The organism is Blastococcus sp. DSM 46786 (genome assembly GCF_900109665.1).
Lineage (GTDB): Bacteria > Actinomycetota > Actinomycetes > Mycobacteriales > Geodermatophilaceae > Blastococcus > Blastococcus carthaginiensis.
In genome coordinates this window covers 56,199-144,183 of the sequence record NZ_FOAO01000014.1, presented here as the reverse complement: position 1 = coordinate 144,183, position 87,985 = coordinate 56,199, and the positions used below count along the sequence as shown (strand labels likewise).

Genomic DNA, 87,985 nt, shown 5'->3' with positions numbered 1-87,985 from the left:
GCCCCGGCCGGGCCGCGGTCCCCGGCCCGCTCACCCCCAGGTGGCGGATCGGAAGGCGCCGGCCGGGCGGCCGCGAGGTCCATCACCAGCTCCACCCGCAACGCGGCCAGCTTGGCCTCGGCGACCACGATCTGGCCGAGCAGGTCGGCGGCCTCCACCGCGCCGCGCCGGGCCGGCAGCCACGCGGACAACGGCTCGTCCCACCGCTGCGGATCCGGGTCGGCCAGCTCCCACGGCGCGGGGAACGGGTCGACCGGGGACACCGTCACCCCGACCGCGAACCCGACCACCGACATGACCGCAGGCTAGGCAGGGGGTACGACAGTTTCCGGCACGACGGGCGTTGGACGAGTGCACGGGCCACGTCGGCATCGAGCACGCCGGGTACGGGGCCCGGACGCATCGGGGAGCGGCCGCGGGTGCTCGCGGACCACCCGACCTCCCCGCGGTGCACGTCCCCGTTCGTGCTCTCCGGGTGGCCGAGAAGGTGCGTCGCCAGGGTGGCGCTCCGGAAGACGAGGCCCCGGCCACCGCGGAGGCGGTGGCCGGGGCCTCGTCGTCGGGCGCCGGTCAGGGCTGGAGGAGCACCTTGACCGCGCCGTCCTTCTTCTCGCGGAAGTTGGCGTAGGCCTCGGGCGCCTGCTCCAGCGGCACCCGGTGGGTGGCGAACTCGTCGACGCCCAGCGGGTCCCCGTCGATCAGCAGCGGGAGGATGTCGGGCACCCAGCGCCAGACGTTGGCCTGACCCATGCGCAGCTGGATCTGCTTGTCGAACATGCGCATGAGCGGCATCGGGTCGGTCGCGCCGCCGTAGACGCCGGACAGCGAGATGGTGCCGCCCCGGCGGACCGCCTCGATGGCCGTGTTCAGCGCGGCGAGCCGGTCGACGCCGGCGACCTGCATGACCTTCTCCATGATCGCGTCGGGGACGATCGCCGTCGCCTTCTGCAGTGCGGACGCCACCGGCGAGCCGTGCGCCTCCATGCCGACGGCGTCGATCACCGCATCGGGGCCGCGGCCGTCGGTGAGGTCGCGCACCCGGGCGACCACTTCGGCCTGGTCGGTCGAGTCGATGACGGTGATGCCGTTGCGCCGGGCCCGGGCCAGGCGCTCCGGTACGACGTCGGAGGCGATGACCTGCCCGGCGCCCAGGTGCTTGGCGATGCGGGTCGCCATGTCGCCGATCGGGCCCAGGCCGAGGACCAGGACGCTGCCGCCCTGGGGGATGGCGGCGTACTGGACGGCCTGCCAGGCGGTGGGGACCACGTCGGAGAGGTAGACGAAGCGGTCGTCCGACGGGGCGTCGGGCACCTTGATCGGCAGCGTGTTGCCGAAGGGCACCCGCAGGTACTCGGCCTGACCGCCGGGAACCTGCCCGTAGAGCTTCGTGTAGCCGAACAGTGAGGCGCCCATGCCCTGCTCGCGGTTCTGCGTCGTCTCGCACTGGGACTGCAGCCCCTCGGCACACATCCAGCAGGTGCCGCAGGAGATGTTGAACGGCACGACGACGCGGTCGCCGGGCTTCACGGCGGTCACGTCCCGCCCGACCTCGCGGACGATCCCCATGGGCTCGTGGCCCATCACGTCACCGACCGACATGAAGGGGGCCATCACCTCGATGAGGTGGAGGTCCGACCCGCAGATGCCGCTGGAGGTGATCTCGACGATGACGTCGGTCTGCTCCTGGATCGCGGGGTCCGGGACGGTGTCCACCCGGACGTCTCCACGACCGTGCCAGGTCACTGCGCGCATACGACTTCTCCCTCGATCGGGCTTCGGAAAAGGGTCTTCTGCCCCGACGTGAGCCGGATCGCGCGACTCTCAACCATCTACGGCGCGTCCCTTACTCTGCGCTAACCGACACTCACTCACTGGTGAGCGATCGGCGCGCGTTGCAGTGGTCCAGTTCACATAACTGCAGGTCATTACCCCGTCGGGCAGATCACGAATCCATCACGCCGTGTTTACATGGGCCTCGCTCCTCTCCCCGGGAGCCGCTCTGCAATGTCCGCCGACGGAAGTCAGGTGCATGAGTTCGCTCCACCACGACCGCCTCCCCGAGGGGGGTGCGGCACCGACCGGCACGGTCGACGCCACGTCCGCCCCGGCCCGCGCCACCAGCGGGACGATCGAGGAGAAGGCCGGGTCCACGGTTCCGCCGCAGCGCCAGGGGAAGGCGCGCGGGGCGGGGGCCCGTCGGACGACCGCTCCCACCACCCGCACGCGCAGCCGGGCCGCCGGCGCCAAGGCGGTCACCGCGCCCACGGCGACCGCCAGGGCCGCCGGCGCGACCGCGAAGGGCGCCACACCGTCCGCGGGGTCGACCCCGCTCACCTCGGCCCGGGCCGCGGTCCTGCAGGTCATCGCCGCCAAGGTCGCCGCCGCGGCCGCCGCCGAGGTGCCCGTGCGGCGCCGGCCGACGCCCTACAAGCGGTCCACCGTCGACCTCGCCGCACTGGCGCCGGTCACCGACGTCGCCGCGCTCGCCGAGGCACAGGCCCTCCCGCCCGCGGCCGTCGTCGTCGTCAAGGACGTCGAGGAGGAGCCCTCGCCGGCGGCGCCCGTCGAGCCGGTCGTCGTCGTCCTCGACGCCGCGGTCGCACCCGAGGTGGAGCCGGCGCAGGTCGTCGCCGCCGTCGCGGCGGGCCGTCGCGGCTGGCTGGACCGCCGCCCGTCGGCCGGTCGCCGGCGTTCCGCGCTCTACCTGGCCGCGGCCCTGGTCGGCGCGCTCAGCATCAGCGGGGCGTCGGTCAGCGGTGCGACGGAGGTGGCGACCGAGACGGCCGGCCACTCGGTCAGCGTCGCCGAACAGCTCGGCATCGACGCCTCCACCGCGGCGCCGCAGGTCGACGAGGACGACACCTCGCGGCTGCGCGAGATGGTCGCCAGCCGCAACGCCCGCGATGCCGATCGCACCGCCGCCGCGGACGCCCAGGCGGAGGCCGACCGGATCGCCCAGGAGGAGGCCGACCGCGCCGCGGCCGAGGCCGCGCGTCCCAAGGCGGTGCTCCCCGTCGAGGGCGGGCGGCTCACCAGCGGCTTCGGCGCGCGCTGGGGCACGCTGCACGCGGGCATCGACCTGGCCGCGCCCATGCGCACGCCGGAGTACGCCGTGATGGACGGCGTCGTGCTCGAGGCCGGCCCCGCCAGCGGCTACGGGCTGGCCGTGTACATCCAGCACGGCAACGGGGACGTCACCGTCTACGGCCACATGGACGAGATCCTCGTGACGCCCGGCCAGGTGGTGCGCGCCGGCGACACCATCGCGCTGCTCGGCAACCGCGGCCAGTCCACCGGCCCGCACCTGCACTTCGAGGTGCACGTCGGCGGCATCGACGGGGAGCGGGTCGACCCGCTGCCCTGGTTGCGGGAGCGCGGCGTCCAGATCTGACACCGCACGGCCCACGACGACGCCCTCCGCCGGAGCAGTTCCGGCGGAGGGCGTCGTCGCACGTGGGGGAGATCGCCGGCGCCTCCCGTTCGGGTGGGGCAGCGCGGTGGGACAGTGGGGTCGCAGGACCGGCCGGCAGGAGGAGATCGTGGTGGAGCACGGGCACCACTCGGGGATGTGGGTCCCGGGCGAGCCGCCGACCTGGGGGCGGATGTTCCTCCCGCACCTGGACGCCTGGTCGGTGCTCGCCGGCCTCAGCGTCGTCGGCCTGGTCCTCTACCTGGCCGCCGTCGTGCACCTGCGGCGCACCGGTGTGAGCTGGCCGTGGTGGCGCACGCTCGCCTGGACCGGGGGCACCGCGTCGCTCTTCGCCGCGACCGGCACCTGGTTCAACGGGTACAGCATGGTGCTCTTCAGCGTCCACATGACCCAGCACATGGTGCTCTCGCTGATCACGCCGCTGCTCCTGCTGCTCGCCGCGCCGGTGACGCTGGCGCTGCGCACCTTGCCGCGCGGTCGTGGCCCGGCCGGTGCCCCGCGGGCGCTGCTGCTCGAGGCGCTGCACAGCCGGTTCGCCTACGTCGTGGCCCACCCGCTGTTCACGGTCCCGCTCTTCCTCGCGAGCCTGTACGGCGTCTACTTCACGCCGCTGTTCGACGCACTCATGTCGAATCCCGTGGGGCACCAGTTCATGCTGGCCCACTTCGTCGTCACCGGGCTGCTGTTCTTCGGCCCCATCGTCGCCCAGGACCCGTGGCCGCGGACGCTCAGCCACCCGGGGCGGATGCTCGAACTGTTCCTGCCCGTGCCGTTCCACGCCTTCTTCGGCGTCGCGATCATGATGGCCGGGTCGCTGGTGGTCGACTCCTTCGCCGAGCCGCCGGCCGGGTGGGGCGTCGACCCGCTCGCCGACCAGGCCGTGGCCGGGGGCATCGTGTGGGCCTTCGGCGAGCTGCCCACCGTCCTGGTGCTGTCGGTCGTCTTCTTCTCCTGGGCCCGCTCGGACGAGCGGCGGGCCCGCACCCTCGACCGGGCGGCCGACCGCGACGGCGACGCGGAGCTCACGGCGTACAACGCCCGGCTGCGGGCGCTGGCATCGTCGTCCTCCCGGACGACACCGCAACCAGGCAACGTGCCCGACCTCCGCTGAGCCGCTGACGTGGGCCCGGCGGAAGGCCTCCGGCCCCCGCGCCGGGTCCACGATCGAGTCATCCCGCGTGCACCATCGTGCTCTCGGCCGGCAGGTCCTCCTTCGTCGCCTTGATGAGCACCAGGGTGACGAGCGCGCCCAGCACCAGCAGGGCGGCGGCCCAGGTGAACGCCGTGGTGTAGCCCTCGACCTGCGCGGCCAGACCGACGGCCGGGTCCTGGGGGTCCGCCCCGGACGTGAGCGCGTCGGCGGTGTAGGCGCTGATCGCGGCCACCGACAGCGAGGCCAGGACGGCGGTGCCGATCGAGGCGCCCACCTGCTGCGTGGCGTTCAGCATCGCGCTGGCCGCACCGGCGTCGTGCTGCCCGGCGCCGACGAGCGCGAGGTTCGACAGCGGCACGAAGGTGAAGCCGAGGCCGAGACCGAGCAGCAGCTGACCGGGGAAGGGCAGCGCCCAGAACCCGGTGTCCAGCCCCACGAACGACAGCGTGAACAGGCCGGCGGCGGCCAGGAACCCACCGAGGACCATGAGCGGCTTCGGCCCGACCCGCGGGAGCAGCGCGCTGGAGGCGCCGGCCGAGATGAAGACACCGAGGGTGGTCGGCAGCGAGGCCAGCCCGGCCACCACCGGCTCGTAGCCGAGCACCTGCTGGAAGTACAGGCTCAGGAAGAAGAACGCCCCGATGAGCCCGGCGCCCACCAGGGTGGAGGTCAGGTAGGCACCGCCGCGGTTGCGGTCCAGCACGATGCGCATCGGCAGCAGGGGGTTGCGGGTGCGCAGCTCCAGCAGCACGAACAGCGCCACCAGCACCAGACCGCCGACGATGAACAGCCAGGCGGGCCCGTCGGTCCAGCCGCTGGCGGGCGTCACCAGCGCCGGCGCCCCCTGTGCCGCCGCCTCGGCGTTCGCCGCGGCGGCCTCGGCGGCGAAGGTCTGCGACGCCTCGGCGACGCGGGTGAAGCCGTAGACGATGGCGCCGAGCCCGAGGGTGACCAGCACCGCACCGGGGATGTCGTAGCTGGTGTCACCGGGCGCCTTGCTCTCCGGGACGATCGGGATCGCCAGGACGATCGCGAGCACCGCGACCGGCAGGTTCACCCAGAAGCACCAGCGCCAGTCGGCGTACTCCGTGAGGACGCCGCCCAGCAGGAGCCCCACGGCCGAGCCGCCGCCGGCGATGGCGCCGTAGACGCCGAAGGCCTTGGCCCGCTCCTTGGGGTCGGTGAACAGGACGGTCAGCAGCGCCAGCGACGCCGGGGCCAGCAGGGCGCCGAACACGCCCTGGAGAGCGCGGGCGCCGAACAGCATCGCCTCGTTCTGCGCGATGCCGCCGAGCGCGGATGCGACGGCGAAGCCGGCCGCGCCCACCAGGTAGGTGCGCTTGCGGCCCCAGAAGTCGGCGATCCGGCCGCCGAGCAGGAGGAACCCGCCGAAGGTGAGGGTGTAGGCGGTGACGATCCACTGCTGGCTGGCGGCGCTGATGCCGAGGTCGGCGGTGACCGCCGGGAGGGCGATGTTGACGATGGTGGCGTCGAGGATGACCAGCAGCACGGTCATGGCGATGACGCCCAGGGCCAGCCAGCGCTTCTCGTAGGGCTCGTCTGCGGAGCTCGTCGCGCCGGTCGCAGCAGGGGAGGGGAGGGGTTCGGTCACGGGAAGTCCTCGGGTCGTGCGGAACGGGCCGGATCGCCGGCCGGGAGAGAACGTAGCGGCCTGCAACCATGTCGTCGTGCCTGTTTCGCTGGTGTTCACCGCAGATACGCACGTCCCCAAGCGCGCGCGTGAGCTACCTCATGCGCTGTGGGCGGCGATCGACTCGGCCGACGTGGTGGTGCACGCCGGCGACTGGGTGGACGTGGCGCTCCTGGACGAGCTGGAACAGCGCTCCCGGCTGCTGGTCGGGGTGGTCGGCAACAACGACCACGGGGTGCTGCGGGAGCGTCTGCCGGAGGAGGCGTGGATCGAGCTCGACGGCGTCCAGTTCGTCGTCGTCCACGAGACGGGGCAGGCGACGGGGCGGGAGGTCCGGTGCGCGGCCCGGTTCCCCGATGCCGACGTCCTGGTGTTCGGGCACAGCCACATCCCCTGGGACAGCACGGCCCCCTCCGGCCTGCGGCTGGTCAACCCGGGGTCGCCGACGGACCGCCGCCGCCAGCCCCACGGGACGTTCGTCACCGCGGTGGCCGACGCCGGCCGACTCCGGGACGTGACCTTCCACCCGGTGCCCCCGCGGCGGTGAGCGCCGCGCCGCTGGACCCGCGCGCGGTCGCGCTGCTCGCCTGCCCGGTGTGCGCGGCGCCGTTCACCGCGGAGCGGGACGGCTCCGGGCTCCGCTGCGCCACCGGGCACGCCGTCGATCGGGCGCGGCAGGGGCACCTGACCCTGCTGCCCCCGGGGCGCCGCCCGCCCACCGGTGACTCGGCCGAGATGGTCGCCGACCGCGTGGCGTTCCTCTCCGCCGGCCACTACGACGGCGTGACGACGGCGCTCGCGTCGGCGGTCACGCCCGGGGATCCCCACACGCTGCTCGACCTCGGCGGCGGGACCGGGCACCACCTGGCCCGCCTCCTCGATGCGCTCCCGGGGGCGACCGGCGTGGTGCTCGACGCCTCGCGCTACGCGGCCCGCCGGGCGGCGAGGGCGCACCCGCGGGCGGTGGCGGTCGTCGGGGACACCTGGGCCCGCCTGCCGGTCCGCGACGCCGTCGTGGACCGGGCGCTGGTCGTCTTCGCACCGCGCAACGGCCCCGAGATCGCCCGGGTGCTGCGCCCGGAAGGTCGGCTGGTCGTCGTGACGCCCGGACGGGACCACCTCACCGAGCTCGTCGGGCCGCTCGGGCTACTGCGCGTCGACCCCGCGAAGGCCGAACGGCTCAGCGCTGCCCTGGAGCCGCACCTGGCGCGCGAGGGGGCCGAGCGGCACCGCCGGACCCTGCTGCTGCACCACGCGGCGGTGGCGACGCTGGTGGGCATGGGGCCGCACGCCCGGCACCTGACGCCGGCCGCGCTGGCGGCCTCGCTGGCGCGGTTGCCGGCCGCCGTGCCGGTCACGATCTCGGTCGACGTGACCTCCTACCGGCGCCGCCGGTGATCGTCCCGGCGCGCCTGGCCTGCCGGACCTGAGGTGCCGTACCGCACGGTCTAAGCTGCGAGCCGTGACGATTGCACCGGCGCCCATCGTGAGCCGGCCCAGCCCGGCTCACGTGGTCGAGAAGGGCTCGCGGCTCTCGAACCTGCTGCGGACCACCGACCACAAGACCATCGGTCTGATGTACCTGACCACCTCGTTCGTGTTCTTCATCGGCGGTGGCCTCATGGCGCTGCTGATGCGTGGCGAGCTGGCGCGGCCGGGGCTGCAGTTCCTGTCGCCGGAGCAGTACAACCAGCTGGTCACGATGCACGGCACGGTCATGCTGCTGATGTTCGCGACGCCGCTGTTCTTCGCGTTCTCGAACCTGATCATGCCGCTGCAGATCGGTGCGCCGGACGTCGCCTTCCCTCGCCTGAACGCCTTCTCCTACTGGTTGTTCCTGTTCGGCAGCCTGATCGTGGTGGGGGGCTTCCTGACGCCGGGTGGCGCGGCGGACTTCGGCTGGTACGCCTACGCCCCGCTCTCGAACGTGGTGCACTCGCCCGGCCCGGGCGCGAACATGTGGTTCGCCGGCCTGGCGGTCAGCGGTCTGGGCACGATCCTCGGCGCGGTCAACTTCATCACCACGATCGTCTGCCTCCGGGCGCCGGGCATGACCCTGTTCCGGATGCCCATCTTCGTCTGGAACACGCTGGTCACCAGCGTGCTGGTCCTCTTCGCGTTCCCGATCCTGACCGCCGCGATCATGGGCATGCTGGCCGACCGCAACCTGGGCGCTCTCGTCTACTCGGACGAGAACGGCGGCCCGATGCTGTGGCAGCACCTGTTCTGGTTCTTCGGGCACCCCGAGGTCTACATCATCGCGCTGCCGTTCTTCGGCATCGTCACCGAGATCATCCCGGTCTTCGCCCGCAAGCCGCTGTTCGGCTACAAGGGCATGGTGTTCGCGACCATCGCGATCGGCGCCCTCTCCCTGGCCGTCTGGGCGCACCACATGTACGCCACCGGCGCGGTGCTCCTGCCGTTCTTCGCCTTCCTGACCTACCTCATCGCCGTGCCGACCGGGATCAAGTTCTTCAACTGGATCGGCACCATGTGGCGGGGTCAGATGACCTTCGAGACGCCGATGCTGTTCTCGATCGGCTTCATCATCACCTTCCTCCTGGGTGGTCTGACCGGTGTCCTGCTGGCCAGCCCGCCGCTGGACTGGCACGTCAACGACAGCTACTTCGTCGTCGCCCACTTCCACTACGTCGTCTTCGGCACCGTGGTGTTCGCCGCCTACGCCGGCATCTACTTCTGGTTCCCCAAGATGTGCGGCCGGATGATGGACGAGCGGCTGGGCAAGCTGCAGTTCTGGCTCACCTTCATCGGGTTCCACGCCACGTTCCTGGTGCAGCACTGGCTGGGCAACGAGGGCATGCCGCGCCGGTACGTGGACTACCTGGAGAGCGACGCGTTCACCGTGCTCAACACGGTCTCGACGATCGGGTCGTTCATCCTCGGCGCCTCGGTGATCCCGTTCATCTACAACGTGGTCAAGTCGTGGAAGTACGGCGAGCTCGCGCTGCGGGACGACCCGTGGGGCCACGGCAACAGCCTGGAGTGGGCGACCTCGTCCCCGCCGCCGCGGCACAACTTCGTGGAGATCCCCCGGATCCGCTCGGAGCGCCCGGCGTTCGAGGCGCACTACCCGCACCTCATCGAGCGGCTGCAGGCCGAGGCGCACGTCGGCAAGCGGCACGAGCCCTACGGCGGCGTCAGCGAGATCGGTGCCACCGCGGGTCACCGTCAGGGTCCGAACGACCCCGACCCGACCTGACGAAGGACCACCCTTCCCCCCGCGCCTCGCAGGCTCGGCGCGGGCCCCTGAAGGGTGGCCGTTCCAGCACGTTGCGACGCCCCGTCGGCCTCCGGGCCGGCGGGGCGTCGGCCGTCGATGGCCCCGGGCGGGCCGCGCGGGGGACGTGCGGCACGATGGCCGCGTGCCGCACGAGCCGACGCCCGACCCGCTGACGGCCCCCGACGCCACCGCGCCGCGGGCACTGATGACCGTCACCGGCGCGGACCGGCCGGGGGTGACCGCCCACCTGTTCGCCGCCCTGGCCTCCGACGGTGACGGGCGCCCGGCGGTCGAGGTCCTCGACGTCGAGCAGGTCGTGGTGCATGGCCACCTGGCGCTGGGCGTGGTGGTCGGCGCCCTCGGGACCGGGCAGCCGGCGGAGGCCGAACGCGAGCTGCTGGACCACCTCCGCCGGGTGGGCCGCGAGGTCGAGGCCGCCGTGGGTGTCCGCGTGGCGGTCGAATCGGCCAGCGGCCCCGACGCACCGATCACCGGCGGGCGGGCACACCACGTCATCGTGCTGGGGCGCCCGGTGCCCCCCGAGGCGGTGGCCGGTGCCGCGCAGGCCATCGCGGGTGCCGGGGGCAACATCGACGCCATCCGGCGGCTCTCCGACGTCCCGGTCACCAGCTTCGAGTTCACCGTCTCGGGCGCGGAGGCCACCGCGCTGCGCACCGCGCTCGCCTCGGTGGCGACCTCGACCGGTGCCGACATCGCCGTCGAGCAGGTGGGGATCGCCCGGCGCAGCAAGCGGCTGATCGTCCTGGACGTCGACTCCACGCTCGTGCGCGGGGAGGTCATCGACGAGCTCGCCGCGCGTGCGGGGCGGGCGGCGGAGGTGGCCCGCATCACCGCGGCGGCGATGAACGGCGAGCTCGACTTCGCCGAGTCGCTCCGGGCGCGGGTCGCCGTGCTGGCCGGGCTGCCTGAGGCGGTGCTCGACGAGGTGCGCGAGCACCTGGTGCTGACGCCGGGCGCACGCACGCTCATCCGCACCCTGCAGCGCCTCGGCTTCCGGTGCGGCATCGTCAGCGGCGGCTTCACGCAGATCACCGATCCGCTGGCCGAGAGCCTGGGGCTGGACTTCGCCGCGGCCAACACACTCGAGGTGCGGGGCGGCCGCCTCACCGGCGGGCTGGTCGGGGAGATCGTCGACCGGCCCGGCAAGGCCCGCGCGCTCATCCGCTTCGCCGAGCAGTACGGCATCCCGCTGGACCAGACGGTGGCCGTCGGCGACGGGGCCAACGACCTCGACATGCTGAGCACCGCGGGGCTGGGCATCGCCTTCAACGCCAAGCCCTTCGTGCGGGAGCAGGCGCACACGGCGCTCAACCAGCCCTACCTCGACGCCGTCCTGCAGGTGCTCGGCTTCACCCGCGACGAGGTCCTCGACGCGCGCGGCCACGATCAGGGAACCCGATCATGACGCCTCCTCCCTCACCGTCTGCGGTGCGGGAGGACGCCGCGGGCTGAGGGGTGGACGTCGACGCAGCGGCGTTCAGGCCGTGCGAGGCGACCCCTCGAGCCCGACGCCCGCCGTGCGCAGCTGGTCGAGGGCGGCGGCCACCGTCCCCTCGGCGACGGCCGCGGTGAGGGGTAGCAGCACCCGGGTGGTGAACCCTGCGGCGACGGCGTCCAGGGCGGTGGCGCGCACGCAGTGGTCGGTCGCGATGCCGACCACGTCGACCGCGTCCACCCCGCGGCCGCGCAGCCAGTCGGCCAGCCCGACGCCGTCGGCCACCCCCTCGAAGCCGGAGTAGGCGGCGGCGTGCTCGCCCTTGTCGAAGACCGCCTCCAGCGGCCCGCGGTCCAGCGCCGGGTGCAGCTCCACCCCGCCGGTGCCGACGACGCAGTGCGGCGGCCAGGTCTCGACGAAGTCCGGCGCCTCGGCGAAGTGGGCGCCCGGGTCGACGTGGTGGTCCCGGGTGGCGACGACGTGGTCGTAGCCCGCCGTCCGGACGTGCTCGGTGATCGCGGCCGCCACCGCGGCACCACCGGCGACGGCGAGGCTGCCGCCCTCGCAGAAGTCGTTCTGCACGTCGACGACGATCAGCGCGCGGGTCATGGGACGGATCCTCCCCGGGGTTCAGGCGGTCAGGGTCTCCAGGACGGGTTCCCCGCGGGACAGCGCCCACGCCTCGGCCGGCAGCGCCTCCCGCACCCGCGCGTGGTGCGCGCGGGCGCGCCGCAGCCCCTCGGGCGGGGCGACGTCGTCGCAGAGGGCGCCGTCCCGTACCAGCGGGACCACCAGGTCGCGGTCGCCCGTGCGTGGCTCGATGGGCGCGCTGCTCACCAGCTCGGCGGTGGCCGTGCCGTCGGCCCCGTGCCGGCGGACGGCGTGCTTGCGCCCACCCACGGAGTTCTTGCCCTCCGACCGCTTGGCCACGGGGACGCCGTCGCGCTCGACGAGCTTGTAGACCATCCCGGCCGTCGGCGCCCCCGAGCCGGTGACCAGCGAGGTGCCCACCCCGTAGCCGTCGACCGGCGCGGCCAGGAGCCCCGCGATGGCGTACTCGTCCAGGTCGCTGGTGACGATCACGCGGGTGCCGGTGGCGCCCAGCTCGTCGAGGAGCTCCCGGGCGCGGGTGGCCAGGGTCGGGAGGTCGCCGGAGTCCAGCCGGATCGCGCCCAGCCCCGGCCCGGCCACCTCGATCGCCGTCCGGATGCCCTGCTCGACGTCGTAGGTGTCGACGAGCAGGGTGGTGCCGGTCCCGAGGGTCTCGACCTGGGCCCGGAAGGCCGCGCGCTCGTCGTCGTGCAGCAGGGTGAAGGCGTGCGCGCTGGTGCCGGTGGTCGGGACGCCGTAGCGCCGGCCGGCCTCCAGGTTGGAGCTCGCCGCGAACCCCACCAGGTGCGCCGCGCGGGCGGCCGCCACCGCCGCCTCCTCGTGGGTGCGCCGCGAGCCCATCTCGATGCAGGGCCGCTCGCAGGCGGCGGCCACCATGCGGGCCGCCGCCGAGGCGATCGCCGAGTCGTGGTTGAGGATCGACAGGGCCAGCGTCTCCAGCAGCACGCCCTCGCCGAACGGGGCGCGCACGGTGAGCACGGGGGAGCCCGGGAAGAACAGCTCGCCCTCGGCGTAGCCGTCGACGTCGCCGCCGAACCGGAAGTCGGCCAGCCAGTCCAGCAGCCGGCCGTCGGTCAGCCCCTGGTCGCGCAGGGTCGCGAGCTCCTCGTCGCCGAAGCGGAAGTGCGGCAGCGCCTCGAGCAACCGGCCGGTGCCCGCGAGCACCCCGTAGCGGCGGCCGTGCGGCAGGCGGCGGGCGAACACCTCGAAGACGCAGTCCCGCCCGGCCGTGCCGTCGGCCAGCGCGGCGGCGAGCATCGTCAGCTCGTAGCGGTCGGTGAGCAGCGCGGGAGCCGTCGGCATGGCTCCGGAGCGTAGGCGGACCCCGATCACCGGGGCCGGACGACGTCCTAAGCTGGGGATCGTGGCCGGACCGCTCGCCCCGACCCGGGCTCCCGAGACGACCGTCGAGGAACGCGGCGACCTCGACCGGCCGTGGGTGACCATCGTGTGGAACGACCCGGTCAACCTCATGACCTACGTGACCTTCGTGCTGCAGGAGCTCTTCGGCTACGACGAGCCGACGGCGACCACGCTGATGCTGCAGGTGCACCACGAGGGGAAGGCGATCGTCAGCTCCGGTCCGCGCGAGCGGATGGAGCACGACACCAGCCGGCTGCACGCCTACGGGTTGTGGGCCAGCTACCAGAGGGACTCATGAGCGAGCTCACGGTGACGGAGCGCCCAGGGTTCACGCGTCCGACGAGCGCAGCGAGGAGGTTTGCGTGAAGCCGTTCCGCGCCCGCGGCGGGCAGCTCGTCGCCCGGGTGGACAGGGCGGAGGCCGGCGTCGTCGGGTTGCTGCTCGACCAGCTGGAGCAGCTGCTGGCCGCCGACCGCGCCGACAGCAGCGGGGACCCGGTGATCGACCGGCTGTTCCCCGCCGGCCACCGCAGCGACCCGGCGCTGGCCGAGGACTACCGCGGCCTCACCGAGCAGGCCCTGCGCGGCGGGAAGGCCGACGACCTGGCCACCGTGCGCGCCACGCTGCCGGCCGACGGGGGAGACGTGCGGCTGGACGAGGACCAGGCCGGCGCCTGGCTGCGCACCAGCAACGACCTCCGGCTGGCGCTCGGCACGCGGCTCGACATCGGCGAGGACACCGAGCCGCCGGAGGAGATCGCGGACGAGGGCGACCACCAGCTCGCGGTCTACTACTGGCTCACCGCGCTGCAGGGGTCGCTCGTGGACGCGCTCGTCGCGGGTCGCGCCGGCCGAAGGTGAGCAGCACCAGGGCGGCGAGCAGCAGGTCGAGGACGAAGAGCACGTACACCATGCCGTGCAGCTCCACCTCGACCAGCATCGCGCCGACCGTGGAGACGAGCACCAGGGCCGAGGCGGCGAGCACCAGCAGGAGGAGGATCGCGCGCACGACCACGATCACCACCACGGGGCCGCGGTCGCCCGGGTGGAGGGCGCTGTAGCCGCGGTGCCGGAACAGCCCGCGCGCGCCCATCACGAGCGCCGGCAGGGCCAGCAGCACGACGCCGGCGGTCAGGAGCAGCGGGACCCACACGACGCCGACCGTATCGGTCCCCGCTCGTTCCCCGACCGGCCACCCGGCAGGCACCCGTCGGTCACCCGGCAGTGGGGTTTCGGGGGCGACCGGGGAGCGGCCCGGCGGGCACGCCTAGACTGGCCGGCGTGCTGCGCATCGACCGCGCGACCTACCACGCCATCGTGGCCCACGCCCGGAAGGACCACCCGGACGAGGCCTGCGGCGTCGTGGCCGGACCGGAGGGGACCGAGCGCCCCGAGCGCTTCGTGCCCATGCTGAACGCGGCGCGGTCGCCGACGTTCTACGAGTTCGACAGCGCCGACCTGCTGGCGCTGTACCGCGACCTGGACGACCGCGACGAGTGGCCGGTCGTCGTCTACCACTCGCACACCGCCACCGAGGCCTACCCCTCGCGCACCGACATCGGCTACGCGTCGGGGCCGGCCGCCGACCCGCGCACGCACTACGTGCTGGTCTCCACCCGGCACCACGGTCCCGAGACGGGGCTGGCCGGTGACGACGTCGAGTTCCGCAGCTACCGCATCGTCGACGGGGAGGTGTCGGAGGAGGAGGTCGAGATCGTCGAGTCCTACCTCTTCGGGCACTCGCCGACGACCGTCGTCTACGACTGAAAGAAGGACCCTCCTGCCCCCCACCGCTCGCAGGCTCGCGGCGGGCCCCTGCAGGAGGGCCGCAGGCCTCGTGGAATCCCCCGGGGCGACCGGGCGTTGCCCGGGTCAGACGCACCACTGCTGCCTGCGCAGCGCCACGACACCCACGTACCGAGGAGAAGCACGCCATGGCCATCGAGGTCCGGATCCCGACCATCCTGCGCACCCACACCGGCGGCAGCAAGACCGTCGAGGGCAGCGGGGACACCCTGGCCGCGCTCATTGACGACCTCGACAGCAAGCACTCGGGCCTGAAGGACCGCCTCGTCACCGACGAGGGCAAGCTGCACCGCTTCGTCAACGTCTACGTCAACGACGAGGACGTGCGCTTCACCGGCGCCCTCGACACCCAGGTGAAGGACGGCGACTCGGTCACGATCCTCCCGGCGGTCGCGGGCGGCTGCTGAGCGGCCCACCGCTCCCGCCCCTCGTCCCCGTCCCGGAAGAGCTCACCCGATGGCCCGCTTCGCCTCCCTCGTCGACTCCCTCGGCGGCACCCCGCTCGTGGGGCTGCCGAACCTCTCGCCGACCGCCGACGTGCGGCTGTGGGCCAAGCTCGAGGACCACAACCCCACCGGCTCCATCAAGGACCGCGCCGCGATCAAGATGATCGAGGCGGCCGAGAAGGAGGGGCTGCTGCGACCGGGCTCGACCATCCTCGAGCCGACCAGCGGCAACACCGGCATCTCGCTGGCCATGGTGGCCCGGCAGCGCGGCTACAAGCTGATCTGCGTCATGCCGGAGAACACCTCGGTGGAGCGCCGGCAGCTGCTGGAGATGTACGGGGCGCAGATCATCTCCTCGCCGGCCGCCGGCGGCTCCAACCAGGCCGTCGCCGTGGCCAAGGAGCTGGCCGGGCAGCACGACGACTGGGTGATGCTCTACCAGTACGGCAACCCGGCCAACGCCGCGGCGCACTACGAGGGGACGGCGCCGGAGATCCTCGCCGACCTGCCGTCGATCACCCACTTCGTCGCCGGGCTGGGGACGACGGGCACGCTGATGGGCTGCTCCCGCTACTTCCGCGAGCACAAGCCGGGCGTGCAGGTGATCGCCGCGGAGCCGCGTTACGGCGAGCTGGTCTACGGTCTGCGCAACATCGACGAGGGGTTCATCCCCGAGCTCTACGACGCCGAGCTGCTGGACTCCCGATTCTCCGTGGGGCCGGACGACGCCATCCACCGCACCCGCCAGCTGGTGGAGCGCGAGGGCATCTTCGCCGGCATCTCCACCGGCGCGATCCTGCACGCGGCCCTGGGCATCGCCGACAAGGAGGTCGCGGCCGGGCGCCGGGCCGACATCGTCTTCGTCGTCTGCGACGGCGGCTGGAAGTACCTCTCCACCGGCGCATACGCGGGCACGCTGGAGGAGGCGACCTCCGCGCTGGAGGGCCAGCTCTGGGCCTAGAAGGACCACCCTTCCCCCCACGGCTCGCACGCTCGCCGCGGACCCCTGGAGGGCGGCCGTTCCAGCATCTTTCCAGTGCGGGCTAGCCTGACCGGCGACATGGGGACGCAGCCAGGAGCCGACGCGCCGATCGGCATCTTCGACTCGGGCGTCGGTGGGCTCACCGTCGCCCGCGCCGTGCTGGACCAGCTGCCCGGCGAGGCGGTCCGCTACATCGGCGACACCGCGAACGGCCCCTACGGCCCGCTGCCCATCGCCGAGGTGCGCAGGCACTCCCTGGCGGTCATGGACGAACTGGTCGGCAGCGGCGTCAAGATGCTCGTCGTCGCGTGCAACTCCGCGAGCGCCGCCTCGCTGCGCGACGCGCGGGAGCGCTACGACGTCCCGGTGGTCGAGGTGGTGCTGCCCGCGGTCCGCCGGGCGATCGCCGCCACCCGCAACGGGCGGATCGGCGTCATCGGCACCCAGGCCACCGTCACCAGCGGCGCCTACGACGACGCGTTCGCCGCGGCCCCGCAGGTGTCGGTGATCTCCGCCGCCTGCCCCAGCTTCGTCGACTTCGTCGAACGCGGGATCACCAGCGGCCGGCAGGTGCTGGGCCTGGCGCAGTCCTACCTCGACCCGCTCATGGCGGCCGGCGTCGACACCGTCGTCCTGGGCTGCACGCACTACCCGCTGCTCACCGGGGTGCTGTCGGTGGTGCTCGGTGACGGCGTCACGCTGGTCTCGAGCGCCGAGGAGACCGCCAAGGACGTCTACCGGGTGCTCACCCGCACCGACCTGCTGCGCGACCCCGCCGCGACGCCCCCGCGGCACGCCTTCCTCGCCACCGGCGACCCGGAGCCGTTCGCCCGGCTCGGCCGCCGTTTCCTGGGGCCGGAGGTCGGTGCGGTGCTGGCGGCCGGACGGGCGGGTGCCGCGTGAAGCTGACCGTCGTGGGGTGCTGCGGCAGCGGCCCCGGCCCCGACTCGCCCGCGTCCTGCTACCTCGTGGAGCACGACGGGTTCCGGCTCGTCCTGGACCTGGGCAACGGTGCCTTCGGCGCGCTGCAGCGGGTCGTCGACCCGGGGTCCGTCGATGCGGTGTTCCTCTCGCACCTGCACGCCGACCACTGCCTCGACGTCGCCCCGTTCGTCGTCTGGCACCGCTACTCCGGTCGCGCCCGCGGGCCGCTCGTGCCGCTGTACGCGCCGGTGGGGGCCGAGCGGCGGCTCGCGCTGGCCTACGACGTGGACGGCGACGGCCTGACCGACGTCTTCGACTTCGTCCCCGTCGGTCCCGGCGCGTTGCGCATCGGGCCCTTCGACGTCGAGCTGGCCCGCACGGCCCACCCGGTCGAGACCTACGCCGTCCGGCTCACCGCGGGCGGCCGGTCGCTGGTCTACACCGGCGACACCGGCCCCTGCGACCGGGTGGTCGAGCTGGCGCGCGGCGCCGACGTGCTGCTCGCCGAGGCAGCGCACCCGGACAACGCACCGGAGCAGCCCCCGGGCCTGCACCTCACCGGGCGGCAGGCCGCGCAGCACGCCGCGGCTGCGGGCGTCGGCCGGCTGCTGCTCACCCACATCCCCGCCTGGGTCGACCACATCGGCCAGCTGTTCGCCGCCAGCTCGGTGTTCAGCGAGACCGAGCTGGTCAGCCCCGGCGCGGTGTACGAACTCTGAGCCGGGGCCGCTTGCCGGGTGCCCGGGGAGACGGCACGGTGAGCGGCGTGGACGAGGAACGCGACGGGGTGCCGCTGAGCAGCCTCGACTCGCCGCTCGGTGACGGGCTGGAGGTCACCAAGCGGGCCCTGGTCGACCACCTGGACGCCGTCGCCGACCGGATGGTGCCGCTGCTGGCCGGCCGGCCGCTCTCGGTCGTGCGGGTGCGCCCGGGCCAGGCACCGTTCATGCAGCGGAACGTGAGCAAGGGCGCCCCTGCCTGGGTGCGCACCGTGGCCGTCTGGGCGGAGTCGGCGCACCGCGAGGTGCACCAGGTGCTCTGCGACGACCGGCGCACCCTGCTGTGGCTGGCCAACCAGCGTGCGGTCGAGTTCCACGTGCCCTTCCTCCGGGTCGGGTCGCGCGAGCCCACCGGGCTGGTGCTCGACCTCGACCCGCCCGACGGCGCCGACTTCCCCGCCGTCGTGGCCGTCGCCCGGCTCGCCCGCCGGGTGCTGGAGGAGGTCGGGCTCGCCGGCGCGGTGAAGACCAGTGGCTCCTCGGGGCTGCACGTCGTCGTCCCGGTGCACGGCTCGCCGGTCGAGGACGTCGCCGCGGCCACGCGGGCGCTCGCCCGGCGGACGTCGCAGCTGGACCCCGCCGTCGCGACGACGGCGTTCCTCAAGGAGGAGCGCGAGGGGCGTGTCTTCGTGGACTCCACCCGGTCGGGCACCGGCACGGTCGTCGCCGCCTACAGCCCGCGCGTGCGGCCGGGGCTCCCGGTGTCCGCGCCCGTGGACTGGGCCGACCTGGACGCAGTCCGGCCGGGTGACGTCACTGTCACCTCCTCGGCACCGCTGCCCGACTGGGCGGCCCTGCTGCCGGAGCCGCAGGAGCTCCCGGCCGACCTCGTCGCCGAGGGCCACACGATCCCGGTGGCCCGGGTGCAGGCCATGCACGAGGGGAAGCGGCGGGCCCGTCTCCGGCGGGCCTCCGAGGGAGGGTGACGGGGCGGGTTCCGACGGCGTCGGGGCCCGACCCTCCTGGCCTACGCTGCCACCCGTGACCGGCGCCCCCGAGGAGATCGTGCGCCACGCGGCGCGGACGCTGATGAGCGGCCGCCGACTGGACACCGGCACCCTGGCGGCCGAGCTCGGCATCTCCCGCGCGACGCTGTTCCGCCGGGCCGGCAACCGCGACGCGATCCTCGGCGACGCCCTGGCCTTCCTCGGGCGGCGCACGCTGGCCGCCATCCAGCGCGAGCACGACGCCCGGCCGACCGGGGACGGTCCGGCGACCCGGCTGCGCTCGCTGGCCGTGAGCGAGGACTTCCGCTACGCCCTCAGCACCGCCCTCCCCGTCCGCCGGCTGCTCGACGAGGAACCGGCGACCGCGATCCGGGTGCTCACCGATCCGCAGGGCCGGGTGCAGCCACGGGTGGTCGAGGCCTACACCGAGCTGTTCCAGCGCGACGTCGACGACCACGGGCTCGTGCCGCAGATCCCCGTGCCGTTGCTCGCGCTGGCGGTGGTGCGGCTGGGGGAATCCTTCCTCTACTCCGACGTGCTGGCCGCCCGGGCGCCGGACCTCAAGGCGGCGACGACGGTGCTCGACGCGCTGATCACCAGCGTCCTCGGCATCGAGGGGAGCTGACGGCCGGCTCTCGTGGTCCGGTCACCGGCGCCAGAAGAGGTGGTGGACCACCCCGCTCGGGCTGGGTACCACGTCGCGGTGGTACCGGTCGAGCAGCTCGTCGGGTGAGCTCCAGAGCCGCGTCCCGGAACCCAGCTCCAGCGGTGCCACCGCGACGTGCAGGGTGTCCACGAGGTCGGCGTCCAGGAACTGCCGGACGGTGGTGGCCCCGCCGCCGAGCCTGACGTCGCGGCCCTGCGCCGCCTCCCGTGCCAGTCCGAGGACCGTGGTCGGGTCGCCGTCGACGAAGTGGAACGTGGTGTCCGACAGCGTGAACGACGGCCGCGGGTGGTGGGTCAGGACGAACACGGGGGTGTGGAACGGTGGCTCGGCGCCCCACCACCCCTCCCACTCGTGGTCCTGCCACGGACCGCGCTGGGGGCCGAACTTGTTGCGGCCCATGATCTCGGCGCCGATGCCGTGCGCGAAGTCGCGCGTGAAGTAGTCGTCGAGGCCGCGGCTGCCGCCGGGTCCGGTGCGGTTCGGGAAGCTCGCGGTCGCCACGGCCCAGGCCATCAGCTCCATGGGGTCGGCATGGCCGAACGGCCGCTCCAGGCTCTGCCCCTCGCCGGCACCGAAGCCGTCCCTCGAGACGGTGAAGTTCTGGACTCTCAGCAGCTGGTCCACGGGGCTCCTCCTGGGTGGTCGACGACGGTTGGACCGCCCGAGCCGGGAGAACTCATCGCCGGAGGGGTGCGTCGTCCCCAGGGGGCGTGCCCGTCCACAGACCACCGCGCGGGCGCACCGGCTGTCGGTGGCCGGCCGCAGGCTGTCCGGCATGACGACCGATCCGCAGACGCTCGCCTGGCTCGACCAGGAGGACAGCCGGCTGGCGCAGACGATCCGTGCCCACCGGGTCGCCGTGCAGTACGTGATGCGCGGCGAGGAGTCCGACGAGCCGCCGTTCGGCTACACCGTGGGCCTGTTCGGGGTCGGGCACCCCGAACTGGTCGTGGTGGGTACCGGCCACGAGTCGGCGTGCGGCCTGCTGAACCACGTCGCCGGGCTGGTGCTCGCCGGCCGGGACCTGGTGCCCGGCGAGGTGATCACCCACGGCAGGGCCGAGCCGCTGGTGGTGGAGGAGCTGCCCAATCCCGGAGAGGTGCTGTACACCGCCAACCGCTTCTACCAGCGTCCGGACGAGTTCTCCGTGCCCGCCTACCAGCTCACCTGGGCGCACCGGGACGGCGGCTTCCCCTGGGACCCGGGCTACCCCTGCCCGCCGGAGTGCCAGCCCCGGCCGGGCACGTGGCGCGCCTGACCGGGTCAGTCGAGCCCGAGGTCGCGGCGCAGCTTGGCCACGTGCCCGGTGGCCTTGACGTTGTAGGAGGCGCGCTCCACCCGGCCCTCGGCGTCGATGACGAACGTCGAGCGGATCACGCCGACCACCTCCTTGCCGTACAGCTTCTTCGGGCCGTACGCGCCGTAGGCCTGCATCACCTGCTTGCCGGGGTCCGAGACCAGCGTGATGCGCAGGTCCTCCTTCTCGCGGAAGCGGGCGAGCTTCTCGACCGGGTCGGGGGAGATGCCGATGATCTCCAGCCCCGCCTCGGCGAGGTCGCCGGCCGCCGCCGTGAAGTCGACGGCCTGGGTGGTGCAGCCGGGGGTCAGCGCGGCCGGGTAGCAGTAGACGATCACGCGCCGGCCGCGGTAGGCCGACAACGACACCGGGGTCCCGTCGGCGTCGGGCAGCGTGAAGTCCGGCGCCGGGTCGCCGGGGGCCAGGCGGACGGGGGCGGCGTCGGTCTCGGTCATGCCGCGCATCCTGCCGTGCCCCGAGGAGGAAGTCGCACGCGGGCGTCAGCCGGGCAGGAAGGAGAAGCGCACCTGCCGCTGGTGGTTGTCGGTGTTGGTGTCCACCAGGCAGATGCGCTGCCACGTGCCCAGCATCAACCGGCCCTCCAGCACCGGCACGCTCGCGTGCGGCGGGACGAACGCCGGCAGCACGTGGTCCCGGCCGTGCCCCGGGCTGCCGTGCCGGTGGCGCCACCGGTCGTCGCGGGGCAGCAGCTCCTCGAGCTGGGCCAGGAGGTCGTCGTCGCTGCCCGAGCCGGTCTCCAGGATCGCCAGCCCGGCGGTGGCGTGCGGGACGAAGACGTGCAGCAGGCCGTCGCCCTCCTGCTGCACGAACTCGGCGCAGTCGTCGGTGAGGTCGACGACGACGGGGACGCCGCCGGTCCGGACGGCACGCAGCTCCGATCTCATGACCGGTGATCCTGCCGGAGATCCGGTCGCCCGTCCCCTCCCGCTGGACGTGGTGCCGCGGCGGGCGCGCACTACTGTCGGCACCCGTGACGCAGCCTCGATCCACGCCCCGTGCCGACGGCCGATGGGCCGACCAGCTCCGCCCGGTGACCATCACCCGCAACTGGCTCGACCACGCCGAGGGCTCGGTGCTCGTCGAGTTCGGCCGCACCCGCGTGCTCTGCGCGGCGAGCGTCACCGAGGGCGTGCCGCGGTGGCGCAAGGGCTCGGGCCTGGGCTGGGTGACCGCCGAGTACTCGATGCTGCCGCGCGCGACGCACACCCGCAGCGACCGCGAATCGGTCCGGGGCAAGATCGGCGGCCGCACGCACGAGATCAGCCGGCTGATCGGCCGCTCGCTGCGCGCCTCGATCGACCTGGGGGCGCTGGGGGAGAACAGCATCGCCATCGACTGCGACGTCCTCCAGGCCGACGGCGGCACCCGGACCGCGGCCATCACCGGTGCCTACGTCGCGCTGGCCGACGCCGTCTCGTGGCTCGGCGAGCGCGGGAAGCTGGCGAAGAACGAGCCGCTGGCGCAGTCGGTCGCCGCGGTCAGCGTCGGCGTCATCGACGGCGAGCCGCGGCTGGACCTCGCCTACGAGGAAGACGTGCGCGCCGGCACCGACATGAACGTGGTCTGCACCGGGGACGGCGGTTTCGTCGAGGTGCAGGGCACCGCGGAGGGCGCGGTCTTCGACCGGCCGACCCTCGACGCGCTGCTCGACCTGGCGGTCGCCGGCTGCGCCGAGCTCACCCGCCTGCAGGCCGAGGCGCTGTCGCGGGAGCCGGTCGGCCGATGAGCACCCGCCTGCTGCTGGCCACCCGCAACGCCGGCAAGCTCGCCGAGCTGCAGCGGCTCCTGGAGTCCGCGGTGCCCGGTGTCGAGGTCGTCGGCCTGCGCGACGTCGAGGAGTACCCCGAGGCGCCGGAGACCGGTGCGACCTTCGCCGACAATGCGCTGCTGAAGGCACGCGAGGCGGTGCGTTACACCGGCCTGCCCGCGGTGGCCGACGACTCCGGGCTCGTGGTCGACGCGCTCAACGGCATGCCCGGGATGCTGTCGGCGCGCTGGTCGGGCCGGCACGGCGACGACGACGCCAACACCGCGCTGCTGCTCGGCCAGCTCGCCGACGTGCCCGACGAGCGGCGGGGTGCGGCGTTCGTCTGCGCCGCCGCGCTGGTCACCCCCGACGGCACCGAGCGGGTGCTGGAGCGGGAGTGGCGCGGGCAGGTGATGCGCGAGAAGCGGGGCACCAACGGCTTCGGCTACGACCCGGTCTTCGTCCCGGACGGTCTGGAGGTGACCTCCGCGGAGCTGGAACCGGCGGAGAAGGACGCCCGCAGCCACCGGGGCCAGGCGTTCGCGGCGCTGGTGCCGGTCCTGGCCGAGGTGCTGACGCCGCGGTGAGCCCCTCGTCCGGTCAGTCCCGGCGCAGCGAGAAGCCCAGCCAGGCCAGGGAGTCCTGCTCCTCGGGCTCGACGTGCCGGCCGGGGCGCGCCGGCTGCTCGCCGTCGCCGACCGGGACGGGGGCGTCCGCCTCCCGGGCGCGGTGCCGGCCGCGGGCGGGCACGGCGGCGGTGGGGTGGACGACGGCGGCGCGCACCAGGGCGGCCGGGAGCCAGGTCGCGGTCGAGGTGGCGCTGGAGGTCATGACCACCCATCGGCTGCCGATCCGCCGCGGCGCAGGGGTGGGATCCCCGCGCCACCCGGCCGGGTGACCGACCGGGGCTGACCGGTGCGTGACCTTCCACCGGGCGGGGCATCCCGGGGCGATGCAGGTCTTCGTGGACGCCGCCCGGACGCTGTGGTTCGCCGACGGCACCCCGGTGACCGCGGCCTCGGGCGTGGCCCCGCTCGGGGACGGCTGGCTGGTCGTGCAGGACGACTCGACGGTCGCCGCCTGGCGCCGGCCGGACGAGGTGGTGGCGGTCGAGGTGCTCCCGCCCGTCGAGGGGCTGCGCACGTTCCGGGAGGCCGAGGGCACCAAGCACCTCAAGCCCGACCTGGAGGTGGCCTGCCCGGCGGAGGTGGACGGGGAACCGGCGGTGCTCCTCCTGGGGTCGGGCTCCTCGCCCCGGCGCATGCGCGGGGTGCTGGTGCGGCTCGAGGACGGGCGGCCGGTGGTGCGCTCGGCGCAGCTCGGCCCGGTGTACCGGCGGGTGGCCGAGTTGCTGGAACTGCCGATGGACCACGTGAACCTGGAGGGGGCGAGCCGCCACGGCGACGTGGTGCGGTGGTTCAACCGGGGGAACCTGATGGCCGGCGTCCGCTCGGCGAGCGTCGACGTGCCGCTGCAGGACCTCGTCGCCGCCGTCCTGGGCCGGGCGGACCCCGCCGCCGTCCGGGTGGACCGGCCCCGGCGGTACGAGCTGGGGAAGGTCGAGGGCGTGGGCCTCGCGATCACCGACGCGGTCGCCCTGCCCGACGGCCGGGTGCTGCTGAGCGCGGCCGCCGAGGACACCCCGAACGCCGTGGACGACGGTCCCGTGGTCGCGACCGCGATCGCGCTGCTGGACGGCGACACCGTGCAGGCGGTCGCGCCCATCCCTGAGGTGGACGGTCACGTGCACAAGGTGGAGGGTCTGGCGCTCTGCGGGGTCGACGGCGACACGGTGCACCTGCTGGCCGTCGTGGACGACGACGACCCGGACACCCCGTCGGCCGAGCTGGAGCTGCGCGTCGTCCTGGGCTGACCGCCGCGGTCAGCCGGCCCCGTGGAGCAGTTCGGCCCTGCGCTCGAGCCGCCGGGGGGCGACGAGGACGAGCACGGCCAGCGCCGCAGCCACCGCGACCCCGACCCACCACCAGGGGGACTGCGCGACCGCGAGGAAGCCGGTGACCAGGGCCAGGACGGCGGGGAGCGCGAGCGCGCGGGTCCGCGTCGCGTAGATGGTGAGCAGGCGGTCCTCCACGAGGTGCAGCGCGGCCTCCCGCAGGGCGTCGTCCTCCGGCACCGGGCCCCGGCGGGCCGCCCGTTCCACCGCGGCGCGCTGGTGCTCGGGTACCTCCTCGACGGCCGCCATCGAGTCACGGATGGTGGTCGCGGTGACGAAGCCGAGGACGGGAGCGCAGACGACCATCACGCCGACGCCCATGAGCACGGCCGCCGTCCAGCTGCGGTCGCCCGCCAGCCTGAAGACGAGCACGGAGAACGGCGCGAGGAGCGCCCCCATCACGATGCCGACCTGCCACCAGGGCGCTCGGAGCAACCACGCGTTCACCGGGGAAGCCTGCGGGGTCGCGCCCGGGCGCCGCGCTCCCCGTCACCCGGTCGGGGGACGCCGCACGGTCCCGGCTCGGGCGAGTGCGGGAGGGGGGAGTCGAACCCCCACGCCCGAAGGCACCAGATCCTAAGTCTGGCGTGGCTGCCGTTACACCACTCCCGCGTGGCCCCGGAGTCTAGGAGCACCCGGGCGGGTGGCCGCGGAGGACCGTCGCCGCGCTGACCTGCGGCACGTCTGGCAGGCTGTCGCCGTGCCCCGCGACCCACGACAGATCCAGCTCGAGATCGATGCGGCCCGCGAGTCGCTGGCCGCCACCCTGGACCAGATCGCCTACCGGAGCAGCCCGACCCGCCTGAAGGCGCAGGGCCGGGACGCCGTCCAGCGCTTCCTGGGGACCCCGGCGGGCCAGGCCACGGTCGGCGCCGTCGGCCTGCTGGTGACCCTGGTCGTCGTCCGGAAGGTCCGGCACCGCCGCAAGGACGAGGTCCAGGTGCTCGGCCGCCGCATGGTCGTGGTCGACAAGGGCCACCGCACGCGCTGATCCGGTGCGTCGCGACCCGGTCGGCCCGGGCCAGGAGTCGGTCTGGGACTACCCGCGCCCGCCGTCGGCGCGGGTGAGCGACCGCCACGTCGTCGTCGAGGTGGCCGGGCGGGTGCTCGCCGACACCCGGCGGGCGGTGCGGGTCTGCGAGACCAGCCACCCGCCGGTGTACTACGTCCCGCGCGAGGACGTCGCCGTCGATCTGCTGGAGCGGGCGCCGGGCCGCTCGGTGTGCGAGTGGAAGGGCGCGGCGACCTGCTGGGACGCCGTCGTCGACGGCCGGCGGACCGCCGAGATCGGGTGGTCCTACGAGGACCCCGCCCCCGGCTACGAGCGCCTGCGCTCGGCGATCGCCTTCTACCCCGGCAGGGTCGACCGGGCGCTGGTCGACGGCGAGCAGGCGCGGTCGCAGCCCGGCGGCTTCTACGGCGGGTGGATCACCGACGAGATCGCCGGGCCCGTCAAGGGCGGGCCCGGCTCCCTCGGCTGGTGAGCGGCCTCAGGCCTGGCTGCGCACCAAGGGCATGACGACGGTCTGCAGCACCTCGTCGGCGTAGGCCTCGTCGACCGGGAGACCGGTGAGGAGCCAGCGCTGCACGATCAGCGCGCTGATGCTCTCGGCGGCGACCGAGTGGCGAAAGGCCGGGCCGATCTCCCCGCGCGCCTCGGCCTTGTCCCACATCTGCTCGAAGGTGTGGTTCCACACCGTGAGTGGGCCGTTCCGGAACGCCTCGGCCAGGGCCGGATGCCGGGGCATGGTCGACAGCAGGGACAGGGTGGCCGCGCCGGTCGGGCCGTTCACCACGCCGACGAACCTGTGCATGATCTGCCGCAGGTCCCCCTCGAGGGAGCCGGTGTCCGGGCTGTGCACCTCGTCGCGGTTGAGGTCGGCGATGGTGTCGACGACCAGGTCCTGCTTGGTGCGCCAGCGGCGGTAGATCGTGGCCTTGCCGACGCCGGCCTCCGCGGCGACCGCGTCCATGGTCAGCGCGCCGTAACCCACGTCGGCGAGCAGCCGGAGGATCGCGGCGCGGATCACGCCGTCCCGGCTGGGGTCGCGCGGGCGGCCGCCGCGACTCGGACGGGCGGCTTCTGCGGTGGGGAGAGCGGCCATGGGCAAACCTTAGACATTCAAGTTGTGAAAGTGCTGGAAGTCCTCTGTGAGTACCCCGGAAGAGCGTTCCGATACCGCCGCGCGCCTGTCCCGCACACCCCGACCGGTGGGTCACCCTGTCGTCGTGGGAACCATCTGCGGCGGGGTCTGCGGGTGCCGCCAGAACTGGGAGGTACCCGGCCGGGCCGGTCGCGCGCTGCTGGCCACCTCGATCGGGCACGTGCTGCCGCACGTGGCCCGCACCGCGAAGGCGCTGGGCCTCACCGTGCACTCGGCGCCCCAGGTGGTCGACGTCGTCGACGACCGGGGCGGCCGGGGCCTGGAGCGGCTGTTCCAGAAGCTGGCCCGGGAACTGACCGGCGCGGAGACCGAGGCCGTGCGGGTGGCCACCGACCCGCCGGACGACGGCGCCGCGCTCACCGCCCGGCTGCTCACCGCGCCCACGCTCGCCGTCGAGCTCGCCCGGCGCGGGGTGACCGTGGAGGTCGGCGTCCTCGCCGAGGCGGAGTTCTGGTCGGTCTACCAGCCGATCGTCTCGCTGGCCGACCGCTCGGTCGTCGCGCACGAGGCGCTGCTGCGCGGGCTGGTCGACGGCCGGGAGGTCGGGGGTGGGGACCTGTTCTTCGTCGCCGAGTCCGCCGGCTGGCTGCACCGGCTGGACCGCATCGGCCGGGAGTCCGCCATCGCCGGCGCGGTGCCGTGGCTGGGCGCGGACGACCTGTTCGTCAACTTCAACCCGACCTCCATCTACCGGCCGCAGGTCTGCCTGGCCAGCACCGAGCGGGTCGCGCACGACGCCGGCGTCGACCCGTCCCAGCTGGTCTTCGAGGTGGTGGAGTCCCACGCGATCGCCGACCGCGGGCACCTGGTGTCGGTGCTCGAGCACTACCGATCGCTGGGCTGGCGGGTCGCGCTCGACGACGTCGGCGCCGGCTGGCCCAGCCTGTCGCTGCTGGCCGCGGTCCGGCCCGAGGTGGTCAAGCTGGACAAGGGGCTGGTGCAGGAGCTGCCCGACGACGGCGCCCGCACGGTGCTGAAGGCGGTGACCGACCTGGCCCACCAGCTGGGGGCGGTCGTCGTGGCCGAGGGGATCGAGACCGAGCAGCTGGCCGAGGAGGTCACTGCGTTGGGCGCCGACATGGGCCAGGGGTGGTTGTTCGGCCGGCCGGTGCGCCCCGAGCCCCCGGCGGCGGAGCGCGAGGGGCGCTGGCAGCCGGTGGAGCGCACCCGCTGAGGCAGGCGCAGCCCAGCGCCCAGCCGCTGAGCACGGGGCGGCCGTGCTCGTGCCCCAGGACGCCGTAGCGGCCGGCGGGCAACGCGAACAGCGCCCCGGCCTCGGGAGCCAGCCCGAGCCACCGGGCCGTCAGCACGCGCAGCACGTGGCCGTGGGCGACGAGCGCGACGTCGCCGTCGGGGAGCCGGGCGCGCACCCGGTCGAGCACCCGGTCGACGCGCGCACCGACGTCGGCCAGCGACTCACCGGGGACCTCGGCATCCACCGTGCCGTCCCGCCAGATGGACCACTCCCGGCCCAGCTCCTCGCTGATCTCGGCGGTCGTGCGGCCCTCGTAGCCCCCGTAGCCGAGCTCGACCAGGTCCCGGTCGACGGCCGTGGGGGTGATGCCGGCGAGCTCCGCGGTGCGCCGCGCCCGCTGCAGCGGGCTGACCCGCACCTCGGCGAACTCCCGGCGACCCAGCGCCTCGCGCAGCCCGCGAGCCTGCTCCTCGCCCTCGGGCAGCAGCGGCAGGTCGGTGGCGCCGGTGTGCTGGCCGGTGCGGCTCCACTCGGTCTGCCCGTGCCGCAGCACGACCACCTCGCCCGTCCGCCCGCCGCCGTTGCCGCCCACGCAACCCATCGAACACGCCGACGCGGGAACACGCGCGCCCGCCGACGCGCTGGCCAGGGCCATGACGACTGCTGAACTGAGCGACACCTTCTCCATCGGCGGCGACCTCCCCGTGCACCGCCTCGGCTACGGCGCCATGCAGCTGCCCGGCCCCGGTGTCTGGGGCGAGCCGGCCGACCGCGCCGCCGCCGTCCGCGTCGTGCAGGCCGCCGTCGAGCAGGGCGTCGACTTCATCGACACCGCCGACTCCTACGGCCCCGAGATCAGCGAGCAGATCATCGCCGAGGCGCTGCACCCGTACCCGGAGGACCTCGTCATCGCGACCAAGGCCGGGCTCACGCGGCAGGGCCCGGACGTCTGGACTCCGGTCGGGCGCCCCGCCTACCTCAAGCAGCAGGTCGAGCTCTCGCTGCGGCACCTGAAGGTCGAGCGCATCGACCTCATCCAGCTGCACCGGATCGACTCCGAGGTGCCGCTGGCCGACCAGCTGGGTGCCTTCGTGGAGCTCAAGGAGCAGGGCAAGGTGCGGCACATCGGCGTCTCGGAGGTGTCGGTGGAGGAGCTGCAGGCCGCCCGTGAGATCACCGAGATCGTCAGCGTGCAGAACCTCTACAACCTGACCACCCGGCAGAGCCAGGACGTCCTGGACTTCGCCACCGAGCGCGGCATCGCCTTCATCCCGTGGTTCCCGATCGCGACCGGGAACCTGGCCGCCCCGGACAGCCCGGTGGCCGACATCGCCCGCGAGCTGGACGCCACCCCCTCGCAGGTGGCGCTGGCGTGGCTGCTGCAGAAGTCGCCGGTGATGCTGCCGATCCCGGGCACCAAGTCGGTCGACCACCTGACCGAGAACCTGGGTGCGGCGCGGCTGACGCTCTCGGCCGAGGACATGGCCCGCCTGGACGCGCTGGCCTGACGAGGGACTTCGGCGCCGTTGGGCACGGTCGCGGAGGCATAGGAAGCTTCACCTGCGTCGAGCAGCCCCCGGACGCCGGTAGAGCTTCCTATGCCCCAAGGGCGACGGGCGCTCCGGACCCCGGCTCGACGGCCGGGTGCGGCACGCGTCACCATGGGCTGCGTGGACGCCGAGGACTTCCGCCAGGTCAAGGACGCCGTTCGCCAGCTGATCCGCGAATCGGTGCTGCCCCGCGAGGAGCAGATCGAGGAGGAGGACCGCATCCCCGACGACCTGCGCGCGCAGGCCGCCGAGATGGGGCTCTTCGGCTACGCGCTGCCCGAGGACTACGGCGGGCTGGGCGTCACCATGAGCGAGGACGTCGAGCTGGCCATGGAGTTCGGCTACACGACGCCGGCCTTCCGCTCGCTGTTCGGCACCAACAACGGCATCTCCGGCCAGGTGATCGCCAAGTTCGGGAACGAGGAGCAGAAGAAGAAGTACCTGCCACGCCTCTCCGCGGGCGAGCTGATCGGCTCCTTCGCGCTCACCGAGGCCGAGGCCGGCTCCGATCCTTCCGCGCTGCGCACCAGCGCCCGCCGGGACGGCGACGAATGGGTGATCAACGGCAGCAAGCGCTACATCACCAACGCACCGATCGCCGACCTGTTCGTCGTCTTCGCCCGGACCGACCCCGAGCAGAAGGGCGGCCGCGGCATCTCCAGCTTCGTGGTGGAGACGACGACGCCGGGTGTCACCGTCGGCCCCCGCGACAAGAAGATGGGCCAGGCCGGCGCCTGGACCTCCGAGGTGTACTTCGACGACGTGCGGGTGCCCGCCGAGGCCCTGATCGGCGAGGAGGGGCGGGGCTACTCGAAGGCGCTCACCGTGCTCTCCCGCGGCAGGCTGCACATCGCGGCGCTCTGCGTCGGCATGGCGCAGCGGGTGCTCGACGAGTCGGTCGCCTATGCCGCCACCGCCAAGCAGGGCGGGGCCCCGATCGGCCGCTTCCAGCTGGTGCAGGCGATGCTCGCCGACATGCACGCCGAGCTGCTCGCCGGCCGGAGCATGGTGCGCGACGTCGCGGCCCGCTACGACTCCGGCGAGGACACCTCCGTCGGCCCGTCGTCGGCCAAGCTGTTCTGCACCGAGATGGTCGGGCGCGCCGTCGACAAGGCCGTGCAGGTGCACGGCGGCATGGGATACCTGCGGACGACGCCGGTGGAGCGCTTCTACCGCGACGCCCGCCTGTTCCGGCTCTACGAGGGCACCAGCGAGGTGCAGCGGGTCATCGTCGGTGGCGCGCTGCTGCGCGAGGCCGGCATGCCCCGTGCCTGAGCTGACCCCCGAGGAGCGGGAGGTCCGCCGGGAGGCGGTCGGCGAACTCGGCGCGGCGCTGCGCGAGCTCGTCGACGCCGCCGTCCGCACCGAGGTGCCGCTCGACCGGCTGGCCGGGGCGGCCAGCGCGGCGCGGGAGCTGACCGCGCTGCTCTCGGCCGACCTGCGCGAGGTGCACGAGATCGCCTCGGTGGACGACCCGGACAGCGGGCAGCGCTGGTACAGCCCGGTGTACGGGCCGGGCAGCCCGGTCGCCCCGCCGATGGTGGTCGACGACTTCCCGGACGAGGGCCGGTGCGTCGGCCACGTGACCGTCGCCAAGTCGCTGGAGGGGCCGCCGGGTCTGGTGCACGGCGGGGTCGTGGCCACGCTGCTGGACCACGTGCTCGCGCGCTCGGCGCGCGGGGCCGGGCACGGCGGCCTCACCGCGACGCTGACGGTCACCTACCGGCGGCCGGTGCACCTGGGCATCCCGCTCGTGGTGACCGGCCGGCTGGTCTCCGCCGAGGGACGGCGCGCCACCGCCACCGCCCGGCTGGTCGCCGCGGACGACCCGGGCACCACGCTCGCCGAGGGCGAGGCGCTGCTGGTCGCCCTCCGGGCCGAGCGGGCGTCGGAGGTCTTCGCGCGCACCGGCCGGAACGTCGGCGCCTGGACCAGTCGCAGCTGAAACCGGTTCGGGAACCGCTCGGTACCCGGTAGCGTCCGCCCTCCACCCAGGCACCAGGAGGGCCCGTGCGACGCACCCAGGTCAGCTACAGCGGCTCCTACCAGCCGCTCACCGCGCCGTCCGCCGCGGCGCCCGACGAACTGCGACCGGAGCTGGCCGACGTCGGCCGGCTGGCCCGCCGCGGCGTGCGGGCGCTGGTGGGCGCGGCGCGGGCGGGGGAGCGGCCGCAGCTGTCCCAGGTGCTGGCCGCGCACCTCGGGAACGCCGCCGAGGGGCTGGACGTGGTCGAGGAGACCTGGCCGGGCTACGAGCACGTCAACGTCCAGGCCGGCGTCGACGCCTGGCTGGGCCGGCCGGGGCGGCGGCACGAGCTGGTCGGCGTCGCCGGCTTCCAGCACATGCACTTCGGGCTCGGCGACCTGCTGGGGTCGGCGGGGGAGCACCCGCACGGCCCGCGGCCCGGGAACCCGGCCACGGTCAACCTCGCCTGCGGCCCCGACGGCGAGGTGCGGGCCTGCCAGCGCTGCGCGATCTACCTGGTCACCGAGCCGGACGGGGGCCGCGCCGCGCTGCTGCTGCGCGGCGCGTCGCCGGAGATGGGCATGACGCAGGTGTCGGTGCAGCTGGTCGGCACCGACCTGGCCGGCGTGGCCGGGGCCGCGGCCGAGATCCGCGCCGCCAGCGTCGAGCACAACGTCTTCCGCGGCCAGGTGCTCTCCTTCGGGCAGGAGGTGTTCGGGCACGGGCAGACGCTCCTGCAGTTCCACCGCCGTCCGCAGCTGCGGGCCGACCAGCTGGTCCTCGCACCGGCCACCCTCGCCGAGATCCAGCGACAGGTGGTCGACGTCGCCCGGCACAAGGAGCGGTTGCTCGCCGCCGGGCAGCACCTCAAGCGCGGGGTGCTGCTCTACGGCCCGCCAGGTGTGGGCAAGACCCACACCGTCCGGTACCTGGTGAGCAGCCTGCACGGCACCACGGTCATCCAGCTCACCGGCAACGCCCTGCACCTCATCGCCGAGGCGTGCTCGGTGGCGCGGGCGCTGCAGCCGGCGATGCTCGTGGTGGAGGACGTCGACCTCATCGCCGAGGACCGCGGCATGCACCCCGGCCAGCACCCGCTGCTGTTCCAGCTGCTCAACGAGATGGACGGGCTCGCCGAGGACGCCGACGTCGTCTTCGTGCTGACCACCAACCGGGCCGACCTGCTGGAGCCGGCGCTCGCCGCCCGCCCGGGCCGGGTGGACCAGGCGGTGGCGCTGGACCTGCCCGATGCCGTGGCACGGCGGGCGCTGTTCGAGCTCTACCGCGGCGAGCTGGAGGTGGACACCAGCGGCCTGGACGACGTGCTCGCCCGCACCGAGGGCGTGACGGCGTCCTTCCTGAAGGAGCTGCTCCGACGGGCTGCGCTGGTCGCCGCGTCACGGAGCCCGGACGGCGGCGCGCTCGCGGTGTCGGCCGGCGACCTGACCGCGGCGCTGGACGAGCTGCTCGACACCCGCAACGCGATGACCCGCACCCTGCTGGGCAGCGTCCCCGGCTGAGTCAGTCGGCCCGAGGGCCGGGCGCGTTGGCCGGGTCGCCGGCGGGGTCCATCGCCGGGCCACCCGCCGGGCGCAGCAGTGCTCCCGCCCCGCCCGCACCGCTGCCGAGCGCGGCGACGAACTGCCGGAGCACGTCGTCCCCGGTGTGGAACGGGGCCCAGTCGAGCAGCTTGCGCGCCCGGGCGGTGTCCAGCGCGGGCACCTGCGTGCCGATGTCGAGCCACCCGGGCTCGGTGGGCACCAGGTGCGCGGCGAAGGCGGCGTGCAGCCCGGCGCGCAGTGCGACCGCCGGGGTGGGCACCCGCCGCGAGCCGAGGGCCTTCGCCAGCGCGTCGGCGTCCATCAGCGGCTCGGCCGCCAGGTTGAACGGGCCCGGCGCGCGGCGGTCGAGCATCCGCGTGATCGCGTCGGCGACGTCGTCGGCGTGCACGAAGGCGATCGCCAGCGCGGGCAGCGGCAGCGGCAGCAGCCGGGCGACCGCGCCGGGCAGCATGCGCGCGGCGCCGAACAGCAGCGGGCCCAGGAAGTAGCGGCCGATCTCGCTGCCGGCCTGCGGCTGCAGCACCAGGGTGGGCCGGACGACGGTGAGCGTGGTGTCCCGGTGGCGGCCGAACACGTCGCGGACCACGCTCTCGGCCCGCGACTTGTCGCGGCTGTACTGCGCGCTCGGGATGCCGGTGGTCGGCCAGTCCTCCGTCACCCGGAGCCCGCGCGCGCCACCGGCGTAGGCGCCGATGGAGCTCATGTGCACGAACTGGTCGACGCCGGCGGCGGCCGCGGCGCGGGCCACCCGCCGGGTGCCCCCGACGTTCACCTCGCGGAGCCGCTCGGGCTGCCGGCCCGGCTGCAGCGCCCAGGCCAGGTGGACGACGGCGTCGGCGCCGTCGACGAACTCGGCGATCTCCCGCTCGCTCGCGGCCTCGCCCAGGTCGGCCAGGTGCCAGCGGACGCCGTCGTAGGGCGCGGTCGACGGCGGGCGCCGGCGGGCCAGCCCGCGGACCTCGGCGACGCCGGCCGACGGGTCGGTCAGCCGGCGCAGGAGGGCGGTGCCGACGTTGCCGCTGGCACCGGTGACGGCGATCGTGCGGCCGCGCAGCTGGCCGGGGGAGAGGTTCGGCATGACCTGCCGCTACCCGCCCGTCCTCCGGCCAACCGGCACGGTGCGGGTCAGCCCCGCAGCCCCGACGGCGTCACCCCGCGCGCGGTGTCCGCGTCGAGCGACCGCCCCCGCAGCTCGGGCAGCGCCAGAGCGGCGAGCGAGGCGACCAGGAAGAAGGCGGCGAACGTGGCGAAGACCAGGCCGGTGCCCCCGGCGTCGACCAGCAGCGGCACGCACAGCGGGGCGGCGATGGACGCGAGCCGGCCGAACCCGGCCGCGGCGCCGGCGCCGGTGGCCCGCAGGGCCGTCGGGTAGATCTCCGGCGTCACCGCGTAGAGCGCGCCCCAGGCGCCGAGGTTGAAGAACGACAGCACCATGCCGGTGAGCAGCACCGCGGTGTCGGCGTCGGCGGCCGCGAAGAGCCCGGCTCCCAGAGCCGAGCCGAGGAGGAACGTCGCCAGGGTGGGGCGCCGCCCCCACTTCTCGATCAGGTAGGCCGCCACCGCGTACCCGGGCAGCTGGGCGAGCGTGATGTACAGCGTGTACTCGAAGGACTTGACCAGCGAGAAGCCGTCGTTGAACAGCAGCGTCGGCAGCCAGATGAAGGCGCCGTAGTAGGCGAAGTTGATGCTGAACCAGACGATCCAGAGGGCGGCGGTCCGCCGGGCGGCGCCACCGGTCCACAGCGCCCGGGCGCCCGGCGGGGCCGTGGGCGGGGCCGGCGCGGGGGACGGCACGGGAGCGACATCGGCGGCCCGCTCGAAGCGGCGCACCGTGGCCTCGGCCTCGTCGGTGCGCCCGCGCAGCTCGAGGAAGCGCACCGACTCGGGCAGCCCCCGGCGCACGACCACCGCGTACAGCGCCGGCACCGCGCCCAGGGCCAGCGCCCAGCGCCACCCGTCGTCGCCGGCGGGCACCACGAAGTAGCCGATCAGCGCGGCCAGCGTCCAGCCGACCGCCCAGAACGCCTCGAGCAGCACCACCACCCGGCCGCGCACCCGCGCGGGGGCGAACTCGCTGACCAGCGTGGAGGCGACCGGCAGCTCGGCACCCAGCCCGAGGCCGATGAGGAAGCGGAAGACCAGCAGCGCGCCCACCGACCACGACAGCGCCGCCGCACCGGTCGCCAGCCCGAACACCAGCAGGGTCAGCGCGAACACCTGGCGGCGGCCGAACCGGTCGGCGAGCAGCCCGCCGAGCGTGGCGCCCAGCGCCATGCCGACGAAACCGATCGACCCGATCCACGACACCTCGCCGTTCGACAGCCCCCACTGCGCGACCAGCGCCGTCATCACGAACGAGATGAGCCCGACGTCCATCGCGTCCAGCGCCCATCCGATGCCCGAGCCCACGACCAGCCGGTGGTGCTCCCGGTTGACGGGCAGCCGGTCGAGCCGCTCGGCGCGGGTCAGCGGCGACGTCGTCTCGTTCATGCCGTGCAGTCTCGCAACACCCGGGCTCAGCCGCGGACGTGGGCGGTGACCAGATCGGCGGTCCGCTCCGCGGCGAGCTCCGGGATCCAGTGCGTCACGTCGTCGAGGACGTCGAGCCGGTAGGGCGCGTCGACGAAGCGGGCGGTGTCCTCGGTCGCGGCCCGGCCGAGGAAGGCGTCGCCGGTGCTCCACACGTGCAGGGTGGGCACCCGCACCTTCCCGACCGGGTCGCGCCCGCTCCAGGGCAGGGCGCGGTACCAGTTGATGGCCGCCGTCAGCGCCGCCGGCTCGCGCATCCGCCGGACGTAGCGGTCGACGGCGTCGTCGGGCAGCCCGCCGTGCCGCAGCACCCGGCGCAGCACGGCGCCGTCCCCGGCGAGCAGCAGCCGCTCGGGCAGCAGCGGCAGCTGGAAGAGCCCCACGTAGTACGAGCGCAGCGCCTGGTCGCTGGTCCCCATGGCGCGGGCCATGGCCCCCGGGTGCGGCACGGAGAGGGCGGTGAGCGTGCGGACGCGCTCCGGGTGCCAGGCGCCGAGCGCCCAGCCGACGATGCCGCCCCAGTCGTGCCCGACCACGTGCGCGGACTCCAGCCCGGCGGCGTCCAGCAGGGCGAGGACGTCGTCCGCCGTCTCGCGCAGCCGGTAGGGCGCGCGGCCGCGCGGGCGGGCCGCGGGGGAGTAGCCCCGCTGGTCCGGCGCCAGCGTGCGGAGGCCGTGCTGGTGCAGGGCCGGGGCGACCCGGTCCCAGGCGGTGGAGTCCTGGGGGAAGCCGTGCAGGAGGACGACGGGGTCGCCGTCGGCCGGCCCGGCGTCCCGGACGTCGAAGGTGAGGCCGTTCCGCCGGAAGCTGTCCACCACGGAACTGTGCCCCGTGCACCAGCGGTCCGCACGGGGGACGCCCGGGACGGGCGGCTCCGCGACCGATCGGGGACGATGACCCGGTGACCGCCTCACCTCTCGAGCTCATCGTGCTGGTAGACGAGGACGGGCAGGCGATCGGCACCATGCCCAAGCCGGAGGTGCACCACGGCGAGACGCCGCTGCACCGCGCGTTCTCGGCCTACCTCTTCGCCGACGACGGCCGGCTGCTGGTCACCCGCCGGGCCGAGGACAAGGCGACCTTCCCCGGCATGTGGACCAACACCGTCTGCGGCCACCCGGGCCCCGGTGAGGACGACGGCGAGGCGATCGCCCGCCGCGCCGGCTTCGAGCTGGGGCTCGGCGTCTCCGACGTCCGCCCCGCGCTGCCGGGCTACCGCTACCGCGCGGAGTTCCGCGGGATCGTGGAGAACGAGGTGTGCCCGGTCTACGTCGGGCGCTTCACCGGCTCGCCCGCGCCCGAGCCCACCGAGGTGGGTGACTGGGAGCTGCTGGACTGGGCCGCGTTCCGCCGCCGGCAGGAGACCGAGGGCGACGCCTGGTCGCCGTGGTGCCGGGAGCAGACGCGGCTGATCGAGGAAGCCGGCCTGCACCGCCGCTGACCACTCCCCGTCACGGCACGCGGGCCGCCGGGTGCACCGCCGCGAGGTCCGGCGCGCCGTCGACCGGCCTCCGCGGTGTGGTGCGCGGCCCTGGCTAGCGTGCCGGGCATGGACCGTCGACGGTTCCTGCTCGCCCTCGCCGCCGGGGTGGCGGGCACGGCGGTGGCACGCGGCGCGGCCGGGCTCGGCGAGCCCGCGGCCGCGCTGGGTGAACCCGCGGCGGCGCCCCCGCCCGGACCGGCCGGGAACCCCGCCGGGCGCTGGAAGCAGGTGCACCGCGGTGTCCCCGGGGTGGAGCCGCAGGCGCCGCCCACCGGCGTGGTCGACGCGTTGCCGGGGGAGGGGAACCTGCTCGCGCTCACCATCGACGACGGCACCAGCGTCGAGGTGGTCGCGGCGTTCGCGCGGTTCGCCGCCGACAGCGGCACCCGCATGACCTTCTTCCCGAACGGCCGGTACCGCGCCTGGGAGGAGAACGCCGCGCTGCTGCGCCCGCTCGTCGACTCCGGGCAGGTGGCCCTGGGCAACCACACCTGGTCCCACCCCGACCTCACCACGCTCGGCGACCGGGAGGTGGCCGAGGAGATCCGGCGCAACCGCGACTTCCTGCGCGCCACCTTCGGGGTGGCGGACAGCCCCTTCTTCCGCCCGCCCTTCGGTGCCCACGACGAGCGCACCGACCGGATCGCCGCCGACCTCGGGCACCCGACCACCGTCATGTGGAACGGCACCTTCGAGGACTACCGGGTGCTCACCGCCGAGGAGCTCGTGGCCGCGGCCCGGCGCTGGTTCAGCGCCCGGACGATCGTCGTCGGCCACGCCAACCACCCCACCGTCACCACCGTGTACGGGCAGCTCCTGGAGCTGATCGCCGAGCGCGGCCTGCGCACGGTGACCCTCGCCGACGTCTGGTCCGACCGGCGGTAGCGGCCCGACCTGCGGCCCCGGCGGCTTTCGGCGAGGCTGTGCGCGACGGACACGCACGGACGACGGAGGAGCAGCTGTGGAGGCGTCGCTGAAGGGCCGGGTCGCACTCGTGACGGGCGGGGCCAGCGGGCTCGGCCGGGCCACCGCGCTCGCTCTGGCCGAGGGCGGGGCCCACGTGGCGATCGCCGACATCGACGCGGCGGGCAGCGAGGAGACCCTGTCCCGGGTGACCGCCGCGGGTGGTTCCGCAGAGGTCGCCGCCCTCGACGTGACCCGGGACGAGAGCCGGCGCGCCGTCGTCGCCGACCTGTTCGACCGGCACGGCGACGCGTTCGACGTGCTGGTCAACGTCGCCGGCATCGACCGGCCCGGCTACATCACCGACATCGACCTCGCCGACTACCAGCGGGTGCAGGCGGTGAACTGCGAGGGGCCGGTCTTCCTCACCAGCGAGTTCATGAAGCGGGTGCAGCACCTGCCGGAGGGGCGCACCGCCGACGTCGTGCACGTCGTCTCGCTGTCGGCGATCACCTCGGGCAGCGGGGCGATCGCCTACAACGGCTCCAAGGCCGGCTTCCTCAACGCGACCCGGTGCATCCAGCGCGAACTGCGGGAGAAGGCGGTGCGGCTCGACGACGGCAGCGAGCGGCCGTTCCCGTGCCGGGTGCAGAGCGTCATCCCCGCCGCCATGGACACCCCGATGATGGAGCAGTGGGGGATCCCGGGGCACCTGATGATGCCGCCATCGGCGGTCGCCGAGGCGATCCGCACGCTGCTGCTCCTGCACCCGGCGGCGTTCGTCCCCGAGATGCAGGTCGTCCCGCGGCTCGAGCCGAACTTCCCCCGCTGACCGACCATGAGGAACTCCCGCATGAGCGCCCCGGACGACCCGACGCCCGACACCGCGATGGCGTCGGGCTCCGACGCGGGCAGCCCCGGCGGGCGGCTGGGCCCCGGTGACCTCGCGCCCGACGAGGAGCGGCTGCTCGCCGCGCTCGAGCGCGGCGGGCGCTCCGCCGGGCCGCCGGACCCGCTGGACACCATCGCCGTGGTCCGCGCGGCGGAGGACGAGCGCCCGCTGCCCGGCCGGGGCGGCCCGCCCGACGACGGGCTGACCCCCCGGTTCACCGCGCCGGGCGGCTGATCGGCGGCCGGACGGCGGACTCAGCCGTGCGGCGACCGCAGCCGGACGGCGACGAGCGCGACGTCGTCCTCCCCGCCCTCGGGCAGCAGCCGCTCGATGAGCGCGTCGCACATCTCGGGCACCGGCAGGTGGCGCAGCCCGGCGAACGCCCGGGCCAGCAGGTCGACGCCGTCGTCGAACACCTGGTCACGGCGCTCTACCAGCCCGTCGGTGTAGAGCAGCAGCGTCGAGCCGCCGGGGACGTCCGTCTCGTGCTCGGCGCGGGGCAGCGAGGGATCCACGCCCAGCAGCAGGCCGGGGCGGTCGGGCACCAGCAGCTGCTGGGAGCCGTCGGGCGCGACCAGCAGCGGCGGCAGGTGCCCGGCGGTGGCCCAGCGCAGCCGGCTGCGGTCGTCGGCCGAACCCGCCGGCCGGTCCAGGCGGCCGACCAGCACGGTCGCCATGGCGCCGAGCCCGAGCCCCTCGATCGCCGCGTCCAGCCGGGACAGCACGGTGGCCGGGCCGGCCGCGCTGTCGTAGGCGATGCCGCGCAGCAGGCCGCGCAGCTGGGCCATCGTCGCCGCGGCCTGGGTGTCGTGGCCGACGACGTCGCCGATGACGAGCACCGTCGAGCCGTCGGGCTGCTCGAAGACGTCGTACCAGTCGCCGCCCACCTGGGCCTCCCGCGCGGCCGGCACGTAGCGCACCGCCACCTCCAGGTGGTCGGGCTCCGGCGGGTCGGACAGCAGGCTGCGCTGCAGGGTCTCGGCGGCGCGCACGATGCTGCGCGAACGCGCGTACAGCGCCTCCAGCAGGTGGGTGCGCAGCTCGGCGGCCTCGCGGGTCTCCTGCGCCGTCCACGGCTCGGAGCGGCCGCGGACGGTCTCGCGCCAGCGCTCGAAGGACCTGCGGGGGCTGAGCCGGACGTCCGCGCCCTCGCGCTCGGCGATCGCCTTGTTGTGCGGATCCCCGCCCCAGTCGACGTGCCGCACGGCCTCGCCGCGGAACCACAGCACGTACTGGCCCTCCGGCAGCGGCAGCACCAGCACCCCGCACGCCGGGTCCACCGCGCCGATCCCGGGCGCGGCCGCGGCCAGCGCGTCGGTGGCGACGACGTCCTCGGCGCGGGCCGCGGCCCATGCGGCGATCGCGTCGGCCAGGGCAGGCGGGATCCCGGCGCCGGCAGCCCCCCGGGCGCCCTGCAGGCACAGCACGACCCCGTCGGCGTCGAGCAGGTCGAGCAGGCTGGGCGAGCCGAGCAGCGTCTCGGTGAGCGGGCGCTCCTCGTCCATGGCGGCGGCGGTCAGCCACGCCAGCGTGGAGCGTGCGCGCAGCGCCCGGTCGAACTCGTCCTCCTGCGCCCGGTCGATCAGCCGCACCGACAGCGTCGACCCCAGGAACTCGGCCGCGGCCCGGGTGGCGTAGGGCGGCGCGTGCGGACCGTCGTAGTGGTGGCACGCGATGAGGCCCCACAGCGTGTCGCCGCGCAGCAGGGAGATCGACATCGAGGACCGCACGCCCATGTTGTGCAGGTACTCCACGTGGACGGGGGAGACGCTGCGCAGGGCGGAGTAGGTGAGGTCCAGCGGCCGGCCGCTGGCCGGGTGGTCCGCCGGCCGGATCGGCACCGGCGCGTAGTCGACGTCGGAGATCAGCCGGATCCAGTTCTTCTCGTACAACGCCCGCGCCTGGGCGGGGATGTCCGAGGCCGGGTAGTGCAGGCCGAGGAACGAGTTGAGGTGCGGCGCCTTCGCCTCGGCCACCACCTCGCCGTTGTAGTCGGCGTCGTAGCGGTAGACCATCACCCGGTCGAACCCGGTCAGGGCGCGCACGGCCCGGGCGGTGATGTCGTAGAGCTCCTGGAGGCCGGTGGCCCGGTCCAGGGCGGCGACGGTGCTGCGCACCGCCTGGTACGTGTTCGGGAAGGAGAACGGCCGCGGCCCGCGCGCCGGCTCCAGCTCGACGACGAGGGTGGTGACCGGCGCCGACTCCTCGGGGACGGCGACGGGCTCGCCGTGCACCGGGCGCACCGGGCCGGGGTCGACCACGGTGCGGTGCAGGAGGGCGTCGACGGGCACCGGCTCGCCGGCGACGTCGAGGGTGATCTCCACCGGGTTGCGCTCGCGCAGGTCGCCGAAGGCGCTCGCCGAGCGGACCACCGCATCGGCCGGCGCGACGCCGATGACCTCGGTCAGCGGCCGGCCCAGCGCCTGCCGCCAGTCCACGCCGGTGAGGTCTTCGAGGTTCTCCGACACCTGCTGGACGATCCAGTCGGGGTCGCGCACCGCGATCAGCACGCCCCGCGGCTGGATGCTGCCCGGGACGTGGATGGGTTCGCGCTCGCAGTTGGTGAGGTCCACCGGTTCGCCCGGGGCCAGGAACCCGACCTCCTGCCCGGCCTCGATCACGCCCCGACCGCCTGCGCCCGCGCGGCGGGCCGGCACCACCCGGTGAGCGCGCGGAACGCGTCGCGCGCCGCGCCGAGGACGCGCTCGGCGTCCCCACCCGCGGCCACGTGCGCCCGGGCGACCCGGCGGTAGGCGGCCCACATCGCGCCGGTCTCGCCGCCGTAGGGCGAGAAGGCCCGGAGGCGGACGCCGGCCAGGCGGGGCAGCGCGGCGAGGTGCCGGTCGATGAACGTGCCGCCGAGGGTGGAGCCCTCAAGCACGTAGAGCCGGCCCAGCGCCTCGTCGGTGCCGGGGACCGCCGGCAGCTCGGGTGCCGCGCCGGGCACGGGGGCGCCCAGCGTCGCGAGGTCCGCGGCGAACAGCCCGGCCCGGCGGCGGTGGGCCCAGTCCACCCGCGCGGCGTCGGCGGGGTGGTGGGCGGCCCACTCGTCCAGCCCGCGCTCGGCCGCCGTCCAGAAGCCGTGCATCAGGCCGAGCACGTGCGCCAGCCGTGCCCGGTCCAGCTCCGGGTCGAGCAGGTCCAGGGTGTCCTCGAGGAGCTGGTGCTCCCCGGCCGTCCCGGTGCGCAGCGCGCGCAGGACGTCGTCGTGCCCGCTGCGGGGGTGCTCCACCTGCGCAGCCATGTCTCCCGCAGCCATCGAGATGGAGAGTAGGTGACGGTCGGTGATCACGGGCGGTCGAGCCGGGGCCCTCCGGAGAGCCGGGCGGCGCGCAGACCGGCGTGCAGGAGCAGGCGTGCGTCGCCGTCGGCGAGGTCCAGTCCGGTCAGCGCCGCGATGCGGCCCAGTCGGTAGTACAGGGTCTGCCGGTGGACGTGCAGCGCCGCCGCCGTCCGGGCCGCGCTGCCGGCGCAGTCGAGGAACGTCTCCGCCGTCGTCGTGAGGACCGGGTCGGCGAGCAGCGGGGCCAGCACCGGGTCGGGTCCGGGCAGCGCCGTGGCCGCCCGCCACCCGCCGAGCTCCCCCCAGCGGGCGACGGGGTAGAACCGGCCGACCGCCGCGGCCACCCGTGCCGCCGCCCGGGCCTCGGCCCACTGGCCGGGCAGATCGCCGGTGCCGCGGCGGGCCGACGAGACGCCGGCGGTGCTGCCGGCCGGCAGGGCGGCCAGGGACGCCGCGGCGAGCGCACCCGCCGGGCGCAGGTCCGCGGGCGACGGCAGCGGGACGAGCACGGCGATCCCGTCGTCGAGGAGCGTGGCCACCGCGCCTGCCCCGGGCAGCGGCCGGCCCGGCGCCGGCGAGCCGTCGGCGGGGCAGAGGGCGACCAGCACCTGGGCACCCCCGGCGGGCAGCCGGTCGCCGAGCCGCAGGGCGGCCTGCGCCCGTGCCGCCGGCCGGCCGGTCAGCGCGTCGGCGAGCACCTGCCCGAGGTCGTCGGCGGGCCGGCCGGCCAGCGTGCGGCCGGCGTCGGCGGCCAGGTCCAGCGCGCGGCGCAGCGCCGGGTCGGCGTCGTCGTCGGGGTCGATGCGCCCGTCGTCGAGCAGCCAGAGGTAGCCGCGGGTGCGGTCCTCGTGGCGGACGGGCAGCACCAGCCGGGTGAGCACGCCGGCCGCGGGGTCGGCCGGTGTCCGCATCGGCCGGGTCGCCGAGGCGATGCCGAAGTCCTCGAACCAGCGCCGGGTCTCGGGGGTGGAGCCGCGGGTGAGGATCGATCGGGTGCGGACGGCGTCCATGGGATCGGCCCCGCTGTCGTCGTGCGCGCAGAAGGCCAGCAGCGTGAAGCCGGCGTCCTCCAGCGTGGCGGGGGCGCCGAGCACCCGGGACACCTCGTCGACCAGCTCCTGCAGCTCGTCGCGCACCGCCGTCCCCCTCCGTGCCGGGTCTCGTACAGCTGTATGAGAGCAGATCCGAGGATTCCCGACATCTGTCGCTGGTCCGGACGGGTTGGGGGTACCTAGCGTTCGAGGGGCACGTGGCGTCGGCTGGAGGAGGACCCGTGGTGCTGCAGAAGGCCTTGCTGGCCGCCTCCCGCCGGCCGGCCCTGCGCCGGGCGGTCACCGGCACGCCGGCCACCCGCCGGGTGGTCGACCGCTTCGTCGCGGGTGAGTCGCTGGACGACGCCATCGCGGCGGTGCGCGCGCTGGCCCCCGACGGCATCGCGGTCACCCTCGACCACCTGGGCGAGGACGTCACCGACCGGGCGCAGGCGCGGCGCACCCGCGACGCCTACCTCGCCGCCCTCGAGGCGCTGGCCCCGCTGGGGCTGGGGCCGGCGGCCGAGGTGTCGGTGAAGCTCTCCGCGTTCGGCCAGGCGTTGCCCGACGGCGGGCACGACCTCGCGCTCGAGCTGGTCCGCCCGGTCGTCGAGGCCGCCTCCGCCGCGGGGACCACGGTCACCCTCGACATGGAGGACCACCGCACGGTCGACTCCACGCTCGCCGCCGTCGCCGAGCTGCGGAAGGAGCACCCGGCGACCGGCGCCGTCCTGCAGTCGATGCTGCACCGCACCGTGGACGACGCCAAGGCGCTCGCGGTGAGCGGCTCCCGGGTGCGGCTGGTCAAGGGCGCCTACGACGAGCCGGAGCAGGTCGCCCACCAGCGCAAGCGGGACGTCGACGCCGCCTACCGCCGGTGCCTGGAGATCCTCATGAGCGGGCCCGGGTACCCCATGGTGGGCTCGCACGACCCCGCGATGCTGCAGCGGGCGCACGAGCTGGCGGCGCAGCACTCGCGGGCCGCCGACTCCTGGGAGGTGCAGATGCTCTACGGCATCCGTCCCGACGAGCAGCGCCGGCTGGCCGCCGCCGGCACCCGCGTGCGGGCCTACGTGCCCTACGGCGCCGACTGGTACGGCTACTTCGTGCGCCGGCTGGCCGAGCGCCCGGCGAACGTCGCCTTCTTCCTCCGCTCCCTGGCCACCCGCTCCTGAACCGAGAGGTCTTCTCATGGACGCCGTCACCCGAGTCCCGGCCCCGGCCAACGAGCCGGTGCTCACCTACGCCCCCGGCACCCCCGAGCGCGACGAGCTGCAGCGGCGGCTCGCCGAGCTGGTCGCCGAGCCGGTGGAGCTGACCGCCACGATCGGCGCCCGGCAGCGGATGGCCGGCGGCGCGCGGTTCGACGTCGTCCAGCCGCACCGGCACGCCGCCGTCCTGGGCACCTCCGCGCACAGCACGCACGCCGACGCGCAGGACGCCGTCCGCTGCGCAATGGAGGCCGCGCCCGCGTGGCAGGACCTCTCCTTCGACGACCGCGCCGCGGTCTTCCTCAAGGCCGCCGACCTGCTGGCCGGGCCGTGGCGGCAGACGCTCAACGCCGCCACCATGCTGGGTCAGAGCAAGACCGCGCAGCAGGCGGAGATCGACAGCGCCTGCGAGCTGATCGACTTCTGGCGCTTCAACGTGCACTTCGCGCGGCAGATCCTCGCCGAGCAGCCGGAGTCCTCGCCGGGGGTGTGGAACCGCACCGACCACCGCCCGCTCGAGGGCTTCGTCTACGCGATCACGCCGTTCAACTTCACCGCGATCGCGGGCAACCTGCCGACCGCGCCGGCGCTCATGGGCAGCACCGTGGTGTGGAAGCCGGCGCCCACCCAGCAGTTCGCCGCGCACTTCCTCATGCGGCTGCTGGAGGAGGCCGGCCTGCCGCCGGGCGTGATCACCATGCTGCCCGGCGACGGGGTCGCCGTCTCCGAGGTCGCCCTCGCCGACCGCGACCTCGCCGGCATCCACTTCACCGGGTCCACGCCGGTGTTCCAGCACCTGTGGCGCACCGTGGGCGAGAACATCGCGGGGTACCGCGGCTACCCGCGGATCGTCGGCGAGACCGGCGGCAAGGACTTCATCGTCGCCCACCCCTCGGCCGACGTCGACGTGCTGCGGACGGCGATGGTCCGCGGCGCCTTCGAGTTCCAGGGGCAGAAGTGCTCGGCGGCGTCGCGCGCCTACGTGCCGCGGTCGGTGTGGGGCCGGCTGCGCGACGACCTCGTGGCGGTGACCGAGTCGCTGCCGATGGGCGACGTCACCGACTTCTCGAACTTCATGGGCGCGGTCATCGACCGGAAGTCGTTCTCGAAGCTCTCCGGCGTCCTGGACCGGGTCGACGACGACCCGGCGCTGTCCATCGTCGCCGGCGGCGCGGCCGACGACAGCGAGGGCTTCTTCGTGCGGCCGACGATCATCGAGGGCACCGATCCCGGGCACGAGGTCTTCACCACCGAGTACTTCGGCCCGGTGCTCGCGGTGCACGTCTACGACGACGCCGACTACGACGCGGTGCTGACCCAGATGGAGTCGGCCGCGCCCTACGCGCTCACCGGGGCCGTGATCGCGCAGGACCGGGTCGCGATCGCGCACGCGCAGCAGTTCCTGCGGCACGCGGCGGGCAACTTCTACGTCAACGACAAGCCGACCGGCGCCGTCGTCGGGCAGCAGCCGTTCGGCGGCGGGCGGGCGTCGGGCACCAACGACAAGGCCGGCGCCAAGCAGAACCTCATGCGGTGGACGTCGAGCCGCTCGATCAAGGAGACGTTCGCGCCCCCGACCGACCACCGCTACCCCTCCATGGGCTGACCCCCGGCTGGGGTCCGTGTTGACCAGGTGACCTGATCAACACGGGGAGCCGGCCAGTGGACGAGGCCGTCGTCGCCGGGCCTCGCGCCGTCGGCCGGGCGGTGGGCTGCCACCCGGCCGTCGGGCATCAGGTGCCCGACGGCCACGCCGCGGCCCAGGACGGCGACGTCGGCGATCAGCCGCCGGTGGCAGCGCCACCACACGTACTCGCTGCACAGCACCGCCACCGTGGCGCCCGCCGCCGCGGCGAGCACCTCGTCCAGCGCGGCAGCGAACTCCGGCGTCCGGGTGTGGCCGGCGTACGCGGCGAACTGGGCGACGGTCCACCACCCGTCGGCGACCGGCTCGTCGCGCGCCAACCGGCGGCGGCCGCCGAGGCGCTCCTCCCACCGGTAACCGATCCCCGCCTCGGGCAGCCACCCGGCGAGCGCCTCCCGCCGCACGTCGGGGTTGGCGCGGCTGCCGGGGAACCGCCGCACGTCGACCAGCAGGTCGATCCCCGCCGCGGTGAGCCGGGTGCCCAGCGCGACGCGGTCGTCGGACCCGTGGCCCACGGTCAGCAACCCCACGTGTCCTCCCTACCCGGGCGCGGCCGGCGGCGCCCGGCGGGTCATGATCGGCGGGCACGGGATCGACGACGGAGCGGCGAGCGGGGGAGCGGTGGAGGTGCAGGCCCCCCTGTGGCGGTCGCGCGGGGTGCAGTCGCTGGTCGGCGTCACGGCGCTGGGCTTCGTCAGCTACTTCCTGACGCTCGCCTCGCTCCCGGCCTACGCGGTGGCCGGCGGCGCGGCGGAGAGCACGGCCGGGGTGGTGACCGCGGTCTTCCTCGTCGTCACCATCGCGGTGCAGTCGGTCGTGCCCGCGTTCGTGAACCGCTTCGGCACCGGCCCGGTGTTCGTGGCGGGGTTGCTCGCGCTGGGGGTGCCGGCGCCGTTCTACGTGCTGGACGACGGCGTCGCCTGGATCTCGGCGCTGTCGGCCGTGCGCGGCGCCGGGTTCGCGGTCATCACCGTCCTCGGCGCGACCCTGGCGGCGCGGGTGGCGCCACCGGAGCGGCGCGGGGAATCCATCGGCCTGTACGGGCTGGCCATCGCGCTGCCGAACATGGCCGCTGTCCCCGTGGGCGTGGCGCTGGTGCTGAGCGGGCACATCGGGGTGCTGTCCTGGCTGGCGGCCGCACCGGTGCTGGGCCTGGTCTTCCTGCCCGCGCTGCTGCGCGCGGCGGGTGGCCGCGAGGAACCCGCCCCGGCCGGCAACGCGCGGGCCGCCGTGCGCGCCGCCCTCGCGCCGTCGCTGGTGCTGTTCGTGGTGACGACGGCCGGCGGCGGCTTCGTGACCTTCCTGCCCATCGACCGCCCCGGCGGGCTGCTGGCCACCGCCGCCCTGCTGCTGTGGGGGCTGACCGGTGCGCTGACCCGCTGGCGGGCCGGCGTGCTGGCCGACCGCCTGGGCACCGCGCTGCTGCTGCCCCTGTCGGTGCTGGTCGGCGCGGTGGGGCTCGCGGTCACCGGCGCCGGGCTGTGGTGGGGCGCAGGCTGGGTGCTGCTGGGCGCGGCGCTGTTCGGCGCCGGCTTCGGCGCGGTGCAGAACCTGACCCTGCTGCGGGCCTTCGCCCGGGCCGGGGAGCGGGGGACGACGGCGGCCAGCGCGCTGTGGAACGCCTCCTTCGACGCCGGCACGGCGGCCGGGGCGCTGCTGCTCGGGTTCGCCTACGGCGCGGCCGGCCTGCCCTGGACGTTCGTCGTGTCCGCCGTCGTGCTGGCCGCGGTGCTGCCGCTGGCGCAGGCGGCCGCCCGCGCCCCGCTCACCCGCGGCTGAGCTCAGCCCTGCCGGGCGGCGTGCAGCGAGCGGAGGAAGAGGATCTCCTCGGCCGAGCGCCGCAGCCAGGTGCGCAGCCCGTCGGGGTCGTCGCGGTTGGCGTCGCGTACCTGCCCGAGCTTGAGCTGGCGGGTGCTGGCCTGCGCGCGCTGGGCCGTGGGCAGCGCCCGGCCCTCGGCGCGGGCGATCGTGGTGAGCCCGGCGCCCACGAACACGAGGTCGCGGATCTCGTCCAGGTCGGCGAGCAGCCGCTCGGCGGCGGCGTCGTCGCCCGCGGTCAGGGCGGTCAGGAGTTCGTCGGCGCGGCGGCGGCCCTCGGCGGCCGGGTCGGGCGTGGTCACCGCACCACTGTGCCCCGGCCGCGGGGGCCGGGGCACAGCGGGTGCGCAGGGCTCAGGCGTCGCGCCGGCGCAGCACCAGGTAGCCGGCGAGCAGGACGGCGGCCACCTCGGCGCAGAACACGGCGAACCCGGTCCACGGGTCGAGCAGGTCCGGGTTGAACGACACCGGCGTGGCGACGACGGAGCCCGCGTTGCCCGGCATCAGCTTCGTGGCCCACTCGCCCCAGGCCCCTGGCAGCAGCATCACCATGTTGCCGACCACCAGCAGCAGGGCCAGCACGATCGACAGCGCCGCGGCGGTGTGCCGCACGAGCAGCCCGACGGCGGCGGCGAACAGGCCGATGCCGGCCATGTAGAGACCGCTGCCGAGCAGCGAGCGGAGGATCCCGTCGTCGCCGAGGGCCAGGCCGATGCCCTCCCGCTCGAGGAACCAGTTGCCACCGAGGTAGCCGAGGACGGCGGTGACCGTGCCGGCGACGAACAGCGTCCCGGTGAGGACCAGCGCCTTGGCCGCCAGCACCCGGCCGCGGTGCGGGGTCGCGGTCAGCGTCGCCCGGATCATGCCGGTGCCGTACTCGCTGGTGACGACGAGCGCGCCGAGCACGATCGCGGTGATCTGCGCGACCGTCATGCCCCACGTGATGAAGGAGCCCGCGGCCTCGCCGGTGGTGCCCTCCGCGAGGTCCGCGGCGCTGACCGCGCACACCAGCACGGTCAGCCCGGCGCCCAGGGCCACCAGCGCGCCGATCGACCACGGTGTCGAGCGCACCGACCAGAACTTGACCCACTCCGCGCGGAGGGTCTGCGCGAAGCCGGGGTCCCGGGCTCCGGGCACGTGCCGGTTCGGGTCCAGGGCGACGGTGTCGGGCACCGGAGTGCTCAGGGTTCCGGTCATCGGGTGGCTCCTGCGGGGGTCCGGTCGCGCGCGGTGTACTCGACGCTCGCGGCGGTGAGGGTCATGAAGGCGTCCTCGAGGGAGGAGCTGACGAGGGTGAGCTCGTGCAGGAGGTGCCCCTGCCGGCCGACCAGCTCGCCGATGCCGGCGGCGTCGCGGCCCTGCACCCGCAGCTCGTCGTCGACGGCGGTGACCTCCAGGCCGTCGCGGCGCAGCAGCTCGGCCACCTCGGCCCGCTGCGGGCTGCGCACCCGCACGAAGGAGGCCGCGTGCTCGGCGATGAAGTCGGGCATCGAGCAGTCGGCCAGCACCCGGCCCCGCCCGATGACCACGAGGTGGTCGGCGGTGAGCGCCATCTCGCTCATCAGGTGGCTGGACAGGAAGACGGTGCGGCCCTCGGCGGCCAGCTGCCGGGTCAGCGTGCGCACCCAGCGGATGCCCTCGGGGTCCAGGCCGTTGACCGGCTCGTCGAGCACGACGACCGGCGGGTCGCCCAACAGGGCGACGGCGATGCCGAGGCGCTGGCCCATGCCGAGGGAGAAGCGGCCCACCCGCTGCCCGGCGACGTCGGTGAGCCCGACCAGGTCGAGCACCTCGTCCACGCGGCGCACCGGCAGCCCGTTGCTCGCCGCCATCCAGCGCAGGTGGTCGCGGGCCGAACGCCCGGGGTGCAGGGCGCGGGCCTCCAGCAGCGCGCCGACCTGCCGCAGCGGTGCGGGGAAGTCGGCGTAGCTGCGCCCGTGCACGGTGATGCTGCCGGCGGTGGGCCGGTCCAGGCCCAGCAGCATGCGCATCGTCGTGGACTTGCCGGCACCGTTGGGCCCGAGGAAGCCGGTGACCCGGCCCGGGTGCACGGTGAAGGAGATGCCGTCGACGGCGGTGCGGTCGCCGTACTTCTTGGTCAGGCCCCGCGCCTCGATCATCGCGGGCCTCCGGGGAGCGGTCGGGAAGTCATGCCCCGGAGCCTGTCGTCCGCGGGGGTGCGGGCACATCGGGGAGCGCCCTGATCGGACCCTGAAAGGTCCCTGGGAGGTCAGGCCGTGCGGGGCAGGGGCATCCCCGGGTGCAGCTCCCGGCGCAGGGCGCGCGCGGCGGCCTGGCCGGCGCGGTTGGCGCCGATCGTGCTGGCGGACGGGCCGTACCCGACGAGGTGGATGCGTGGTTCGCCGACGACCTGCGTGCTCTCCACGCGGAATCCCCCGCCCGGTTCGCGCAGCCGCAGCGGCGCGAGGTGGCCGACCGCCGCCCGGAACCCGGTGGCCCAGAGGATCACGTCGGCGCGGAGGGAGCGGCCGTCCTCCCACACCACGCCCTCGGGGGTGATGCGGTCGAACACCGGCAGCCGCTCGAGCACCCCGCGCTCCAGCCCCTCCCGGACGTACGGCGTGCTGACGAGCAGCCCGGTCAGCCCGACGACGCTGCCGGGCCGCCGTCCCTCGCGCACCGCCTTCTCCACCTCGGCGACCACCGCGCGGCCGACGTGCTCGTCGAACGGGCCCTCGCGCCAGACCGGCGGGCGGCGGGTGACCCAGGTCGTTCCGGTGACGCGGGATATCTCCGCGAGCAGCTGGGTGGCCGAGGCGCCGCCGCCGACCACGACGACGTGCTGCCCGCGGAACTCCTCCGCGGAGCGGTAGTCCACGGTGTGCAGCTGGCGCCCGCGGAACAGCTCCTGCCCGGGGTAGCGCGGCACGAACGGCCGGGTCCAGGTGCCGGTGGCGTTCACGACGGCGCGGGCGGTCCAGGTGCCCCGGTCGGTGACGACGGAGAACCGGCCGTCGTCGGTCCGGTCGACGGCGGTGACGCGCACCGGCCGGACCACGGGCAGCTCGAAGCGCCGCTCGTACTCGGCGAAGTAGGCGGGAACGGACTCGACTGCGGGCGCCGCCTCGTCCCCGGGCCGGAACGGCAGGCCCGGCAGTTCGTGCACCCGGTGGGTGGTGCCCAGCGTCAGCGAGGGCCAGCGGTGCCGCCAGGCGCCACCGGGGCCGTCCTCGCCGTCGAGCACGACGAACCCGATGCTCCGCTCGAACCCCTGGCGGGCCAGCGCCCAGGCCGTCGAGAGGCCGGCCTGCCCCGCGCCGACGACGACGACGTCGCGGGCGTGCGGAGCGGGGGTCACCTCACCGGCAACGGGCCGCCGAGGCCGCTGCTTCCCGTCCGCCGTCCGAGGTGGCGCAGCCGAAGCCGTTCCGTGAAAACCGACCGGCCGGTACGGTGCACCGAGCAACGAACGGCCGACGGGGGGAGGCGCCATGACCGAGCCCGTGCCCGGCGACCGGTCCGCCGGGGTCGTGGCCGAGCGATGGTTCGTCTCCGTCGAGGTGCAGGTGCGCGCGACGGCAGCGCGGCCGGAGCTCGCGGCAGGGGAGCGGCTGGACGCGGCGGGAGTGGCGGTGCTCGAGCGGGCGCGCTCCCGGGGCTTGCGGACGGCGGTGCTGACGCGGGACCGCGAGGGCTACGGCGAGGACCTCGACTGGGCGGTCGACCGCTGGGTCGACTGCGACACCGCGGACGCCCTCGCGATCATCGGCGCGGTGCACCCGCTCGGGGGGACGGTGGCCGCGGTGACCAGCACGGTCGCCCGGTTCTCCGGTCCGGCCGCCGTCGCCGCTCGCACGCTGGGGCTGCGCGGTCCGACGCCCGGGTCGCCGACGCTGGCCGGGAACCGCGGCGCCCTGCGCCGGGCGCTCGCCGCGGCCGGCCTGGCCGACGTGCGCTGGGCGGAGGTGGCCGCGGACGCCCCAGACCTGACCTCTCCCGTCGGGTACCCCTGCGTGGTGCGGCCGGTCGCGGGCGGCGGCGGGGGGGATGCCGCACTCGTCTCCGACGACCGGGAGCTGCGGGAGGTGGCGGCCCGGCACCTGGCGCGGTCGGACCGGAGGTGGGAAGGGCTGCCCCGCCTTCGGCTGGTCGTCGAGGAGCACGTTCCCGGCCCCAGGTTCGGGGCGGACGGTTTCTCCGGCGACGGGGACCACGTCGTCCTCGCCTGGTCGGAGATCGTCACCACCCCGCCGCCGCAGCACGACCACCTGGTCAGCACCGCGACGACGCGGCCGCCCGTACCGCACGCCGTCGGCTGGGTCCGCTGCTGGCTCGCGGCGGTCGGCCACGACACCGGGCCGTTCCACCTGGAGTTCGTCCTCGGCCCCGCCGGTCCGCGGCTGGCCGATGTCGCGACCGGTCTCGCCGGCGACGGCGCGCACACCTGCGTCGACCAGGTGAGCGGCATCGACACCGCCGACCTCGTGGTGGCCCGGCTCCTCGGCGAGCCCCCTGCCGGCCCCGCACGCGCCGGCGTCGCGGGCGCGTGCACGCAGATGAACCTGACCGCCCACGCGATCGGCCGGGTGCGCGCGGTGGCCGGCGTCCGCGACACGGGCGCGATCCCCGGTCTGGTGGTGGCCGAGGTCCTCACCGACGTGGGGCGCACGACCGGCCCGGCGGAGCGTCTCGCGCAGGTCATGACCGTGGGGGAGACCCCCGAGCAGTCGCGGCGCCGGGCCGCCGCCGTGCTCGACGCCATCCACGTGGGTGTCGACGACGTCGACCCCGTCCCGCCCGTGGAGCGGCCGGGCGTCCGCACCCCCGAGAACGGGACCGGGTCGCCGATCGCGGCGCGCCGCCGGGACCCCGGGATGCGAACCCCCTGACCCGCGCCGGCAGGCCGTACCGGGCCGACCGGCGCAACGTGCTCACCGCACGCGGCTCCCGGCCTGCGGGTGTGGTCCGGGCACACCGGACGACGATCCGGGGGCGCTCGGCAGCAAGGTGACCGATCCGTGACCGTTCGGGTGATCTCGATCACCTGATCTACCCCTAGAGTCACGGCCCATGTGTGCCAGTTCACTCACCGGTCGTGCGTCCGGCACGAGCCGCACCCTCCGATCGGGGCGCATGCGCCGTCGTCGCCGTGCCGGGCGGCGACCGGCGGCAGCGCCCGCGGCCACCGCCCGGCCCGGCACCACGGCCCCCGCGACGTCGCCGGCCACCCTCCGTCGCCCGCTCGGTCCAGCGCCGTCCGGCGGCGCGGAGACGAGGTGCTCGCCGTGCTGAGCATCGAGTCGTTGCACGTCACCTACGGCGGCGCAGTGCAGGCCGTGCGCGGGGTGTCCATGGAGGTACCCGACGGCAAGGTCGTGGCCGTCCTCGGCAGCAACGGCGCCGGGAAGACGACGCTGCTGCGCACCATCTCCGGAACGCTGCGGCTGCACCGGGGGAAGATCGATTCGGGGAGCGTGACCTTCGACGGCACCGACATCGGCTCCCGCGACCCGGCCCAGGCGGTCCACCTCGGCCTCGTGCAGGTGCCCGAGGGGCGGCGCATCTTCGGCCGGCTCACGGTCGAGGAGAACCTGCGGGCCGGGGGGATGGGCAACAAGGACAAGACGGCCAAGGGCAAGGCCCAGGACCGTGTCTACGACATGTTCCCCGTGCTCCAGGAGCGCCGCACGCAGAGGGCAGGCCTGCTCTCCGGTGGTGAGCAGCAGATGCTCGCCATCGGCCGCGCACTGATGGCCAGCCCGAAGGTGCTCCTCCTCGACGAGCCGTCCCTGGGGCTGGCGCCGCGGATCATCGGCCAGATCGGCGAGGTGATCGCCGAGATCAACCGGCAGGGCACGTCGGTCCTGCTCGTCGAGCAGAACGCGACCATGGCGCTCGGGGTCGCCGACCTGGCCTACGTCCTGGAGGTGGGGCAGGTGTCGCTCTCCGGCGACGCGCAGGAGCTCTCCCGGACCGACGAGGTGCAGCGGCTCTACCTCGGCCACGAGAGCGAGCAGGCCGATGAGTTCAGCCCCGTGGTGACCCGCAAGACGCTGTCCCGGTGGACGGCATGACCGCGGCCGGAGCCTCCGCGGCCGGAGCTTCCGCGGCCGCGCCGGCGGCGGACGGAACGGCTGCCGGACCGGAGATCCCGGCCCTGGAGGTCGAGAACGTCAGCGTGCGGTTCGGGGCCATCAAGGCGCTCTCCGACGTCTCGTTCACCGTCGTCCCCGGGGCGATCCACGCGATCATCGGGCCCAACGGTGCGGGCAAGTCGACGATGTTCAACGTCCTGTCGGGGGTCTACAAGGCCGCTGAGGGGCAGGTCCACTTCGGCGACGTCCGGCTCGACCAGATGGTCCCGCACAAGATCGCCGACGTCGGCGTGGCCCGGGCGTTCCAGAACATCGCCCTGTCGGGCACCCAGACCGTGGGCGAGAACCTCATGCTGGGCCGCCACCACCTGACCAAGGCCGGGTTCATCGCCGCCGGGCTGCGGCTGCCGAGGGCGACCCGGGAGGGCAAGCGGCACGGGGAGCGGGTCCACGAGATCGCCGAGTTCCTGGACCTGGGCGACAAGCTGCACACGCCGGTCGGGGTGCTCTCCTACGGCGACCAGAAGCGGGTGGAGGTGGCCCGGGCCCTCTGCACCGAGCCGCGGCTGCTGCTGCTCGACGAGCCGGTCGCCGGCATGAACGCCGAGGAGACCGCCCGGATGGCCGGGGCAATCCGGGAGATCCGGGCGGCGCTCGGGATCTCGATCGTCCTCGTCGAGCACGACATGGGGATGGTCATGTCCCTGGCCGACCGGGTCACGGTGCTCGACTTCGGCCGCCGGATCGCCGACGGCACCCCCGCCGAGGTGCAGAACGACCCGGAGGTCATCCGCGCCTACCTCGGTTCCGGGGACGAGGAGAGCCCGTCGGAGTCCTACACCGCGCACCACTCCGCCGCCCCGGCCCCCGCCGGGGCCGCCGACGACAGCGGCGCCACCGCCGCCCCACCATCCACCGAGACGCCCGGGACGAGATCGTGACCCAGTTCTTAGCACTGCTGCTCAACGGAGTCTCGCTCGGCGCCCTCTACGCGCTGATCGCGCTCGGCTTCGTGATCATCTTCAAGTCCAGCGAAGTGGTCAGCTTCACCCACGGCTCGCTGCTGCTGCTGGGCGCCTACTCCATCGCCAGGTTCAGCGACTCGATCGGGTTCGTGCCGGCCGTGCTGGCCGGTGTCGCGCTCACCGCGGTCGTGGCGCTGCTGATCGAGCGGCTGATCATCAACCGGATCCGCGGCGCGGCGGTGATCAGCCTCGCCATCGTCACCATCGGCGTGGACATCATCATCCTCACCGAGATGATCCGGCGGATCGGCTCGGACATCCTGAACGTGCCCCATCCGTGGGCCGGCGAGTCGATCCGGATCGGCAGCACCGGGCTCAGCCTCAACCGCGTCATCTCCCTGGCGGTGGCCGCCGGGCTCATCGGCCTGTTCTTCCTCGCCTTCAAGTACTCCAGCTGGGGCGTGGCGATGCGCGCCTCGGCCGAGGACGGCGAGGCGGCCGCGCTGATGGGGATCCGGCAGGGCCGGGTCTCCGCGGTGGCCTGGATCGTGGCCGGGGTGCTCGCCGCGGTGGCCGCGCTGTTCCTCGTCGGTGCACCGACCCCCGGCGTGAGCCCGACGGTCTACACCGTGGCGCTCGGCGCGCTGCCGGCCGCGATCCTCGGCGGGCTGGACTCCACCGGCGGCGCCCTCGTGGGTGGCTTGCTCATCGGGGTCGCCGAGGCCATGGCGGCCGGTTACCAGGACCAGATCCTCTTCCTCGGCCGCGGCTTCGGCAGCGTCATCCCCTACGTCGTGATGCTCGCCGTCCTGCTGGTGCGGCCCTCCGGTCTGTTCGGCACGAAGGAGTTGACCCGTGTCTGAGGCGACCGCCACCGCCGACACCGGCGCCACCAGGGTCGGCGCGCCCGCCGATCCTCCACGGCGACGCCGCTCGGTGGTCAAGCCGCTGCTGCTGGCCGCGCTGCTGCTCTTCCTGCTCGTCTTCCCGCTGTACTTCGACGAGTTCTGGCTGCGGACCGGGTTCGCGGTGTTCGCCGCCGTGGTGGGGGCGATCGGGCTGAACCTGCTGGTCGGCAACACCGGCCAGCTCTCCCTCGCCCACGCCTTCTTCCTCGCCGTCGGCGCGGTGACCTACACCTACGTGTCGGCCACCGACGAGGGGGGCCTGGGGGTGACCGACCTGGCCGGGCTCGGGTTGCCGCCGGTCGTCGGGATGATCGCCGGCGTGCTCGTCGCCGCACTGGCCGGTCTGCTGTTCAGCCCCATCTCGGCGCGGTTGGGCGGCATCTACCTCGGCGTCGCCTCGCTGGGGCTCGTCTTCATCGGTCAGCACGTGTTCAACAGCTGGACGTCGGTCACCGGCGGCTTCAACGGCCGGTCGGTGCCCGAGTTCCAGCTGTTCGGCTTCAGCTTCGGCAACGACGACCCCGAGCTCTTCGTGATGGGTGTTCCCTTCCGCGAGAGCGAGCGGCTGTGGTACCTGGGCCTCTTCATCGCCGTCGGCGCCTACCTCTTCGCCCGCAACGTGCTGCGCAGCCGGCCGGGGAGGGCCATCCAGACCCTGCGGGACAGCGAGACCGCCGCGGCGGTGATGGGCGTGAACGTGCAGGCCTACAAGGCCCGGGCCTTCATGCTGAGCTCCGCGTACGCGGGCCTGGCGGGGGTCCTGTACGCGCTGTCCATCGGGAGCATCGCGCCGGAGTCCTTCGGGTTGCTCCTGTCGGTCTCCTACCTCGCCATGATCGTGTTGGGCGGGCTGGGCTCGGTGGCCGGCGCGGCGCTGGGGGCGCTGTTCGTCACCGCGCTGCCACTGCTCTTCCAGCAGTACGCCGACGCACTCCCGTTCGTCAGCGACGCCGGGCAGGGCGGGATCGCCGCGGGCGAGGCGGCGCTCTACCTGTACGGGCTGGCGATCGTCCTGGTCATCATCTTCGAGCCCGCCGGACTGGCCGGCCTCGCCCGCCGGATCAACTCCCGGTTCGGCCGCGCCCGCCGTCCCGGCGGCAAGGTGACCCGTCCCCCGAGCCCGCCGGGCAACCCCGCTACCGACCCGTCCACGTGAGAATCGCCAACCCGAAGGAGCAGCACGACATGACATCACGACCGACCACCAGAGTCGCAACGGCGCTGGCCGCCGCCCTCGTGTTCGCCACCGCCGCCGGCTGCAGCACGAGGGCCGAGGACGACGGCGCAGCCGCCGGGGGCGGTGAGGGAGGCGGGGAGGTCCAGACCGACGTGGGCATCGAGGGGGACACGATCACCCTCGGTGCACTCACCGACCTGACCGGCGTCTTCGCCGCTCTGGGCCGGGACATCACGAACGCCAACGAGCTGTACTGGATGGAGAACGACGTCTGCGGCCAGTACAACGTCGAGCTCAACGTCCAGGACGCCGGCTACAACGTGCAGCGGGCCGTCCAGCTGTACAGCTCGATGGAGCCCGAGATCCTGGCGATGCAGCAGCTGCTCGGGTCGCCGATCAACACCGCCCTGGCTCCCGAGCTGGAAGCCGACGAGATGAACAGCTACCCGTCGGCCTGGTCGGAGACGCTGACCCTGATCCCCGGCACCGGGGTCCCCGGCGCGACGTACGACGTGGAGATCTCCAACCTCTACGACTACGCGTTCGACCAGGGGCTGCTCGCCGAGGGCGACACGGTCGGCCACATCTACTTCGAGGGCGAGTACGGGGCCAACGGCCTGGAGGGCAGCCAGGCCGTCGCCGAGGCGAGGGGCCTCACCCTGATCGAGCGGGAGATCACCCCGCAGGAGCAGGACATGAGCGCGATCGTCAGCCAGTTCGCCGCCGAAGGGGTGAACGCGATCGCCCTGACCGTGGCCCCGACCCAGACCGCGTCGGTCGCCGCGGCAGCGCAGGCCCAGGGCCTCGACGTGCCCCTCCTGGGCAGCAACCCGGTCTTCGCGCCGGGCCTGCTCCAGGGCGCTGCCGCCCAGAAGCTCAAGGACGACCTGTACGTCGCCTCGCCGGTCTCGTCGTTCGACGCGAACCCTGAGCTCCTGGAGGCCTACGAGGCGGCCTATCCCGGCTCCGCGCCCAGCCTCGGCGTCCTCGTCGGTTACGGTATGTCGGCGGTCATGGACACGGTCCTCGACCAGGCGTGCGAGAACGGCGACCTGACCCGCGCCGGCGTGCTGGAAGCCTTCAACGAGCTCGAGTCGGTGGACACCGGTGGCGTCCTCGTCCCGATCGAGAGCTTCCAGCAGGGCGAATCCCCGAGCCTGCAGTCCTTCGTCCTCCGTCCCGCGGACGTGCCCGGCGGTGCCACCGTCGCGGCCGACGCGTTCGAGGGTGAGTTCGCCGCTGACCTCGCGCCCGCCGACTGACCGCAGCCCCTGCTGACCGCGCCCCCTCCCCGCCCACCCGGGGAGGGGGCGCCGTCGCGTCCGCCTACAGCTGCCCGGCGCGGGCGACCGGCACCAGCCGGAGGGCGAGCATCGCGGCGAGCGCGGCGGCCGCGGCCAGGGGCAGGGTCGCCGTCGTCGCCCCGGCCGCCACGGCCATCGCGAACGGTGCGGCGAAGCCGAGGTAGGCGAAGGAGAGGAACAGCGAGGTCAGCGCGCCCAACCGGGACGGGGCGGCCAACCGGGCGGTCAGCGTCAGCCCGGCCGCCAGGCAGAGGCCGCCGCCCGCGCCGAGCAGCGGGGCGGCGAGGACCAGCCAGGGCAGCGCCCCGGTCGACGCGAACGCGGCGGCGCACCCGAACCCGACCGTTCCCGCCCCGGTCCCGACGACGGCCGTCCACGAGCCCAGGCGGCGCTGCAGGCCGGCGACCACGGTGCCGGCGCCGAGCGTCACCCCGGCCAGCACGCCGGTGACCGCGACCCCGCCGTAGGGCAGCTCCACCAGCAACGGGACGGCGCTGATGATCGTCGACGGGAACGCGTAGACGCAGACGGCCACCGGGGCCAGCACGCTCAGCACGAGCAGGCCGTCGCCGGGGCGGACCAGCGGCGCGGCCGGCGTCGCCTCCGTGCCGCCGCGCCGGCCGGGGGACAGGTCGACCGTCTCGGGCAACCGCACCGCGAACGCCAGCCCCACCGCGACGAGCACGGTGTGCACGAGGTAGGGCAGCACGGTGGGCGCCGGGGCGTACTGGCCGAGCAGGCCGCTGGTCAGCGGCCCGAGCGAGAAGCCGGCGGTCATGGCGACGGCGGCGCGCCGCCCCCCGGCCCCCTCCCCGGAGGCCTTCGACAGCTCGCCGACCCAGGCGCTGCCGACGCTGAAGACGATCCCGCTGACCACGCCCTGCGCGAAGCGGGCGGCGAACAGCAGGAGCAGGGAGCCCCCGGCCGCGGCGAAGGCGAGTGACGCCAGGCCCGACAGGACGATGCCCGGGATCGCCACCCGCCGGCGGCCCAGCCGGTCCGACAGCGGGCCGGCGAGCATGAGGGCCGGCACCAGCCCGGCCGCGTAGCAGCCGAACAGCGCCGTGAGGACCTCGGCGGACAGGTCCAGACGTTCTTGGTAGACCAGCAGCAGCGGGGTGGGGACGTTGGTGCCCGCCGCGACGGCGAACAGCGCGAACACGGCGCGCTTCCAGGTCACCGGCGCACCCTACGGTGCCGCCGCGTCCGGCCCGCTGTTGTCACGGGCGGGTCGGGGACTCGACCCCCGACCTCGGTGGATCAGGGGCGTCGACGCCCGCCGTGCTGCCGGGATGCTCGGGGCGGAAGAAGAGATCGCAGGACCGGGAAAGCAGTCAGCGGCGACGCCGGGAGGCATCGCCGCTGCTCGGTGTCCTGCGTGGTGCGCCATCAGGGACTCGAACCCCGAACCCGCTGATTAAGAGTCAGCTGCTCTGCCAATTGAGCTAATGGCGCGGTGCACCCGGCGGCCGGGCACGAGAGAGAACCATACCAGCGACCACCCCCTGCCCGTCGCCGGGGGCGGGTGCTCTCCGCCACGTCCCGGCGACCGCGCGCCACGGCGTGCCCGTGGCGCATCCCACCCCCGGCTGTCGTCCCGCCGTGGACACTGGGACGAGTGCTCCCGCCCGGATCCGGGCGGGGTGGGGGAGGGAGTCGGACGAGGTGCGACGCACAGCCACGATGATCGCGACCGGGGCGCTGGTGCTGCTGGCCGGCTGCAACGGGTCGGATGCCGAGGAGGCGGGCGGGCCCACGGCCGAGGCGGCGACGATCGAGCCGGCGACGATCGAGCTGGCGGTCGCCGACGGGGCGGTGGACGTCTCGCCCGTGGTCCCGCTGGAGATCTCGGTGACCGGCGGCGAACTCGACGGGGTCACCGTCACCGATGCGGGCGGAGCTCCGGTCGCCGGTGCGGTCGAGGACGACGCGGACGACGACGGCACGGCGCTCTGGGCACCGGAGACGCCGCTGGCCTACGACACCGGCTACACGGTGACCGCGACCGCCTCGGGCGACGCGGCGGAGCCGACGACGGCGACGTCGTCCTTCACGACCGTGGACCCGGTGTCGGTGGTGACCCCGGGCATCGGCCCGCTCGACGGCCAGACGGTGGGTGTCGGGATGCCGATCCGCGTCTACTTCTCCGAGCCGGTGGTGGACAAGGCCGCGGTCGAGCGCAACCTCGTGGTCACGAGCTCGACGCCCACCGACGGCGTCTGGAGCTGGTTCAGCGACACCGAGGTGCACTTCCGCCCGTCCACGTACTGGCCCGCGGACACCGACGTCACCCTGGACGCGAACCTCTACGGCGTCGACTTCGGCGACGGCGTGTGGGGGGAGAAGGACCGCTCGATCTCCTTCTCCATCGGCGAGCGGCACGTCTCCGTGGCCGACGCCGCCGCCCACACCATGCGCGTCTACGACGGCGACGAGCTGGTGCAGACCTTCCCGATGAGCGCCGGCGGCCCCGAGTTCCCGAGCCGCAACGGCCCGCACGTGGTCACCGAGCTGAACCGGAACCGGGTCATGGACTCCAGCACCTACGGCACGCCGGTGGACAGCCCGGACGGCTACCGCACGCCGGTGGAGTACGCGGTCCGGCTCAACGACAACGGCGAGTTCGTGCATGCTGCGCCCTGGTCGGTGGCGCAGCAGGGGAGTGAGAACGTCTCGCACGGCTGCATCAACCTCTCGACCGAGCGCGCCGCCTGGTTCTTCGACTTCTCGCAGCCCGGCGACGTCGTGGAGATCGTGAACTCGATCGGCCCGACGCTCTCGGCCGCCGACGGGGCCATCTACGACTGGGCGATCCCGTGGGAGGAGTGGGTCGCCGGCAGCGCGCTGGCGTAGGACAGGGCGTTTCCCGGGCACCCCCGGGGGGCACCACGACGACGCATCCGAGGAGGGGGTCCGTCGTGGAGCCGTGGTTGATCGTCGTGCTGATCGTGGTGGCGCTGGTGCTGCTGGCGTTGGTGGCGTTCGCGCTGACCAGGCGCTCGCGGACCACGGGGGCCCGCAAGCGGGCGCAGCAGCGTGAGGAGGCCCGCGACCACCTGCGCGAGGCCGAGATCCGCGGCGCCCGCGCCGAGAAGGAGCAGGCGCTCGCCGAGGAGCAGGCGGCCCGCGCCCGCCGGGAGCTCGCCGAGGTGCAGGAGCGCGCCGCGCTCGCCGAGCAGGAGGCCCGCCAGCGCGCCGCCCGCGCCGACGAGGACCGCACCGCCGCCGAGCAGCTGCGCGCGGAGGCGCAGCGCCTGGCCCCCGACGTCTCCTCCGACGGCCGGCAGCCGCACCCCGAGGGCGGCGCCACGCGGATCTGAGGCGTCACCGCTCAGTTCCCGCCCCCGCGGCGGTCCCCATCGCGAGGACCGTCGAACCGGAGGGGTGCCATGACCGATCTGCTGGCCATCGGGACGCGCAAGGGGCTGTGGCTGGCCCGCAGTGACGACGACCGCCGCACGTGGTCCCTGGAGGGGCCGCACCTGCTGGCCCAGGAGGTGGCGGCTGTCTCGGTGGACACCCGGCGCCCGACGCCGCGGGTGCTGGCGGGGGTCCAGTACGGGCACTGGGGGCCGTCGGTCACGTGGTCGGACGACCTGGGCCGCAGCTGGGAGGAGACCGACCACGGGGCCATCCGCTTCCCGGAGGGCACCGGCGCCGCGCTCGGCCGGGTGTGGCAGCTGCGGCCCGACTCCGCCGACCGCCCCGACCTGGTCTGGGCCGGCTGCGAGCCGCAGTCCCTCTGGCGCAGCACCGACGGCGGGTGCAGCTTCACGCTGGTGCGCGGGCTGTGGGACCACCCGCACCGGCCCACCTGGGAGCCCGGGGCCGGTGGCGGCGCGGTGCACACCGTGCTGCCCGACCCGGCCTCCGACCGGGTGACCGTCGCGATGAGCACCGGCGGGGTCTACGTCAGCGACGACGGGGCCACCGGGTGGACGCCGCACAACCGGGGGATCAGCGCCGTCTTCCTGCCCGAGCCACCGGAGTACGGGCAGTGCGTGCACAAGGTCGCCGTGGATGCCGGTGACACCGCCCGGATGTACGCGCAGAACCACTTCGGCGTCTTCCGCACCGACGACGGCGGCGGGTCGTGGACGTCGATCGCCGACGGGCTGCCGGCCGACTTCGGCTTCCCGATCGCCGCCTCGCCCACCGTGCCCGGCACCGCGTGGGTCGTCCCGCTGGTCGCCGACGTGCAGCGCGTGCCGCCGGACGGCCGGCTCCGCGTGCACCGCACCCAAGACGCCGGCGGCAGCTGGACCGAGGTCGGCGCGGGGCTTCCCGACGGCGCCTGGACCGCGGTGCTGCGCGACGCGTTCTGCACCGACGACCACGAGACCACCGGTCTGTACGTCGGCACCCGCGACGGCTGCGTCTACGCCAGCGCCGACGAGGGGGAGACCTTCACCCTGGTGGCCGAGCACCTGCCCGACGTGCTCGTCGTGCGGGCGGCCCGGCTGCCGTGACGGGGGACGGCATGCGCGTCGAGGTGGTGCTGCCCGGGTCGCTGGCCGACCTCGCCGGGGGGGGCGCGGCACCTGCAGGTCGATGCGGACGGCGCCACGCTGGGTGCGGTGCTCGACGCGGTGGCCGCCCGGCACCCGGTGCTCGGCCGGCGCATCCGGGACGAGGCGGGCGCGGTGCGGCGCTTCGTCAACGTCTACGTCGACGGGGAGGACGTGCGCTGGCAGGGCGGTCTGGCGACGGCGGTTCGCGACGGCGCGGTGGTGCAGGTGCTGCCGTCGGTCGCCGGCGGCAGCTGAGGGGGCATAGGAAGCTTTACCTGCGTCTTGGTGGCCGAACCCGCAGGTAAAGCTTCCTATGCCCTGAGGGGGTCAGAGGGCCGCGAGGGTGGCGCAGTTCGGGCAGAGCTGGGCTTCGTCGTAGCCCTCCGGCGGCCAGGGCAGCTGCTCGTCGATGGAGACGTAGGCGCCGCAGAGCGCCTTGCGGCTCTGACCGTTCACCCGGCCGATCGTCGCGTGCGCCGGGCCGATCTGGCGCGGGGTGAGGCCCTCGGCGCCGAAGGAGCCGACCATGACGACCGCGTGTGCCGTGCCGTACGCGTAGACGCTCGTCATGCGCCCAGAGTCCGAGCCCGCCGCCGGTTGCGCCACCACCGCCGGGCACGTGTCGGCCGCACCCGTCACACCGGTCCCACCCGTTCCGGAATCGGGATGCGAACGGCCGCGACGGCCCCCCGGACGCCCGCGTGCCCCCGGCCCGCAGGGGGCCGGAGGCACGCGGGGAGCGACGTTCAGGAGGCGTAGATCTTCTCCACCTCGGCGGCGAACTCCTTCATGACCACCGAGCGCTTGAGCTTCAGTGAGGGGGTCAGCTGCCCGCCCTCCACCGTCCACTCGACCGGCAGGACGGCGAAGGAGCGGATCGACTCGGCCTTCGACACCTGCCTGTTCGCCGCGTCCACCGCCGCCTGGAGCTCGGCGAGGACCTCCGGGTCGTCGACCAGTTCGGCCAGCGGGGTGCCGGCCGGGCGCCCCTTGGCCTCCAGCCACCCGGGCAGCGCCTCCGCGTCCAGGGTGATCAGCGCGCCGATGAACGGCCGGTTGTCGCCGACGACGATGCACTGGCTGACCAGCGGGTGGGCGCGGATCCTGTCCTCGAGCACCGCGGGGGAGACGTTCTTCCCGGCCGAGGTCACGATCAGCTCCTTGATCCGGCCGGTGATCGTCACGTAGCCCTCGTCGTCGAGCACCCCGATGTCACCGGTGCGGAACCAGCCGTCGCGCATCGCCTCGGCGGTCGCCTCCGAGTTGTGCCAGTAGCCGCGGAACACCTGGGGCCCGCGCACGAGGATCTCGCCGTGCTCGTCGATGCGCACCGCCGAGCCGGGAGCGGGGCGGCCCACGGTGCCCACCTTCAACGCATCCGGGCCGCTGACGGTGCTCGGCCCGGCGGTCTCGGTGAGGCCGTAGCCCTCGAGGATGGTGACGCCGATGCCGCGGAAGAAGTGGCCCAGGCGCTCGCCGAGCGGGGCGCCGCCGGAGAGCGCGTACTCCACCTGACCGCCCATCGCCGCCCGCAGCTTGCCGTAGACCAGCCGGTCGAACAGCGCGTGCTGCAGCGCCACCCCGAGCGACGGGCCGCCGGTGTCCTGCCCCTTCGACCAGGCGACGGCGACCCGCTCGGCGCGATCGAAGATCGCACCCTTGCCGCCGGCGTGCGCCTTCTGCCGGGCGCCGTTGTAGACCTTCTCGAAGACGCGTGGGACGGCGACGAGGAAGGTCGGCCGGAAGGTGCCGAGGTCGGCCAGCAGCGAGGCGAGGTCGGCGGTGTGGCCGAGCCGGGCGCCGTTCTGGATGCAGCCGACCTCGATGATCCGGGCGAAGACGTGCGCCAGCGGCAGGAAGAGCAGCGAACTCGCGCCCTCGGCCACCATCGCCGGGATCACCCTGGGGGCGAGCTCGGCGACGTAGAGCAGGTTGCCGTGGGTGAGCTCGCAGCCCTTGGGGCGCCCGGTCGTCCCCGACGTGTAGATGATCGTGGCGAGGGTGTCGGTGGACAGCGCCGCCCGGCGCTCGGCCAGCACCTCCTCCGGCACCTCGCCGGCCCGCGCGGCCACGGCGTCGAGGTCGCCGGCCTCGATCGCCCAGACCTCGCGCAGGTCGGGCAGGTCGGCCCGCACCGACTCCACCAGCGCCCGGTGCGCGGCGGTCTCGACGACGACGGCGACCGCGCCGGAGTCCGACAGGATCCACTGCGCCTGCTCGGCCGAGGAGGTCTCGTAGATGGGGACGCCGACGCCGCCGGCGGTCCAGACGGCGTAGTCGGCCAGCGTCCACTCGTAGCTCGTCCGGCCGAGGATCCCGACCCGGTCGCCCGGTCCGACCCCGGCCGCGATCATGCCGCGGGCGAGCGCTGCGACCTGCTCGGCGAACTCGCGGCTGGTGACCGGTACCCAGCTGCCGCCGACGTTGCGGCTCAGCGCCACCCGGTCGGGGTTCTCGCGGGCGTGGGTGGTCACCGCGTCGGGCAGCGCGGCGGTGGACGGGACCTCGAAAGCGGTGGGGCTGGAGTACTCCTGCACGGGTGGGCTCCTCGGGGTGACGGCACGGCGTTGTGACGTGGCTCGCGAAGATACAGAACGAGCGGTCTGTATGTTCGGGTTCCCGGCGCGGGGACCGCCGGAGATCCAGGACTTCCCGGAGGTCGGTGTGCAGTCAGCTCTCTACGAGGCCGAGCACGAGTCGTTCCGCGCGATGCTGCGGGACTTCCTGGCCAAGGAGGTGATCCCCCACCACGACGAGTGGGAGAAGGCCGGCGTCGTCGACCGCGCCGTCTGGCTGCGGGCCGGGGAGCAGGGTCTGCTGGGCATGGACGTCCCCGAGGAGTACGGCGGCGGCGGGGTCAAGGACTTCCGCTACAACGCGGTCCTCTCCGCCGAGGTCAGCCGCGCCGGGGCCAGCGGCCTGGGCTTCACCCTGCAGAACGACGTCGTCGCCCCCTACCTGATCGGGCTCACCACCGACGAGCAGAAGCGGCGCTGGCTGCCCGGGCTGGTCAGCGGAGAGATCATCACCGCGATCGCCATGACCGAGCCGGGCGCGGGGTCGGACCTGCAGGGCCTGCGCACCACGGCCCGCCGGGACGGCGAGGAGTGGGTGCTCAACGGGTCCAAGACCTTCATCACCAACGGCATCAACGCCGACCTTGTCATCGTCGTCGCCCGCACCGACCCCGAGGCCGGCGCCCGCGGCTTCTCCCTGCTCGTCGTCGAGCGCGGCATGCCGGGGTTCGAGCGCGGGCGCAACCTCGACAAGATCGGCCTCAAGGCGCAGGACACCGCCGAGCTCTTCTTCGAGGACGTGCGGGTCCCTGCGGCCAACCTGCTCGGCACCGAGGGCCACGGCTTCTTCCACCTCATGGAGAACCTGCCGCAGGAACGGCTCTCCATCGCCGCGGGCGCCGTCGCCTCGGCCCGCATCGTGCTCGACCTGACCGTCCGGTACTGCAAGGAGCGCACCGCCTTCGGCAAGCCGATCGGCAGCTTCCAGAACACCCGGTTCGAGCTCGCCGAGATGCACACCGAGGTGTCGATCGCCGAGACCTACCTCGAGAAGGCGATCCTCGAGCACAACGCCGGCCGGTTCACCGTCGAGGACGCGGCGATGGCCAAGTGGTGGACGACGGAGCTGCAGAAGCGGGTCGTCGACCGGTGCCTCCAGCTGCACGGCGGCTACGGCTACATGCTCGAGTACCCGGTCGCGAAGGCCTTCCTCGACTCGCGCATCCAGACCATCTACGGCGGGACGACCGAGATCATGAAGGAGATCGTCGGCCGCTCCCTCGGCGTCTGACCCCCATCCGAAGCGAGACGAGAGGACCACGCATGACCGCCGAGGCGTTCATCTACGACGCCGTGCGCACCCCGCGCGGCAAGGGCAAGAAGACCGGTGGGCTGCACTCGGTGAAGCCGATCAGCCTGACCACCGGCCTGATCGACGAGGTCCGACGTCGGAATCCCGGGCTGGACCCGTCGCTGGTCGACGACGTCGTCCTCGGCGTCGTCTCCCCGGTCGGCGAGCAGGGCGCGGTCATCGCGCGCACCGCCGCGCTGGCGGCGGGGCTGCCCGACACGGTGGCCGGCGTGCAGATCAACCGGTTCTGCGCCAGCGGCCTCGAGGCGGTCAACCTCGCTGCGCAGAAGGTCCGCTCCGGCTTCGAGGACCTGGTGCTCGCCGGCGGCGTGGAGTCGATGTCCCGCGTGCCGATGGGTTCCGACGGCGGCGCCTGGCCGATGGACCCCGAGACCGCCGCCCGCACCGGCTTCGTGCCCCAGGGCATCGGCGCCGACCTCATCGCCACCCTGGCCGGCTGGAGCCGGGAGGACGTCGACGCGTACGCCGCCGAGTCGCACGCACGCGCCGCCAAGGCGTGGTCCAACGGGTACTTCGAGCGCTCCGTCGTCCCGGTGACGGACCGGAACGGCACCGTCGTCCTCGACGCCGACGAGCTCGTCCGTCCCGGCACCACCGTCGAGTCGCTGGCCGCGCTGCCCTCGGCGTTCGCCGGCATCGGCGACATGGGTGGCTTCGACGCCGTCGCCTTGAACAAGTACCACTGGGTCGAGCGGATCGACCACGTGCACACCGCCGGCAACTCGTCCGGCATCGTCGACGGCGCCGCGCTGGTCGTCGTCGGCACCGAGGAGGCGGGCACCCGCAACGGGCTCACCCCGCGCGCCCGCATCGTGAGCACCGCCGTCTCCGGCTCCGACCCGGTGATCATGCTGACCGGCCCGGCGCCGGCCACGCACAAGGCGCTGGCCAAGGCCCGGCTGACCGTCGACGACATCGACCTGGTCGAGATGAACGAGGCGTTCGCCGCCGTCGTCCTGCGGTTCATGGCCGACACCGGCTTCGACCACGAGCAGGTCAACGTCAACGGCGGCGCCATCTCCATGGGGCACCCGCTGGGCGCCACCGGCGCGATGATCCTGGGCTCGCTCGTCGACGAGCTCGAGCGGCGCGACCTGCGCTACGGCCTGGCCACCCTGTGCGTCGGCGGCGGCATGGGCATCGCCACCGTCGTCGAGCGAGTCTGAGGAGCGCACCGATGAGCAACAGCACCATCCGCTGGGAGCAGGACGCCGACGGCGTCGTCGTCCTCACCCTCGACGACCCCGCGTCGTCGGCGAACACGATGAACGACGCGTACGTGGCCTCGATGGGCGAGACGATCGACCGGCTGGAACGCGAGAAGGAGTCCGTCCGCGGCGTCGTCCTGACCAGCGCGAAGAAGACCTTCTTCGCCGGCGGCAACCTGGGCAGCCTGATCCAGGCCACACCCGAGACCCGCGACCAGGTCCTCGCCCAGGTCACGCTGGTGAAGCGCCAGCTGCGCCGGCTGGAGACGCTCGGGGTCCCGGTCGCCGCAGCGATCAACGGCGCCGCGCTCGGCGGCGGGCTGGAGATCGCGCTGGCCACCCACCACCGCGTCGTCCTGGACGACCCGAAGGTCAAGCTCGGCTTCCCCGAGGTCACCCTCGGTCTGCTGCCCGGTGGGGGCGGGGTGGTCCGGTCGATCCGGCTGCTCGGGCTGACGACGGCGCTGCTCGAGCTGCTGCTCCAGGGGCAGCAGCTCCGCCCGGAGAAGGCGCTGGAGCTGAGGCTCGTGCACGAGCTGGCGAGCGCGGACGAGCTGCTGGCCAAGGCGAAGCAGTGGGTGCTCGCCAACCCGGACGCCGCCCAGCCGTGGGACACCAAGGGATACAAGGTGCCCGGCGGGACCCCCTCCACGCCGTCGCTGGCGTCGAGCCTGCCCGCCTTCCCGGCCAACCTGACCAAGCAGCTCAAGGGCGCGCCCTACCCGGCGCCCTACGCGATCCTGTCCGCCGCGGTGGAGAGCCTGCAGGTCGACGTCGACACCGCGTTCACCGTCGAGGGGCGCTACTTCGTCGACCTCGTCGTCAGTCAGGTGTCGACCAACATGATCCAGGCGCTGTGGTTCGACCTGAACCGCATCAACGGCGGCGGCTCCCGCCCGGTGGTCGAGGAGACGCACACGGCGCGCAAGGTCGGCGTGCTCGGCGCCGGGATGATGGGTGCCGGCATCGCGCACGCCTTCGCCGAGGCCGGCGTCGACGTGGTGCTCAAGGACGTGAGCACCGAGGCGGCCGAGAAGGGCAAGGTGCACGTCGCCGGGCTGGTCGGCAAGCAGGTCCAGCGCGGGCGGATGAGCCAGGAGAAGGCCGACGCCTTCCTCGCACGGATCACCCCGACCGGTGACCCTGCCGACCTGGCCGGCTGCGACCTGATCGTCGAGGCGGTGTTCGAGGACCAGGCGCTCAAGCACCGCGTGCTCAGCGAGGCCGAGGCCCATGCCCTGCCGGACGCGCTGCTGGCGTCGAACACCTCCACGCTGCCGATCACGAGCCTGGCCGAGGGCGTGCAGCGGCAGGCCGACGTCGTGGGCATGCACTTCTTCTCGCCGGTGGACAAGATGCCGCTGGTCGAGCTGATCGTGGGGGAGAAGACGTCCGACACCGCGCTCGCCCGCGCCTACGACGCCGTGCGCCAGATCGGCAAGACGCCGATCGTCGTCGCCGACAGCCGGGGCTTCTTCACCAGCCGGGTCTTCGGCACGCTGGTCATGGAGGGCGCCGCGCTGCTGGCCGAGGGCCTGGCGCCGATGAGCGTGGAGCGGGCCGCGCTGCAGGCCGGCTTCCCGGCCGGGCCGCTGACCCTGCTCGACGAGGTCACGCTCACGCTGCCGCTGAAGATCCGCGACGAGGCGGCGCGGGCCGGCGCCACCGACGACCACCCGGGGGTGGCGGTGCTGCGGACGCTGGTCGAGCACGGCCGCACCGGGAAGTCCTCGGGGCAGGGCTTCTTCGACTGGCAGCCCGAGAAGCGGGTGTGGCCGGGGCTCGCCGAGCTGTTCCCGCCGTCCGGTGCCGTGCCGTTCCGGGACGCCCAGGAGCGGCTGCTGTTCGCCATGGCGGTGGAGACGGCGCGCTGCCTCGAGGAGCAGGTGCTGCGCACCGTCGAGGACGCCAACATCGGCTCGATCATGGGCATCGGCTTCCCGCCCCTGTACGGCGGCGTGCTGCAGTACGTCGACCAGTACCCGGGCGGGGTGGCGGGCTTCGTCGCCCGGGCCGACGAGCTGGCCGACCGCTACGGCGAGCGGTTCCGGTCGCCGGCGATCCTGCTGGAGCGCGCCGTGCCGGCCGGCAGCCTGCGCGCTGCCGCGGCGGTCTGAGCACGACGGCGGGGGAGCGGGGCGCCGCGCGGCGTCCCGCTCCCGCGCCCTCCCTACGATCCAGCGCATGCCACGGGCGAGCGGGGACGCCGAGGTGACCGCTGCCCCGACGGCGCGCCGGACGCAGGCCGAGCGGCGGGCGAGCACCCGCGAGGCGCTGGTGCGCGCCACCGTGGGAGCGCTGGTCGAGCTCGGCTACGCGCGCACGACCACCCAGGAGGTGCAGCGGCGGGCCGGCGTCTCCCGGGGCGCGCTGACCCACCAGTTCACGACGAAGGCCGACCTCGTGCTGGCCGCCGTCGACCACCTCTACGAAGAGTTCAGCGCGAGCGTGCGCCAGGCCGCGGCCGACCTGCCGGCGGACGCGGCCGCCCGCGTCCGGCTCGGCGTGGAGCTGATCTGGGAACGCTTCCACGGCGAGCTGTTCGTCGCGGCGATGGAGCTGTGGGGTGCGGCCCGGACCGATCCGGAGCTCCGCGCCGCGCTGCTCCCGCACGAGCGCCGCCTCGGGGCGCAGCTGCGAACCCTGGCGATGGAGGTGTTCGGCGAGCAGGTGGCGCGGCACCCGCAGGCCGAGGCGGTCTACCAGGTGCTGCTCACCTCGATGCGGGGTCAGGCGCTCACCTACGCGCTGCAGCCCGACGCCCCCCGCACCGGCCCGCACGTCGAGCACTGGCAGTCGATCGTCGAGGCCTTCACCGCCCGCGGGGACCGCCTGGGAAGCTGATGCCTCCCGGAGTCCTGCAGAGGGGGGCGGATCCGTGGCCACGACGGCCCTGCTGGTGCTCGACCTCGTCGGCACCTTCGCCTTCGCGCTCAACGGTGCGCTGACCGCGCTGCGCACCACCCGGCTCGACATCGTCGGCGTGATCACCCTGGGCATGATCACCGCGCTCGGGGGCGGCACCATCCGCGACGTCTTCCTGGACAGCCTGCCCCCGGCGACGTTCGTCGACTGGCGCTACCTCGCCGTGGCCGCCGGCGGGGGCCTGATCGCCTTCGTCGCCGGCCCGTACCTGGAGCGGCTCAACGGGACGATCAACGTGCTGGACGCCGCCGGCCTGAGCCTCTTCGCGGTCACCGGCGCCCTCAAGGCGCTCGACCTCGGCTTCGGCCCCGCGCAGGCGGTGATCGTCGGCACGATCACCGGCGTGGGCGGCGGCACCCTCCGGGACGTGCTCATCCGCCAGGTGCCCTCGGTGCTCACCAGCGGTCTCTACGCCGTCCCGGCGCTGGTCGGGGCCACCGCCGTGGTGCTGGCCGATCTGCTCGGCACCCGCGGCCCGGTCGCCTCGATCAGCGCCGCCGCGCTGTGCTTCACCATCCGGATGGTCGGGGTGCACTTCGACGTGCACGCCCCGTTCCCGCCCCTGCGCACCCGGCGCGAGCGGGAGTGACCCGGGGACGACCGGCGACCGGCCACCCACCGCCAACCTTCCGGCGCCGGCTGCACCGGCTGTGCCCCGGTGACTTCGAGCCTGCGCCGGCGGCCGTTCCCGTGCGAGCTGCCGGTATGGAGCGGGGCTCACCACGACGACGTCGTCGGCAGTGGTTCCGGTGGTGGCACCCCGGCGCTGCGGACGGCGCCGGGCTCCTCGCGGGCCCGGAGCGGCGCCGGTCAGGTCCGTTCGGCCACCGGCAGGATCTCGCCGCTGTCGATCCGGGCGCGGTAGCCGTTGAGCTCCCGCTTCACCACCCGGGCCAGGATGTAGAGGCCGATGATGTTCGGCAGGGACATCAGGAAGATCATGCTGTCGGAGAAGCCGATCACCGACTCGACCGTGGACGACGCCCCGATGATGACGAAGAGGCAGAAGACCAGCTTCCACGTCCGGTCGACGACCATCGACTCGCCGAAGAGATAGGTCGCGGCCTTCAGGCCGTAGTAGCTCCAGGCCAGCATCGTCGAGTACGCGAAGAGGATCACCGCGACCGCCAGCACGATGGGGAACCAGCCGACGACGGTCTCGAACGCCGCCGACGTCGTCTCCACCCCCGCGTCGCTCGCCTCGTCGGCGTAGGTGCCGGTGATGACGATGGCCAGCGCGGTCATCGTGCAGATGACGACGGTGTCGATGAACGGCTCGAGGACGGCGACGTGCCCCTCGGTGGCCGGGTGCTCCGTCTTGACCGCGGAGTGCGCGATGGCGGCCGAACCCAGCCCCGCCTCGTTGCTGAACGCCGCCCGGCGGAAGCCCTGGATGAGCACGCCGACGATGCCGCCGAAGCCGGCCTCGGGGGAGAACGCCTGGGAGACGATCGCCCAGAGCGCCGCCGGGATGTCGGAGAAATTGGCCAGGAGCACGGTCAGGCAGGCGAGCACGTAGAAGACCGCCATGAACGGCACCAGCTTGTCGGTGACCCGGGCGATGCTGCGGATGCCGCCGATGATCACCGCACCGACCAGCAGGGCCAGCACGAACCCGAACACCGCGCCGGCGGCGCCGAACCCGAGCAGGCCGTCGTCGCCGCCGGTGACCGACTGCGCCTGGTTGAAGGCCTGGTTGGCCTGGAACATGTTGCCGCCGCCGACGGCCCCGCCGAGGGTGAAGATGCAGAACAGGACGGCGAGCACCTTGCCCAGGGTCCCCAGCCGCGGGTTCTTCTCGCGGAGCCCCTTGGTCAGGTAGTACATCGGGCCGCCGGAGACCCGGCCGTCGGGGTACACGTTGCGGTACTTCACCCCGAGCGTGCACTCGACGCCCTTGGTGCACATGCCGAGCAGGCCCGCGATGATCATCCACAGCGTGGCGCCCGGCCCGCCCAGCGAGATCGCGATCGCGACGCCGGCGATGTTGCCGAGGCCGACGGTGCCCGACACCGCCGTCGCCAGCGCCTGGAAGTGGGTGACCTCGCCGGCGTCGCGCGGGTCGTCGTACCGGCCGCGGATCAGCTCGATGGCGTGCCGGAACGCGCGGAACTGGAAGCCGCGCAGGTAGACGGTGAAGAAGAAGCCCGCGATGACCAGCCAGACGACGATGAGCGGCAGTTCCACGCCCTCGTCGATGAAGTCGAGGGGGACGGCGTAGAAGACCACTGCGGTGATCCAGTCGAAGACCGGTGCGAAGAAGCCGTCGACCTGCTCGTCGAAGCTGGCGGCCAGCACGGAGTCGGAGGGCATCACGGCACCACCAGGACGGGGACGGGGGAGAGCTGGATGAGGCTGCTCGGCGTCGAGCCGAACAGCAGGGTGCGCACCCGGCTCTGCCCGACGCGGCCGACGGTGATCCAGGCGGCGTCGTGCTCGCGGGCCAGCCGCACCAGCGTCTCGGCGGGGTGCCCGTGCCGGACGGCACCCTCGATCGCGAGGTCCCCGGGCTCGGAGAGCCGGGCGATCACCGGTTCGAGCACGCGTTCGCGCGCCGAGGTGGCCTCCCGCTCCTTCTCCACGGAGCGGCGTTCGTTCTCCTCCGCGGTGGTGAAGGAGTAGGGCGACCAGGGGACGACGCAGGCGAGGACCAGCCGCAGGTCGTGGCGACGGGCCGCGTCGGCCGCCGCGTCCGCGGCGCGACCGCTCGCCTCGCTGCCGTCGAGGCCTACCAGGATGGATTCGGGCACGGCCCACCTCCGGCGGAGAAGATGATCGGGCGAACGCTAGCGGTGATCGCGCCGGTCGGCAGGTCGAGCGCGCGCGCCCCGTGCCACGGTCAGGACGCCGGCGTCCCCGGTCGCGCAGGTGGACGGCCTGCGCCGTCGACCTCGTCGTCGGTCCGCCCGCCGGCCACGGCGTCGCCGTCGTCCGGTGGCTCCGCCGCCTGCCGGCCGACCTGCCGCCGCCAGCCCTGCACGGCCGCTGCGAGCACGCCGGCCACCGGCACCGCGACGAACAGACCCAGCAGGCCGAAGGCGGAGGCGGCCCCGGTGGTGAGCAGCAGCACGACCAGCGGGTGGAAGCTGATCGCCCGCGACAGCAGGAGCGGCGCGAGCACGTTGCCCTCGATCTGCTGCACCACGACGACGACGAGGAGCGCCCACAGCGCCGTGCTCCAGCCGTTGGTCACGCCGGCCACCGCCACCGCCACGGCGCCGGCGAGCGTCGCGCCGACGAGAGGCACGTAGGCGAGCAGGAACGTCAGCGCGCCGAGCGGGAGGGCCAGCGGGACGTCGAGCAGCCACAGCCCGAGGCCGATGAGCACGCCGTCGACCAGCCCGGTGGCGGTCGAGGCGTAGAACCACGCCCCGGCCGTGCGCAGGCCGGCGCGGAAGGCGGCGTCGGTCGGCGACCGGTATTCCACGGGCAGCGCGCGGACGAACTGCCGCCACAGCCGGTCCCCGCTGGTGAGGGCGAAGAGGGTGAAGAAGAGCGCGATGAGCAGGACCGTGGTGATGGTGCCGACCGCGTTCAGCCCCTGGGCGGCCGCGCCCCCGAGACCGGCGGCCGCCGTGCCCACCGAGGACTCCAGCTGCTCGAGCACCTGGTCCAGCCCGGCGTTGTCCAGGTCGTCGGTCCGCGCCTGCACCCATGCGGTCGTGGAGTTCACGGCGTCGACGCCGGCGGCGACCAGGCCCGGCCAGGCCTCGATGAGCTGCAGGACCAGGAAGGTCAGCACGCTGACGAAGAAGGCCAGGTAGCCGACGACGCAGAGGATCGCCGCGAGCACCGCCGGCACGCCGTGCCGCCGCAGCCAGCTCGCGATCGGCCACAGCATGGCGACCTGAGCGATGCCGAGCATCGCCGCGGCGGCGACGAACTGGACCTGGAGCACCAGCCAGACCAGCCCGAGCGCGGCCAGGCCGATCACCAGTGCCCGTCCCGCGATCGTCGCCTCGCGCTGGAGGAACCCGGTCCGGCCGGTCGGCGGGGACGTGGCGGCGTGCGCTCCCGCCGCCGTCCCGGGAGCGCGGCGTGGTCGTGCCGCGGCAGGATCCCCGATGGAGGCCGGCGCCCGTCCCGTCATGCCCCCCACCTCCGTCCGCTGCCCGCGACGGTGCGCCGGCGCGCGCGCCCATCCTGACGCCTCCACCGGTCCCGTGTGCGGGTGCGGCGCATGGTGGTGGCGCCGGTCGGGTACGCGACCCCGGTCACCGGCACGTCGGACGTGCGCGCGGGTCGCGGAGCGCCCACGCGCCGAGGGGGAGGAGGATCCCGTGCTCGGACTGATCGGACTGCTGCTGGTCGTGTGGCTGGCGCTCGCCGTCCTAGGAGCCATCGTCGAGGGGTTGTTCTGGCTGCTCGTCATCGGCGTGGTGCTGTTCCTGGCCACCGCGGCCTGGGGGTGGACCAAGCGCAACACCAGGGTGTGATCGCGGGAGCGGCCGGTTCCGGGTGACCGGCCGCCCCGGCGGGCGGGTCAGTCCCGGGCGTCGAGCTGGGCTGCCAGCCCGGTGGCGAACCCCTCGGCGACGGCGAGCTGCTCGCGGAGGGCGGTGACCCGGGCGGTCGCCGCCTCGTGGAACATCCGCAGCCGGTCCAGCAGCGCGGACGGGTCGCCGGTGCCGGCGTCGAGGTCGGCGAGCAGGCCCAGCAGCTCGCGCATCTCCTCCAGTGCGAACCCGAGCGGCTTCATCCGCTTGATCACCTCGAGGCGGGCGACGTCGTCGGCGCTGTACAGCCGGAAGCCGCCCTCGGTCCGCGAGGTCGGGACGACGAGGCCCTCCTCCTCGTACCAGCGGATGGTGCGCAGGCTCAGCCCGGTGCGCTCGGCGACCTGGCCGATCTGCAGCAGCCCCGTGCGCGTCACCTGCATCAGTGCGCCCCGGCGAGCCGGCCGGTGTGCCGCTGGAACCGGTCGGCCGAGTGGCCGGTGAGCCCGACGAACTCCACCGTCTTCCCGCGCATCCCGTACTTGTGCGTGATCGCGTCGAGCACGGCGACGGTCGAGGCGTCCCAGACGTGCGCGTCGGACAGGTCGACCACGACGCTCTCCGGGTCGCCGTTGTAGTCGAACTGGGAGACGAGGTCGTTGCTCGAGGCGAAGAACAGGGCGCCGTGGACCGAGTAGACGCGCGTCCCGCCGTCGGGGTCGAGGACGCTGGTGACCTCGACGAGGTGCGCCACCCGGCGGGCGAAGAGCACGCAGGCGACCAGGACGCCGACGCCGACCCCGATGGCCAGGTTGTGGGTGATCAGCGTGCCGGCGACGGTCGTGAGCATCACCGTCGTCTCGCTGCGCGGCATCCGGTGGATGGTGCGCAGGCTGTGCCAGTCGAAGGTGGCGATCGACACGAAGATCATGACGGCGACCAGGGCGGCCATCGGGATGATCGCGACCACGTCGCCGAGCGCCACGACGAGGATCAGCAGGAAGATGCCGGAGAGGAACGTCGACAGCCGGGTCCGGGCGCCGGACTTCACGTTGATCATCGTCTGGCCGATCATCGCGCAACCGCCCATGCCGCCGAAGAAGCCGGACGCCACGTTCGCCACGCCCTGACCCCACGACTCCCGCATCTTGTCCGAGCCTGTGTCGGTGAGGTCGTCGACCAGCTTCGCCGTCATGAGCGACTCCATCAACCCGACCAGGGCCACGCCCAGCGCGAAGGGCGCGATGATCGTCAGCGTCTCCCAGGTGAACGGGACCGCCGGGATGCCGAAGAAGGGCAGGCTGTCGGGGAGCTCCCCCTGGTCACCGACGTCCGGCAGGGTCCAGCCGGCGGCGATGGTGAGACCGGTGAGCACCACGATCGAGATCAGCGGCGAGGGGACGGCGGCCGTCAGCCGGGGCAGCAGGAAGATCATCGCCAGCCCGGCGGCGACCAGCGGGTAGACCAGCCAGGGGACGTCGACCAGGTGCGGCAGCTGCGCGGAGAAGATCAGGATCGCCAGGGCGTTGACGAAGCCGACCATGACGCTGCGGGGGATGAAGCGCATCAGCCGGGCGACACCGGCCGCGGCGAGCAGCACCTGGAAGACCCCGCCGAGGACGACGGCGGCGAACAGGTACTCGACGCCGTGCTCGAGGGCCAGGGGGGCGACGACGAGCGCGATCGCGCCGGTGGCGGCGGTGATCATCGCCGGGCGGCCGCCGGTGAAGGCGATGACGACGGCCATCACGAACGAGGAGAACAGGCCCACGCGCGGGTCGACCCCGGCGAGGATGGAGAAGCTGATCGCCTCCGGGATGAGGGCGAGGGCGACGACGAGGCCGGCGAGCACCTCGGTGCGGGCGGTCGTCGGCGAGAGCCACGCCGGCCGGCGGGTGCGGGGCGTGGGCGGGGCGGCGGTGGCTGAGGACATGGGTCCGTCTCGGTTGGTGCGCCGTCGGGGGCGCGGGGGTGCGGCACCGGGCGGTGCGGGTCTCGGTGCGAGGTGCGCCGGTGCACCTGCGGTACGGCGCGCTGGGGCGCCGGGCTCACCCAGAGTCTGCGGCAACTCGTCCCTCACGTCAGGGTTCGGCCGGTGAGTCGTTCGTCACCGTGCCGGGGGAGTGGCCGTCGTCACTCCTGACCCGCCGCGGGAACTCCGCGGGGAGCCGGAGCGACTACTGGACCACCGCACGGTCCGGCAGCCTGCCGAGCCGGCGGTCGACGAAGGAGCCCGCCGTGCCCGTCCGCCCCCTCCGCGCGCTCGCCGCGTCCTCTCTCGCCACGGCGGTGGTCCTCGCCGCCGGTGCCGGCGCGGCCTCGGCGCACGTCCGGGTGTCCTCGGACGATGCCGCCCCGGGCGGCTTCGGTGAGATGACCTTCCGGGTGCCGAACGAGAGCGACACGGCCTCGACGGTCTCCCTGCGGGTGCAGATCCCCGCCGAGACCCCGCTCGCCTCGGTCAGCGTGAAGCCGGTGCCCGGCTGGACGGCGACCACCACCACCGGACCGGTCGACCCGCCGGTCGAGGTGCACGGGACCGAGGTGACCGAGGCGGTCTCCGAGATCACCTGGACCGCCGACCCGGGGGCGGGGATCGCGCCCGGCCAGTACCAGACCTTCTCCATCAGCGCCGGTCCGATCCCCGAGGTGGACGAGATCTTCTTCCCGGCGATCCAGACCTACGACGACGGCACGGAGCAGGCCTGGATCGAGCCGACCGTGGAGGGCCAGGACGAGCCGCAGAGCCCCGCCCCGGTGCTGACGCTGACCGGTGCGGCCGACTCCGCGCACGGTGGCGGCACCGGCACGGCGTCCTCCGGGGCGACGACGGAGGTGGACGAGGCGGCCGCAGCGGAGACCGCCGACGGCTCGGGGCTGGCGGTGACCGCCCTCGTCGTCGGCGGGCTCGGGCTGATCGCCGGCGTCGCCGCCCTGGTGCTGGCGCTCGGCTCGCGGCGACGCGCCGGCTGACCCCGCTGCCCGTCGCGCCGCCGGTGGAGGCGCCCGCGGTCGGGACTCGGCGCTCCGCACGCAGCAGCCGCCGTGCCCCGACCGTGCCTCGTCGGCCCGACCGACGAGGTCGCCGAACTCGACGAGGGCTTCGGTGAGCGGCCGGTCGAAGATCTGCACCAGCACGGTGGGGCAGCGGGACCGCCAGGGCCTGGGGAGGAAGCCCTGCCGCGACGTCGCCGGGCCGTGGAGATGCCGCCCGGTCGGTGCGTGTGGTCACATGGCGCGACCCACCACTTCCGGAGCGGGGCGTGACATGGCCGAGACGACGGGCACCCAGGAGCAGTACAACACCGTCCGGGCCATCCACCTCGCGGCGGTCGCCGCCCTCGGTGGGTTCCTGTTCGGCTACGACACCGCCGTGATCAACGGCGCCGTCGTGGCGCTGCGCGCGGACTTCGCGATGAGCGCGGGCGTCACCGGCTTCGTCGTCGCGTCAGCGCTGCTGGGTGCGGCGCTCGGCGCCTGGGGCGCGGGCCGGGTGGCCGACCGGTACGGCCGGATCCGGGTGATGTTCGGGGCCGCGGTGCTGTTCATCAGCAGCGCGATCGGTTCCGGCCTGGCCATGGGGCCGGTCGACCTGACGATCTGGCGGGTGATCGGCGGCGTTGCGGTCGGCGCGGCGTCGGTCATCGCTCCGGCCTACATCGCCGAGATCTCGCCGGCCCCGATCCGCGGCCGGCTGGGCTCCTTGCAGCAGTTGGCGATCGTCACCGGCATCTTCATCGCGCTGCTGGTCGACGCCCTGCTCGCCAACCTCGCGGGAGGCGCGGCCGAGGACCTGGCCTTCGGCCTCGAGGCCTGGCGCTGGATGTTCATGGCCGAGGCCCTGCCGGGGCTGGTGTACCTGGTGATGTGCCTGACCATCCCGGAGTCCCCGCGCTACCTCGTCGCCCAGGGGGAGCCGAAGGAGGCGCGCCGGGTGCTCGCCGGGGTGCTCACCGCCGGGGTGGACGACCGGATCACGGAGATCCAGCGCACGGTGCGGGCCGAGGACCGGCGCAAGGCCGGCTTCGCCGACCTGCGCGGGCACGTCCTCGGCCTCAAACCGATCGTCTGGGTGGGGATCCTGCTCTCGGTGTTCCAGCAGGCCGTGGGGATCAACGTGATCTTCTACTACAGCACCGCGCTGTGGCAGCAGGTCGGGTTCAGCGAATCCGATGCCCTCACGATCACCGTCATCACCTCGGTCACCAACATCGTGGTGACGCTGGTCGCCATCGCCACCATCGACAAGGTAGGCCGGCGGATCCTGCTGCTCGTCGGCTCGGCGGGGATGGCGCTGAGCCTGGGCACGCTGGCCTGGACGTTCGGCACCGCCCCCGTCGTCGACGGCGAGCCGGTGCTGGGCGACGCGGCGGGGATCGTCGCGCTGGTGGCGGCCAACCTCTTCGTCGTCTTCTTCGGGGCGTCGTGGGGCCCGGTGGTCTGGGTGCTGCTCGGTGAGATGTTCAACAACCGGATCCGCGCCGGCGCCCTCGGGCTGGCCGCGTCCGCGCAGTGGATCAGCAACTTCGTCATCTCCCAGACGTTCCCGGTGCTGGCCGCCATCGGGTTGTCGCTGGCGTACGGCCTCTACACGGCGTTCGCCGTCCTCTCCTTCCTCTTCGTCGCCAAGTTCGTGCGGGAGACGAAGGGCCGCCAGCTCGAGGACATGGAGTAGCCGCCGGAAGTCACGTCATGGCCCCGCCGGTGTCGTGCTCGGCGGAAGGGGCGTGGCCGAGGCCGTGGGGTTGCCCACCCCGACGAGTCCGCCGGCTGCTCGAAACGTCTGCACGGTCGAGTGCGCCGAGCTCACCGCCGAGCACCGCGCCGTCGTCCACCGGATGTGAGCCCGGCCGCGCACGCCCGGATTTTCACGGAGGCCGCTGATGGTGGTTGTCTGCCGGATCCCCGTGCCGGAGTGTCCTGATCCGCCCGGTGCTGTTCGTCAGCAGGTCGGAGCGGGATCCTCCCGCGGACGTGAGGAGTGCAGATGAACCAGTACCTGTTGTCGGTGTACGCGGTTGAAGGACAGGCGAACGGAGCGCCTGCCACGGCCGAGGAGATGCAGGCGTTCATGGGTCGGGTGATCGCCCTGGAGGAGGAGATGGACCGGGCCGGAGCGTTTGCGTTCGGCGGTGCGCTGCACGGTCCCGACGCGGCCACCGTGGTGCGGGGTGGCACCGGCCGGGACAAGGTGACCACCGACGGGCCGTTCGTGGAGGCGAAGGAGCACATCGGGGGGTTCTACGTCGTCAATGCCGCAGACCTCGACGAGGCGCTGACATGGGCGGAGAAGGTGGTCGAGGCGATCGACCACGACATCGAGGTGCGGCCGTTCCGGGCCACCGGGCGGGTTCCGGCCGGCGGCCACTGACGGAGCCGGGGAGTGGACGACGTCGAGCGGACGTTCCGGGCCGCGCACGGTCAGGCGGTGGCGACCCTGGCCCGGCTCTTCGGTGACCTCACGCTCGCCGAAGACGCCGTCCAGGACGCGTTCGTCATCGCCATGAGCCGGTGGCCGAGGGACGGTGCCCCGGACAACCCCGCCGGCTGGATCGTCACCACCGCGCGGAACCGGGCTACCGACGTCGTCCGCCGGGAGCGGCGGGGCCGTCAGCTGACCGAGCAGGTCGTGACCGATCGCCTCCGGTCAGAGCCACCTCCGGGCCCCGACGTCCCGGCGCCGCGGCCCGACGACCAGCTGCGGCTCATCTTCACCTGCTGCCACCCCGCCCTGCGGGTCGAGCACCAGGTGGCGCTGACCCTGCGGTTGGTCGCCGGGCTGACCCCCGCGGAGGTCGCTGCCGCCTTCCTGGTCAGCGACGAGACCATGGCGAAGCGGCTGGTGCGCGCCAAGTACAAGATCAGGGCGGCGAGCATCCCCTACCGCATCCCCGACGCCGACCTGCCGCGCCGGCTGCGGGCCGTGCTGACGGTGCTGTACCTCATCTACAACGCCGGCGCCGACGACGTCGAGCGGCGGGGCCTACGTGGCGAGGCGATCTGGCTGACCCGGGTGCTGGTCGGGCTGATGCCCGATGAACCCGAGGTTGCGGGTCTGCTGGCCCTGATGCTGCTCAACGACGCCCGGATGCCGGCCCGCTCCGATGCAGCCCAGGTCGTGCAGCTCGGGGACCAGGACCGGTTGCTGTGGGACCGCTCACTGATTGCCGAGGGGCAGGAACTGGTGCTCGCGTGCCTGCGCCGCGGCCAGCTGGGTCCGTTCCAGCTCCAGGCAGCGATCCAGGCCCTCCACTGCGCCGCACCCCGGTACGAGCAGACCGACTGGGCGGCGATCGTCCGGTTCTACGACCGGCTGTTCGCGGTGCTGCCGACGCCGGTGGTGGCGTTGAACCGGGCGGTAGCGGTCGCCGAGACCGACGGCCCGGCGGCCGGCCTTCGGCTTCTGCAGGATCTGGAGGAGGACCTGGCCGGCTACCACCTGCTGCACGCTTCGCGTGGGTCGATGCTGGAGCGGCTGGGGCGACGCGACGAGGCCGCTGCCGCCTACGGCCGGGCGGCCGCGCTGGCGCGGATCGACGCCGACACCGCCTTCCTCACCCAGCGGCAGACGGAGCTCACCACCGACCAGCCCCGCTAGCAGCGTGAACCCGCTCGTGCAGGCGGGCGAAGTCGCCGTCGTTGTAGAGGGGGAAGCCGCCCTTGGTGCGGGCAGTGGGGACGACCAGCCGACTGTCCTCGCGCCAGCGGATCGAGCGCAGGACCAGCCCGGTCGAGGTCGGCCACCGGGCCGATCGAGGGAGACCCCGTGGGCACTCAGCGCCTCGCGTGGGCGACCTGCCACACCGCACCCCGGTGCGCGACGGCGGCGTGCATCCCGTGCTCGGCGAGGACCGCGAGCATCTCCGCCGGCGGGTGCGCGAAGGTGCGGAACCGGCGTCCGCCCCAGCCGAGCAGCCGGTTCTGGACGGCGACGAACGCCCGGGAGACCGGGGTGCGCGGCGGGAAGCTGAACACCAGCTGGTCGCGGGCGTGCCGGGCGGCCGCCGCGAGGAGCGCCGGGTGGTCGGGGTAGCAGCACACGACGCGGTGCAGGATCACGATGTCAGCGGGCCGCGCCGCTGCCGGGTCGGCGGCGATGTCGGCCAGGCGGCGGTCGACGCGCCCGGCGAGCCCGGCCTCGTCGAGCAGCCGGGCCGCTTCGGCCTCGTAGGCCGGGGAGAGCTCGAGGTTCGTGGCGGAGGCGGCGCCGCGGCGGAGCAGCTCGATGTGGATCTCGCCGACGCCGCCGCCGATCTCCAGCACCGTGGCGCCCCGCAGGCCGCGATGCTCGAGGAGCTCCACCATCCGCCGGGCCGTGGCGTCGAGGCCCTTCCTCCGGTAGCGGGCGGCCCTCCGCCTGGCGAACCGCTCGTCGAACACCCCGTCGCATCCGCGGGGGTCGCAGCAGCCGGCCACGGCGGCAGTGTTCCACCGTCTGCTGCTGCACGGGGCCGTCTGCGGACTGCGGTGGGGGACGGAGAAGGCCCCGGTCAGTTGCCTGACCGGGGCCCTCCGTTCGGGGTGAGTGACGGGGCTCGAACCCGCGAGTGAGGCCGGTTCCGGGCCTGGTGGCCCGGTGATCCCGCACGATAGCGGGGCCTTCCGGACAGCCTCGATCGTCCCGGAGCGGTCCTGATCGGCCGCTTGCCCCCAACAAGCTCGCCCGCATCGAGACGAGTCCCGAACCGGCCTGACCCGGGTGGCGGACGACGCCAATCGCCTCAGAGGGTCAGCAGGCGCAGGGCGAGGACGACGACGGCGAGCACGAGCGGCGGCATCGGCATCGCGACGTTCATGGTGTCGCCGACGCGGAGGTGGCCGCCGACCGCACCGAGGAAGTAGGCGACGAGGCCGGCCGCGGCGGCGATGCCCAGCGGTTCGAGCCACAGACCGACGAGGATGCCGACGGCGCCGGCGATCTCGAGGCCGGCGAGGGTGGGCAGGTGCCGCTCCGGCACGCCGACGGTGCCCTGGATGACGGCGACGACCTGCTCGTTCCGGCGGAGCTTCATGGCCGCGGAGTTGAGGGCGATGGTGGCCAGCAGGACGGTGGTGATGACCAGGGCGATGAACACGACTCTCCTCTGAGAGGAAGTGGGGGAAGGTGACCGCTGTCAGCGGTCGCCGAGTTCCTTGCGGATCTGGGGGAGGACCTCGGTGCCGAGCAGCTCGATGGCCTCGAGGTAGGTGGCGTGGGGCATGCCGCCGACGTCCATCTGCAGGATCTGGCGGGTGTGCCCGAGTTGGGCGTGCAGGTGCAGGATCCGGTCGGCGACCTCGTCCGGTCCGCCGGCGAACACCATGCCGCCCGGCTGGAGCTGTGCCTCGCGGCCGGGCGGTGCCATCGGCGGACGCCCGACCTCCGCGGCGCCGGTGGCGAACATGCGCAGCTCGTGCTCGAGGTAGGTGGCCTTCGCCCGGTGGTCGTCGCGGCCGACGAACCCGTGCACCGCGACGGCGATGTCGGCCGCCTCGGCCGGATGGCCGACCTGCGCCCACGCGTCGCGGTAGGCCCGGCCGTACTGCGCCCAGTGCTCCGAGCTGCCGCCCAGGATGCCGAGGAACAGCGGCACACCCAGCTCGACCGCGCGGCCCACCGACTCCGGGCTGCCGCCCGAGCCGAGCCAGATCCGCAGCGGCTGCTCCGGGCGCGGCACGATCAGGGCGCCGTCCAGGGGGCGGCGCCGGTGCGGGCCGGACCAGGTGACCTGCTCGTGCTGGTTGACGGCGAGGAGCAGCTCGAGCTTCGAGGCGTAGAGCATGTCGTAGTCGCGCTCGTCGAGGTCGAAGATCGGGAAGGTGATCGCCGAGGAGCCGCGGCCGGCGACGGCCTCGATGCGTCCGGGTGCGATCGCCGCCGCCGTCGCCAGCTGTTGGAACACCCGCAGCGGCTCGTCGGTGGACAGCACCGTGACGGCCGTGCCGAGCTTGATGCGCTGCGTGGATGCCGCGGCGGCGTTCACGACCGAGGTCGGCGAGGACAGCGGCATCGAGCGGGTGTGGTGCTCGCCGAACCCGAAGAAGTCCAGGCCGACCTCGTCGGCGAGGTGCACCGCCTCGAGGACGTTCCGGATCGCCTGCGCGGTGGCACCGAAGCCGCCGTCGGGAGTGCGGGGTGTGTTGCCGAACGAGTAGACGCCGAGTTCGAATGTCATGGCGGTGCTCCTTGTCGGGGGCGAAGGGTGGGGCGCTCAGGCCAGCGGGCGGAGGCCGTCGACGAGTGGCGTCGTCGGCCGGCCGATGAGGCGGGCGAGGTCGCCGTTCCGGTAGGCGAACGCGCCGTCGCGGATGCCGCCGTCGACGGCGACGCCCATGCGCGCGAACTGCTCCGGTATCCCGGCGCCCGTCAGCATCTCGAGGTGCTCGTCGGGCGTCACGGAGCGGTAGATGACGTCGCGGCCGAGCACCTCGCTCAGGGCCGCGGCGAGGTCGTCGTAGGTCCAGGCGACGTCGCCGGACAACTCATAGGTCCGACCCAGATGACCGCCAGAGGTGACGACGGCGCCGACGGCCTGGGCGAAGTCGCGTCGCGAGGCCGAGGCCACCCGCCCCTCACCGACGCTCGCGAGCAGGACCCCGCTCTGACGGACGCCGTGCAGATCGCGCCCGTAGTTCTCGGTGTACCAGCCGTTGCGCAGGATCGTGAAGGGGACGCCACTGCCGCGGACGGCCTCCTCGGTCGGGGCGTGCCTGGCGGCGATGGGGCTGGGGCTCTCCGCCGCCCGCAGGCCGCTGGTGTAGACGAGGTGGTGCGCGCCGGCGCGGGCGGCGGAGGCGATGGCGTCGGCATGCTGCCGGTCGCGGTTCACCAGGTCGTTGCCGGAGACGAGCACGAACGTGTCGCCCGCACCGACGGCGGCCTCGACGGTCGCGGGGTCGTCGTAGTCGATCCGGGTGGTGCGGACGCCGCTGGCGGCCAGGTCGGCGACGGCGTCGGGCTTGCGGGCGCCTGCGACGACGTCCGACGCGGGGACGCCGCGGTCGAGCAGGTCCTGGACGACCAGGTGACCCAGGTGGCCGGAGGTGGCGGTGACGACGATGGGCATGGGGGGAACTCCAGGGGATGAGATGGGTCTGAACGCCGGTGCCACGCCCGGCCCGGATCGACCGCCGGGCCGGGCGACTGCTCAGCCGATCTCGATGCAGATCTTCCCGCGCGTGCCCGAGCGGAAGTCCTCGAACGCACGAGGGACGTCGTCCAGGGAGTAGGTGACGGTGATCGGCACGCGGATGCGTCCGGCGGCGGCGTCGGCGGCGAGCCGGGCGAGGGTGTCGGCGGACGGGTTGGCCATGACGAACGTCGCGGCGGGGTTCTGCTCGGGGCCGTACCCCATGGTCGAGCCGATCTTCCCGCCGGGCTTCAACAGTCCGGCGAGCTCGGCGCCGTCGCCGGCCAGGTGCACGATGGCGCCGACGCCCTCCGGGGCGATCGCCCGGACCTGCGCGGCGACGTCACCGGTGTAGTCGACGGTGTGCTGTGCGCCCAACTCGGTGACGAGGTCGGCCTCCTCGCCCCGCCGGGCCGTGGCGATGACGGTGGCGCCCGCCGCGGCGGCGTACTGCACGGCGAGTGCGCCGACCCCGCCGGTGGCGCCGCTGACGAGGACGGTCTGTCCGGCCTGGACGCCGGCGGCGTTCAGGGTGTCGAGGGCGGCGGTGCCGGCGAGGCCGAGGGCGCCCGCGGAGCGCAGGTCCAGCCCCTCGGGGACCGCGGTGATGAAGTCGCCCTCGTGCACGACGAGCAGCTCACCGAAGCCACCGTCACCCAGGTGCGCCTTGGTGACGACGCCGAGCACGGCGTCGCCCGGGGCGAACCGGGTCACGCCTTCGCCGACCGCCTCGACGGTGCCGGCGAAGTCCTTGCCGAGGACGACGGGGAAGCGGTGCTCCATCATCCCCTGCAGGTAGCCGGCGGCCACGGACAGGTCGAAGCCGTTCAGCGACGAGGTGGCGACGCGGACCAGCACCTCGCCGGGGCCGGGGGTGGGGTCGGGCACCTCGGTGACGGTGGGCTCGGCGTCGGCGGACGGTACGACGAAGGCACGCATGTCGGTTCCTCTCGATGGAGTGGGGGGATGTCCCCGTTTCGCCGACGCTAACACGACACCCGGGGACATCATTCCGGTTAGCTGTCGCGTTGCTCGGCGTGGCGAGAGGAGAGGCGGTTGGCCGCCATCACGCGCAGCACGGAGCGCTCGGTGGGCGCCGGCGGCGCGGGCGTGGCGGCCCGGGTCTGGAGTCCATCAAGGAGGAAGGCGGCGACTCGTCGCCAGCTGTCGGGGGCGCCCTTCTGGGTGCGCTCCACCAGTCCGGCGTTGGCCATGAGGAGCAGGGGCAGGTCCTGGTGGCGGAAGTCCGGGCGCAGCTCGTCGGCGTCCTGTGCCCGCCGGATGAGCTGCTTGGTCAGCTCGAAGGCGCGGCTGCGCAACTCCTCGAGCTCGCCGGACGGCGTCCTGACGGTCGTGACGAGCAGGTCGGCAAGGCCGCGGTCGCGGGCCTGCAGTTGGAACAGGCGCAGCAGGTAGTCACGGAAGCCCGCCCAGGGATCCGGATCGGCGAGCCCCTCGTCGACCGCGGCGAGGTAGTCCGTCATCGACGGCAAGAGGGCCGCCTGCACCAGCTCCTCCCGGCTCGGGAACCGGCGGTAGAGGGTCGCGTTCCCGACACCGGCCCGGCGGGCGATCTCGTCCAGCGAGGCCCCCAGCCCATGCTCGGCGAACACGGTGCGGGCGGCGGCGACGATCGCGTCGCGGTTGCGCGCGGCATCGGCGCGCAGCGACGGGCGGGCGGCATCGGTCACGCCGCCACCTTACGGGGGAATGCTCCCCGGATCCGGTACGTTGCCTGCGGAACCGGACGATAGTCCCCACTTCGAGGGGGCGGGTCCGGACGACCACGGAGGAGCACCACCCATGAACGTCACCGTCTTCGGCGCCACCGGAGCCATCGGCCGACAGGTCGTCGATCAGCTTCGATCTCACGGCCACACCGTCACCGCCTACGTCCGCAACCCCGGCAAGGTGCCGGCGACGTGGGGGGAGGCCGTGCGGGTGGAGGTCGGTGAGATCACCGACGCGGCCGCCATCGACCGGGCGGTCGCCGGCGCGGACGCCGTCGTGAGCGCCCTGGGCCCGAGCATGGACCGGAAGGTCACCGGGCTGCCCCTGGTCGACGGCACCCAGCACATCGTCGAGGCCATGCAGCGCCACCGCGTCCGCCGCTACGTCGGCAACGCCACCCCCAGCGTCCTCGACCCCCGCGAGACCCCGACGTGGCAGACCCGGTTCGCCACCTTCATGCCCAAGACCTTCATGCGGCGCGCCTACGACGAGATCACCGGCATGAGCCGGGCCGTGATGGACTCCGGCCTGGACTGGACCATCGTGCGCTTCCTCGCCCCGAACGACGGCCCGGCCAAGGGGACCGTCCGGCACGGCTTCTACGGCACTGACCAGCTCGGCTTCAAGGTCACCCGCGCCGACATCGCCGCCTTCACCGCAGCCCAGGTCGACGACCCCCGCTACGTCGGCGCCGCCCCGGCGATCAGCAACTGAGGATTCCGGCCCCGGCCAGGGAACACGGCGCCGGGCGAAGGTGAGGCCGAACTGGTTGCCGCGGCGAGGGTCGAGGCCGGTCGAACCAGAAGACGCAGGTGACGACCACGAGGTTGGTCGACCGGTCCATGTGCAGCCAGGCCGCATCGACGCTCGCCATCCGCTCCGTGGCGCGCACGCCGCGAGCGTGGCACGGGTGGGTAGGGCGTGCAGCCCGGAGCGTGCCACGCCGCTGTCATGCTGGAGGCATGAGCAGCGAGCCGTTGGTGCCGGCGCCGAAGGCGGCCGGTGAGGCGCCCGAGGTGCCGCCGGAGGTCTTGCGCCTGGCCCGGCGGCGGCTGCTCTC

At 74.0% G+C, this 87,985-nt stretch carries 92 protein-coding genes, 2 tRNA genes and 1 pseudogene (1 of these 95 running past the window's edge); 55 read left to right on the top strand and 40 right to left on the bottom strand.

Annotation, left to right across the window (positions count from 1 at the left end; all coding sequences use genetic code 11):
• Together BMW62_RS14335 and BMW62_RS14330 are read right to left on the bottom strand one after the other, a co-directional pair.
• Positions 1-296 (bottom strand): annotated as a pseudogene (locus BMW62_RS14335) (hypothetical protein); the annotation flags it as partial.
• A 274-nt stretch (positions 297-570) separates the two neighbouring features.
• Entirely contained in the window at positions 571-1,713 is a 1,143-nt protein-coding gene (locus BMW62_RS14330; protein ID WP_348271464.1) for an alcohol dehydrogenase catalytic domain-containing protein, read from the bottom strand.
• A gap of 316 nt (positions 1,714-2,029) precedes the next feature.
• On the opposite strand from BMW62_RS14330, the gene BMW62_RS22220 reads away from it, so the two are divergent.
• Together BMW62_RS22220 and BMW62_RS14320 are read left to right on the top strand one after the other, a co-directional pair.
• Positions 2,030-3,391 (top strand): M23 family metallopeptidase, encoded by a 1,362-nt coding sequence (locus tag BMW62_RS22220; RefSeq protein ID WP_139206270.1) that lies wholly within the window; start codon positions 2,030-2,032, stop codon positions 3,389-3,391.
• A 151-nt stretch (positions 3,392-3,542) separates the two neighbouring features.
• Positions 3,543-4,541, top strand: a complete 999-nt coding sequence (locus BMW62_RS14320; protein WP_091931739.1) for a cytochrome c oxidase assembly protein — start codon at positions 3,543-3,545, stop codon at positions 4,539-4,541.
• Positions 4,542-4,599: 58 nt separating this feature from the next.
• Here the strand turns inward: BMW62_RS14320 and BMW62_RS14315 are convergent, their stop codons facing one another.
• A complete protein-coding gene (locus BMW62_RS14315; RefSeq protein WP_244524048.1) occupies positions 4,600-6,195 on the bottom strand; it encodes an MFS transporter in 1,596 nt (531 codons plus the stop codon).
• 76 nt (positions 6,196-6,271) lie between these two features.
• Between BMW62_RS14315 and BMW62_RS14310 the strand changes: the two genes are divergently transcribed.
• The 4 genes from BMW62_RS14310 (at position 6,272) to serB (ending at position 10,901) form a co-directional block, all read left to right on the top strand.
• Positions 6,272-6,781 carry a metallophosphoesterase family protein gene (locus BMW62_RS14310; protein WP_091931670.1) on the top strand — a complete coding sequence of 170 codons (510 nt, stop codon included), beginning with the start codon at positions 6,272-6,274 and terminating at the stop codon, positions 6,779-6,781.
• The gene (locus BMW62_RS14305; protein WP_244524047.1) at positions 6,778-7,632 is read left to right on the top strand and encodes a putative RNA methyltransferase; all 855 of its coding nucleotides are present in this window, start codon (positions 6,778-6,780) and stop codon (positions 7,630-7,632) included. The genes BMW62_RS14310 and BMW62_RS14305 overlap by 4 nt, the downstream gene beginning before the upstream one ends.
• 64 nt (positions 7,633-7,696) lie before the next feature.
• The gene (gene ctaD / locus BMW62_RS14300) at positions 7,697-9,454 is read left to right on the top strand and encodes an aa3-type cytochrome oxidase subunit I (protein WP_091931667.1); all 1,758 of its coding nucleotides are present in this window, start codon (positions 7,697-7,699) and stop codon (positions 9,452-9,454) included.
• A gap of 163 nt (positions 9,455-9,617) precedes the next feature.
• Positions 9,618-10,901, top strand: a complete 1,284-nt coding sequence (serB, locus tag BMW62_RS14295) for a phosphoserine phosphatase SerB (protein ID WP_244524046.1) — start codon at positions 9,618-9,620, stop codon at positions 10,899-10,901.
• Between the two features lie 72 nt (positions 10,902-10,973).
• On the opposite strand, the gene BMW62_RS14290 is transcribed toward serB, so the two are convergent.
• Both BMW62_RS14290 and BMW62_RS14285 read right to left on the bottom strand, forming a co-directional pair.
• On the bottom strand, positions 10,974-11,540 hold the full coding sequence (locus tag BMW62_RS14290) for an isochorismatase family protein (protein WP_091931665.1): 567 nt from the start codon (positions 11,538-11,540) through the stop codon (positions 10,974-10,976).
• A gap of 21 nt (positions 11,541-11,561) precedes the next feature.
• Complete coding sequence (locus tag BMW62_RS14285; protein WP_091931662.1) at positions 11,562-12,845, bottom strand: nicotinate phosphoribosyltransferase; 1,284 nt, start codon at positions 12,843-12,845, stop codon at positions 11,562-11,564.
• A gap of 61 nt (positions 12,846-12,906) precedes the next feature.
• On the opposite strand from BMW62_RS14285, the gene clpS reads away from it, so the two are divergent.
• A complete protein-coding gene (gene clpS / locus BMW62_RS14280; protein WP_091931659.1) occupies positions 12,907-13,203 on the top strand; it encodes an ATP-dependent Clp protease adapter ClpS in 297 nt (98 codons plus the stop codon).
• A 64-nt stretch (positions 13,204-13,267) separates the two neighbouring features.
• Positions 13,268-13,765, top strand: coding sequence for a DUF2017 family protein (locus tag BMW62_RS14275; RefSeq protein ID WP_091931657.1), 498 nt, complete (start codon positions 13,268-13,270; stop codon positions 13,763-13,765).
• Here BMW62_RS14275 and BMW62_RS14270 read toward each other — a convergent pair.
• Entirely contained in the window at positions 13,704-14,057 is a 354-nt protein-coding gene (locus BMW62_RS14270) for a hypothetical protein (RefSeq protein WP_091931654.1), read from the bottom strand. The two genes, BMW62_RS14275 and BMW62_RS14270, sit on opposite strands and share 62 nt — an antisense overlap.
• A 128-nt stretch (positions 14,058-14,185) precedes the next feature.
• Between BMW62_RS14270 and BMW62_RS14265 the strand changes: the two genes are divergently transcribed.
• The 7 genes from BMW62_RS14265 (at position 14,186) to BMW62_RS14235 (ending at position 19,413) form a co-directional block, all read left to right on the top strand.
• Complete coding sequence (locus tag BMW62_RS14265) at positions 14,186-14,671, top strand: M67 family metallopeptidase (protein WP_091931651.1); 486 nt, start codon at positions 14,186-14,188, stop codon at positions 14,669-14,671.
• Positions 14,672-14,838: 167 nt separating this feature from the next.
• On the top strand, positions 14,839-15,117 hold the full coding sequence (locus BMW62_RS14260; protein ID WP_091931649.1) for a MoaD/ThiS family protein: 279 nt from the start codon (positions 14,839-14,841) through the stop codon (positions 15,115-15,117).
• Between the two features lie 49 nt (positions 15,118-15,166).
• A complete protein-coding gene (locus tag BMW62_RS14255; RefSeq protein ID WP_091931647.1) occupies positions 15,167-16,117 on the top strand; it encodes a PLP-dependent cysteine synthase family protein in 951 nt (316 codons plus the stop codon).
• Between the two features lie 99 nt (positions 16,118-16,216).
• Entirely contained in the window at positions 16,217-17,041 is an 825-nt protein-coding gene (murI, locus tag BMW62_RS14250; protein ID WP_091931729.1) for a glutamate racemase, read from the top strand.
• A complete protein-coding gene (locus BMW62_RS14245) occupies positions 17,038-17,781 on the top strand; it encodes an MBL fold metallo-hydrolase (protein WP_091931644.1) in 744 nt (247 codons plus the stop codon). Before murI ends, BMW62_RS14245 begins: the two co-directional genes overlap by 4 nt.
• Before the next feature lie 47 nt (positions 17,782-17,828).
• The gene (locus BMW62_RS14240) at positions 17,829-18,767 is read left to right on the top strand and encodes a DNA polymerase domain-containing protein (RefSeq protein ID WP_211435125.1); all 939 of its coding nucleotides are present in this window, start codon (positions 17,829-17,831) and stop codon (positions 18,765-18,767) included.
• Positions 18,768-18,822: 55 nt separating this feature from the next.
• On the top strand, positions 18,823-19,413 hold the full coding sequence (locus BMW62_RS14235; protein ID WP_091931639.1) for a QsdR family transcriptional regulator: 591 nt from the start codon (positions 18,823-18,825) through the stop codon (positions 19,411-19,413).
• Between the two features lie 21 nt (positions 19,414-19,434).
• On the opposite strand, the gene BMW62_RS14230 is transcribed toward BMW62_RS14235, so the two are convergent.
• Positions 19,435-20,079 carry a dihydrofolate reductase family protein gene (locus BMW62_RS14230; RefSeq protein ID WP_091931636.1) on the bottom strand — a complete coding sequence of 215 codons (645 nt, stop codon included), beginning with the start codon at positions 20,077-20,079 and terminating at the stop codon, positions 19,435-19,437.
• Positions 20,080-20,230: 151 nt separating this feature from the next.
• Between BMW62_RS14230 and BMW62_RS14225 the strand changes: the two genes are divergently transcribed.
• Positions 20,231-20,713, top strand: coding sequence for a DUF4262 domain-containing protein (locus BMW62_RS14225; RefSeq protein WP_091931726.1), 483 nt, complete (start codon positions 20,231-20,233; stop codon positions 20,711-20,713).
• A 5-nt stretch (positions 20,714-20,718) separates the two neighbouring features.
• Here the strand turns inward: BMW62_RS14225 and bcp are convergent, their stop codons facing one another.
• Both bcp and BMW62_RS14215 read right to left on the bottom strand, forming a co-directional pair.
• The gene (gene bcp / locus BMW62_RS14220) at positions 20,719-21,207 is read right to left on the bottom strand and encodes a thioredoxin-dependent thiol peroxidase (RefSeq protein ID WP_091931633.1); all 489 of its coding nucleotides are present in this window, start codon (positions 21,205-21,207) and stop codon (positions 20,719-20,721) included.
• Positions 21,208-21,252: 45 nt separating this feature from the next.
• The gene (locus BMW62_RS14215) at positions 21,253-21,657 is read right to left on the bottom strand and encodes a YjbQ family protein (protein WP_091931630.1); all 405 of its coding nucleotides are present in this window, start codon (positions 21,655-21,657) and stop codon (positions 21,253-21,255) included.
• A gap of 86 nt (positions 21,658-21,743) precedes the next feature.
• On the opposite strand from BMW62_RS14215, the gene rph reads away from it, so the two are divergent.
• The gene (rph, locus tag BMW62_RS14210) at positions 21,744-22,499 is read left to right on the top strand and encodes a ribonuclease PH (RefSeq protein WP_091931628.1); all 756 of its coding nucleotides are present in this window, start codon (positions 21,744-21,746) and stop codon (positions 22,497-22,499) included.
• The gene (rdgB, locus tag BMW62_RS14205) at positions 22,496-23,107 is read left to right on the top strand and encodes an RdgB/HAM1 family non-canonical purine NTP pyrophosphatase (protein ID WP_091931625.1); all 612 of its coding nucleotides are present in this window, start codon (positions 22,496-22,498) and stop codon (positions 23,105-23,107) included. Before rph ends, rdgB begins: the two co-directional genes overlap by 4 nt.
• A gap of 13 nt (positions 23,108-23,120) precedes the next feature.
• Here the strand turns inward: rdgB and BMW62_RS14200 are convergent, their stop codons facing one another.
• Positions 23,121-23,351, bottom strand: a complete 231-nt coding sequence (locus BMW62_RS14200; protein WP_139206269.1) for a hypothetical protein — start codon at positions 23,349-23,351, stop codon at positions 23,121-23,123.
• 121 nt (positions 23,352-23,472) lie between these two features.
• On the opposite strand from BMW62_RS14200, the gene BMW62_RS14195 reads away from it, so the two are divergent.
• Positions 23,473-24,393 carry a DUF6910 family protein gene (locus tag BMW62_RS14195; RefSeq protein WP_091931619.1) on the top strand — a complete coding sequence of 307 codons (921 nt, stop codon included), beginning with the start codon at positions 23,473-23,475 and terminating at the stop codon, positions 24,391-24,393.
• A 9-nt stretch (positions 24,394-24,402) separates the two neighbouring features.
• On the opposite strand, the gene BMW62_RS14190 is transcribed toward BMW62_RS14195, so the two are convergent.
• Both BMW62_RS14190 and BMW62_RS14185 read right to left on the bottom strand, forming a co-directional pair.
• Complete coding sequence (locus BMW62_RS14190) at positions 24,403-24,921, bottom strand: hypothetical protein (RefSeq protein WP_091931616.1); 519 nt, start codon at positions 24,919-24,921, stop codon at positions 24,403-24,405.
• Between the two features lie 84 nt (positions 24,922-25,005).
• Positions 25,006-25,086, bottom strand: a tRNA-Leu gene (locus BMW62_RS14185).
• Between the two features lie 88 nt (positions 25,087-25,174).
• On the opposite strand from BMW62_RS14185, the gene BMW62_RS23495 reads away from it, so the two are divergent.
• Both BMW62_RS23495 and BMW62_RS14175 read left to right on the top strand, forming a co-directional pair.
• Positions 25,175-25,465: a DUF3618 domain-containing protein gene (locus tag BMW62_RS23495; protein ID WP_280138658.1), complete on the top strand. Its 291-nt coding sequence runs from the start codon at positions 25,175-25,177 to the stop codon at positions 25,463-25,465.
• A 4-nt stretch (positions 25,466-25,469) separates the two neighbouring features.
• On the top strand, positions 25,470-25,958 hold the full coding sequence (locus BMW62_RS14175) for a DUF427 domain-containing protein (protein WP_091931614.1): 489 nt from the start codon (positions 25,470-25,472) through the stop codon (positions 25,956-25,958).
• A 6-nt stretch (positions 25,959-25,964) separates the two neighbouring features.
• Here BMW62_RS14175 and BMW62_RS14170 read toward each other — a convergent pair whose 3' ends face one another.
• Positions 25,965-26,579 (bottom strand): TetR/AcrR family transcriptional regulator, encoded by a 615-nt coding sequence (locus BMW62_RS14170; protein WP_091931611.1) that lies wholly within the window; start codon positions 26,577-26,579, stop codon positions 25,965-25,967.
• Positions 26,580-26,703: 124 nt separating this feature from the next.
• Between BMW62_RS14170 and BMW62_RS14165 the strand changes: the two genes are divergently transcribed.
• A complete protein-coding gene (locus BMW62_RS14165) occupies positions 26,704-27,813 on the top strand; it encodes an EAL domain-containing protein (protein WP_091931608.1) in 1,110 nt (369 codons plus the stop codon).
• Here the strand turns inward: BMW62_RS14165 and BMW62_RS14160 are convergent.
• The gene (locus BMW62_RS14160; protein ID WP_244524045.1) at positions 27,698-28,426 is read right to left on the bottom strand and encodes a histidine phosphatase family protein; all 729 of its coding nucleotides are present in this window, start codon (positions 28,424-28,426) and stop codon (positions 27,698-27,700) included. The two genes, BMW62_RS14165 and BMW62_RS14160, sit on opposite strands and share 116 nt — an antisense overlap.
• Before the next feature lie 61 nt (positions 28,427-28,487).
• Between BMW62_RS14160 and BMW62_RS14155 the strand changes: the two genes are divergently transcribed.
• The 4 genes from BMW62_RS14155 to BMW62_RS14140 all read left to right on the top strand — a co-directional run bounded on the left by BMW62_RS14155 (position 28,488) and on the right by BMW62_RS14140 (position 32,870).
• Positions 28,488-29,342 carry an aldo/keto reductase gene (locus tag BMW62_RS14155; protein WP_091931602.1) on the top strand — a complete coding sequence of 285 codons (855 nt, stop codon included), beginning with the start codon at positions 28,488-28,490 and terminating at the stop codon, positions 29,340-29,342.
• A 153-nt stretch (positions 29,343-29,495) separates the two neighbouring features.
• Positions 29,496-30,659, top strand: coding sequence for an acyl-CoA dehydrogenase family protein (locus BMW62_RS14150; RefSeq protein WP_244524044.1), 1,164 nt, complete (start codon positions 29,496-29,498; stop codon positions 30,657-30,659).
• Positions 30,652-31,329 (top strand): PaaI family thioesterase, encoded by a 678-nt coding sequence (locus tag BMW62_RS14145; protein ID WP_091931599.1) that lies wholly within the window; start codon positions 30,652-30,654, stop codon positions 31,327-31,329. Before BMW62_RS14150 ends, BMW62_RS14145 begins: the two co-directional genes overlap by 8 nt.
• 65 nt (positions 31,330-31,394) lie before the next feature.
• Positions 31,395-32,870: an AAA family ATPase gene (locus BMW62_RS14140; protein ID WP_091931596.1), complete on the top strand. Its 1,476-nt coding sequence runs from the start codon at positions 31,395-31,397 to the stop codon at positions 32,868-32,870.
• 1 nt (position 32,871) lies between these two features.
• On the opposite strand, the gene BMW62_RS14135 is transcribed toward BMW62_RS14140, so the two are convergent.
• The 3 genes from BMW62_RS14135 to BMW62_RS14125 are packed head-to-tail and all read right to left on the bottom strand — an operon-like array spanning position 32,872 to position 36,256.
• Positions 32,872-33,990, bottom strand: a complete 1,119-nt coding sequence (locus BMW62_RS14135; protein ID WP_091931593.1) for an NAD-dependent epimerase/dehydratase family protein — start codon at positions 33,988-33,990, stop codon at positions 32,872-32,874.
• A 47-nt stretch (positions 33,991-34,037) separates the two neighbouring features.
• Complete coding sequence (locus BMW62_RS14130) at positions 34,038-35,402, bottom strand: MFS transporter (RefSeq protein WP_091931590.1); 1,365 nt, start codon at positions 35,400-35,402, stop codon at positions 34,038-34,040.
• Between the two features lie 26 nt (positions 35,403-35,428).
• Positions 35,429-36,256, bottom strand: coding sequence for an alpha/beta fold hydrolase (locus tag BMW62_RS14125; protein ID WP_091931588.1), 828 nt, complete (start codon positions 36,254-36,256; stop codon positions 35,429-35,431).
• A gap of 86 nt (positions 36,257-36,342) precedes the next feature.
• Between BMW62_RS14125 and idi the strand changes: the two genes are divergently transcribed.
• From idi to BMW62_RS14105, 4 genes are all read left to right on the top strand, one after another.
• Positions 36,343-36,882 (top strand): isopentenyl-diphosphate Delta-isomerase, encoded by a 540-nt coding sequence (gene idi, locus BMW62_RS14120; protein WP_091931585.1) that lies wholly within the window; start codon positions 36,343-36,345, stop codon positions 36,880-36,882.
• Positions 36,883-36,990: 108 nt separating this feature from the next.
• Complete coding sequence (locus tag BMW62_RS14115; protein WP_091931583.1) at positions 36,991-37,809, top strand: polysaccharide deacetylase family protein; 819 nt, start codon at positions 36,991-36,993, stop codon at positions 37,807-37,809.
• A 76-nt stretch (positions 37,810-37,885) separates the two neighbouring features.
• Positions 37,886-38,659 (top strand): SDR family NAD(P)-dependent oxidoreductase, encoded by a 774-nt coding sequence (locus BMW62_RS14110; RefSeq protein ID WP_091931580.1) that lies wholly within the window; start codon positions 37,886-37,888, stop codon positions 38,657-38,659.
• A 21-nt stretch (positions 38,660-38,680) separates the two neighbouring features.
• Positions 38,681-38,953, top strand: coding sequence for a hypothetical protein (locus BMW62_RS14105; RefSeq protein WP_091931578.1), 273 nt, complete (start codon positions 38,681-38,683; stop codon positions 38,951-38,953).
• Between the two features lie 20 nt (positions 38,954-38,973).
• Here BMW62_RS14105 and BMW62_RS14100 read toward each other — a convergent pair whose 3' ends face one another.
• Genes BMW62_RS14100 through BMW62_RS14090 form a run of 3 tightly spaced genes read right to left on the bottom strand, consistent with a single transcriptional unit; the run spans position 38,974 to position 43,138 of the window.
• On the bottom strand, positions 38,974-41,340 hold the full coding sequence (locus tag BMW62_RS14100; protein WP_091931719.1) for a SpoIIE family protein phosphatase: 2,367 nt from the start codon (positions 41,338-41,340) through the stop codon (positions 38,974-38,976).
• The gene (locus BMW62_RS14095) at positions 41,337-41,978 is read right to left on the bottom strand and encodes a biliverdin-producing heme oxygenase (protein WP_091931717.1); all 642 of its coding nucleotides are present in this window, start codon (positions 41,976-41,978) and stop codon (positions 41,337-41,339) included. Before BMW62_RS14095 ends, BMW62_RS14100 begins: the two co-directional genes overlap by 4 nt.
• 29 nt (positions 41,979-42,007) lie before the next feature.
• Complete coding sequence (locus tag BMW62_RS14090) at positions 42,008-43,138, bottom strand: helix-turn-helix domain-containing protein (RefSeq protein WP_091931575.1); 1,131 nt, start codon at positions 43,136-43,138, stop codon at positions 42,008-42,010.
• Positions 43,139-43,275: 137 nt separating this feature from the next.
• On the opposite strand from BMW62_RS14090, the gene BMW62_RS14085 reads away from it, so the two are divergent.
• Together BMW62_RS14085 and pruA are read left to right on the top strand one after the other, a co-directional pair.
• The gene (locus BMW62_RS14085; protein WP_211435124.1) at positions 43,276-44,208 is read left to right on the top strand and encodes a proline dehydrogenase family protein; all 933 of its coding nucleotides are present in this window, start codon (positions 43,276-43,278) and stop codon (positions 44,206-44,208) included.
• A gap of 16 nt (positions 44,209-44,224) precedes the next feature.
• Positions 44,225-45,850: an L-glutamate gamma-semialdehyde dehydrogenase gene (gene pruA / locus BMW62_RS14080; RefSeq protein WP_091931572.1), complete on the top strand. Its 1,626-nt coding sequence runs from the start codon at positions 44,225-44,227 to the stop codon at positions 45,848-45,850.
• Here pruA and BMW62_RS14075 read toward each other — a convergent pair.
• Positions 45,832-46,419 (bottom strand): DUF488 domain-containing protein, encoded by a 588-nt coding sequence (locus tag BMW62_RS14075; RefSeq protein WP_091931569.1) that lies wholly within the window; start codon positions 46,417-46,419, stop codon positions 45,832-45,834. The genes pruA and BMW62_RS14075 overlap by 19 nt on opposite strands.
• 97 nt (positions 46,420-46,516) lie before the next feature.
• On the opposite strand from BMW62_RS14075, the gene BMW62_RS14070 reads away from it, so the two are divergent.
• A complete protein-coding gene (locus tag BMW62_RS14070) occupies positions 46,517-47,668 on the top strand; it encodes an MFS transporter (protein ID WP_244524043.1) in 1,152 nt (383 codons plus the stop codon).
• Positions 47,669-47,670: 2 nt separating this feature from the next.
• Here BMW62_RS14070 and BMW62_RS14065 read toward each other — a convergent pair whose 3' ends face one another.
• The 4 genes from BMW62_RS14065 to BMW62_RS14050 all read right to left on the bottom strand — a co-directional run bounded on the left by BMW62_RS14065 (position 47,671) and on the right by BMW62_RS14050 (position 51,026).
• A complete protein-coding gene (locus BMW62_RS14065) occupies positions 47,671-48,009 on the bottom strand; it encodes a hypothetical protein (protein ID WP_091931566.1) in 339 nt (112 codons plus the stop codon).
• A 52-nt stretch (positions 48,010-48,061) separates the two neighbouring features.
• On the bottom strand, positions 48,062-48,904 hold the full coding sequence (locus BMW62_RS14060; RefSeq protein WP_170852380.1) for an ABC-2 transporter permease: 843 nt from the start codon (positions 48,902-48,904) through the stop codon (positions 48,062-48,064).
• A complete protein-coding gene (locus BMW62_RS14055; protein WP_091931564.1) occupies positions 48,901-49,827 on the bottom strand; it encodes an ABC transporter ATP-binding protein in 927 nt (308 codons plus the stop codon). Before BMW62_RS14055 ends, BMW62_RS14060 begins: the two co-directional genes overlap by 4 nt.
• A gap of 110 nt (positions 49,828-49,937) precedes the next feature.
• Entirely contained in the window at positions 49,938-51,026 is a 1,089-nt protein-coding gene (locus BMW62_RS14050) for an NAD(P)-binding domain-containing protein (RefSeq protein ID WP_244524042.1), read from the bottom strand.
• A gap of 133 nt (positions 51,027-51,159) precedes the next feature.
• Here BMW62_RS14050 and BMW62_RS14045 point away from each other — a divergent pair, with 133 nt between their 5' ends.
• The 6 genes from BMW62_RS14045 to BMW62_RS14020 all read left to right on the top strand — a co-directional run bounded on the left by BMW62_RS14045 (position 51,160) and on the right by BMW62_RS14020 (position 58,075).
• A complete protein-coding gene (locus BMW62_RS14045; protein ID WP_091931558.1) occupies positions 51,160-52,557 on the top strand; it encodes an ATP-grasp domain-containing protein in 1,398 nt (465 codons plus the stop codon).
• Between the two features lie 396 nt (positions 52,558-52,953).
• Complete coding sequence (locus BMW62_RS14040; protein WP_091931702.1) at positions 52,954-53,742, top strand: ABC transporter ATP-binding protein; 789 nt, start codon at positions 52,954-52,956, stop codon at positions 53,740-53,742.
• On the top strand, positions 53,739-54,704 hold the full coding sequence (locus BMW62_RS14035; protein WP_091931705.1) for an ABC transporter ATP-binding protein: 966 nt from the start codon (positions 53,739-53,741) through the stop codon (positions 54,702-54,704). Before BMW62_RS14040 ends, BMW62_RS14035 begins: the two co-directional genes overlap by 4 nt.
• The gene (locus BMW62_RS14030) at positions 54,701-55,591 is read left to right on the top strand and encodes a branched-chain amino acid ABC transporter permease (RefSeq protein WP_091931556.1); all 891 of its coding nucleotides are present in this window, start codon (positions 54,701-54,703) and stop codon (positions 55,589-55,591) included. Before BMW62_RS14035 ends, BMW62_RS14030 begins: the two co-directional genes overlap by 4 nt.
• Positions 55,584-56,792 (top strand): branched-chain amino acid ABC transporter permease, encoded by a 1,209-nt coding sequence (locus tag BMW62_RS14025; protein WP_091931553.1) that lies wholly within the window; start codon positions 55,584-55,586, stop codon positions 56,790-56,792. Before BMW62_RS14030 ends, BMW62_RS14025 begins: the two co-directional genes overlap by 8 nt.
• 29 nt (positions 56,793-56,821) lie before the next feature.
• The gene (locus BMW62_RS14020; RefSeq protein WP_091931550.1) at positions 56,822-58,075 is read left to right on the top strand and encodes an ABC transporter substrate-binding protein; all 1,254 of its coding nucleotides are present in this window, start codon (positions 56,822-56,824) and stop codon (positions 58,073-58,075) included.
• A 64-nt stretch (positions 58,076-58,139) separates the two neighbouring features.
• On the opposite strand, the gene BMW62_RS14015 is transcribed toward BMW62_RS14020, so the two are convergent.
• Both BMW62_RS14015 and BMW62_RS14010 read right to left on the bottom strand, forming a co-directional pair.
• Entirely contained in the window at positions 58,140-59,297 is a 1,158-nt protein-coding gene (locus BMW62_RS14015) for an MFS transporter (protein ID WP_091931548.1), read from the bottom strand.
• Positions 59,298-59,496: 199 nt separating this feature from the next.
• Positions 59,497-59,572: transfer RNA gene (locus BMW62_RS14010), tRNA-Lys, on the bottom strand.
• A 210-nt stretch (positions 59,573-59,782) separates the two neighbouring features.
• Here BMW62_RS14010 and BMW62_RS14005 point away from each other — a divergent pair.
• The 4 genes from BMW62_RS14005 to BMW62_RS13990 all read left to right on the top strand — a co-directional run bounded on the left by BMW62_RS14005 (position 59,783) and on the right by BMW62_RS13990 (position 62,883).
• Entirely contained in the window at positions 59,783-60,970 is a 1,188-nt protein-coding gene (locus tag BMW62_RS14005; protein ID WP_244524041.1) for a L,D-transpeptidase, read from the top strand.
• A 65-nt stretch (positions 60,971-61,035) separates the two neighbouring features.
• On the top strand, positions 61,036-61,437 hold the full coding sequence (locus tag BMW62_RS14000) for a hypothetical protein (protein WP_091931543.1): 402 nt from the start codon (positions 61,036-61,038) through the stop codon (positions 61,435-61,437).
• A 69-nt stretch (positions 61,438-61,506) separates the two neighbouring features.
• The gene (locus BMW62_RS13995; protein ID WP_091931540.1) at positions 61,507-62,586 is read left to right on the top strand and encodes a sialidase family protein; all 1,080 of its coding nucleotides are present in this window, start codon (positions 61,507-61,509) and stop codon (positions 62,584-62,586) included.
• 108 nt (positions 62,587-62,694) lie between these two features.
• Positions 62,695-62,883, top strand: a complete 189-nt coding sequence (locus tag BMW62_RS13990) for a MoaD/ThiS family protein (protein ID WP_244524040.1) — start codon at positions 62,695-62,697, stop codon at positions 62,881-62,883.
• Between the two features lie 72 nt (positions 62,884-62,955).
• Here the strand turns inward: BMW62_RS13990 and BMW62_RS13985 are convergent, their stop codons facing one another.
• A complete protein-coding gene (locus BMW62_RS13985; protein WP_091931537.1) occupies positions 62,956-63,198 on the bottom strand; it encodes a hypothetical protein in 243 nt (80 codons plus the stop codon).
• Positions 63,199-63,374: 176 nt separating this feature from the next.
• Entirely contained in the window at positions 63,375-65,165 is a 1,791-nt protein-coding gene (locus tag BMW62_RS13980; RefSeq protein ID WP_091931534.1) for an AMP-dependent synthetase/ligase, read from the bottom strand.
• A 70-nt stretch (positions 65,166-65,235) separates the two neighbouring features.
• Here BMW62_RS13980 and BMW62_RS13975 point away from each other — a divergent pair, with 70 nt between their 5' ends.
• From BMW62_RS13975 to BMW62_RS13955, 5 genes are all read left to right on the top strand, one after another.
• Positions 65,236-66,435, top strand: coding sequence for an acyl-CoA dehydrogenase family protein (locus BMW62_RS13975; RefSeq protein ID WP_211435122.1), 1,200 nt, complete (start codon positions 65,236-65,238; stop codon positions 66,433-66,435).
• A 32-nt stretch (positions 66,436-66,467) separates the two neighbouring features.
• Entirely contained in the window at positions 66,468-67,682 is a 1,215-nt protein-coding gene (locus BMW62_RS13970; RefSeq protein ID WP_091931532.1) for an acetyl-CoA C-acetyltransferase, read from the top strand.
• 11 nt (positions 67,683-67,693) lie between these two features.
• Positions 67,694-69,841, top strand: a complete 2,148-nt coding sequence (locus BMW62_RS13965) for a 3-hydroxyacyl-CoA dehydrogenase NAD-binding domain-containing protein (protein ID WP_091931529.1) — start codon at positions 67,694-67,696, stop codon at positions 69,839-69,841.
• Between the two features lie 67 nt (positions 69,842-69,908).
• Positions 69,909-70,568 carry a TetR/AcrR family transcriptional regulator gene (locus BMW62_RS13960; RefSeq protein WP_091931526.1) on the top strand — a complete coding sequence of 220 codons (660 nt, stop codon included), beginning with the start codon at positions 69,909-69,911 and terminating at the stop codon, positions 70,566-70,568.
• A gap of 34 nt (positions 70,569-70,602) precedes the next feature.
• Complete coding sequence (locus tag BMW62_RS13955; protein ID WP_091931524.1) at positions 70,603-71,238, top strand: trimeric intracellular cation channel family protein; 636 nt, start codon at positions 70,603-70,605, stop codon at positions 71,236-71,238.
• Positions 71,239-71,459: 221 nt separating this feature from the next.
• On the opposite strand, the gene BMW62_RS13950 is transcribed toward BMW62_RS13955, so the two are convergent.
• From BMW62_RS13950 to BMW62_RS13940, 3 genes are all read right to left on the bottom strand, one after another.
• Positions 71,460-72,962, bottom strand: a complete 1,503-nt coding sequence (locus tag BMW62_RS13950) for an alanine/glycine:cation symporter family protein (RefSeq protein WP_091931521.1) — start codon at positions 72,960-72,962, stop codon at positions 71,460-71,462.
• Positions 72,962-73,399 (bottom strand): universal stress protein, encoded by a 438-nt coding sequence (locus BMW62_RS13945; protein WP_091931519.1) that lies wholly within the window; start codon positions 73,397-73,399, stop codon positions 72,962-72,964. The genes BMW62_RS13950 and BMW62_RS13945 overlap by 1 nt, the downstream gene beginning before the upstream one ends.
• Positions 73,400-73,488: 89 nt before the next feature.
• Positions 73,489-74,739, bottom strand: coding sequence for an AI-2E family transporter (locus BMW62_RS13940; RefSeq protein ID WP_170852379.1), 1,251 nt, complete (start codon positions 74,737-74,739; stop codon positions 73,489-73,491).
• Positions 74,740-74,929: 190 nt separating this feature from the next.
• Here BMW62_RS13940 and BMW62_RS22680 point away from each other — a divergent pair, with 190 nt between their 5' ends.
• The gene (locus tag BMW62_RS22680) at positions 74,930-75,085 is read left to right on the top strand and encodes a hypothetical protein (protein WP_170852378.1); all 156 of its coding nucleotides are present in this window, start codon (positions 74,930-74,932) and stop codon (positions 75,083-75,085) included.
• Positions 75,086-75,132: 47 nt separating this feature from the next.
• On the opposite strand, the gene BMW62_RS13935 is transcribed toward BMW62_RS22680, so the two are convergent.
• Together BMW62_RS13935 and BMW62_RS13930 are read right to left on the bottom strand one after the other, a co-directional pair.
• On the bottom strand, positions 75,133-75,528 hold the full coding sequence (locus tag BMW62_RS13935) for a MerR family transcriptional regulator (RefSeq protein ID WP_091931513.1): 396 nt from the start codon (positions 75,526-75,528) through the stop codon (positions 75,133-75,135).
• Complete coding sequence (locus BMW62_RS13930) at positions 75,528-77,018, bottom strand: SulP family inorganic anion transporter (protein ID WP_091931511.1); 1,491 nt, start codon at positions 77,016-77,018, stop codon at positions 75,528-75,530. The genes BMW62_RS13935 and BMW62_RS13930 overlap by 1 nt, the downstream gene beginning before the upstream one ends.
• A gap of 305 nt (positions 77,019-77,323) precedes the next feature.
• Between BMW62_RS13930 and BMW62_RS13925 the strand changes: the two genes are divergently transcribed.
• The 4 genes from BMW62_RS13925 (at position 77,324) to BMW62_RS13910 (ending at position 81,683) form a co-directional block, all read left to right on the top strand.
• The gene (locus BMW62_RS13925; protein ID WP_091931509.1) at positions 77,324-78,058 is read left to right on the top strand and encodes a YcnI family copper-binding membrane protein; all 735 of its coding nucleotides are present in this window, start codon (positions 77,324-77,326) and stop codon (positions 78,056-78,058) included.
• A gap of 295 nt (positions 78,059-78,353) precedes the next feature.
• The gene (locus tag BMW62_RS13920; protein ID WP_091931507.1) at positions 78,354-79,760 is read left to right on the top strand and encodes a sugar porter family MFS transporter; all 1,407 of its coding nucleotides are present in this window, start codon (positions 78,354-78,356) and stop codon (positions 79,758-79,760) included.
• 312 nt (positions 79,761-80,072) lie between these two features.
• Positions 80,073-80,456 carry a YciI family protein gene (locus BMW62_RS13915; RefSeq protein WP_091931505.1) on the top strand — a complete coding sequence of 128 codons (384 nt, stop codon included), beginning with the start codon at positions 80,073-80,075 and terminating at the stop codon, positions 80,454-80,456.
• A 12-nt stretch (positions 80,457-80,468) separates the two neighbouring features.
• Positions 80,469-81,683, top strand: a complete 1,215-nt coding sequence (locus BMW62_RS13910; protein WP_091931503.1) for an RNA polymerase sigma factor — start codon at positions 80,469-80,471, stop codon at positions 81,681-81,683.
• Between the two features lie 176 nt (positions 81,684-81,859).
• On the opposite strand, the gene BMW62_RS13905 is transcribed toward BMW62_RS13910, so the two are convergent.
• The 6 genes from BMW62_RS13905 to BMW62_RS13880 all read right to left on the bottom strand — a co-directional run bounded on the left by BMW62_RS13905 (position 81,860) and on the right by BMW62_RS13880 (position 86,885).
• Positions 81,860-82,465 (bottom strand): methyltransferase domain-containing protein, encoded by a 606-nt coding sequence (locus BMW62_RS13905; protein WP_211435121.1) that lies wholly within the window; start codon positions 82,463-82,465, stop codon positions 81,860-81,862.
• 341 nt (positions 82,466-82,806) lie between these two features.
• Entirely contained in the window at positions 82,807-83,160 is a 354-nt protein-coding gene (locus BMW62_RS13900) for a DoxX family protein (RefSeq protein WP_211435120.1), read from the bottom strand.
• Between the two features lie 39 nt (positions 83,161-83,199).
• The gene (locus BMW62_RS13895; protein ID WP_091931499.1) at positions 83,200-84,240 is read right to left on the bottom strand and encodes an LLM class flavin-dependent oxidoreductase; all 1,041 of its coding nucleotides are present in this window, start codon (positions 84,238-84,240) and stop codon (positions 83,200-83,202) included.
• 36 nt (positions 84,241-84,276) lie between these two features.
• Entirely contained in the window at positions 84,277-85,131 is an 855-nt protein-coding gene (locus BMW62_RS13890) for an SDR family oxidoreductase (protein WP_091931497.1), read from the bottom strand.
• A gap of 81 nt (positions 85,132-85,212) precedes the next feature.
• The gene (locus BMW62_RS13885; RefSeq protein ID WP_091931495.1) at positions 85,213-86,133 is read right to left on the bottom strand and encodes an NADP-dependent oxidoreductase; all 921 of its coding nucleotides are present in this window, start codon (positions 86,131-86,133) and stop codon (positions 85,213-85,215) included.
• A 77-nt stretch (positions 86,134-86,210) separates the two neighbouring features.
• Positions 86,211-86,885 carry a TetR/AcrR family transcriptional regulator gene (locus BMW62_RS13880; protein WP_091931494.1) on the bottom strand — a complete coding sequence of 225 codons (675 nt, stop codon included), beginning with the start codon at positions 86,883-86,885 and terminating at the stop codon, positions 86,211-86,213.
• A gap of 112 nt (positions 86,886-86,997) precedes the next feature.
• Between BMW62_RS13880 and BMW62_RS13875 the strand changes: the two genes are divergently transcribed.
• Both BMW62_RS13875 and BMW62_RS13870 read left to right on the top strand, forming a co-directional pair.
• On the top strand, positions 86,998-87,639 hold the full coding sequence (locus tag BMW62_RS13875) for an NAD(P)-dependent oxidoreductase (RefSeq protein ID WP_091931491.1): 642 nt from the start codon (positions 86,998-87,000) through the stop codon (positions 87,637-87,639).
• Positions 87,640-87,887: 248 nt separating this feature from the next.
• Positions 87,888-87,985: the beginning of a hypothetical protein gene (locus BMW62_RS13870; protein WP_091931487.1), read on the top strand. 163 nt of this gene lie beyond the right edge of the window; 98 of the gene's 261 nt are visible here — the first part of the coding sequence; the start codon lies at positions 87,888-87,890; its stop codon lies beyond the right edge, outside the window.

Bases quoted from the DNA above. Each gene is read 5' to 3' on its own strand.
- BMW62_RS22220 (WP_139206270.1), top strand. From the start codon at position 2,030: ATGAGTTCGCTCCACCACGACCGCCTCCCCGAGGGGGGTGCGGCACCG.
- BMW62_RS14290 (WP_091931665.1), bottom strand. From the start codon at position 11,540: ATGACCCGCGCGCTGATCGTCGTCGACGTGCAGAACGACTTCTGCGAG.
- BMW62_RS14285 (WP_091931662.1), bottom strand. From the start codon at position 12,845: ATGCCGACGGCTCCCGCGCTGCTCACCGACCGCTACGAGCTGACGATG.
- BMW62_RS14260 (WP_091931649.1), top strand. From the start codon at position 14,839: ATGGCCATCGAGGTCCGGATCCCGACCATCCTGCGCACCCACACCGGC.
- BMW62_RS14255 (WP_091931647.1), top strand. From the start codon at position 15,167: ATGGCCCGCTTCGCCTCCCTCGTCGACTCCCTCGGCGGCACCCCGCTC.
- murI (WP_091931729.1), top strand. From the start codon at position 16,217: ATGGGGACGCAGCCAGGAGCCGACGCGCCGATCGGCATCTTCGACTCG.
- BMW62_RS14225 (WP_091931726.1), top strand. From the start codon at position 20,231: ATGACGACCGATCCGCAGACGCTCGCCTGGCTCGACCAGGAGGACAGC.
- bcp (WP_091931633.1), bottom strand. From the start codon at position 21,207: ATGACCGAGACCGACGCCGCCCCCGTCCGCCTGGCCCCCGGCGACCCG.
- BMW62_RS14215 (WP_091931630.1), bottom strand. From the start codon at position 21,657: ATGAGATCGGAGCTGCGTGCCGTCCGGACCGGCGGCGTCCCCGTCGTC.
- rdgB (WP_091931625.1), top strand. From the start codon at position 22,496: ATGAGCACCCGCCTGCTGCTGGCCACCCGCAACGCCGGCAAGCTCGCC.
- BMW62_RS14200 (WP_139206269.1), bottom strand. From the start codon at position 23,351: ATGACCTCCAGCGCCACCTCGACCGCGACCTGGCTCCCGGCCGCCCTG.
- BMW62_RS14195 (WP_091931619.1), top strand. From the start codon at position 23,473: ATGCAGGTCTTCGTGGACGCCGCCCGGACGCTGTGGTTCGCCGACGGC.
- BMW62_RS14170 (WP_091931611.1), bottom strand. From the start codon at position 26,579: ATGGCCGCTCTCCCCACCGCAGAAGCCGCCCGTCCGAGTCGCGGCGGC.
- BMW62_RS14155 (WP_091931602.1), top strand. From the start codon at position 28,488: ATGACGACTGCTGAACTGAGCGACACCTTCTCCATCGGCGGCGACCTC.
- BMW62_RS14150 (WP_244524044.1), top strand. From the start codon at position 29,496: ATGGGCTGCGTGGACGCCGAGGACTTCCGCCAGGTCAAGGACGCCGTT.
- BMW62_RS14135 (WP_091931593.1), bottom strand. From the start codon at position 33,990: ATGCCGAACCTCTCCCCCGGCCAGCTGCGCGGCCGCACGATCGCCGTC.
- BMW62_RS14130 (WP_091931590.1), bottom strand. From the start codon at position 35,402: ATGAACGAGACGACGTCGCCGCTGACCCGCGCCGAGCGGCTCGACCGG.
- BMW62_RS14115 (WP_091931583.1), top strand. From the start codon at position 36,991: ATGGACCGTCGACGGTTCCTGCTCGCCCTCGCCGCCGGGGTGGCGGGC.
- BMW62_RS14105 (WP_091931578.1), top strand. From the start codon at position 38,681: ATGAGCGCCCCGGACGACCCGACGCCCGACACCGCGATGGCGTCGGGC.
- BMW62_RS14095 (WP_091931717.1), bottom strand. From the start codon at position 41,978: ATGGCTGCGGGAGACATGGCTGCGCAGGTGGAGCACCCCCGCAGCGGG.
- pruA (WP_091931572.1), top strand. From the start codon at position 44,225: ATGGACGCCGTCACCCGAGTCCCGGCCCCGGCCAACGAGCCGGTGCTC.
- BMW62_RS14060 (WP_170852380.1), bottom strand. From the start codon at position 48,904: ATGACCGGAACCCTGAGCACTCCGGTGCCCGACACCGTCGCCCTGGAC.
- BMW62_RS14055 (WP_091931564.1), bottom strand. From the start codon at position 49,827: ATGATCGAGGCGCGGGGCCTGACCAAGAAGTACGGCGACCGCACCGCC.
- BMW62_RS14045 (WP_091931558.1), top strand. From the start codon at position 51,160: ATGACCGAGCCCGTGCCCGGCGACCGGTCCGCCGGGGTCGTGGCCGAG.
- BMW62_RS14035 (WP_091931705.1), top strand. From the start codon at position 53,739: ATGACCGCGGCCGGAGCCTCCGCGGCCGGAGCTTCCGCGGCCGCGCCG.
- BMW62_RS14020 (WP_091931550.1), top strand. From the start codon at position 56,822: ATGACATCACGACCGACCACCAGAGTCGCAACGGCGCTGGCCGCCGCC.
- BMW62_RS13995 (WP_091931540.1), top strand. From the start codon at position 61,507: ATGACCGATCTGCTGGCCATCGGGACGCGCAAGGGGCTGTGGCTGGCC.
- BMW62_RS13985 (WP_091931537.1), bottom strand. From the start codon at position 63,198: ATGACGAGCGTCTACGCGTACGGCACGGCACACGCGGTCGTCATGGTC.
- BMW62_RS13975 (WP_211435122.1), top strand. From the start codon at position 65,236: ATGTTCGGGTTCCCGGCGCGGGGACCGCCGGAGATCCAGGACTTCCCG.
- BMW62_RS13970 (WP_091931532.1), top strand. From the start codon at position 66,468: ATGACCGCCGAGGCGTTCATCTACGACGCCGTGCGCACCCCGCGCGGC.
- BMW62_RS13965 (WP_091931529.1), top strand. From the start codon at position 67,694: ATGAGCAACAGCACCATCCGCTGGGAGCAGGACGCCGACGGCGTCGTC.
- BMW62_RS13960 (WP_091931526.1), top strand. From the start codon at position 69,909: ATGCCACGGGCGAGCGGGGACGCCGAGGTGACCGCTGCCCCGACGGCG.
- BMW62_RS13950 (WP_091931521.1), bottom strand. From the start codon at position 72,962: ATGCCCTCCGACTCCGTGCTGGCCGCCAGCTTCGACGAGCAGGTCGAC.
- BMW62_RS13940 (WP_170852379.1), bottom strand. From the start codon at position 74,739: ATGACGGGACGGGCGCCGGCCTCCATCGGGGATCCTGCCGCGGCACGA.
- BMW62_RS13935 (WP_091931513.1), bottom strand. From the start codon at position 75,528: ATGCAGGTGACGCGCACGGGGCTGCTGCAGATCGGCCAGGTCGCCGAG.
- BMW62_RS13930 (WP_091931511.1), bottom strand. From the start codon at position 77,018: ATGTCCTCAGCCACCGCCGCCCCGCCCACGCCCCGCACCCGCCGGCCG.
- BMW62_RS13920 (WP_091931507.1), top strand. From the start codon at position 78,354: ATGGCCGAGACGACGGGCACCCAGGAGCAGTACAACACCGTCCGGGCC.
- BMW62_RS13915 (WP_091931505.1), top strand. From the start codon at position 80,073: ATGAACCAGTACCTGTTGTCGGTGTACGCGGTTGAAGGACAGGCGAAC.
- BMW62_RS13895 (WP_091931499.1), bottom strand. From the start codon at position 84,240: ATGACATTCGAACTCGGCGTCTACTCGTTCGGCAACACACCCCGCACT.
- BMW62_RS13890 (WP_091931497.1), bottom strand. From the start codon at position 85,131: ATGCCCATCGTCGTCACCGCCACCTCCGGCCACCTGGGTCACCTGGTC.
- BMW62_RS13885 (WP_091931495.1), bottom strand. From the start codon at position 86,133: ATGCGTGCCTTCGTCGTACCGTCCGCCGACGCCGAGCCCACCGTCACC.
- BMW62_RS13875 (WP_091931491.1), top strand. From the start codon at position 86,998: ATGAACGTCACCGTCTTCGGCGCCACCGGAGCCATCGGCCGACAGGTC.